Genomic DNA, 114,596 nt, shown 5'->3' with positions numbered 1-114,596 from the left:
CAAATTGATCTGGATCGCTATCTGCCACCGGTTGAAGAAAGCCAGGCCAAGCCGGCAGGCTCTCCGGCAAGCACTGCGGCGGGTGGCCCCAGCCAGTTACCGCTGGATACGCTGCGTCAAATCAATGCCAAAGGCAGCATCGATATCGGTAAAATGACAGCAAGTGGCCTGACCAGCGAAAACATCCATGTCACCATCAATGCAGAAAACGGCCTGGTAAAGCTGACACCGATGCGCGCTGACCTGTATCAGGGTCAATATAACGGTAACGTCAGTCTCGATGCGCGCGGTGACAAACTTAAACTGGCTATCGACGAGAGTGTCAAAGGCGTTCAGGCAGAACCCCTGCTCAAGGATATGACCGGCGAGGCCAAGATTACCGGCACAGCCAATGCCAATGCCAAACTCAACGGCAGCGGTGCAACCGTCGAGGAAATCAAGCAGACCCTGAGCGGCAATGGGGGCTTTTCCTTCACCGATGGTGCCCTCAAAGGCATCAACATCGCCGAAGCGATTCGCAAGGCAAAAGCAGCGCTGTCCGGCCAGAAGCTGCCTGAATCAGATGCACCGGTACAGACTGACTTCTCCACCCTGAGTGGGACTTTCACCGCCAATAACGGCGTCATTGATAACCAGGACCTGGCACTCAAATCCCCCCTGCTGCGCATCAATGGGGCCGGTCAGGCCAGCCTGCCCAGTGAGACCATTGACTACAATCTGAAAGTCGCGGTTGTGGGTACCATCTCCGGTCAGGGCGGCAAGGAACTGGCTGAATTGAAAGGCCTGACCATCCCGGTCAAAATCACCGGTACTTTCAGCAACCCCAAACCCAGTGTTGATTTGGCCGGTATGGTCAAAGATAAAGCCAAGGAAGAACTCAAGGGCAAGGCAGAAGAAAAGCTGAAAGAAAAACTGGGTGACGATCTTGGTGGTCTGCTAGGTGGTGCTTTAGGAACGGAAGCTGACACAGAAGAGTCAGCGACCGATGCTGAAACCGAGCAAACTGACGCTAGCGGCGAAGAGACCAGCGCAGAAGAAGCACCGGCTGAAGAAGAAAAAGCTCCCGAAAAACAACTGGAAGATGCGGTTAAGGACAAACTGAAAAACTTCTTCTAGATCCAAACTAATGATCCAGCCCACGACTCAGGAGCAGTCGTGGGCTTTTTTTCTGTCTGACTATGGCCAAAACTTTCAATTTCGCACAAGCCTTGCTTGACTGGTATGACCAGCATGGCCGTAAGGACCTGCCCTGGCAGCAGAAACCGACGCCCTATCATGTCTGGCTGTCAGAAATCATGCTGCAGCAGACCCAGGTCAGTACCGTTATTGACTACTATCAACGCTTTATCCGGCACTTTCCGGATATTGAAACGCTGGCTGCCGCCAAACAGGATGCGGTACTGGCCCAGTGGTCCGGCCTCGGTTACTACGCCCGGGCCCGAAACCTTCATAAAACAGCGCACCTGGTTGTCAATGAGTTCAATGGCCATATGCCCGCCAGCCTTGAAACCCTGATGGAATTGCCCGGTATCGGCCGCTCAACTGCCGGTGCCATATTAACCCTGGCCTACCATCAGCGCTTTCCGATTCTGGATGGCAATGTCAAACGGGTGTTGGCCCGCTTTTTTGCTGTCGAAGGCTGGCCCGGCATCAAACAGGTCGAGAACCGGCTCTGGCAATACGCCGAGGAATTACTTCCGGAGCAACGCATCGCCAACTATATCCAGGCACAAATGGATTTAGGTGCGACTCTTTGCACTCGCAGCAAACCGGACTGCCAGCGCTGTCCTATGCAGACACATTGTCAGGCTTATGCATTGGGTCAACCCGGGGCCTATCCCGGCAAAAAGCCCAAAAAAAATATTCCAACCCGGCAAACACACTGGCTGGTCATGCAAAATGAGGTTGGCGAGGTGCTGTTGGAGCAACGTCCGCAACAGGGAATCTGGGGTGGTTTGTGGAGCTTTCCGGAAATGAGGGACGGAGAGGTCGCCAGGCAATATTGTCAGCAGCGCTGGCAATTACAAATTCATTCCCAGAGGGCATTATCACCATTACAGCATGTCTTCACCCATTTCAGGCTAGAGATTTACCCTACTCTGCTGCAGTGCAGTGTTAATGGTGTCGCCGACAAAGATTATGGCAACTGGTATAGAATAAAGGACACTTTTGAACTGGGCCTGCCGGCACCGGTGAAATCATTTTTGAAATCGTTGAATTAATTATCAGAGGGCACTTATGTCACGCACTGTTCATTGCGTCAAACTCAATAAAGAAGCTGAAGGTCTCGACTTTCCCCCCTACCCGGGAGAAATGGGTAAAAAGATTTATGAGTCGGTCTCCAAGGAAGCCTGGCAAATGTGGCTGAGTCAGCAGACCATGCTGATCAATGAATACCGTTTGTCGCTGGCTGACCCCAAATCACAGGCTTTTCTGAAAGCCGAAATGGAAAAATTCTTCTTCGGTGACGGCTCTGCACCACCGGCTGATTTTGTTCCTGAGTAAGCCTCATAACTATCACCCGCGCAGAAATGCGAACTTTTGATAATCAGAAGCCATTTATTAAGCTGATTGACTTCTGATTTCTCCGACTATCCACTTTCTTTTTAAGTTATTGATATTATTATATTTATTGCCAGATCAGCTTAAAATCCGGCTTAAAAAAACACGAACAGTTAACAATTTTTTTTGCATTTATTGACGCAAAATGCTGACTTCTTTGCATTTTTTAGGCGTACAATGCAATAAGCTTCGTTTGAAGCAGTTAGGGTTAGTTCGTCGGCACTGGAAAGCGCTGACATTGTTTTAAAGATTGAGGTTGATTATGGCAGATCAAGTAACAGGAAAGGTTAAGTGGTTCAATGATGCTAAAGGATTCGGTTTTATTGAACAGGTGGATGGCCCGGATGTCTTCGTTCATCATACTGCGATTCAGGCAGAGGGCTTCAGAACATTGAAAGAAGGACAAAACGTCACGATGCAGGTGACTCAGGGACAGAAAGGTCCACAAGCGGAAAACGTTGTCCCGGGATAATGGCTTGCATATAGAATTCGAAGGCCGGTCAGCTTGAGCTGACCGGCTTTTTTTATGCCTGTCATAATAACCAACGCTGATGAAAGTCTTTTCATTCCGTCATGTCCGTATTGTTACTCTGCTTGGCATACTGACTTTCAGGCAATCGATCAGTTCTTCAGTCGAAGTGGTCGCGAGTTTGAACTCGCTGTTGAGCAACCTGTCATCACTCAGCTGGGACAGCCAATTACCTCACTGCCACCCGCCCTACCAGAAGATGCCGGCATGTTCAATGCCAGCTTTTGGAGTCTTAAACTGCGCTATCGGGCTTATCAACACACACCGGATAATACCTCCAACCTGAACCGGATCCGGTTTTGAATTTTGTCTGGAACAAAATTCCCGGAAAATAACAGGCGCAGCCTGTTAAGTCATTTGGAGCTTGCGACGAGGACAATTTTCAGCGAATCAATGCTTGAGAAAATGTTGAGAATAGATTGACATAACAAGCTGTTTATGTTGTATTTATTCAATGATTCAGCGAAGTTACCGATTCCGGTTTTACCCAACCCGGGCGCAGCAGCAACAGCTGGCCATTGAGTTTGGTCATGCCCGGTTCGTATACAACTTCGCACTCAACGCCAGAAACAAGGCCTGGCAGCGCCGCAAGGAATCACTCAACTATGTCGGCCTGTCAAAACTCATTGGCCAAATTAAAAAGACCAGCCGCTTTGATTTTCTGAGGCAGGCCACCGCCGCTTGTCATACCCAGAAACTGATTGATTTGGACAAGGCGTTCAAGGCCTTTTTCGATGGCCGTGCCCGCTTTCCGAAGTTTAAATCCAAGCATGACAAGCAATCCATCCGCTACCAGCTGGACCAGCGCCATATTGCCAGAGCCTTCAGCAATACCCCGGGCGCAGAATCTATCCAACTGCCCAAGCTAGGCAAGCTGAAATTGCGCTGGTCCAGGCGCGTGGCCGGCGTGCCCAAGATGGTGACGTTAAGCAAAACTGCGTCAGGTAAATTCTATGTCTCGTTCAGCTGCGAGGAAGTATTTGAGGCCAGGCCGGCAGTGCCTATGGTCGTGGGGCTGGATGTCGGCATCAAGGATTTGGTCACGGTTTCAACCGGCGAGAAAATCGCGCCGGTGAAATCGTACCACAAGGCCCAGCACAAGCTGGCCAGGCTGCAGCGGGTTTTAGCCCGTCGCAAGAAAGGGTCAAATCGAAGACAGGCAATACGCCTGAAAATAGCACGGTTGCATGAACGGATTGCCGATATACGGCGTGATTTTCACCATAAGACCAGTTCCAGGCTTATCAGCGAAAACCAAGTCATTTGCCTGGAAGATTTGAACGTGAAAGGCATGGTGAAAAATCACAAACTGGCCAGGGCGTTGTCTGATAATGCCTTGGGTGAGCTCCGGCGTATGCTGGAATACAAGGCCGGCTGGTCCGGCCGTGATATTGTTGTGGTTGACCGCTGGTATCCTAGCAGCAAAACCTGCTCCTGTTGCGAGCATAAGCTTAAGGCATTGCCGCTCTCAGTCAGGCAATGGCGTTGCCTCAAGTGTGAGACTTTGCACGACAGGGACATCAACGCGGCGAACAATATCTTAACCGAAGGGTTAAAACAATACCGTGAGGTGCACGGGAATTGCCCATTTTGGGGCGCAGGCATCGTTCCTGACGATGCTTCTGCATACACCCCATCCATGGGGATAAACGGACAGGGAGTTCGCCGCGTAGCATAATCATTCGGTTATGCCCAACGCCTGCGGGCTGAGGTGGACCTTGAACTGTCAATCGATTCTAAACACAGACTATCTGTATGGAACAGATGGTTGGGTTTATTTTCGAACTTCGAATGCCGAAATTATGGCTGGTCGCATTTCGCTAAATAAAAATGAAGCGATGATGCCCTCCAGTTTACGGGCTGCCATGGTAGGTGATCGTACGGCACGTGAAATCAACTGGATTCAGCCTTGATCGGCAGACAATAATTTGTGTGTCGATGAATGCCGTTTAAAAGCTTCGAAATTAACCTCAAGCTGTCATCGTTATTATTCATCATCTCAGCCCGTATTTAACTTGACTGCGTTACTGCATCAGCGACAATGAAGTCAAACGTTGTCAGCAATGCCGCTGCAATAAGCAAAAGGAAATCGTTATGAAAGCCAGAGCGTTCGTAATCACCTTGCTTTTCAGTCCCTTTCTCATGCTCAATACTGCCAGCGCTGACTGGAACACCATGCTGGATGATCTGAAAGAGGCTGGCAAAACGCTGTTACCCGGTGAGCAGAATGCCACCAGCACGCTCGATAGCAGCACAATGGTATCGGGTCTCAAGGAAGCGCTCAGTATCGGCAGCAAACGCGCCATTGACACCGTCAGCCAGACCGACGGTTACCTCGGCAACCCCAGGATTCGTATTCCTCTGCCGCCCCAGGTCGAGAAGGTTGGCAATCTGCTGCGTCAGGTGGGCATGAGCGATCTGGCCGACGAGTTTCAGACCAGCATGAACCGCGCGGCTGAAGAAGCGGCCCCGGAAGCCAGCTCGATTATGGTTGATGCCATCAGGAATATGACGATTAAAGATGCCAAAAACATTCTTAATGGTCCGGACAACGCTGCCACTCAGTATTTCAAAGAGCAGACCAGTAGCCGGCTAACCGAATTATTCCGTCCCAGTATTGAACAATCGCTGGACCAGGTAGGTTCAACCCATTATTACAATCAAATCAGCGACAGGATCGCCAGTGTGCCGGTTGTCGGTGAGGAACTGAACGTGGATCTGCCCGATTACGTTACACAAAAAGCGCTTGATGGTTTGTTCACCATGCTGGCAGTAGAGGAGAAAAAAATCCGCGAAAATCCAGCTGCCCGCACCACCGAATTATTAAAAACCGTATTCAGCCAGCAATAATCAGGAGTTGCTACTCATCCATGGCTGAATGTAATAACATAATGCCCGCATAAACAGTAAAGGAATGACCATGGCTTCACCGCACAATCTTAACCTGTCCAGTCAAGGCACTTCGCTAAAGGCACTTTTTACCGGCTACCTGTTAGTGGTGGCAGTGGGTTACTTGATGGCTCTTGTCCAAATCCAGCTGACTCACGGTCTTGCAGATGGTGAATACGGTCTGTCAGTGGACGATATCGTATACAGCTACTATGGCAACCGCAGTAACTCGCTACTGGAAAATAAGTTACACGGCTCAATGAAGCCAATGGCAACCGAAGAAGAGCGCGCAGCGATTATCACCTGGATTCATCAGGGCGCGACCGAAGAAGCTTATGAAAATAGTGGCATCAAAGACATCTTCGAAGCCAAGTGCATCGCCTGTCACAATGCGGACTCCGGCATGCCTATCCCGGATTACGCCAAGTTCGAGAATATCCGCGAGCGGGCACTGGTAGACACTGGCGCGTCTTTCCAGTCACTGGCCAGAGTCTCACACATTCACTTGTTCGGTATTGCCTTCATCTTCATGTTCGTCGGCCTGATTTTCAGTCTGGCAGCCGGTGTTCCCAAACCCCTCAAAGTGCTTGCGATTATCACACCTTATGCTTTCTTGCTTATCGATATTGCATCCTGGTGGTTAACCAAGCTGAATCCAAACTTTGCCTGGCTTGTGATTATCGCCGGCGGCTCGATGGCACTGGCATTTGCTTTTATGTGGCTGGTCTCAATGTATGAGATGTGGATTTTACCGCGTAAACATCCGGATGACCGCGATGCTCTGCTGGATCAATAACCACAGATTGTCATAAACTGAAAAGCCCCGCTGGAGCGGGGCTTTTTTTTATTCGGCGCGCTGTTTGGCTTCCAGGGTTTCCCAGCGCTCAAAGGCGGCTTGAAGCTCCGCCTCCAGCGCTGCCACCTGCTGCTGAACCTGAGTAATTTTATCCGCATCCTGCTGATAAAAAGCCGGATCTGACATCTCATCATTAAAAGCCTTTTGGCGGGCTTCCAGTTCTTCAATTCTGGTCGGCAAAGCTTTTAAATCCAGTTGTTCCTGATAGGTCAGGCTGGATTTCTTTTTCTGTGCCGGTTTATTGTTATTTCCCTGGGGTTTGGCCGGTTTAGTCTCGGTGGTTTTCTGTGACTGCCGCCACTGGCGCAACCAGTCTTCATAGCCACCGACATATTCACGCAGGCCACCATCAGGGTCAAACACAATGCTGCTGGTCACCACATTATTGAGAAAAGCACGATCGTGACTGACCAGAAGCAGCGTCCCGCTGTAATTCAGCAGCAAATCTTCCAGCAGTTCCAGGGTTTCTGCGTCCAGATCATTGGTGGGTTCGTCCATCACCAGCAAGTTGGCCGGCTGGGTAAACAGCTTCGCCAGCAGCAGACGGTTTCGCTCGCCGCCTGATAATGCTTTAACCGGAGTTCTTGCCCGCTCCGGGGTGAACAGGAAGTCCTGAAGATAACCGATAATGTGCTTGCGGCTGCCGTTGACATCAACATGGTCGCTGCCCTGGCCCACGTTCTGTACCACGCTTTCCTCTTCATTCAACTGGCTGCGAAGTTGATCAAAAAAAGCGATTTCCAGATTGGTACCGAGTTTGACCTCGCCTTTTTCAGGTTCCTGCCGTTTCAGCAGAATCGACAGCAAGGTACTTTTACCGCAGCCATTGGGACCGATAATACCGATACGATCGCCGCGCTGGATGACCGTGCTGAAGTTTTCAAACAGGATTTTTCCGTCATAACTCTGGCCGATATTTTCTGCTTCAATCACCAGCTTGCCACTACGGTCAGCTTCCTGCAGTTGCATGCTGACACTGCCCTGACGTTCACGCCGCTGGCTGCGCTCTTTACGCATTTTTTCCAGCGCCCTGACACGACCTTCATTACGGGTGCGCCGCGCCTTGATGCCCTGACGAATCCAGACTTCTTCCTGCGCCAGCCGCTTATCGAACTGGGCATGTTGCTCGGCTTCGGCCGCCAGCATTTCTTCACGCTTTTTCAGATAATTCTGATAGTCGCCGGGAAAACTCGCCAGTTGCCCCCGATCCAGTTGCACAATCCGCGTAGCCAACGCCTGAAGAAAAGTCCGATCGTGCGTAATAAACAACAAGGTGCCGCCGTAGCTTTTCAGAAAGCCTTCCAACCAGGTAATTGACTCGATATCAAGGTGGTTGGTCGGTTCATCCAGCAGCAGAATATCCGGTTGTTTGACCAGCGCCTGTGCCAGCAGAACCCGGCGCTTTTTACCGCCGGAAAGACTGTCAAAATCGGCATCGGCATCCAGAGACAGGCGTGAAATCACTGTTTCCACCTGCTGCTCCACTGACCAGCCGTCGGCAGCTTCCAGTTTGTGCTGCGCCTTTTCCAGTTTATTCAGCAGGGCTTCACTGGTATCGGACTCCAGTTGATGCAATAAGTGATGATATTCCACCAGTAGTGGCGTAATTTCACCCAGCCCGGCAGCGACCACATCAAATACGCTGCCATGAGTGCCAATGGGCACTTCCTGTTCCAGACGGGCAATTTTAATCGACTGAGCGCCGATGATTTCACCACTGTCCGCTTTGATTTCTCCGGCGATCAATTTCATCAAGGTCGATTTACCGGCACCATTACGGCCGACCAGACAGACCCGCTCACCGCGATCCAGCTGAAAATCGACTTTATCCAGCAGATTGGGACCGCCATAACTGACGGTCACTTGTTTTAATGACATTAATGCCACAATTATTCCTCGTCGGCTTCTGCCGATTCCAGTTGTTCGCTGGCTTCAAGCCAGTCACTTTCTGTTTGTTCCAAAGCGGCTTTCAGTTCCGCCTGCTGTTGTAACATTGTTTTCAATTTGTCCTTGGCTGCATCTGTGTAGAGCGCGGTGTCAGCCAGCTGTGTTTCCAGATCCGTCAGTGCCCGGGTCAATTTTTCCATCTCTCTTTCAGCCGTCTTGACCTTGTTAAGAATTGGCTGCAGTTTCTGCCTGCGTGCGGCAGCGGCCTGACGGTCCTGCTTTTTATTAGAGACTGTCTGCTCAGCCGGCTTTTTCTCCTGCCGGTCCTGATTGAGCAACCACTGACGATAATCATCAAGATCACCATCAAAAGAACGGGCTTGCCCCTCTGCTACCAGCCACAAATCATCCGCCACAGTACGCAACAGGTGCCGGTCATGCGAGACTACTACCAGGGCGCCTTCAAACTCCTGCAGAGCAACGGTCAGTGCCAGCCGCATTTCCAGATCCAGATGGTTTGTGGGCTCATCAAGCAATAAAAGAGCCGGTTTCTGATAAACCAGAATAGCCAGAACCAGACGCGCTTTTTCACCACCGGAAAACGGCGCTACCTTTTCCAGCGCTTTGTCGCCGTTAAAACCGAAACCACCCAGAAAGTCTCGCAGTTCCTGTTCTGTTGCCTTTGGATCCAGACGCTGTATGTGTCGCAGCGGACTATCTTCAGGACGCAACTGTTCCAGTTGATGCTGGGCAAAATAGCCGATGCGGATGTCCTTGGCCTCGCGGCGTTTACCGGCGAGCGGTGCCAGCACGCCGGCAATCAGCTTGATCAGCGTGGATTTACCAGCGCCGTTGGGACCGAGCAAGCCTACCCTATCGCCGGGTGCCAGGCTGAGTTCAATATCGCTGATCAACGGTGTATCACTATAGCCGACGGCCGCTTTATCCAGACTCAGCAAGGGTGTAGCCAGCCGTGTCGGTGGCAGAAAGCTGAAATGAAACGGCGAGTCCACATGGGCCGGAGCTATCCGCTCCATTCGTTCCAGGGCCTTAATACGGCTCTGCGCCTGCCGTGCTTTTGTAGCTTTGGCCTTAAAGCGGGTCACAAAGCTGCGCATATGGGCAATTTCACGCTGCTGCTTCTGATAAGCCGATTGCTGATTGGCCAGATGTTCGGCTCGGGCCAGCTCAAAGTCTGAATACGTTCCTGTGTAAAGCTTGATGCGCTGGTGTTCGATATGGGCGACGTGGGTCACGACGCGGTCCAGAAAATCACGATCATGCGAAATCACCAGCAAGGTGCCTGGATAGGATCGCAGCCAGTCCTCCAGCCAGTACACCGCTTCCAGATCAAGGTGATTGGTCGGCTCATCCAGCAGTAATAAATCCGACCGGCACATCAGCGCCTGAGCCAGATTCAAACGCATGCGCCAGCCACCGGAAAAAGCCGTCACCGGCCAGTTTTCCTGGCCGTTCTTAAAGCCCAGACCATGCATCAGTTTACCGGCACGACTTTCGGCAGCATAGCCATCAATGCTGAGTATTTTATCGTGCAGTTCACTCTGCCGATGGCCATCACCGGCGGCTTCAGCAGCAGCCAGCTGTTGCCGCAGCCGGGTCAATTCGGTATCGCCTTCCAGCACATACTCGATAGCGGAAGTGTCTACAGCCGGTGTTTCCTGAGCCACATGGGCCGTGACCCAGCTATCAGGTATTGATACTTCTCCGGCATCGGCATGCAACTCATCGCGTAACAGCGCAAACAGGCTGGACTTGCCGGTGCCATTGGCACCAGTCAGGCCGATACGTTGACCGGGATGAATAATCAGGTTGGCTGATTCAAACAGTAGTTTGCTGCCGCGGCGCAGCGACACCTGGCTGAACTTAATCATGCGCGGCCTCTTCAGCCCTATCAGTTGGCAGGAAAAAAAATCCAATGAAATTTATCATGGCGCGCATTGTACCAAGCGCGGCCGGCAAGGATCAGGATTTGTACTAAGTTGGCGTCTCTGGCAACTGCCAGTTAATCGGGGTCTGGCCATGGTCTTCAAGATACTGATTGGCCTGACTAAAATGCCGGCAGCCCAGAAAACCGCGGTGGGCGGAGAGTGGTGATGGATGCGGTGCTGTCAGCACCAGATGCTTACGGGGGTCGATCACACTGCCTTTACGCTGGGCATAACTGCCCCACAACATAAAAACCACATTGTTGCGTTGTTCATTGATAGTCTCAATGACCTTGTCGGTAAACTGCTCCCAGCCCTTACCCTGATGGGAATTAGCATTAGATTCCTCTACCGTCAGCACGGCATTGAGCAGCAACACTCCCTGCCTGGCCCAGCTTTCCAGGTAGCCATGATTCACCGGTTTGATGCCCAGATCACTGTCCAGCTCTTTATAAATATTCATCAGCGATGGCGGAATTTTAATACCGGGCTGAACCGAAAAACACAGACCGTGCGCCTGGCCCGGCTGATGATAAGGGTCCTGCCCCAGGATGACAACTTTGACCTCATTCAGCGGGGTAGTCTCCAAGGCGTGAAACCAATTGGCTGAATGCGGGTAAATGACTTTCTGTTTATCTTTTTCGCTACGCAGAAACTGCTTAAGATTCTGCATATAGGGTGCTTCGAACTCAGGCTGCAAAGCAGCTTGCCAGTCGGGGGCTTTTTCCAAAACCATTGCTTGTCCTCTCGCTGCTATTGCTCCTGATAATACCTAATTCATGTTGTTTCTGCTGGCTTGGGAAGACCTCCCTGGCAAAAGCAGGAAGCACGCTAATGCATTTCTAAATGGATGCCTGCTAGTCTCAGTTTGCTATGACATAAAAGGAAATCCGGTGAGACTGATCCACCTTTTTTACCTGCTGCTCTTCCTTACTCTCGTCGCCTGCAGTGAGGACGACTTTGATTTATCCAGTGACAGCTCGGTCAACAACCCACCATCAAATGAGGAAGTGCCGCGGTGGTTGGAGGCGCACCATCAGATTAATCCTGCAGACTGGCTGATTATTCGCAGTCAGGCTGCCCTTGAAGGTGAGGTCACCAGTCAGCCGCATCGGGTTAATTTGTTGAACAAAGCCTCACTGCATTTTCGTGAGAGTCCGCGGATGATAGCCAACCGGGCCGTTCAGCTGGAAGATATGTTGCGGGAAATAGGCATTGAAGAAAGTGCCGTCAGCCTGATTGATAGCTTCACGCACTTGCCAACGCAGGGTACACCGCATAACTTTTCGGCCTATTGCCAGTATTATTTCAATATCCGCGCCAAGGGCTACCCGCAAGGCTATGCGCTGACCGAATTATCCAGACTCAAATAAAAAAGCACAGTGCCCCATTTGCAGGATAGGAGAGGATAAGGGCACCGTGCTTGTAATCAGGTCCTTTTGATCAGGACTGTTTGTGCTTTTGTTTCCATGCTTCCAGTCTGGCTTCCAGCTGTTGCTGCTGTTCAGCAGTCAGCAAATTGTATATCTCATGATGGAAACGGGCTCGCGCCATCGCCGCTTCTTTTTTTATCGTCATGGATTTATCGATGAGTTTTTCCAGTTCAGCTTCATTCAGGTCTTCAGCGCGAGTCAGTTCATGAATCGCTTTTTTGATTTCCCAGTATTCGCCTTTGCCAGCCTTGCGATCGGCATGACGTTTTTCCATCATCGCTTTCACCTGGGCTTGCTGGGTAGCGGTCAGATCGATATCACGCAGATAAAACGGCATATCGCCAGTCTTCTTGTGTTTCATATGATGTTTATGATCATCACATTGTTTTGGCTCGTGCTCAGCAGCATGAGCAACGCCCATCAGCGGGATCAAACATAACGCCATCATCAGTTTTTTCATCATAGATCTCCTTTTGAGAATCAAAATTAAGCCTTGGAGGCTGTGCAAAACACGCTGTCAGTATCAGCCAGATGCCGGTAAAGAAACGTTAGTGACAAGTAAAAATAAGTAAAGATGTGTTCTGTACACTGGTTGCAGCCATAGTGAGTCGCTATGATTAGCTCATCATAGAAAGAGGTTGAATGGTGGCTTCTGTACTCATTATTGATGACGATGTCGAACTGGCTGAGCTGTTTGAGGATTACCTTCAGCAGGAGCAGTTCAAAGTCGAGACCCGTTTCAACGGTAAAGATGGGCTGGAGGCGGCTTTATCCGGTCGGTTCGAGCTTGTCATCCTGGATATGATGTTGCCTGATATCAAAGGTACCGATATCCTGCGGCAGATCCGCCAGCACAGCCTGATACCGGTCTTGATGTTCACAGCAAAAGGCGATGATATCGATCGAATCATCGGTCTTGAGTCCGGCGCTGATGATTACGTCCCCAAACCCTGCTCGCCGCGAGAACTGGTCGCCCGCATTCGCGCTATTTTGAGGCGTACCGAATATACCAACCGCCATGAACAGCATCAGCTCAATATCGGCCCGCTCTCCATTTTTTCCGAAAGCCGCCAGGCATTCTGGTTTGATGAAATACTGGATCTGACCAGTACCGAATTCAACCTGCTTGAGGTGCTGGCACGTCAGGCTGGACATGTCGTCAGTAAACAGGCTCTGTCACAACAGGCTTTGGGACGACCGCTGGCGAGATTTGATCGCAGTATTGATGTGCATATGAGCAGCATCCGCCAGAAGCTGGGCCAGCATGCAGACGGTCACCACCTGATCCAGACCATCCGCGGTCAGGGCTATCAACTAATCAAGGAATAGGCATGGGCCGACTGTTCTGGAAATTTTTCTTCTCTTTCTGGCTGACTTTGCTGGCAGCAGCGATTAGTACCGGCAGTTTTGTCTGGCTCAAAAATGCCACTGACGATGATCCGCTGTCGCGGGATGAGAGGCTGATTGACTATCACGGTTTTCCCTATGTCCAGGTGGCTGCCGATATCAGTCGGACGCAGGGTATGGAGGCGCTGTCAGCTTTTCTCAAGCAAAGTCAGCAAAACAAGCTGATGACGGTGATGGCCGTCAATACAGATAATCAGGATTTGCTGGGACGCAGCGTTGATGTGTCAGCACTGTCACAGGCAAGACTACTGCTTGCCAAAGGTAAAGATCGTATTGTTGAACAAATCAAAATCGACAATCAGCAGTGGTTGCTCTACGCCCCTCTGGCAGAGCCGGAAAAAGCGCGGGGCCCCCTGTTCAAGAAAAGCTGGGTACTGAAACATTTGCCCTTGTTACTGATTATTATCTCAGCCTTACTGGCGAGTTTGTTTTTCAGCGGTCTGCTCGCCTGGTATTTCACCCGCCCCATCAGCAGTCTCAAACAGGCATTTCAGTCTGTAGCCGACGGTAAGCTCGACACCCGCGTGGGTCCGGTCATGAAAAAACGTCGGGATGAGCTCGCAGAACTGGGTGAAAATTTCGATTTTATGACTTCCCAGATTAGCAGCCTGGTCAATGGTCAGCGCCAGTTACTCCATGATGTTTCTCATGAACTGCGTTCTCCTCTCGCCCGCATGCAGGCTGCCATCGGCATTGCCCAGCAGCAGCCGGAAAAGGTCGACAGCACGCTCACCCGGCTGGAAAAAGAAGCAGAAAGAATGAGCGACCTGGTTGGCGAGCTATTGCTGCTATCGCGAATGGAAACCGGGGTCAGTCATCATCAGCCGACAGACATTGATATCAATCTGCTACTCGACGAAATCGTCGCCGATGCCCGTTTTGAGGCTGAGGCCAAAGCCGTTCACATCCTCTATCAGCATGATGGTCATGTCAGTCTGCCTGGACAGCAGGAACTGCTGCATCGTGCCATTGAAAATGTGCTGCGCAATGCTATCAAGTTCAGTGATGCCGGCGACAATATCAGTCTCCGCGCCGGTCTGGATGCGACGGGCAAGTACTTTGAAATCATTATTGACGATGAAGGACCGGGTGTCAGCGATGCCGATCTGGATAAATTATTCCGGCCGTTTTTCCGCGGCGAGCCGCAACGGCGTGATGGTATCGGGCTGGGACTGACTATCGCACAGCGTGCGGTGGCGGCACATCGTGGTCAGATTGAAGCGAAAAACCGTCCTCAAGGCGGACTCCAAATGCGGATCAGCCTGCCTGTATAAAAGGCCTTATGCTGAATTTGAATTAGCTTAGACAAAAAATGTAAAAAAACACTTGCAAAGCTAAATGCAAATCATTATTATTTATAACCGATGGAGCTGAGATGCCTTTCTTCACCGCGCATTGATACTCCCTCTCTCTTAAATCTGAAAACCGAGTTTTGCCGGCCTTCTCCAGGCCGGCTTTTTTTTCAGAAAATGCGCTCCACTGCTGAATTTTTGTACAGCTTTGCTTACAATGACGTCCAGTCGAAGCTGAACTGTTGTGCAAAACATGTCTGACAAACTTGAAAAAACCGACTCTCAATGGCGAGAGCAGCTGACTGAAGATCAGTATTTTGTGACCCGCAAGGCCGGTACCGAGCCCCCTTTTTCCGGTGCTTATGTCGACAAACAGGATGACGGCACCTATCGCTGTGTCTGTTGTCATCAGCCCCTTTTCAACTCTACGACCAAGTTTGATTCCGGCTGTGGCTGGCCCAGCTTTTATGCTCAGGTGGATGTCGATGCCGTCACCCACCATGCTGACTACAGTCATGGTATGGACCGTACCGAAGTGCGCTGTAGGCACTGTGATGCCCATCTGGGCCATGTTTTTGATGACGGCCCGGCACCGACCGGTCTTCGTTACTGTATTAACTCCGTTGCACTGGACTTTGATGCTGATACATAAATGCGCTACGCTGCTGGACAGGTTTGAACAGTGACCGCCCAGCCCGAAAAAGGCGCTAACTGGTTCGTTTATATTATCGAAGCCGACAACGGTAAACTTTACACCGGCATTACAACCGATCTGTCCCGCCGCTTTGAACAACACCGCAACCAAAGCGGTGGTGCCCGCTTCTTTCATACCAGCCCGGCGCGGAAACTGGTGTATCACGAAACCCATCCTGACCGCAGCAGCGCTTCCAAACGCGAAGCGGCCATTAAAAAACTCAATCGACAAGCCAAACTGGCCCTTATTCGCAGCCGCTAAGTCTGTGTATAATGGCGCGTTTTTCACATCGCCCCATGGGCTCTCCTCAGGATCTGTCTCTTGCTAAGTACTGCCAACATCACCATGCAATTCGGGGCCAAGCCCCTGTTCGAAAACGTCTCGGTTAAATTCGGAGACGGTAACCGCTATGGCCTGATCGGCGCCAATGGCTGTGGTAAATCTACCTTCATGAAAATTCTGGCCGGTGATCTGGAGCCCAGCTCCGGAAATGTCAGCCGGGATCCCAACGAATCTTTTGCGGTTCTGAAACAGGATCAGTTCGCTTACGAAGATCAGCGTGTCATTGACGTCGTCATCATGGGTGACAAGGCCCTGTGGGAAGTGCACCACGAACGCGATCGCATCTACAGTCTGCCGGAAATGAGTGAAGAAGACGGCATCAAGGTTGCCGAACTCGAAGGTCAATATGCTGAACTCGACGGCTACACCGCTGAAGCCCGCGCCGGCGAGTTATTGCTGGGCGTCGGTATTCCGGTTGAACAACACTACGGACCGATGAGTGAAATCGCGCCTGGCTGGAAGCTGCGAATTCTGCTGGCACAGGTGCTGTTTGCTGATCCGGATATTCTGCTGCTCGATGAGCCTACCAACCATCTGGATATAAACACCATCCGCTGGCTGGAAGATATTTTGAACCAGCGTAACAGCACCATGGTGATCATTTCTCATGATCGTCACTTTCTGAATAGTGTCTGCACCCATATGGCCGATATGGATTACGGTGAGCTGCGCGTTTACCCCGGCAATTACGACGACTATATGATTGCCTCAACGCAGGCCCGCGAACGCCTGCAGGCGGATAATGCCAAGAAAAAAGCCCAAATCAAGGAACTGCAGGAATTCGTTTCCCGTTTTTCCGCCAACGCTTCCAAAGCCAAGCAGGCCACCTCTCGGCAGAAGCAGATTGAAAAAATTCAACTGGATGACATCAAACCTTCCAGCCGGGTCAATCCCTATATTCGTTTCAACCAGGAAAAGAAACTGTTCCGTAATGCGCTGGAAGTCAGCAGAATCAGCCAGTTTTATAACGGCGAAAAACCGCTGTTCGAGGATTTCAGTTTTATCACCGAAGTGGGAGAACGAATTGCTATTATCGGTCCCAACGGTATTGGTAAGTCCACACTGGTCAAAACCCTGATAGGCGAGATGCCGCCCCAGAGCGGAGAAGTGAAATGGTCGGAGAATGCCAATATCGGTTATTACGCTCAGGATCATGATCACTTGTTTAAAAGTGACATGAATCTGTATGACTGGATGGCCCAGTGGGCCGGGCCGGATGACGATGAACAGGTCATTCGCGGCACGCTGGGTAGACTGCTTTTCTCAGGCCATATCATCGATAAAAAGGTCAATGTATTGTCCGGTGGTGAGAAAGGCCGGATGCTGCTGGGCAAACTGATTCTGCAGCGCCCCAATATCCTGGTGATGGACGAACCGACCAACCATATGGATATGGAGTCGATTGAATCGCTCAATATGGCGCTGGAACAATTCGACGGGACACTGTTTTTTGTCAGTCACGATCGTGAATTCGTCTCTTCACTGGCTACCCGTATCTTTGATATGGAAGCCGAAGGACTCACGGATTTCCATGGCAGCTACGATGAATATCTGCAAAGTCTGGGCATAAACTAAAAAAGAGGCGCTGTTACTGAAATAAGGTCTCAACTTTTGTCATTTTTTCATGCTAGTGTAGATACATACTCAACCGATGAGGGAACATTCATGAAACAGCTACATAAGGATTTCGCGAAAAAATGGGCTATCTTGATGGCCTGTCTGGGCATGATGTTTTTTGCCAGCCCGGCACTGACGTTGGCGGCCTCGGCCACCGAAATTGATATCGGCGTGAGTGAAACGCTGAAAAAATTTAAATCGGAAGTGCCCGGCGGGGCGCAGTTTCTTGAGCGGGCAGCCGGTGTTCTGGTGTTCCCCAAGATCATCAAAGCCGGTTTCGGCATCGGTGGTGAGTATGGTGAAGGCGCTTTGCTGATTAACGGCGAAACCGTTTCTTATTACAGTACAGCAGCTGCCTCCATCGGTTTACAGCTCGGTGCGCAGAGTAAATCTTTGGTCATTGTTTTTCTGGCTGAGGACTCTTTGAAGTATTTCCGCAACAGCAAAGGCTGGAAAGCCGGCGTTGACGGATCCGTTGCCGTGGTCGAATGGGGCGCCGGTGAGGATATCAATACCATTGATATCGAAGATCCGATTGTCGGCTTTATGTTCAGTAACAAGGGCCTGATGTTCAACCTGACACTGGAAGGCTCTAAATTCACCCGGATAGATAAATAAATGTCAGAACAACACTCAGACTACCCTCCTAAAACCTGTGAGATAGACCGGCTGGTGACACATCAGCGACTGGTCGATGCCGCGCTGGCCGGGCGTAAAACCCAGCAACGGCGCAATGGTGTCTATGGCTACCCCGGTGAAACCTTCACGCTGGGTTCAGCAGACTTTGTGATTACCGGACTCGAACGTCAGTCCCTGGGAGAGATGACCGAAACCGATGCCAGAGCAGAGGGTTTTCCCGATCTGAGCACCTACAAGCAACTGATTATCAGTATGCACGCCGGTATGGACTGGAATGATGCACAAGAGGTCTGGGTGCATACATTTGAAAAGCTTGATAGCTAGTCCAGCGCTTCGGCGTTCATCGCTTCACAACGGGACAGATCAAAACCGTCTTTTTTGACGATTTTTGACTGCAGATCACGCAGTGCTGTACGTAAACCTTCTTCCACCACCGGATGGTAAATCGGCATAGCCAGCATTTGTGTCGTGGTCAGCTCTTGTTGAATCGCCAAAGCCAGCAGATGTGCCATGTGCCCGGCACGGGGCGCTGCCATCTCGGCGCCAAGCAATTTACCGCTTTGTTTGTTGGCATAAACTCTCAGAAAACCGGCATTCGTCTGCGCCGCCCGCGCCCGGCCCTGGCTGGAAAAATCGGCTTCGCCGGCCACATAGTCTTGTTTTTCAAGTTCTGTGGCGGTATGGCCGACAAGAGCCACTTCAGGCTCACTAAACACCACGCTAAGCGGCGTGCGACGGCAGTATGAGGAGACAGATTCAGCCACCGCATTATGCCCGGCAATGCGGCCATCATCAGCCGCTTCATGTAACAACATGCTATCCGCACGAACATCACCGGCGATAAAAACCGGCAGGTCCTCGATCTGCAACGTATGGGGATTAACCGCCGGCAAACCCTGTTCATCAAGCTGGAGACCCAGGTTTTCAAGCCCGATATTGTCCAGATTGGGCTGACGACCTATCGCCACAATTACCTGGCCGAATTCATCGCAGAAATCGCCGGCTGTGACCTGAATGCCTCGAGTCGATTTTTCCAGTGCGGCTTCCTCGCCCAGCTTCAACACAAACTCTTTCTGCAAACTCGCCAGCAGGGCCTGATTAACAGCGTTATCACTCAGCCCGGCCAGCAGTTCATCGGTGCCGAAGGCGGTCACATTAACACCAAGACGGCTCAGAGCCTGGGCAATTTCCAGACCAATGGCGCCCAGCCCGATAACCGCAACCGATTCTGCAAAACCGCGCTGATCAAACAGATTATCACTGGTCAGAATATGCTCGCTGAAGTGCAGCCAGTTATCAGGGACAATAGGCCGTGAGCCAGTCGCGACAATGATTTTCTGACAATCAATGATCCTATCACCGGCTTCAACCCGGTTCGGTCCCAGCAGGCAGGCTCTTTCCTTCAGTAATTGCTTACTGAAGCGCTGGGTCGCCTTGAGGGTGCTGTCAACAAAGAAATCACGAAGCTCCCGGACACGCGCCATCACTGCCGCCATATCGACTTTCAGCTTATCAGCATGACGGATGCCGAACGCTTCAAAGCTCAGGCGTCGATGATAGGCGTTGGCGGCCTCAATCAACAGCTTGGAGGGCATGCAACCGACCCGGGCACAGGTGGTACCCAGCGGACCGGGATCGATGAGCATAAAATCCGCTGTCTGCTTGCTGACCTCTTTGGCTGCCGCGAGACCTGCCGTGCCCGCACCGATAATGACAATCTCGGTACGCATCACCAGTCAGTACAATCAGCTTTCAATACGGAAACCGACCTTGATCGTGACCTGCCAGAACTGCACATCTCCCCCCTGAATCGAACCGCGGGTCTCCACCACTTCAAACCAGTCCATATGCTTGACTGTCTCGCCTGCTTTTCTGACAGCACTGCGAATCGCTTGATCGGTGCCCTCAGGTGAGCTGCCGGTAAGTTCAATAATTTTATAAATATGATCAGTCATTGCTACGCTCCTTATTTTTTCGCAGGTAAATAAACCAGTAGACCAACCCGACAAATAAGCCGCCACCCAGCATATTGCCAAGGGTAACAGGCAGAAGGTTGTCCCACAGGAAACCCGATACGGTTAAATTGTCGAGATTGACTGGCATCACAGCCTGCAGCATGGCCGGGTCTTGGCTGGCGAGCATACCTGCTGGGATAAAAAACATATTCGCCACGGAGTGTTCAAAGCCCATGGCAACAAAGGCGGTAATCGGGAATAGAATCGCCAGTACCTTATCCACCACTGTTCTGCCCGCAAAACATAGCCACAAGGCCAGACACACCAGCACATTGCATAAAATGCCGCGGAAAAAGGCTTCCAGCCAGGTCAGGTTCACTTTGCTGTTGGCGATCGCAATGGCTTTGGCACCGACAGCTCCATCCGCTGTCTGCCAGTGACCGCTTAGATAAATCATCAGCAAAATGCCCATCGCCCCGATAAAATTGCCCAGATAAACAATCAACCAGTTTTTCAGCAGCTGGCCCAGTGTGACCTTACCGTCAACATACGCCATGACAATGAGGTTGTTTCCGGTAAAGAGTTCTGCCCCTGCGACCACAACCAGAATCAAACCAAGGCAAAATACCAGACCACCCAGCAACCGTAACAGGCCACCGGCGATGCTGCCAGTGTCGTAAGTCACAACGGTAAAAAAGGCAGCGCCGAGAGCGATAAAAGCACCCGCCAGAATGGCAAGGGCAAGCACCTGCAGCGGATCGCCGGTGATTTTTGTCACTCCCACTTGCTGCACCCGCGCAGCAATTTGCTGCGGGGTGTAAGCATCAACTGAAAACGGGTCCATCAACGTATCCTTAACGCTTGCCTGTCTCCATCATAAAGCCTGATGGGCATAGCTTGCCACTCCGTCAATAAACAAATGTTTTTCCTGTATTTTCTGCTATCAGCCCCGTATAATATGAGGTTTTACACGCCCGCTTATCAGTTTTGCGTTCAAAACTGACCATCACAGGTTAATACATGTCCACAGAACATCGTGAAACGATGCCCTCATTCACTGAGTTAGGCATTACCCCGGCTATTCTCAAAGCAATACAAGAAGCCGGTTATGAAACACCCTCGCCGATTCAGGCACAAAGTATCCCGCCACTGCTGGAAGGTCGTGACCTGCTGGGTCAGGCGCAGACCGGTACCGGTAAAACCGCTGCCTTCGCCCTACCGCTGCTGAGCCGTCTGGATACCTCGCAAAAAACACCGCAACTGCTGGTTTTGACTCCTACCCGCGAACTGGCTATTCAGGTCGCCGAAGCGATTCAGGGCTATGGCCGGCATATTAAAAACTTCCACGTTTTACCGATTTACGGTGGTCAGAGCATGGGGCTGCAACTGCGTGCACTGCAACGCAATCCACAGGTGATTGTAGGTACGCCGGGTCGGATTCTGGATCATATCCGTCGCGGCAAACTGCTGCTGGAATCATTACGTTCACTGGTACTGGATGAAGCCGACGAGATGCTGCGCATGGGCTTTATTGACGATGTCGAAACCATCCTGCAGGAAACACCGCAGGAGAGACAGGTCGCCCTGTTCTCCGCCACCATGCCCAAGCCGATTCATCGTGTCGCTCAGCGCTATCTGAAAAATCCGGTGGAAGTCCATATCAAGTCCAAGACCTCGACGGTTGATACCATTAACCAGCGTTACTGGCAGGTCACCGGTCTGCACAAACTGGACGCGCTGACCCGGATTCTGGAAGTCGAAAATTTCGACGGCATGATCATCTTCGTGCGCACCAAGAATGCGACGGTGGATTTGGCTGAAAAACTGGAAGCGCGAGGTTATGCCGCTGCTGCCATCAATGGTGATATGAACCAGGCCCTGCGTGAAAAAACCATTGAAAAAATGAAAGCCGGCCAGATCGATATTCTCGTCGCTACCGATGTTGCTGCCCGCGGCCTTGATATCGAGCGCATGAGCCATGTCGTTAACTACGACATCCCTTACGATACTGAATCCTACGTCCACCGTATCGGCCGTACCGGCCGTGCCGGTCGTAAAGGTGAAGCGATTCTGTTTGTCTCCCCGAGAGAAAAACGCATGCTGGCGGCCATTGAAAAAGCTACCCGGCAGACAATTGCCCGCATGCAGTTACCCAGCAGTGAAGATATCGCTGATCGTCGGGTGATGGCATTCAAGGAGCATCTGACCGAAACTATTGAGTCCCAGGATCTCGGCTTCTTTGAAACGCTGATTGCCCAGTATCAGGAAGAACATAACGCCGATCCGCTCGAACTGGCTGCGGCACTGGCGTTTCTGGTACAAAAGCAACGGCCGCTGAACCCGGTGTCTCATATCAGTGAACGCAAACCGGCTCGTGATAAAGCTGTACAGGCTGACAGACCGCCACGTGCGGAACGACCAGCCAGAGAACCCCGGGATCGTTCACGTCACCAGACTGAAGCGGGCATGATCACCTACCGGGTAGAAGTCGGCAGTGAACACAACGTGGAGCCGAAACACCTGGTCGGCGCCATTGCCAACGAGGCCGGACTCGACAGCCAGTTTATTGGCCGGATTTCGATTATGACTGATCACAGTTTTATTGATCTGCCTGAAGGCATGCCCAAAGATATCTTTCAGCATTTGCGTAAGATATGGGTTAATCAACACCAACTGCAAATCAGTCTGGCTGAAAGCAGCAATGATAAACGTCCTGCCTCGCCGGCCACGCGTAAAATGCCGAGAAAAAATGGTCCGCGTAAAGCCGCCAAAGCCGGTAAAACCAAACCGGGTCACAGCAAACAACCCTGATAAGCAGTTCTCATTCACAGCTTAGCCGGAAAGCCTGACGCTTTCCGGCTTCCTCTCTTGAAACCGGCATGCCACAATAAGCCGCATGCTGAATATCATCTGGATCGCCTTTTTTCTTATCGCCTTTGCGGTAGCGCTGTTCAAGCTAATCGTGCTCGGCGATCAGATGGTGTTTTCCCAGTTGATGGAGGCGATGTTTGAACTGGCCAAAACCGCCTTTGAAATTTCTCTGGGTCTGACCGGTATTCTGGCGCTGTGGCTGGGTATTATGAAAATCGGAGAACGCAGCGGTTTTGTCGATTTGCTGACCCGGGGCCTGACACCGCTATTCCAGCGGCTGATGCCTGAAATTCCGCGTCATCACCCGGCACTGGGCTCCATGGTGATGAATATCTCCGCCAATGCCCTCGGACTGGATAATGCCGCCACACCACTCGGCATAAAAGCGATGAAAGAGCTGCAGGCGCTGAATCCCCTCAAGGATACAGCCAGTAATGCCCAGATTCTGTTTCTGGTTATCAACACCTCTGCGGTCACGCTGTTCCCAGTCACCATCTTTACCTACCGTGCCCAGATGGGCGCAGCCAATCCGACCGATGTGTTTATCCCGATCCTGCTGGCGACTTATATGTCGACCCTGATTGGTCTGCTGACCGTGGCCTGGGTCCAGAAAATCAATCTGCTGGATCGGGTGGTGCTGGCCTATCTGGGTGGATTTACCCTGCTGGTCGTCGGTTTACTGGCTTACTTTGCCAGCCTGTCACAGGAGGCGATGCTCAATCAGTCGGCTTTTATCAGCAATCTCATTCTGTTCTCTCTGGTCGTGATCTTTATCAGTGCTGCCGCGCTGAAAAGAGTGAATGCCTACGAAGCCTTTATTGATGGGGCTAAAGAAGGCTTTGAAACCGCGGTGAGAATCATCCCTTACCTGGTGGCCATGCTGGTTGCCATTGGCGTGTTCCGTGCCAGCGGCGCGCTGGAGTTAATCTTTGACGGCCTGCGCAGTCTGGTTTTAGGCATGGGCCTTGATGATCGCTTTATTGATGCGATGCCAACAGCACTGATGAAACCATTCAGCGGCAGCGGCGCCCGCGCAATGATGGTGGATACCATGCAGGCCTATGGTGCTGACTCCTTCGCTGGTCGGCTGGCATCCATTGTTCAGGGCAGCACCGAAACGACATTTTATGTGCTGGCCGTCTACTTCGGGGCCGTTGGCATCCGCAACATCCGTCATGCTGTTGGCTGCGGCCTTGCTGCTGACTTTGCCGGCATTATTGCTGCCATTACCGTGGCCTATTGGTTTTTCGGCTAAAAAGTCCACACAAATCAACAAAATGTGCTATTTTTAGCGCCCGTTCAAACTCGCACCTTATGTCATGCTGCCCATCTTTTTCAGGCGCTGCGTCTGGGCAGAAAACGGTGTCCGGCTTAATTTCTGCCGGCAGGTTTGTATGGAGATCCCATGATTGAAAGCGCTCGTTCAACCTTTTGAATCCACCTATGATCTGATTGCTGATGCACTGGCAGACGAAGGTTATTGTGTTTTACCGCAACTGTTGCCTGCAGAACTCAATATCGCGCTGCATCGCCGTGTCGCCAGACTGGATGAGACTGATTTTCAGCGTGCTGGTATTGGCCGCGATCTGGAATTTCAGTTAAACAACAGCGTTCGCCGTGACCAGACCCGCTGGCTGGCTGAAGATCACCCGACAGACCGCGCCTATATTGATCAGATGGCTGAATTTCGTCTGGCAATGAACCGTCGCCTGTTTATGGGCCTGTTCGATTACGAGTCACACTATGCACACTATGCGCCTGGCGCCTTTTATAAAAAGCATCTTGATGCTTTTAAAGGCCAGTCAAACCGGGTGCTGACCACCGTGCTCTATCTGAATCCCGACTGGCAGTCAGAAGATGGCGGCCAGTTACTGATTTACGCACCGGGTTCTGATGAAGTGATTGCAACGGTCAATCCCAATTTCGGCACATTTGTGATTTTTCTCAGTGAGCAATTCCCACATGAAGTAGTCAAATCAATGCGTGACCGTTACAGTATTGCAGGATGGTTTAGATTACAGGATCCCCTGCAAGCCCCGACGATATGAACGCTGATTTTCATATTCACCAGTTGGGTCACCCGCTGTTGAGGCAGTCAGCCGAACCAGTGGCTGACGTTAATGATCCCGCCTTTCAGGCGCAACTGGATCAACTGCTTTCCTTTGTTATCGACAAAGGCGGGATGGGCATTGCTGCACCGCAGGTCGGCATCAGCCGCCGCTTTTTTATTCTGTCATCGCATGCCAATGCCCGTTATCCCTACGCACCGGATGTACCGCCTTTTGTAGTCATCAACCCGGAAATTCTGGCTCATGCCGATAGCGTCACTAAGGACTGGGAAGGCTGTCTGAGCCTGCCGGGTATCCGTGGCCTTGTGCCACGTTATGATTGGATAGATGTACGTTATCTCACCCGTGATGGTGAGACGGTGGAAATCCGCTATGAAGGCTTTCTGGCACGGGTCTTCCAGCATGAGCTCGATCACACTGAAGGCCGGGTGTTTATTGACCGGGTCGAATCCACGCTGGAACTGATGATGGAGCAGGAATGGCAAACTCGTGTTGCCAGGCAGCCTGACTAACAGGAAAAGCAGATGGGACAAAGATTCCATTCATTATCAGACCGCCTGATTCAATTTATTTACGAACAGCATCTGTTTTTTGTCGGTACCGCGACCGAAGACAGCCGCGTTAATATCTCGCCCAAGGGAATGGATTCATTGCGGGTAATGAATGACCGGCGAATTATCTGGCTCAATGTAACCGGTAGCGGTAATGAGACCGCGGCCCATGTGCAGCAGAACCCCCGCATGACATTGATGTTTGCCTCCTTCAAAGGCAAACCGATGATACTGCGGATCTATGGCACAGCCCGGGTGATTCACCAGAAAGATCCGGACTGGCAAGGTCTATTTCCCTTGTTTGATCCCCTGCCCGGTGCCCGTCAGATTTTTGATCTGAACATTGATTTGGTGCAGACCTCCTGCGGTATGGCCGTTCCTTTATTCGATTTTGCCGGTGAGCGTGAACAGCTCAATAACTGGGCAGAAAAGCAGGGTGAGGTCGGAATCAGGGAATACTGGCGGCGAAGCAATCAGAAAACCATTGATGGTATCGACACGGGTATCGTCGAAAAGAATCTCGACTGATCAGCCGAACATCTTGCCGACAAACTGAGACAGCTTTTTGGAACGTTCGGGATGACGCAAAGCCTGCATGACCGGCTCACGCATGCCCGGCACGAACACCAGATCAGCCAGTAACTGGCTGAAGGCCTCGTAGCCGGCACTATTATGGGCCAGCTGCTCCATGTAAAGCTGGCAGAGTGTGTTCTGCTGCAGCGATCGCCAGCAACGTCCGCTCAGCACCGCCAGCACTTCGACATGCTGGCTGCACGGGTGCTTGAGAACGTGCTTGACCATCTGATCGACCAGACCTCTTGCCGGACTGTTGGATGCGGCACGCAGACAGGCGCAAATCATACTGATATCCGGCTGCTTTTTCTCCAGCTGAACATCAACGCGCTGAGACAGCACTTCGACAATTCCGGCTGCCGGCTCTGCATTCTCCAGAAAGGTGCTGAGCACGTTAAACGGTTCATAGGGGATTCGTGGCAGAGTCTCGATGAGTCCCAGCGTTTCCTGATTATCATCCAGTCGCACTGCGACATCGGCAACGCCCTGCATGCCCAGCTTGTCCCAGCTGTCCAACGGTCTCTTACCTGTGAAATAGGCGTAAGCTTCGGCATAAAAAGAAGACGGCTTCAAAGCCAGACTCCTGGTCGCATGGGCATTAAATGCCGCCATCTTGTCTTCTCGCGGGGTGAAGGTATAAGGGCTATCTTTCAAAGCACCTTCGATCTGTTTACCATCGGCCGCCGCCAGCATGCATTCACCGACACGTTCGAGCAGCATCACCAGAAATTCGTCACGAGCCGACTGCAGCAACAGTCCCTGTTCATCAAGCGGAAATTTCAGGAACCAGACATAATGCTTATCGGCTTTATCAGGATGCCAGAAAATCACACCAAACAAAGCGCTGCGCTGAAACGGCAGAGGATAAGGCTTTTGTGCCCATTCAAAGCTGACGAACTGATCCGGGCTGAGTTTGCTTACCCGCCGGCCCATATCGAATACCCGGTATTTCGCACCGCTGTGATGCAGAAACTCGCTCAGGGTGGTGATTCTAGGTTCAGACATGACTGATCAGGTGCGGTATTCAGCGTTGATTTTGACGTAGTCGTAGGAAAAATCGCAGGTCCAGACCATATCTTCTGCCTGACCACGCCCCAGCCAGACCGTAATATCGATTTCAGCTTCGTTCATCACCGCCTGGCCTTTTTCTTCAGTGTAATCAGCGGCAGGCTGGCCCTGGTCAACGATGCAGACATCGCCGATATTAATGGTCACCGTACTGACATCAAGCCCTTCAATCCCGCTACGGCCAACGGCAGCCAGAATCCGTCCCCAGTTAGGATCGGAAGCAAACAAGGCGGTTTTAACCAGAGGTGAGTGGGCAATGGCATAAGCTGCCATGCGGCACTCTTCCTGACTCTTGCCCTGTTTTATGTAGATTGAGATAAACTTGGTCGCACCCTCACCATCGCGCACGACGGCCTGTGCCAGATAGCGGCAGATCTCGGTCAGTGCAGTCAGTAAACGCTCACCTTCTTCGCTGGTAATACTGTCAATGGTTTTGTTAGCGGCTTGTCCGGTAGCGACCAGGACACAGGCATCATTGGTCGACGTATCCCCATCGACGGTGATACGGTTAAATGACTGGTTCATCGCTTTATGCAGCATGGTGGTCAAAACAGCGTGACTGACTGCAGCATCGGTGGTGATATAGGCCAGCATGGTCGCCATATCAGGCCGAATCATGCCGGAACCCTTGGACATACCGGTGATGATCACCGTCTTGCCAGCCAGCGTCAGTTGCATTGACTTGGCTTTGGCTACCGTGTCGGTGGTCATGATCGCCTGAGCGGCCTGCAACCAGTTGTCTTCAGCCAGTGATTGCATCGCTTCAGGCAACACAGCCGTTATCTTGTCGACCGGTAGTGGCTGGCCGATAACTCCGGTTGAAAACGGCAGCACAGCAGTCGCATCAACACCGGCCAAATCCGCCAGCGACTGGCAGCATTGCCTGGCTGCCCGCATTCCCGTTTCACCCGTACCGGCATTGGCATTGCCGGAATTAATCAGCAGGTAACGACTGGCAGTATGTTTCTGATTCTGCCTTGCCAATATGACCGGTGCAGCACAAAAAGCATTACGGGTATAAACGGCAGCCGTTTCACTACCTTCAGCCAGCTCAATCAGTACCACATCCTGACGGCCGGGCTTTTTAATCCCGGCACTGGCAGTCGCCAGTCGAATACCGGCTACCGGCAACAAATCTTCAGCTGTCGGTGCAGTCAGATTAACTGCCATTAATTGATGGCTCCGTGACAGTGTTTGAATTTTTTACCGCTGCCACAGGGACAGGGATCATTACGACCGACTTTGCTGCCGTCACGGGTATAAGGTTGTGAGGCCTGAGGTGTTTCAGACTCGGCTTCAGCTTCTTGCTGTCCCATTTTCTGGGCATCATCGTGCTGATACTGCACATCGCCACTCTGACGGCGCTGCTGATCGACGGCATCAACATCTTCCGGCGCCCGCACCTGAACCCGCGAGATGACTCGAATCACTTCGTGTTTAATATTATCGAGCATGGTGGTGAACAGGCTGAAAGACTCACGCTTATATTCCTGCTTGGGATCTTTCTGTGCATAACCCCGCAGATTGATACCGGTACGCAGATAGTCCATCTGCGCCAGGTGTTCTTTCCACTGGCTATCCAGCGTCTGAAGCATCACTGCTTTCTCGAAGTGGCGCATCAGCTCTTCACCGACAGTCTCTTCTTTCGCCTTATAGGCTTTTTCAGCCTCTTCCAGAATACGTTCGCGCAGGCTTTCCTCGTGCAGGCTATCATCATTTTCCAGCCAATCACTGATGTCGAGTTCCAGCGCATATTCATCACGCAGCGCCTGTTCAAGACCTGACACATCCCATTGTTCATCGATACTGTTGGGCGGGATATAAATGCTGATGGTGTCGTTGATAACGGTGTCGCGCATTGAGGCGATGGTTTCCGACACATCTTCCGCTGCCATCAATTCATTGCGCTGCTCATAAACCACTTTCCGCTGGTCATTGGCCACATCATCGAATTCCAGCAGTTGTTTACGAATATCAAAGTTATGACCCTCGACCTTACGCTGGGCATTTTCGATAGCACGCGTCACCCAGGGATGTTCGATGGCTTCGCCCTCTTCCATACCCAGTTTCTGCATCAGGCCGGCCATTCGCTCAGAGGCGAAAATACGCATCAGGTTATCTTCCAGTGACAGATAGAAACGGGTTGACCCCGGATCACCCTGACGACCGGAGCGACCGCGCAGCTGGTTATCGATACGGCGGGATTCATGACGCTCGGTGCCGATGATATGCAAACCACCTGCAGCGAGCACTTTGTCATGACGATTCTTCCAGTCAGCCCGGATTTTTTCCTTGGTTTCCTCACTGGCGTCTTCAGGCAGGTCTTCAAGCTCAGCTTCCAGACTGCCACCCAGCACAATATCGGTACCCCGGCCAGCCATATTGGTAGCAATGGTTACTGCGCCCGGGCGACCCGCGTTGGCAATGATTTGAGCTTCTTTTTCGTGGAACTTGGCATTCAGTACTTCGTGTTTAATTTTAGCTTTATTCAACAAGCCTGACAGGAGCTCTGAGCTTTCAATTGATGCAGTACCGACCAGCACCGGCTGTTCGCGTTTCTGACAGTCCTGAATATCTTCCAGAATTGCCTGGAACTTCTCCTTGCCGGTCAGGTAAATACGATCCGCCTCATCCTTACGCTGCATCTCTTTGTGGGTCGGAATAACCACCACTTCAAGACCGTAAATGGAGTTCAGCTCGAAGGCTTCGGTATCAGCCGTACCGGTCATCCCGGAGAGCTTATTGTAGAGACGGAAATAATTCTGGAAAGTAATCGAAGCCAGGGTCTGGTTTTCGTTCTGAATCCTGACGCCTTCTTTGGCCTCTACCGCCTGATGCAGGCCTTCAGACCAGCGACGACCAGGCATGCTGCGACCGGTGAATTCATCAACGATAACAATCTGATTATCCTGCACCATATAGTCAACATCGCGCTGGAACAGAACATGGGCCCGTAAAGCGGCAGTGACATGGTGCATCAGACCGATATTGGCCGCATCGTAGAGACTGGCGTCATCTGCCAGCAAACCGGCTTCAGTCAGCAGCTTTTCAATTTTTTCGTGACCGGCTTCTGTGAAGTGAACCTGTTTGTTCTTTTCATCAACGGTGTAGTCACCGGGCTTGGTGACTTCCTCACCTTCCCCTTCCTGTCTGTCCAGGTTGGGAATCAGCGTGTTGATCTGCTGATAAAGCTCGGAACTGTCTTCCGCGGGACCGGAAATAATCAGCGGTGTCCGTGCCTCATCAATCAGAATCGAGTCGACCTCGTCGATAACGGCAAAATTGAGTCCGCGCTGAACTTTTTCCTCGATACGGAAAGCCATATTGTCGCGCAGATAATCAAAACCGAATTCATTATTGGTGCCGTAGGTGATATCACAAGCATAGGCTTCGCGGCGCTGCTCGCTGCTGAGACCGGAGACAATCACGCCGGTCGTCAGACCAAGAAAGCCATACAGCTTGCTCATCCAGTTGGCGTCACGGCGTGCCAGGTAATCATTCACGGTAATGACGTGAACGCCTTCGCCGGGAAGCGCATTCAGATAAACCGCCAGCGTCGCCACCAGCGTTTTACCTTCACCGGTTTTCATCTCGGCAATCCTGCCGTCGTTGAGCACCATACCGCCAATCATCTGGACGTCGAAATGGCGCATACCCAGCACACGTTTACTGGCTTCACGGACAACCGCGAAGGCTTCCGGCAGGATATCATCCAGACTCTTACCGTCGTTCAGCTGCTGGCGAAACTCTGCGGTTTTGGCTTTAAGTGCATCATCATCGAGTTTTTCGATATCGGCTTCCAACACGGCTATTTCATCGACAACCTTGCGGAGCTTTTTCAGAACCCGCTCGTTGCGACTGCCAAATATCTTGCTGAAAAACTTGCTTACCATGATTTCGCCTTGTTTGTGTTGTTACGGCGCGAACACCGGAAATGAACCCTAAATCGCGTGATTATAGCGCGGACCCGTTGACAGATTGAAGTCTAATCAATCCAGATGGAGCCGTGCTCCAGTGAATACAAGGGGAGCAGCGTTATTTGATGAAGTTATACGGATTAACGTGCTGACCGTCGCGGAGGACTTCAAAGTGCACGTGTGGTCCGGTAGAGCGGCCGGTCGAGCCCATCAAAGCCAGGGTTTCGCCTTTGTTGACACGATCGCCTTTTTTAACCTTGATGGTTTTATTGTGGGCATAGCGGGTGACATAGCCATTACCGTGATCAACTTCTACCAGACCGCCATAGCCGCCACGTTCCCCCACCCAGGTCACGATGCCATCAGCCACAACCTGGACATTACTGCCACTTTTCGCGGCAATATCGAGGCCTTCGTGAAAGGTTTTTTTGCCGTTAAAAGGATCAATACGGTAGCCATAGAAGGAAGATACCCAGCCGTCTTCCACCGGTTTACCGGTCGGAATACTGGCAGCAATGGTGTCTTCTGTAAGCAGGTATTGTTCAAGCGCAGCAAGCGCTTCTTCCTGGCTACGTAGTTCGTCGGAGAGCTGAGCTATACCGCGATCCAGTGCTTCGCTGCTGAGAGGTGTACCCTCCTGATCAATCCCTCCCAGTGAGGGATGCTCATCCAGAGAGAAAGCCGCACTGTCAAATCCGGCAATTTCAGCCAGACGTTCACTGAACATCCGCAGACGAATGGTTTCGGCTTGTAAACCACCCAGTTGTTGGGCATAAAAATTGGTGACAGACTCATCCTGATTGGCGGTCTGGGTTTCATTATCCGAGGGGGTCAAACTGTTTGAAGAACTGAGAGAGGAAGTGGGGGCCGGCTTGAACTGGGCGGGTTTGGCATTGTTGTGCAGCCAGTTTGCAAAACTGTAGCTGCTGATGCTGACCAGGCCCACCATTACGGTTGCCAGCACCAGCAGCTTCGATCGCGTCAGGTGCCAGTGCTTATGTGTCTTACTGTTTGAGGATATAATGATAACCTGCATTTTTATCCTTTCTCAGTGATAATTAATCATGTCTCAAAAACCCGAGCGTCTACAACAAGTTTACAAACAGAACAGCCATTTCAAATGGTTGGCTGCACGCGCTCGACAACTGGACAAGCTTAACATCATTTTGCAGAAAAGCCTGCCCTTACAATTCGTTAATCACTGTCGGCTTGCAAACATCAGCGCCGATAGAGTGATTGTGCATACTGACAAAGCTGCCTTTGCCAGCCTGCTGCGCTTCCAGGCCCCGCAAGTCTGCAAGGCACTGTCTGCACATTTACCCGAGCCAGTCAGCCGGCTGGAAGTCAAAGTCCGGCCGCTGACAAACATCAGCCGACCAGACAGCGAAAATAATATCCATTTATCTACAAAAACAGCGGCACTTATTGAAAGCACCGCTGCTGATATCGAGGACGGTCCATTGAAAACGGCCCTCAGCAAACTGGCAAAGCGTCAGTCAGACTAAGCCTAACTGGTCAGCGAGGCTGCAGGACGACTGAAAAGAATGGGGGCATCTTTGTCGTCTTCGAAGCTGACCAGTTCCCAGGCATCTTCCTGCGCGATCAGTTTGCGTAACAGTTTGTTGTTGACTTCGTGGCCGGATTTATAACCGCTGAAAGCCCCGATCAGGCTGTGGCCCAGCAGATACAAGTCACCGATGGCATCCAGCACTTTATGGCGGACAAACTCGTCTTCGTAACGCAGGCCGTCTTCATTGAGGACCCGGTAATCATCGACGACAATCGCATTATCCATGCTGCCACCCAGCGCCAGATTATTCTCACGCAGTTTTTCGATATCTTTCATAAAACCGAAGGTACGGGCACGACTGACTTCACGGACAAACGATGTGGAGGAGAAGTCAACATCAACCTGTTGCGGTCGTCCGGTAAAGGCAGGATGCTCGAAATCAATGGTGAACGAGACCTTGAATCCGTCAAAGGGTTCAAACTTGGCCCACTTATCACCATCCTCAAGCACCACCGGCTTTTTGATACGGATAAACTGCTTGGCGACGTTCTGCTCTTCGATGCCGGCTGACTGTACCAGGAACACGAAAGGTCCGGCACTGCCATCCATGATCGGTACTTCAGGCGCATTCAGATCGATATAGGCATTATCGATACCCAAACCGGCAAAGGCTGACAGCAGGTGTTCGACTGTCGACACGCGTTGACCATGCTCGATCAATGTTGTCGACAATGACGTTTCACCCACGTTTTCGGCCTTGGCCTGAATTTCGACCACCGGGTCGAGGTCGACCCTGCGGAAAATAATACCCGTATTGGGGGCAGCCGGCCGCAGGGTGAGATAAACCATCTCGCCGCTATGTAGACCGACACCGGTGGCACGAATCACATTCTTTAATGTTCGTTGCTTTATCACGGTGCATTACCCCCTTATACAATTACAGATCAAATAATATTACCATAAGCAGAACTTCACCAGCCAACTTTACAGAATTTTACACTCAGTCAGCCTGGCGGCGCAGGAATGCCGGAATATCCAGATAGTCCATGTTGACATCGCCGTTGGCCACCTGTTTCTGCTGGCTGTCTTTTTCCTTACGGATCACTGTCGGTTCGTCATAATCAATTTCTACTGATTTTTTAACGATCTCAATCTGCGGTGACTCTGCTTCAGGTGTTTTCGCGACGGTCACTCTTTGACCACCCAGACCTGTCGCTACAACAGTAACCCGCAGTTCGTCAGTCATATCCGGATCGATCACCGTACCGACGACGACAGTAGCGTCATCAGAAGCAAATTCTTTAACGGTATTACCGACTTCTTCAAACTCGCCGATACTCATATCCAGACCGGCAGTGATGTTGACCAGCACGCCACGGGCACCGGCCAGATCGACATCTTCCAGCAGCGGGCTGGATACGGCCAGCTTGGCTGCTTCACGGGCACGGTTTTCACCGGAAGCATGACCGGTTCCCATCATCGCCATGCCCATTTCTGACATCACGGTACGGACGTCGGCAAAGTCGACGTTGATCATGCCTTCGCGGGTAATCAGCTCGGCAATACCCTGAACCGCACCCAGCAGGACATCATTCGCCGCTTTGAAAGCATTCAGCAGGGTCATGTCCTTGCCCAGTACTTTCAGCAGTTTCTCGTTAGGAATGGTGATCAGCGAATCCACATGCTGACCCAGTTCCTCAATCCCTGCCTGCGCAATTTTCATCCGCTTGACGCCCTCAAACGGGAACGGTTTGGTGACCACAGCCACTGTCAGAATGCCCATTTCCTTGGCAACCTGAGCGACCACCGGTGCTGCTCCGGTACCGGTACCACCGCCCATACCAGCGGTGATGAATACCATATCGGCACCATCGATCACGTCCATAATGCGTTCACGGTCTTCCAGCGCTGCCTGCCGACCGACATCCGGGTTGGCACCGGCGCCCAGGCCTTTGGTGATGTCAGTACCCAGTTGTAACTGGGTGGTCGCAGAGCTTTTACGCAACGCCTGCGCATCGGTATTGGCACTGATGAAGTCAACCCCTTCAATCTGGTTCACCACCATGTGCTCCAAGGCGTTACCGCCGCCACCGCCGACACCGATTACTTTGATGACAGCGCTTTCTGTATAGGTATCAATTAATTCAAAAGTCATTGTTTTCTCCCCCAATAAATTTGTTTACATCAGCACACTGAATTACTCAGCTTAGAAGTTCCCCTGGAACCAGCTTTTCATTCTTGCCAGCATGCCTTTAAAGCCATCGCTTACTTTCAATTCACCATGCCCCGGGGCATGTTCCTCGTTGCCGAATAACAGCAACCCGACACCTGTGGCATGGATGGGATTACGTACCACGTCAACCAGTCCCCCGACATGTTGTGGTACGCCCAGACGCACAGGCAGATGGAAGACTTCCTCAGCCAGTTCGATGACGCCTTCCATTTTGGAACTACCGCCTGTCAGCACGATGCCGGCAGCCAGCATTTCCTCAAATCCACTGCGACGCAGTTCAGCCTGGACCAGCATCAGCAGCTCCTCATAGCGTGGTTCCACGACCTCAGCCAGGGTTTGTCTGGCCAGTTGCCGTGGCGGCCTGTCACCAACGCTGGGGACTTCGATGGTTTCATCTTCACGTGCCAGCTGAGTCAGCGCACAGGCATATTTGATTTTGATTTCTTCGGCGTACTGGGTCGGTGTCCGCAAAGCGACTGCAATGTCGTTGGTCACCTGATCACCGGCAATCGGAATTACCGCAGTGTGACGAATCGCACCGTCAACAAACACGGCAATATCGGTCGTGCCGCCGCCAATGTCGATGATGCAGACACCCAGTTCCTTCTCGTCCTGATCCAGTACTGAATAGCTGGATGCCATCTGTTCCAGGATGATGCCGTCCACATGCAGGCCGCAGCGCTCGATACATTTGGTAATGTTCTGGGCAGCGCTTACAGCGCCGGTAATCAGATGCACCTTGGCTTCCAGGCGGACACCGGACATGCCAATCGGCTCACGGATACCTTCCTGGTTATCAATAATGAATTCCTGTGGCAGCACATGCAGCAGTTGCTGATCACCCGGAAAATGCACCGCCCGTGCTGCATCCAGCACCCGATCCAGATCGCCCTGAGTTACCTCTTTGTCACGAATCGCGACCGTGCCATGCGAATTCAGGCTGCGGATGTGACTGCCTGCAATACCGGCATAGACCGAATGGATCTGGCAGCCGGCCATCAACTCGGCTTCTTCGATGGCACGCTGAATCGACTGCACAGTGGATTCGATATTGACCACCACCCCTTTTTTCATGCCGCGGGCCGGATGCGAACCAATGCCGATGATCTCCAGCTGGTTTTCATTGGGGCCGGCATCCAGAATCGGCGCCGCCACAATTGCCACCACTTTCGAGGTGCCGATATCCAGTCCGACGATGAGTTCTCTCTCACTACGTTTCGACATTACACAGTCCCATTAAAATCAGGTTGCTGACCGTCTTTCCAGACCACGGCCAGCCCGTTGGTATAACGCATATCAATTTCTTTAATCTGCTCCCTGAAGCTGTTCAGGCCGCTTCGATAAACATCAATAAAGCGCTGCAGACGGGTATCCCCCTCTGCCCGGCCCAGCTTCAGGTGCAGGCCGTCTTTGAAATCCACTTGCCAGGCACGGCGTTTATCCATGCTGATCGCCGTGACTCTCAGCCCCAGGTGTTTCAGCTGTTGCTGAATGTCTACCAGTCTTCTCGCCATCAGTTCACTGGTCCCTTCCGGGCCATTCATCTGTATAAGCCCTGCCGGGATGGTATTGAGCGCCGGCTTGAACACACCACCCAGACTGTTAACCAGACCATCTTCATTCCAGCGAGCCACTGCCTTATGTTCCTCGACTACCAGATGCAGGGTGTCCGGCCACACCCGTCTGACCTGAATCTGCTTAATCCAGGGCAGCTGTTCACCGGCAGCCCGTATGCTGGCGACATCGACATCCAGAAAGCTGCCGCGTACAAACGGAGCTACGGCTTCCACCAGCTGATCACGGTCAACATGACGGATTTCGCCTTCGACAGTCACATGTTTGACCGGTAGCGTATTAGCCTCGTGCATATAAGCTGTGCCGCCGATGATCACCACCACCACGACCAGAGCCAGTGCCTGCCGCAGGCTCTGTTTCCAGTCTCTGGTCTGACTGACTTTCGCCTCGGTAATGCTGGCACCGCGTTTTTGCTTATTGACTGCCATCAAAGCGACTCCCTGAAACTGGTTTCCAGAATCCGCCAGACCAGATCATCAAATTCAATGCCGGCCTGCTTCGCCGCCATCGGCACCAGGCTGTGATCAGTCATGCCCGGCACACTGTTGGTTTCCAGCAAAAAATATTCACCTTTACCGTCACGCATAAAGTCGACCCGGCCCCAGCCTGTCATGCCCAGCCCGTCAAAGGCCTTTAATGCCAGTTGCTGCATGCGTTGTTCACTTTCTGAGTCAAGGCCGCACGGACACAGATACTCGGTCGAGTTCGACTGGTACTTGGCCTCAAAGTCATAAAATTCACGCGGTGTTTTCAAACGGATAGCCGGCAGGGCTTCACCATCCAGAATTGCGACGGTGTATTCCTCACCGTGAATCCACTGCTCGGCAATCACATCGGCGTCATAATTCAGTGCCAGTTCAATTGCATCCTGGAGCTCAACCATGGTTTTGACTTTGCTCATGCCGATACTGGAGCCTTCATTGACCGGCTTGATAATAAGTGGCAGTCCCAGTTGTGAAACCAGTATCTCGGCATCGCTGTCACGCGTGACTCGGGCAAAATCAGCAGTGGGCAGGCCCTGCTGGATCCAGTTGTTTTTGCTGATACGTTTGTTCATCGACAACACGGATGCGGTGACACCACTGCCGGTATAAGGCAGATTGACCGCTTGTAAAAAGCCCTGGATTTCACCGTCCTCACCGCCACGGCCATGCAAGACCACAAAGGCACGATCAAACTGGCCACTGCCGAGCTTGTGACAGATATCAAAACTGACATCTATGCCATAAGCATCAACACCTTTGCGCTGTAAACCGGCCAGCACGGCTTTGCCGCTGATAAGAGAAATCTCACGCTCGGCGCTGCGACCGCCCATCAATACGGCAACCCGTCCGAACTCCGCTGCATTCTCTACCCGGCGCGTCATGCCGCCACCTCCCCGATGATATGCACTTCCGGTGTCAGCCGGACGCCCTGCAACTGTTCAACTTTGTCCTGCACCAGCTTAATCAGGTTTTCGATATCCGCGGCAGTGGCGCTGCCATCATTAACGATGAAATTAGCGTGTTTGGTTGAGACACTGGCACCGCCCACAGTAAGCCCCTTGAGGTCACTGCTTTCAATCAGTCTGCCGGCAAAATCGCCTTCCGGATTACGGAATACTGACCCGGCACAGGGCTGGTTAGTCGGTTGACTGGCATTGCGTTTTTTCAACAGTTCACGAATCAGATCGCTTTCCGCTCTGGCGTCACCCTGTTCAAACTGCAGCGTGGCAGCAACAAACCATTCACCCTGTGGCAGGGCGACGTGGCGATAGCGCACATCAAAGTCGGCCAGCGGGCGCTGACGCAGCTCACCGTGCTTATCAATGGTGGTAACACTGGTGACAAAATCCCAGGTTTCACCGCCATGGGCACCCGCATTCATCGCCAGTGCCCCACCCAATGTGCCAGGGATACCAGCCAGCCATGCCGCGCCTTTGAGTCCGGCCCTTGCGACCTGTTTGGCAAGCTTGCTGCAATAAATACCAACTTCGGCTTCGACCTTCTTGCCTTCAATATCAATATTCTGCAGTGCACCGGCAGTGACAATGACGGTGCCGTTAAAACCACCGTCCCGCACCAGCAGATTACTGCCAAGGCCCAGCCACAAAACCGGTTCATCAATCGGCAGCTGCTGCAGGAAAGCGGCCAGGTCAACGGCATCGGCCGGACGATAAAGCTGCTTGGCTTCACCACCAACCCGCCATGAGGTATAGCGCGCCAACGGTTCATGCTGCTTGAGTTCACCTCTTAAAGTCTGCTGCAGGGCCATCATTCAGCACCTCCGCTCAGGACTTCAGGCAGCGCCTGCGCCATCCGGCCAATATCACCGGCACCGAGTGTCAGCAGCACATCACCGTCCTGTAATAAACTCGGCAGCACGGTGTATAAGGCTTCTTTATCTTCGGCAAACACCGGTTCGACTTGTCCACGCAGACGAATGGCACGGCACAGACTGCGGGCATCGGCGCCGGCTATCTTGGCTTCCCCGGCTGGATAGACTTCCAAAACCACCAGTACATCGACGGATGACAGGACCTGGGCAAAGTCTTCAAACAAGTCACGGGTACGGGTATAGCGATGTGGCTGGAATACCACGACCAGACGGTTATCCGGCCAGCCACCGCGGGTTGCAGCCAGTGTCGCGGCGATTTCAGTGGGATGGTGACCGTAATCATCAATCAGCATCGCTTCGCCGCCATTGGCTTTAACCGGTCCCAGCAAATTGAAGCGACGGCCGATACCGTCGAACTTCAGTAAGGCACGCTGACAGACTTCAATCTTGACCTGCAGGTTACGGGCAACCGCCATCGCCGCAGTGGCGTTCAGCGCATTATGCAGACCGGGCATGTTCAGCGTGATCGGGAAACGTTCACCGGTGTGTTTTTCAATCACGGTAAAAAAGCTCTGGCCCTGATGCTGCGTCAAATTGACCAGCTGGTAATCGGCTTCTTCATCCTGACCATAGGTAATAAACGGCCGTGTCACTTCGGTCAGCAGATCCTTGATAACCGGATCATCCAGGCACATAACAGCCAGGCCATAGAACGGCAGGTGATGCAGAAACTCGACAAAAGTGGCTTTGAGCTTGTCGAAACTGCCTTCATAAGTCGCCATATGATCCTGATCGATGTTGGTGACAACGGCGATCATCGGCTGCAAATACAGGAATGAGGCATCGCTTTCGTCGGCCTCGGCCACGAGGTAACGGCCGGTCCCCAAACGGGCATTGCTGCCAGCACTGTTAAGGCGGCCACCGATAACAAAAGTCGGATCCAGTTCACCTTCACTGAGCAGACAGGCAATCAGGCTGGTTGTTGTCGTTTTACCATGTGTACCGGCAACAGCAATGCCATAGCTGAATCGCATCAATTCGGCCAGCATCTCCGCCCTTGGTACTACCGGAATACGTTGTTCACGCGCAGCCTGCAGTTCGATATTGTCTTCCGTGACCGCAGTGGTCACCACCACGACATCGGCACCTTCAAGATAGCTCGGATCATGACCGATCATAATCGTCGCACCCAGTTTACGAAGATGCTTAATCAGGCTGTTTTCTGCCAGATCACTGCCTGTCACCTGATAACCGAGATTCAGCAGGACTTCGGCAATACCGCCCATGCCCACGCCACCAATACCGATGAAATGGATATGCTTGACCCGGCTTTGCATCGCTGAGGTTAATCTATCCATGCGCATACTCCATACATAGATCCGCAATCCGGGTTGCACTGCCGATTTTTGCGACTTGTCTCGCCGCATTGGCCATGGTTAATAATCCTTCTCTGTCTTGATCAAGCTGCCTTAGACTCACTGATAGTTCCTCAGCATTGAGCATGTTGTCGGCAACCAGTCGGGCTGCACCGGCATCAACCAGCAGTGCAGCGTTATGTGTTTGGTGGTCATCCACTGCATAGGGATAAGGCACCAGAATGGATGCCACACCGGCGGCGGCGATCTCTGCTACAGTCAACGCGCCTGCCCGGCAAATCACCAAGTCAGCCCAGCTATAGGCCTGCGCCATATCCGCAATGAAGTCCGTGATCTCCGCTTCTACCCCAGCCTGCTGATAGGCAGCCTGACAGGCATCAATATGTTTTTTGCCGCATTGATGACGCACTTCCGGTCGCAGACTGACATCCATCAGCTGCAACGCCGCCGGCACGACTTCGTTCAGTGTGCGGGCACCGAGACTGCCACCTAAAACCAGCAGTTTCAGCCGGCCATCGTTTTCGGTCTGACGTAAATGCGGCATCGGCAAATCTTCAATTTGCTTACGGACCGGATTACCAACCCATTCCGCTTCAACCCGGCTGTCGAAACTATTCGGGAAACCAGCCAGCACTTTTCTGGCCAGTCTGGCCAGCAATTTATTGGTAAGACCCGGAATCGAATTCTGCTCGTGGATCAACAGCGGTTTTTTCAACAGCCAGGCTGCAACACCGCCCGGTCCCGAAGCAAAACCACCAAGCCCAATCACCACATCCGGATTGAATACCTGTAGCAAGCGCCCTGCCTGCCAGACGGCTTTCAGCACCCGAAACGGTGCCATTAACCAGCCCAGCGTGCCGTTGCCACGCAAGCCTGCCACACTGATAAAAGCCAGCGGGTAACCCGCCTGGGGCACCAGTGTTGCTTCAATGCCTTTTTCGGTACCAATCCAGCTCACTTCGACATCACGTTGCTTCAGTTCATCCGCTACCGCTAATGCCGGAAACACATGGCCGCCAGTACCGCCAGCCATGATCATGACTTTTTTCACTGTTGCAGCCGTCATCGTCTGATCCTTGCCGAGGCTTTCTCGGGCAGACGGGTTTCCATATCCACACGCAGCAATAAAGCAATGGCAACACAGACAATCACCAAGCTACTGCCACCGTAACTCATCAATGGCAGGGTTAAGCCTTTGGTAGGCAGTGCGCCCATGTTGACGCCGATATTGACGCAGGCCTGCATACCCAGCCAGATACCGATGCCGTATGCGACCTGAGCACCGAATACCTGACCAGCCATTTCTGCAGCACGGCCGATAGCCAAAGCCCGCCAGATAAAGATAAAGAACAAAGCAATTACCGCCAGCGCACCGACCAGTCCCAGTTCCTCGGCCAGGATGGAATACAGAAAGTCAGTATGGGCTTCCGGCAGATAGAACAGTTTCTGCATGCTGCTACCCAGTCCGACGCCCAGCCAGTCTCCGCGGCCGAAAGCAATCAACGCCTGGGTCAACTGGAAGCCACTGCCGAAAGGATCAGCCCAGGGGTCCATAAAGCTCTGCAGCCGTTCCAGCCGGTATGGAGCGACCCAGACCAGCATGGCAAACAGGGCGCCCATCACCGCAATCAGGGCAGCAAATACATCAAGCCGGGCTCCACCCAGAAACAGCATGGCCAGTACGGTGGACATAATCACCACCATCGAGCCCATATCCGGCTGTAATAGCAGTAATAAAGCAGCAACACCCAGCAGCATTAAGGGTGCGAGGACTTTAAGAAAAGAGGTGTGTAACTGGCCATGGTGACGCTGCAGGTAATCGGCAATGTAGAGGATGGCAAAAAGCTTAATAACCTCGGCTACCTGCAGATTCACCGGTCCCAATGGCAGCCAGCGGCTTGAGCCGTTGACTTCTCTGCCAATGCCGGGAATCAGCACCAGGACCAGCATAAACACACCAAACATTAATAATTGTGGTGCAATTCGTTGCCAGACAGCGAGTCTGATTGACACCACCGCCCAGGCTACGCCCAGGCCGGCGACGGCAAACACCAACTGCCGGATAAAATAAAACAGTGGCTGACCGGTTTTACTGTCTGCAATCGTAATCGATGCCGAGCACACCATAATCAGGCCGATAAACATCAACGCACCGGTGGCAAACAGCAGACTGCGATCAAATTGCAGATTGGTTTCGCTCATGCCGCCAATGCCCTCACTGCTTGCTCAAATTTATCGCCGCGCTCCGCATAGCCACTGAACATATCGAAACTGGCACAGGCTGGTGACAGTAAAACACTGTCTCCTTTTTCTGCAGCCTGACGAGCGAGGCGTACTGCATCATTCATGTCCGCCGCCATCAATGTCTTCACTTCGGCCGGCACAATGGCAGCAATCTTGTCAGCATCTTCGCCCATCAAAACCACGGCACGTACAGCCTTTTTCAGCGTGTCAGTTAACTCGGCAAAGTTCTGACCTTTGCCTACACCACCGGCAATCAGCACCACCGGCCCTGCATCAGCCAACCCTGTTATCGCCGCCACGCAGGCGCCAATATTGGTCGCCTTGGAATCATTAAACCAGCGTACCCCGTCCAGTTCTCTGACCAGTCGGCACCGATGCGGCAGGCCTTTGAATTCCTGCAAGGCAGACAGCATTGCCGGCATCGGCAACGCCATTGCCGACCCCAGTGCCAGTGCGGCCAGCGCATTGGCCAGATTGTGGGTGCCGACCATTTTCATGTTGTTAACCGCCAGCAGTGGTTCATTGCCTTCGGCCAGCCAGCGCTGACCGTCTTTTTGCATCAGGCCAAAGTCAACACCTTCGGTTTTATGCAGGCTGAAACCAATCTGAATCCGGCTTTCTTCAGCCATGGCACTGACAACCGGGTCATCCCGGTTAATCACCATGACGCCATCACCGTTAAAAATTTTCTGCTTGGCCCGCTGATAGTCTTCGACTGAATCGTAACGATCCAGGTGATCAGGACTGACATTGAGGATCACTGCGGCAAAAGCATTGAGTGAACATACGGTTTCAAGCTGGAAGCTCGACAGCTCCAGAATATAAAAATCGGGCGCCTTGTCACTGAGCAGATCCAGCGCCGGTGTGCCCAGATTGCCGCCGATGCGGATATCTTTACCCGCAATTTGTGCCATCAGGGCTAACAGAGTCGTGACCGTACTCTTGCCATTGGAACCGGTTATCGCTACCACCGGCGCATCGACATAACGGGCAAACAGCTCGATATCACCGATCATTTCAATGCCTGCCTCACGCGCAGCGCGGATTTCCGGCAGCCTGGGATCGACGCCCGGACTCAATATGATCAAATCAGCCTGTAACAGCCAGTCACTATCCAGCCCCCCGGTTTTAATCAACACCTGCGGATAATCCTGCTGCAACAGACTCAATGCGGGCGGCTGCTCACGGGTGTCCATCACGGCAACGCTGAGTGCACGGTCGGCCAGAAAACGGGCACATGATAATCCTGTCTGCCCCAGGCCGACTATCAGGCAGTTTTTATGTGAAAGTTTATTCATGCCTTGTGTCATCGTATTTTCAGCGTTGCCAAACCAATCAGAACCAGGAATACCGTCACGATCCAGAAGCGCACAATAATGCGGGGTTCCGGCCAGCCTTTCAGCTCATAGTGATGGTGAATCGGTGCCATCAGAAACACGCGTTTACCACGCAGTTTGTATGAGGCAACCTGAATCATCACCGACAGCGTCTCAATGACAAACACACCGCCCATAATCAACAGCACCAGTTCCTGACGAACCAGTACAGCGACCGTGCCCAATGCAGCGCCCAAAGCCAATGCGCCGACATCGCCCATAAAGACCTGAGCGGGATAGGTATTGAACCAGAGGAAGCCGAGTCCGGCACCAACCAGAGTGGCACAGAACACCGTCAGTTCACCGGCACTGGGGATAAACGGAATCTGCAGATATTGGGCAAACTCAGAGTGCCCCCCGACATAGCTGAATAAACCTAGTGCAGACGCCACCATCACCGTCGGCATGATAGCCAGTCCATCCAGCCCGTCAGTCAGATTGACTGCGTTACTGCTGCCGACAATCACCAGATAAGTCAGCAGCATGTACCAGCCACCCAGAGGAATAATGACTTCCTTGAAAAACGGCACGATCAGCGTGGTTTCCTCGGGGACCGTGGCAGTGAAAAATAAAAATACCGCGGCACCGGCGCCGAACAGTGACTGCCAGAAATACTTGTAGCGGCTTAACAGGCCACGCGGGTCCTGTCTCACCAGTTTGATGTAGTCATCTACAAAACCGATAAGACCAAAAGCCAAAGTCACAATCAGGACCACCCAGACGTAGCGGTTAGCAAGATCGGCCCAGAGCAGGGTACTGACGGCTATCGCCACCAGGATCAGCGAGCCCCCCATGGTCGGCGTACCGCTTTTGCTGAAATGTGACTCGGGACCATCACGTCTCACTACCTGGCCGATTTGCTTGAAGCTCAGGTGCCGGATCATGGTCGGGCCAATAAGCAAGGCAATGCCCAGCGCGGTGATAGTTCCCAGAATCGCCCGCAGTGTCAGATACTGGAAGACGTTGAACCCACTGTAATACTGGGTCAGATATTCACTTAACAGCAGCAGCATCAGCCTCTCCTTCTTGGGCCAGCTGATCAGCCAGCTGATCCAGTTGCATAAAACGTGATCCTTTAATCAAACAAGTCACATCCCTGCTTAATTCCTGTTGCAAGCTTTGCTGCAAAGTCTTGAGATCCTCAAAATGTTGTGCGCCGCAGCCGAATTGCTGACCGGCCATACGGCTGCTGTTACCTACCGTAAATAAACGGCTGACACCGGCATCACGGGCCTGTTTACCCATATCAGCGTGGATCTTGTCACTGTCATTACCAAGTTCACCGAAGTCACCCAGCACCAGCCAGTGTTCGCCGCTAAATCCGGCCAGGGTTTTCAGCGCCTGCAGATAGGAGCCGGGATTGGCATTGTATGTGTCATCGATCAGGCGTGAATCATTAAGCCCGGCTCTCAGCTGCAGCCGGTGCGGCACAGCACGCATACCAGCAAGTCCACGCACCATCGCGTCCACCGGAACTTCCAGTGCATGGCAAACGGCTATCGCTGCCAGCGCGTTGTTAACGTTATGCAAACCAGGTAATGGCAAATCAAAGTGGTGACTGACGCCTGCCATTTCGACCAGAAAGTGGCTGGCTGTCGGATCCGGCTGAATATAATCAGCGCGGATATCAGCTTCATTTTCCAATCCGAATGTCAGGGTTTTTCTGTCTGCAATCAGAGGTGCCCAGGTATCCTTATAGGGCATATCAGCATTGACGACCGCCGTACCATTTTTCGCCAGCCCCGCATAAATGGCACCTTTTTCTACTGCAACCCCTTCTTCGGAACCAAAGCCTTCCAGATGTGCCGGTGCGATGTTATTGATGACGGCGACATCGGGTTCAGCAATCTTAACCAGTTGCGCAATTTCACCGGGATGATTGGTCCCCATTTCAATTACGGCAAACTTGTCTTCCGGGTCGAGCCGGCACAGCGTCAACGGCACACCCAGATCATTATTCAGATTGCCCTGAGTCGACAGAACCGGTCCCACTTGCCGCAGAATGGCGGTCACCATTTCCTTAACACTGGTTTTGCCGTTACTGCCGGTAATGGCAACTACACGGGTACGATTCTGCTGCAGCCAGGCACGGGCGATCTTGCCAAAAGCCTGTCTGACATCTTTCACCAGAAGCTGCGGTAATGCATCGTCGCGTAACTCAGACACCAAAGCAGCACTGGCACCGGCTTCACGGGCCTGTGCCAGATAATCATGGCCGTCGACATGGTCGCCCTTGAGGGCGACAAAGAGGTTGCCCGGCTTAATCTTACGGGTATCTATTACGGCGCCCCGGACTTTGACATCAGCTGCAGTAACATCACAGCCAAGCAGGCGACCCAGTTGTTCCAGTGTCATGGACAAGGACATCAAACCCCTCCCATGACGTTGGATACGCCGTTGTGCAGATCAGCAAGCACGTCAGTAACGATCAAGGTATCGCTGAACGGATATTTGATGTGATTAATCTCCTGATAGGCTTCATGCCCTTTGCCGGCCACCAGCACGATATCGCTGGCTGAAGCATGTGACAGCGCATAAATAATGGCGGCTTTGCGATCCAGTTCGACACGGATTTTCTCAGGTTGCCGGCAACCGGCCAGAATATCGTCAATAATTGACTGGTGATTTTCAGTACGGGGATTGTCGTCAGTAATCACGACACGGTCAGCTTCTGTTTCTGCAATTTGGCCCATCAATGATCGTTTCCCCTTGTCCCGGTCTCCGCCACAACCGAACACACACCAGAGTTCACCGGCTTCCGGCAAATGACTGCGCAGGGTTTTTAATGCCTGTGACAGGGCATCCGGGGTATGGGCATAATCGATCACGACACAGGGCTGACCTTCGTAGCCATGCGCTTCCATCCGTCCAGAAACAGCATGGCAGTGCTGCAGCGCATCCCGCGCCATGCTGTCATCAAAACCAATCAGTTTCATCACGGCGGCGGTGGCGAGCAGGTTATCGACATTAAAGCGGCCCATTACCGGGAGATTAATAGCCTGCTTCCGCCCCTCAATGCTCAGGTCAAATGCAACACCGTCACGGCGACATTCTATTGCTGCCGCACTGATATCGGCTTCACCACCACTGCTGTAAGTCAGTAATTCAATATTGCTGCGTAAGGCATTTCTGACCTGCAGTCCGAAGTCATCATCTATGTTCAGTGCCACCTGGCTGACCGAGGGCATTTCAAACAGTTTTTGTTTGGCCGCCGCGTACTGTTCCATCGTTTCGTGGTAATCCAGATGGTCACGGCTCAGGTTAGTCAGTACCGCCACATTGACATCGACGCTATTGAGCCTGCCCTGTACCAGCGCATGGGAAGAAGCTTCCAGTGCCACGTAACGACAGCCTTCCAGTTCAAAACCGGCCAGCAGGCGCTGCATAGAGACCGGATCCGGTGTGGTCATGCCAGTCAGTTCCAGATCACGGATACGGCCCGCGCCCATGGTCCCGATGACACCGCAAGGCTGGCCACTGGCTTCCAGGGCCTGGGCAATAAACTGGCTGACCGAGGTCTTGCCATTCGTGCCGGTGACCGCAATCACCGTCATATGCTCAGAGGGATGTTCATAGAAACGTGCGGCGATATAACCCGCCTGCTTGCCGAGTTGTTTCACCGGATAGGCTGTGACTACCGCTTCATCCAGCATGGCCTGCTCATTGGCAGACAATGGTTGCTCGGCATCAATCAATACGGCAAAAGCCCCTTTGTCCAGGGCCTGATGCAGGTGCTTCTCTCGTTCAGCAGCCTGTTTTGACAATGCCAGGAATAAACACCCGGCGGTCACACGCCGGCTGTCCATGCTGATATCAGTCAGCATGCATTCCTGCAATTCAACATCATCGGCTACCCAGTCCTGCAGCAGCCTGGCCAGAGATTGCTTTTTGACGATTGATGTGATCATTTGTGGGCCACCTGCATTTGCGTCATTGGTAATGCATCCGGTGCGATATTGAGCAGTCGCATGGCGCCGGTCATCACCTCAGCAAAGACCGGTGCTGCCACTGCCCCACCGTAGTATTCCTCACCACGGGGTTCATCCACCATGACTACCATGGCCAGACGCGGTGCGCTGGCCGGGATAATCCCTGCAAATACGGATTGATAACGTTTGTCGGCGTAGCCGCCACTGATCGATTTTTTCGCGGTACCGGTTTTGCCGGCTACCCGATAGTTGGCCACCGCAGCACGGGTTGCGGTGCCACCGGGTTCGACTACTTTTTCCATCATTGCCAGTACCTGATGCATCAGATCGGCAGCAAACACACGACGTCCCTTGGACGCCTCACCATTTTTGACAAAAGTGACCGGCTTTAATATGCCGCCGCTGGCCAGCACACTGTAAGCCCTTGCTAGTTGCAGGGCTGACGTCGACAAACCATAGCCGAAAGCCATGGTTGCCCGATCCAGTGTCCGCCAGGATTGCGGATCAGGCATGGTACCCATCACTTCGCCCGGGAAGTAAGCACCGGTCGATTCACCCAGTCCGAAACGGGCAAAATCCTGCCACAGCACCTCAGGTTCGAGTTCCAGTGCAATTTTCGTGGCGCCGATATTGCTCGATTTCTGAATCAGTGTTGCCAGGTCGATTTCACCATAGTCCCGGAAATCGCGGATAGGATGACCGCTGACCCGGAATACACCGGGATGCGTATTGATAATGCTGCTCAGATCAAACTTGCCTGACTTGATGCCACTGGCAACCGTGAACGGTTTAACAGTAGAGCCCGGCTCAAACAGGTCGGTGACAGCGCGGTTACGGTAATGGCTGGGTTTGAGACCTTCGCGGTTGTTCGGGTTAAAGGAAGGCTGATTGACCATCGCCAGCACTTCACCGCTCTGAATATCCAGTACTACGACGGTACCGGCTTTGGCTTTGTGTTCATCCACGGCATTTTTGAGCGCCTGGAAAGCCAAATGCTGCAAACGCAGGTCGATACTGAGTTGAATATTTTCCCCGGCCTTGGCTGGACGAATCAATTCGCCGCCTTCAACAAAGTTACCTTTACTGTCACGCACCATGCGTTTCAGACCGGAACGGCCAGTCAGCACAGCATCATAAGTGAGCTCAAGCCCTTCCTGACCGATATCATCAATATTCGTGAAACCGAGCAGATGCGAAGTAACCTCGCCTGCCGGGTAATAACGTTTGTATTCGCGTTGCAGGTAAACGCCATGAATCCCCAGTGATTTAACACTTTGAGCCAGTTCGGGCGTGACCCGTCGTTTGAGATAGATAAACTCGCGTGACTGATTGCCGTTGATTTTGTCACGTACTGTGCTGAGCGACAGGTTCAAATTTTCAGCCAGCTTCGCCAGCTTGGGATGATCGGCAGGTACATCCTGAGGGTTCAGCCAGATGGAATGGACTGGGGTGCTGATGGCCAGCGGCTCGCCACTGCGATCGAGGATCATGCCGCGGTGTGCCACCACTGGCACCTGACGAAGATGACGGGCATCACCCTGATTACGCAGAAACTCCGGATTCAGAATCTGAATATCGGCCAAACGCCAGCACAAACCCAGTACAAACAGGATAAACATCACCCTGACCAGGTTCAGACGCCACTGCCCGACTTGCTGATGACTGACGCGTGCTGCACTCATCGCTTAATCACCACGGTCATATCGGCGCTGGGCACAATCATATTAAGACGGGTTCTGGCCTGTTGTTCAACCCGGCTTGGACTGCCCCAGGTGCTCTGTTCGAGCAGCAGGCGGCCCCATTCTTCATTCAATAAGTCACGTTGTTTTTCCAGCTTCTGCAGTTGGATGAATTCATTGCGGTTGAGGTGCTTGGAATAAATCACACCGACCGCCGAAATGATGACCAGCGTCACCAACACCAGCAACGGCATATCGATATGAACCTGTTCCAGATACTGCTTCAGTTTCATGCCAACTTCTCCGCAACGCGCATGATTGCGCTGCGCGCTCTGGGATTGACAGCCAGTTCGGCTTCACCGGCTTTGATTGCCTTGCCAATAATTTTCAGACGAGGATTCAGTTGATCGGCAGTGACCGGGAAATGCGCGGGCAAATCATCGCCTCGGGCTTCATCCCGGAAAAAGCGTTTTACAATGCGGTCTTCCAGCGAGTGGAAACTGATGACAACGAGTCGACCACCGACTGCGAGCACATCGAGTGCCTGTTCCAGTGCCTGACGAAGTTCTTCCAACTCATTATTTATATATATGCGTATTGCCTGAAATGTCCGGGTCGCTGGATGTTTATACTTTTCCCGTGACGGGCTGGCTTTATCCACCAGATCGGCCAGTTGCTTAGTCGTGGTAATCGGGTTGTCATCGCGGCTGTCAACTATGGCTCGGGCAATACGCTTGCTGTACCGCTCTTCGCCCAGTGTTTTCAGCACATGGGCAATATCGTCCATCTCGGCTGTGGCCAACCATTCGGCGGCACTGATGCCAGCATCGGGGTTCATCCGCATATCAAGCGGTCCGTCTTTGTAAAAACTGAAACCGCGCTCGGCATCATCCAGTTGTGGCGAAGAAACGCCGATATCCATGAGAATGCCGTCAATCTGGTTTTGCCACAGGCGTGCGTGCACGGCACCAGCAAGTTCGGAAAAGGCGCAGTGCTCAATCGCAAAACGGGGATCTTCATTTGCCAGCTGTTTGCCAGTCGCTACAGCCTGTGGATCACGATCCAGGCCCAGCAGGCGGCCGTTTTCAGATAGTTGAGCCAGAATCGCGCGGCTGTGACCACCACGACCAAAGGTGGCATCGAGGTATTTACCGTCGGCTTTAACAGACAGGGCGTCTAGGGTCTCGTCCAGCAAGACTGGCAGATGTTCCGAGTAGATCTCAGTCATAATTCCGCCCTATATCGACAGGCTTTCTAATTCAGCCGGTAAAATCTCGTCAAAATCTTCTTCCAAACATTCATCCATGAGTTCATTCCAAGTTTGCTCATTCCAAAGCTCAAACTTGTTACCTTGCCCTATCATCACCATGCTCTTGTCGAGTCCGGCGAATTCACGCAGCTTGGCTGGCAGCAAAATACGACCGTTACCATCCATTTCGCATTCAGTGGCATAACCGAGCAGCATTCTTTTCAAACGACGGACTTGTGGATTCAAACTAGGGAGCGCAGTGAGTTTTTGTTCGACTTGTTCCCATTCCGGCAGGGGATACATCTGCAGACAGTGGTCAGAATGATCAATGGTGACAACCAGGCGGCCTTCGCAACAGACGTCAAGATGCTTGCGGAACTTGGCTGGTATCGCCATCCGCCCTTTGGCATCCAGATTGAATGTTGCCACGCCTCGAAACACTTGCCGCCCCCAAAAAGAATTGATCCACTAAGATCCACTTTTCCCCACTTGTCGACACTATAGGATTGCAAATGGTCGAAGTCAAGCATCTGGATCAACAAAATCCTCTTTTTATGACAAGGACTTAGCGGCATTTGGTAAAAGTGGGAGAAAACCTTGTGAAGGTCTTGTCAAGGACATGTTCTTTATCAAAAAAGTGGCTATGGAACTTAAAGTAAATTCTAGAAGTGTGTGTCATGTTGTAAAAGCTCAACGGCCTCGAAAGTCGTTGATTGCAGGACGCATACTGGTGATATACATGAAATGCTATCGGTAAGTCAGAAAAATCAACCGGCGATTATACCTGCCTGCTGATTGAAAATCTGTTTTTCAATCAGCGTCTGAGTAGCGCTATCCCCCACTGCTGCCGGATGCTGAGCTATCATTTTCGTTATTTTCCAGAAACGGGCTGGTAAATTACGTAAAAAGGCATATACTGACTTCCTAAGAGCAAATCATTTTTGCAGCGTGAACGCCAATGATGGCTTCACCTCGATGCAAGGAGAGTGCTATGTGCCGACGACTGCATCTTTTTTGTCTCGCTCTTTTTTTGCCACCAGCCCCGCTCTGGGCGCTGGAATTCAACATGCCCGTTGGTGTGACCGACACCAGTCAGTCCGTATTCAACCTCCACATGACCATTTTCTATATCTGCCTCGCCATTGCTGTGGTGGTGTTCGGTGTCATGCTGTGGTCGATATATCATCATCGTAAATCCAAAGGCCATGAGGCCGCTCAGTTCCATGGCAATATCCTGGTCGAGGTGATCTGGACCACCATTCCTTTCCTGATCCTCGTAGCGATCGCGATTCCATCCACGATCACATTAGGCGATCTCTATGATGCCAGTGAATCTGACATTGATATCCAGGTCACCGGTCATCAATGGAAATGGCATTACAAATACATTGGCGAAGACGTCGACTTTTTCAGTGTGCTCGCCACACCTCGTGAAGAAATCGAAAACCGTAAAAAGAAAAATCCCAACTATCTGCTGGAAGTCGATAATCCCGTCGTCGTCCCGGTTCATAAAAAAATCCGTTTTCTGTTCACTTCCAATGATGTGATTCATGCCTGGTGGGTACCGGATCTCGCCATCAAAAAAGATGCCATCCCCGGATTTATTAATGAATCATGGACCCGAATCAAAGAGCCGGGACTGTATCGAGGTCAGTGCGCCGAGCTGTGTGGTAAACACCATGCTTTTATGCCCATTGAAGTGAAGGCCGTCACAGAAGAAGAATACGGCGCCTGGCTCTCTGAGCAGAAAGCCGCTCAGAAAGCGGCCGTCGCGGCGGCAGAGAAAGACTGGAGTATGGATGAGCTGATGAATACCGGTGCCACGGTTTACGAAAAAAACTGTGCAGCCTGCCATCAGGCCGACGGCTCGGGCATGCCGCCCACCTTTCCACCACTGGATGGCAGCGCCATCGTTCAGGGTGAGAAACTTGAGCATATGAAAGTCGTGGTTAACGGTCGGGTCGATAAAGGGATGCCGGCATTCGGCAAACAGCTTTCCGCCGTCGATATCGCCGCAGTGATCACTTTTGAACGTAACAGTTGGGGTAACAAGACCGACGATATGGTCACGCCTGCCGAAGTACAGGACCTGATGGATAAACAGTGAGGTCATTATGAGCGCATACGCAGAGACGCTGCATCACGGACCAGCCAAGGGTATAAGCCGCTGGATACTGACCACCAATCATAAGGATATCGGGACACTTTATCTGGTATTCAGCCTGATCATGCTGTTCATCGGCGGCACCATGGCCTTTGTGATCCGGGCCGAATTATTCCAGCCGGGCCTGCAGCTGGTGATGCCGGAATTTTTCAATCAGATGACCACGATGCACGGTCTTATTATGATATTCGGCGCAGTAATGCCGGCCTTTGTCGGCCTGGCAAACTGGCAGGTGCCGCTGATGATTGGTGCGCCTGATATGGCGCTACCGAGGCTGAACAACTTCAGTTTCTGGATTCTGCCCTTCGCTTTTGCCATGCTGCTGTCCACCCTGTTCATGCCCGGCGGTGCCCCTGACTTCGGCTGGACCTTCTATGCACCACTATCAACAACCTATGCCCCGCCCAGTGTAACCTTTTTCGTATTTGCCATTCACATGATGGGGATTTCATCGATCCTCGGGGCCATTAACGTCATTGTCACCATCTTCAATATGCGCGCGCCGGGCATGAAAATGATGGATCTGCCCCTGTTCGTCTGGAGCTGGCTAATCACCGCCTTTCTGCTAATTGCTGTAATGCCGGTACTGGCAGCGGTCGTGACCATGGTGCTGATGGATGTGCATTTCGGTACCAGCTTTTTCAGTGCCGCCGGCGGCGGTGATCCGGTCCTGTTTCAGCACGTATTCTGGTTCTTTGCCCATCCTGAGGTATACATCATGGTGTTGCCGGCATTTGGTGTGATTTCTGAAATCATCCCGACCTTCGCCCGCAAGCCATTATTTGGTTATCGCGCCATGGTTTTAGCGACTGTCGCCATCGCTTTCCTGTCATTTATCGTCTGGGCTCATCATATGTTCACGGTAGGCATGCCGCTGACGGGTGAACTGTTTTTCATGTACACGACCATGCTGATCGCCGTGCCGACCGGCGTGAAAGTGTTTAACTGGATCAGCACCATGTTCCGCGGCGCAATGACCTTTGAAACGCCAATGCTGTTCGCGATTGCCTTTATCGTCCTGTTTACCATCGGCGGATTGTCAGGACTGATGCTGGCCATCGCACCGGCGGATTTTCAATATCACGACACCTATTTCGTCGTCGCCCACTTTCATTATGTACTGGTGCCCGGCTCGGTATTCGGCATCATCGCTGCCGTTTATTACTGGCTGCCCAAATGGAGCGGCAAGATGTACGACGAAAAACTGGGACAGTGGCATTTCTGGCTGTCGTTTATTGGCGTGAACCTGACTTTTTTCCCCATGCATTTTGTCGGCCTGGCGGGCATGCCAAGACGTATTCCCGACTATGCGCTGCAGTTTGCTGACTTCAATATGCTGACCAGTATCGGTGCTTTCCTGTTCGGCACCACCCAGCTGTTGTTTGTCTATATTCTGATTAAGACAGTCCGCAGCGGAAAAGCGGCAGATCAACTCCCGTGGGAAGGGGCACGGGGACTGGAGTGGAGCGTACCGACACCGGCACCTTACCATACCTTTACCACCCCACCGGAGCTGAATAAAGAATGAAATCCTGGCTCAAACCCACCAGCCCGACCGGCCTGATCCTTATCGTAGTGGTGATGTTCGGCTTCGGTTTTGCACTGGTGCCGCTTTACGATGTTTTCTGCGAGGTGACCGGTCTTAACGGGAAAACCAAGGGGGCATATCAGGGAGAGGTCAACGCACAGGCTGCACCATCAGAGCGGACGATAACCGTGCAGTTTATTGCCAACCGCAATGAGAATTTGTCCTGGGACTTTGCGCCTGAAGAAGAAGAAATCAAACTGTCTGTGGGCGAGCGCAAACAGACCCATTTTTCAGTCAGCAATACCTATGACAAAGCGGTGGTAGCACAGGCCATACCCAGTGTTTCTCCCCCTCAGGCTGCCGATTATCTCAACAAAATTGAATGTTTCTGCTTCCAGAAGCAGCCTTTAGCGGCCGGGGAAGCCAAACAATTTCCACTGGTGTTTTTCATTGATCCTGCGCTACCTGAGGATATCAGCAAGCTGACCTTATCTTATACCTTGTTCGATATCAGTGAGCGTGATGCCAGCGGCGGAGACTAACGCCGCAATTTAGGGAGGAACTCTTTATGGCACATCATTCCGCCTACTACGTTCCACCACAGAGTCACTGGCCGATCATCGGTGCTGTGGGCCTATTCCTCACCCTGGGCGGTGCCGCCGCACTAATCTATTCCCTGCAACAGGAAAGCGGCAGTTTGCTGGCCCAGATTATGCTGAATTCGGGCGCCCTGATCCTCGCCGGGATGATGATAGGCTGGTTTGCTGCGGTCATTGCTGAGTCCCGCCAGGGACTGTATTCACCACAGATGGATCGCTCCTTCCGTTACGGCATGTCCTGGTTTATTTTTTCCGAAGTCATGTTCTTTTTTGCCTTCTTCGGCGTCCTGTTTTACATCCGGGTATTCGCTGTACCCTGGCTGGATGGTGAGGGTGACAAAGGGCTGGCTAGCATGCTCTGGCCGCAGTTTCAGGCTTCATGGCCATTAATGCAAGCACCCAATCCAGAACAGTTTCCCCCTATCCGGGAAGTCATTAACCCATGGCATATTCCGCTCATTAATACCATTTTACTGGTGGGCTCGAGTTTCACGCTGCTGGCAGCACACAAAGCGCTGAAAAGAGAAGACCGAAGCAAGCTCAAAAGCTGGCTGGGCCTGACGATAGTGCTGGGTCTGACCTTCCTCGGTCTGCAGATATATGAATATATCCATGCCTATACAGAATTGGACCTGACCCTGCATTCCGGCATTTACGGCGCAACTTTCTTTATGTTAACCGGCTTCCATGGTGCCCACGTCACCATCGGCAGCATCATTCTGTTGGTGCTGCTACTGCGGGTGTTCCAGGGACACTTCACACCAGACAGTCATTTTGCCTTTGAAGCCGGCTCCTGGTACTGGCACTTTGTCGATGTGGTCTGGATTTTTCTGTTCACTACTGTGTACTTGCTATAGGAAGTAAAGCAAAGGGGAGATTTTGTGACAGCACAACGACTGGTTCAGGTTAAGACCCATGGCGCGTTCTCCTTCCGTCCGGCTTACCTGCTGTTTGCCGCTTTCGCCATCAGTTTGTGTCTGTTTCTTTCTCACTGGCAATGGCAGCGTGCACAAGCTGCTGAAGCACACTATCAAAGCTATCTGCAACAGCAGGAAAAGCCGCCAGTAACGCTCGCTGATAAGCCCGCTGAATTTCAGCGTGTGAGCATTAACGGCCATTTAGAGAGACTGTTCCTGCTGGATAACCAGATGACTCAGGGACAGGTTGGATGGCATGTACTTGGCCTGATGACCAGTGAGTCAAAACCGGTGTTGGTCAATCTGGGCTGGACGCCCAAAGCTGAAGCTAAACCGACGCTCTCTGATTTTGCCGGTATCGAAAACATCAGTGGCCGGATAAAAACACCGGAGCCTGGTTTGATGCTGGCAGAAGCGAGAGACGATCCCGCCTGGCCGGCCGTATTACAGCAAATCGAGATTCCGTTACTGAATCAGCATTTAGATATCGAACTGTTACCGTTTGTGATTTATGCCGACCCGGCGCCGGCGGGACTGGCCACGGTTAAAGCTGCGCCTGAAAACAAATACCCGATGCACGTGGGTTATGCCGTGCAATGGTTATTGATTGGTTTTGCGTGTGGGCTGATGACTTTTATCGCCTGTCGCCGGAGGGAAACATGACTCGCAATCCATGGTTGTTCAGAATGATCTGGTTAATCGCGTTATTGCCGCTACTGTTTGCCTGGGGACTGGCGCTGATGGGCGATAGACTGCCACTGGAGACTAAGAATAACGGCGAATTAATGCCGGCGGGCATGAAAGTACCACAGCAACTTTCCAGCGAGCTGAATGGCAAATGGGGCCTGGTCATGCTGAGCAACAGCTGTGATAAAGGCTGTGCCGAGCAGTTATATCGCTTGCAGCAATTACATACGGCGATGGGTTCGGATCTGAAACGGCTCCAGCCGCTGTGGTTGTCTGATGCCCCTGTTAACCGTCAGCCAGACAATATCGACTTCAAACAAATCAGAAAGGCTACAACACCGGCATTGATTGACTGGTTTAATCAACACCAGCTTGTCTGGCAGGACCATAGTTTCTGGTTGATTGATCCGGCCGGTAATCTGGTAATGCGGTTTGCACCGGATTTGAGTGGTAAAAAAATCCTGGCCGACATCGACTGGTTACTCAAAGCGTCACATATCGGATAGGCCTATGAAGTCTCTGACCAATGTTGCTTTTGCTCTTGCCTTCATCGTGGTGACACTGGGCGCCCTGACCCGGCTGATGGATGCCGGGCTGGGTTGTCCCGACTGGCCAGGCTGCTATGGCCAGCTTATGCCACCGGCAGAGCATGAAAAGCACCTTTTCACAGGACTCGATAGTGGCAAAGCCTGGATGGAAATGATTCACCGCTATGGTGCCGGACTGCTGGGCCTGGTAATTCTGTCATTAATGATCCTGTTGGAGAAAAGCCCTCAAATCAGTGGCCAAACACGCTGGCTCAGTCGCGGATTACTGGCATTGGTCACTGCCCAAGCCTTGTTCGGCATGTGGACCGTCACAATGAAACTGCAGCCTCAGATCGTCACGATTCACCTGCTGGGCGGTATGTTGCTGCTGGCACTGTTATGGCGCCTGCGTAAACAGTTTTATAGTGAGCCTTCTACCCGCGTCCCATCGCCTGTAAAAACTTCAGTGCTGGCGGTCATCGTGCTGACATTTTTTCAAATCAGTCTGGGCGGCTGGACCAGCAGTCAATATGCAGGACTGGCTTGCACCGATTTCCCCACCTGTCAGGGGCAATGGTTGCCCGCCGCGCCCCTGAGCGAGGCATTTAACGTCACTGAGTTCATCGATAAAAATCACGAAGGTGGCCTGCTGTCTGCTGAAGCCCGACAAAGTATTCAAGTCGTCCACCGACTGTTTGCAATGCTACTGACGCTCAGCATTGCCGCACTGGTTATCGCACTGTGGCGCTATGCCGCTCTCAGAATGCAGTTATTGTTGCTGCTATCACTGACATCGCTGCAACTGGCACTGGGCATCGCCAATGCGCTGCTGTTGTTACCTTTATCGCTGGCTCTCGCACACAACACCGGTGCCGCCTTATTGCTGCTGTGCTTGTTTGACCTGCATACAAGACTGAAACCGGATGCTGACGCGGCCATGTTTAATCGGACTTCTGTTCCACAATCCACGGGGTGATGCCATGCAAAATTCTATCGTCACAACACCTGCCCTGCATCGTGCCAACTGGAAAGATTATCTGGCCCTTTGCAAACCCAAAGTTGTGCTGCTGATGCTTCTGACTGCTTTGGTCGGTGCATTACTGGCACCCGGGTGGCCGGATCCGGGTACGCTGACGGTAGCCGTTATCGGCATCGCGCTGTGTGCAGCCAGTGGCGCGGCGATCAATAACCTGATTGATCACAAGCTGGATGCCACCATGGCCCGCACTCGTCAACGCCCGGTAGTCACCGGTCATCTTTCACCACAGCAGGCCCTGGGATTTGCATTGATACTGGCCGTGTCCGGACTCCTCATGCTCTGGTTCCTGGTCAATCCGGTCACTATGTGGCTGACCCTGTTTGCTTTGATTGGCTATGCGGTGATTTATACCCTGTTCCTGAAGCGGGCAACACCACAAAACATTACTATCGGCGGCCTGGCCGGGGCTATGCCACCATTGCTTGGATGGACTGCCGTCACAGGTCAGATACACCCTGATGCCCTTTTGCTGGTGCTGATTATCTTTGCCTGGACACCACCGCATTTCTGGGCACTGGCGCTGCATAAAAAGGACGAATATGCCGGGGCCAATGTACCAATGCTGCCTGTCACTCACGGCGACGCCTTCACTCGAATTCAGATCCTGCTCTACAGTCTGTTGTTATTTGCCTGCACCTTGCTGCCGTTTGTCACCGGCATGAGCAAGTGGCTTTACCTTGCTGGTGTTCTGGTCTTGAACGGGTACCAGTTCCGCTTAGTGAAACAACTGTTTGATCAGCGGGATCCGCTCGCTGCCTGGCGTTTATTCAAGTATTCGATTCAATACCTGATGTGGCTTTTCCTGTTGTTAATGATCGACAGTATGGTGTTCGGCTAACAGCTTGAAGAACCACTGAAAAAGGCATAAAGTGAAATTGAAGCGGTCCTTGATGTTAATGCTCCGTTAACGACCACAAGGGAGGTCTGCTATGTACCATCATCACCGTAAGCACTTCTGGGGGCTTTTCTCGGTTCCACGCGTCGAGTGGAAATCGATTAGTGACGAAAATCTCGATATCACACAATTCGGCATCCTGCGAATGGTCATTCTGGCCGCCGTCCCGGCTGTATCATTTTTGATAGGTATTAATCAGGTAGGCTGGAGCCTGGCCGGTAATGAGTTCAACAAGATAGCACTGTCGGACGCGTTGCCGATGGCTGTCGCATTTTATGTCCTTATCATCGTTTTCACATCAATGATGGCCTATTTCACCTTTGCCATGGAGAGAGCCTTCGGTGAAGAGGCCAGCTTCGGGCGTTGTCTGTTGTTCACTACCTATACTGCGACACCGATGTATATGGCTGGTCTGATTGGTTTCGTACCCATCGTCTGGCTGGCCATGCTGGTCTTGCTGCTGGCCGTCTGCTACAGCCTGTACCTGCTGTATCTGGGTATTCCTATTTATATGAATATCGATGAAGGCAAAGGCTATGTCGTCTCAACATCAATTATTTCAGCAGGCCTGTGTATGCTGGTCGTATTCAACGTGCTCACCGTTATCATCTGGAGCACCATTGTCATTTGAATAACCGCTTGAGTGAGCATCCGTAAACCCATTCAGTTCCTGCAACTTTATGTTGCAGGAACTGAAAAGGCACTTGAGAATTCTTTATTCCGCTTGCCTGAGTTTCTCCATACTTCCCGCAAACCTGTCGTTCTATGATGTGACTGTTACTCTCTCTGGATAAAACACGACCGTATACGCGGCATTGGAGTATGGACGTCGACAACCTACAACACTCGTATAATCAGGAGTTCATTAGAAATCTCGAAAAATATAAACTCCTGACCGGCTCAACGCCGGTATCACTCCTTATCAGCACCTGTCTGGCCGTCATCATGAGTGCGGTCCTTCATGGTCAACTCGCCTATGAAAGCCTGTTAGCCTGGCTCGTTGTGGTCCTCTTTATTAACATTACCCGGCTCCTTGTTTTCACCCGGTTTCATCACTCCCACAGCGGGACTCATAACCAGGAGTGGATTCAGTTCCATCTTCGGGTTTTCAGATTCGGCACATTGCTATCTGGACTGGTTTGGGGCTGGGCTGGTTTCGTTTTTGCACAACAAGTCGATTTTACTCACCAGCTGTTTATCACATTCACTCTGGGCGGGCTGACAGTAGGAGCAACCTCTTCACTGGCTACGGATAAACTGGCTATCATCGGCTTTATTTTAGCCACGCTCATGCCGAATACCATCCATTACTTTATTTCCGGCAGTCAATTGCCGGTGGCGATGGGACTCATGCTGCTGTTATTTATTGGGTTCATGCTCAACGCAGCACGGTTACAGGGTAAGCATCTGCATGAAAATCTGAACCTGCGAATTCAAGCAAAACAGCAAGCAAAACAGTTCAGGGAAGTGCTGGATTTCAGCCCGGTCTCTGTCAGCATTTTTAGCCTCGATACAGAGGAAGTCCTTTACATCAACAAACGTTATCTGGAACTGTTCAGCCATGGCTTTAACCCCTTCAACACCGATAATGAAACCGGTTTTTCCATAGAAGAAAGTCAGATAAAGTCAGTCAAATCAAGAGTTATGAACAACCAGAGAGTATCCAATCTGCTGTTGAAGCTGACATCGCCGCGTAGCTCGGAGGTGAAGTGGTGCATCGGCTCTTTCCTCCCGATCAATTACCTGGATCCCCCTTCAATTCTCTCCTGGTTTTACGATATAACTGACCGTGTTGAAATGGAGGAAAAAATCAGGCACCTCGCCTATCACGATGCCCTGACAGATCTGCCCAACCGTTATTTATTTGAAGACCGATTGAGCCTTGCGTTGAGGCATGCCCAACGTAACCAGAAATAAGTGGGGGTTTTATTTATCGATCTTGACGGTTTCAAAACGATTAATGATACCTACGGCCATGGTGTTGGCGACTTATTGCTCAAAGCAGTCTCTGACAGAGTCAGGTTACTGTTAAGAACATCTGACACTCTGTCACGTGTGGGGGGAGATGAGTTTATCGTATTACTTCCGGAGATTGCCGGCAGGGATAATGCACTGCATGTCGCGGAAAAGTTACTGGATGCGCTGGCGCAGGTGTTTGAGGTTGGCGGCGCTCAGTTGCAGGTTTCCGCCAGTATCGGACTCGCTATTTATCCAGAGCACGGCAATGACGATCAGACCTTATTGAAACATGCTGATATCGCCATGTACGAGGCCAAGAAGCTCGGCAAAAATAATGTTCAGGTTTTCAGCACGCAGAACTAAGCGATTCGCTGTGGTATAAAAAAGGTTGAGACGACCATAAGCCGGGTTCTGTCGCGGACAATCATTCATCTGGGACAGATGTCACCATCTGCCTCAAGCAACCTACCCGGGAACAGTGCGGGTCGCACATTATGTTCCCCTATTTGGTCTTGCTCCAGGTGGGGTTTACCCTGCCGCTTCTGTTACCAGAAGCGCGGTGCGCTCTTACCGCACCCTTTCACCCTTACCGGCTTGCGAACAAACCGGCGGTATACTCTCTGTTGCACTGGCCGTAGGCTCACGCCTCCCAGGTGTTACCTGGCACCTTACCCTGTGGAGCCCGGACTTTCCTCACCTGCCATTGGCTGGCGCGATTGTCTGGTCGTCTCAAGTTGACTATTTTACCTCAGCGCTGTTATTTCTGCTGTAATTTCAACGCCAGTTGATAGGCCTCGTTCTTGCTGCCACCGGTAATGCCAGCGGCTATGGCCGCCGCCTTTTTAACCGGCAGTTCCGGTAATAACAGGGCCAGCACCCTTTCCATCTCCTGTTCATCTGCTGTTATAACGGTGGAGGCACCCTCTATCAGCAGCACACACTCACCGCGTTGCTGATTGGCATCGGCAGCCACCCAGTCACGCAAGTCTGCCAGTGAACGGGTTTCAATCGTCTCATGAATCTTGGTCAGTTCCCGAGCCAGGCAGGCGCGACGATCGGCACCGAATACCGTGATGCATTCATTCAGGGTATCCAACAGCCGGCGTGGGCTTTCGTAAAAGATCAATGTGCGTTGCTCATTTTTCAACTGCGACAGTTGCTGGCGACGAGCGCCCGACTTGGGCGGCAGGAAACCCTCAAAGCTGAAGCGATCAGAAGCAATGCCCGATGCGGACAGTGCCGTAATCAAAGCACAGCTGCCAGGCACCGGCAGAACCTGAATGGCATTCGACTTAACCAGGGACACCAGTCGGTAACCCGGATCACTGATAAGCGGTGTTCCGGCATCACTGATAAGCGCTATAGATTCACCGGCCTGAAGTCGCTGCAGTAACAGTTCACTGCGCTGCTGTTCATTATGCTCATGCAGTGACAGCAGCGGCGTAGTGATGGCAAAGTGTTGTAACAGGGGTTTACTGTGACGAGTATCTTCCGCGGCGATCAGATCCACTGACTTCAGTGTCTCAATGGCGCGGGCAGAGAAGTCATTCAGATTGCCTATCGGTGTAGCCACCACGAACAATTGTCCGGCTTGTGAAGCAGTCACAATTTTTCCTTAATTCACTGTGTAATTGTGGTCGTAATATACGCGAACAGGTAAGATGATGCTTCCCATGTTAACAACACAGACACCAGATATGTCCTTCACCCGCTTGTTGCTGTTACCGGCCATTATTCTCCTGTTCCTGACTGCCTGTCAGCCCGTTCAGGGCCCTCTAAGCAGAACCCAGCCCACAGAGATAGAAACGGTACCGGCTGAAACTGAAGGGCAATATCAACAGGCTGCGGAAGAATACCTGCAACTGGCGACCGAATATGATGGTGTACGTCAGGCCCTTTATTTCCTGCGTGCAGCCGAATTGTTCTGGCAAACCGGTCAGGTTGAACAGGCCAACACGGCGCTGCAGCAGGTTGATAAATCTCAGCTGAGTGATGATAAGCGATTCAGTGCCGCAGTGATCGGGGCAGAAATTGCGCTATTCAACAGTCAGGGTGAAGCGGCTTTGGCGGCTTTGGCTGATATCGATGCAAGCAGCCTCGACGCTGAAAGTAGAGTCAAACTACTGAACCTGCGCTCTGATGCCTACACCCTCACCAGCAACTGGCTGGAAAAAGCCAATACCCATCTGCAGTTGGAAAAATTACTGAGCGATGAAGCGAGCTTAGCGCAAAACCGCGAAACGCTGTGGCAGGCATTGATGCAAATGACCCCTCAGGCGCTCGACCTCAATAATCCGGGCTATCCACCAGCCGATGACAGCGGCTGGTTTGCTCTCGCCTATGCAATCAAAGCCTATCAGGATAATCCGGAAACCCTGGAAGTCGCCCTGGAAGACTGGCGTCGCAGTTATCCCAACCACCCGGCGGATCCCAGCCTGTACAAAGACAGCGTCAAGGCTGTCGGCACCCGTCTGCCTCAGCAGATCGGCGATATTGCGATCATGCTGCCTGCTGAGGGGCCGTTCGTTGAGGCCGGTCGAGCCATTAAACAAGGCATCATCGCTGCCCACTATGCCAGCGGGGCCAGCAGCAGACTGCATTTCCTGGATGTAGAAACAGATCCCTACTCGGGTCGCAGTAATGTCGACCAGCTCTATCAGGAGGCCATCTCGCGCGGCGCCGGAGTGGTTATTGGCCCATTACAGAAACCTTCCGTAGAGGCCCTGGCTAAGCTGCCGGAGCTACCGGTCCCGGTGTTGGCATTGAACCGTATTGAGCCCGGTCTGGAGCGGCCCAATCTATATCAATTCGGTCTGGCACCAGAAGATGATGCCATGGCAGTTGCCGATTTTGCCCGCCGCAAAGGTTATCAACATGCCGTCATTCTGGCCCCACAGGGTGACTGGGGTGACCGCGTCGCCGGTGCCTTCAGCCAGGCATGGCGCGAACAGGGAGGCAATATTATCTCGGTGGCCAGTTATAACGAATCAGAGAATGATTTCCGTGACACGCTGATTCCGCTGATGGGACTGGATGTCAGTGAACAACGCTACCGCGCCTTGAAAAGCGTATTGGGACGCTCGCTGGAATTTGAGCCACGGCGCCGGCAGGATATTGATTTCCTGTTCTTGGTCGCGAAACCACTTAAAGCCCGGCAACTGGTGCCCCAGCTTAAATTCCATCGCAGCGGCGATCTGCCATTGATTGCCACCTCACATGCCTACAGCGGGCAGGCTGACCCACAGCAGGATATCGATTTGAACGAACTTATTATTACCGATATTCCGTGGATGTTTAATGGTGATACAAACGACGATCAGGCCTTTCAGGCGGTGCTCAGTCAAACCCAAGGCAAGCCCGGCGGTCTGCTCAGACTCTACGCAATGGGGGTCGATGCCTACCGGCTGATTCCGGAGCTTAATGCTCTGAGCCGCGAACCGGAGCAGGTATACCCGGGGGCAACCGGCGATCTGTCGATTAACGAAACCGGGCAAGTCGAGCGCGAAATGCCTTGGGGCCAGTTCAAACAAGGTAACCTCCAGCGTCTGCAGTGATATGCTATTTGCCAGGGATAAAGGCACAGAAGTGGAAACGGCAGTTTGCCGCTATCTGCAAAAACAGGGCTTGAAGCTGCTGACCCGCAATTATCACAGTCGCGGCGGTGAGATTGATCTGATTATGCAGCATGGTACTGTGCTGGTTTTTATCGAGGTTCGCTTTCGTCGCAGTTCTGCCTATGGCAGTGCCGCGGAAACGGTAACCCGAGCTAAACAGATCAGGCTGCTCCATACGGCCGAGCAATATCTGCAACGGCATCGCATTCAGCACGACAGTTGCCGTTTTGATGTTGTCGGCGTCAGCCTTGCAGACAGTGGTTACCAGATGCAGTGGATTCAGAACGCCTTTGAACAGGGCTGAAATAAGCTGGTCAATAAAGACCAAAACAGCAACAATAAACAACTTCTAATTGAGGATTGCTCAGTATGATTAAGTTAAAAAATCTTGCCTGGCTGGCTGTCCCTGTCCTGTTGATTCAGGGCTGTGCGCCTGCCGTTGTCGGTGGCGCTGCCACCGGGGCCGCCGTCGCCTATGACCGGCGCACAACAGGAACGGTAATCGATGATCAGGGTATTGAGTTCAAAGCGGCCTATGCGCTGTTTGACAACAAGGAAATCTACGACCAGAGTCATATCAACGTCACCAGTTTCAATGGCGTGGTATTGCTGACCGGTGAGACGCCAAGTGAATCACTGAAGCAGAAAGCGACTGCCGAGGTCAAACAGATTCCTAAAGTCAGACGGATTCATAATGAACTGGCGATAGCGGCGCCCAGTGCCCTGCCCTCACGCAGCACCGATACCTGGATTACTTCCAAAATCAAAGCCAAAATGGCGACCGATGAGCATATTGATCCCTTTCATATCAAGGTCGTGACTGAGCGCGGTATCGTTTATCTGCTCGGGCTGGTCAGCCGCGCTGAAGCCCAGCAGGCGGTCAACCTGGTGACAAATACCGCCGGTGTTCAACGCGTGGTTAAAATCTTTGAGTACACCGATTAAGCCTAATGCTGATCACGAAAAAGGCTCCCGAGGGAGCCTTTTTTATTGCTGTCAGAAGGGTTTAACCACAGCCAGAATTATCACCGCGATTAACAGTAAAACCGGGAATTCATTAAACCAGCGGTAGAAGCGGTGACTGCGCTGATTATTGTCAGCAGCGAATTGTCTGAGCATGCGGCCGCAGATTCCATGATAGGCAAATAACAGAATCACCAGCGTCAGTTTGGCATGCAGCCAGCCCATCGAGGCAATCTGCTCCAGCGAATAAAAACTCAACAGCCAGAGACCGAATATCAGGGTCAACACCGCACTGGGAGTCATGATGCCGCGGTAGAGTTTACGCTCCATGATTTTAAAGCGTGCATTTCCTGCCTCATCCTCACAGAGAGCATGATAAACAAACAGCCGGGGCAGATAAAACATGGCCGAGAACCAGGTCACGATAAATATCAGATGGAAGGCTTTAACCCACAGCATCACTTACTCCTGTGTCGAAAACAGTGATAGTATCAAATGAAGCTAACGGGGAGTGGACAAATGACCGATCACGCAACACAGGAAAGACGTCGTTTCAGCCGCATTCCATTTGATGCCGTCGCCCATATCAACACTGATGACGGCGATGAGTTTCTTAATTGCACGGTGCTGGATGTGTCATTGAAAGGGCTGCTAATCGTCAAGCCGGGCCAATGGCAGTCGCGGCTGGGTCAGGCCTGTGTGGTGGATTTGCTGCTGGAGCAGGGTCAAGTGGTTATTGAGATGCATGCGACTGTCGCGCATATTGACGAAGGCACGATCGGTTTTGAATCACATGAAATCGATCTGGACAGCATTACCCATCTGAAAAGGTTGATGGAACTCAATCTCGGCGACGAAGGCCTGTTACATCGTGAGCTTTCAGCCCTGATAGAAAAGCACTAACCGGTTGCGTCTCTTAAGGCATTGATCACCTCTGACAGGTGTCTGACTGGCGTCACCTTAATCTCTTTACTCGCTTTACGCGGTGCATTGGCGGCGGGCACAATTGCGTGTGAAAAACCATGCTTACCGGCATCTCGAATTCGCTCTTCACCGGCCTGCACAGGACGGATTTCACCGGTCAGCCCGACTTCGCCGAACAGGACCCAGTCTCGGGGTAAGGCGCGGTTTCTCAAGCTGGAAATAATCGCTGCCAGTACCGCCAAATCGGCACCGGTTTCACTCAATTTGACGCCACCGACCACATTGATGAACACATCCTGGTCGTGACAGGTAATGCCGCCATGCCGGTGAAGGATCGCCAGCAGCATCGCCAGCCGGTTCTGTTCCAGCCCTACCGTCACGCGTCGCGGATTACCCAGCGGACTACTGTCAACCAAAGCCTGAACTTCAACCAGCATCGGCCGGCTGCCCTCGCGAATGACGGTCACCACACTGCCCGGCACCGCTTCCTCGCCCCGTGTCAGAAAAATCGCTGACGGGTTGCTGACTTCTTTCAGACCCAGTTCCGTCATCCCGAACACACCCAGTTCATTGACGGCGCCAAAGCGGTTTTTCACCGCCCGCAGAATACGGAAACGGGTTGAGGTATCGCCTTCAAAATACAAGACGGTGTCCACCATATGTTCCAGTACCCGCGGCCCCGCCAGTGCCCCCTGCTTGGTGACATGGCCGACCAGGATCATCGTGGTGCCACTGGATTTGGCATAGCGAACCAGTTGCGCTGCGCTCTCACGTACCTGGGCAACTGTGCCCGGTGCCGACTGCAGTTGCTCAGTAAAAACGGTCTGAATCGAGTCAATGACCATGACCTGAGGTTTACGTTGCTCGGCAGTGGCAACCATCTGCTCGGCATGCGTTTCAGCCAGCAACTCCAGTGGTGCCTGTTCCAGTTGCAGTCTTTCAGCACGCAGCCGTATTTGCTGCAGAGACTCTTCACCACTGATATAAAGCGGTTTAATACCGCTGCTGTCAGCCATGGTGGCCATCGCCTGCAACAGCAGTGTCGATTTACCGATACCCGGATCACCGCCTATCAACACGACCGAACCGGTGACCAGGCCACCACCCAGGACACGGTCCAATTCAGGTAAGCCGGTGGTCCATCGAACCGCCTGCTCGGATTTAACCTCGGACAGTGCCTGTACCTGTTTTTTCTGTTCGCCGGCATAGCCGGTATGACGCTGAATTGAAGCCTGGGTAGCCGAGGACGCGCCCGGCTGAATTTCTTCAGTGAGGCTGTTCCAAGCACCGCAATCATTGCAGCGCCCTGCCCATTGCGGTGTCTGTGCGCCACATTCCTTGCAGACATAGATTCGTTTTACTTTAGCCATCTGACAGTTCCCTCTGTACCCGAGGACAAATAACCGTGACCAGCTCGTAGGGAATAGTGCCGGCCAGTTCAGCCAGTTGTTCGACGGGCAGTTCCGCTTTACCCCAGAGAATGACCTCATCGCCAACGACAGCCTGCTCAAAATCATTGAGGTTAAGACAAATGGTATCCATCGACACACGTCCCACCACAGGCGCTTTCTGCCCGCGCAGTAATACCTCGGCTTTATTCGACAGATGGCGAGTGTAGCCATCACCATAGCCGATACTGGCAACTCCGATGCGAGTGGGCACTTCAGCGGTCCAGTCGCCGCCGTAACCGACCTCTTCACCGGCATCGATATCATAAACAGCAATCAGCCGGGTTTTGAGCTGCATCACAGGTTCAAGCTCCAATTGCGGACCGGTTTTATCGTCAAACGGTGAAACACCATAAAGCATCAGGCCGGGTCGAACCCAGTCCAGATGAGATTCCGGATAAGCTATCACAGCGGCAGAGTTGGCCAGACAAACCGCCAATCCGGTTTCTTGCCGTAAAGCCCGCATCGGTGCCAGTTGCTGCTGATTGCGTTTATCCCCCACCAGATCGGAATTGGCAAAATGACTCATCAGCCCGATTTCACCACTGAGATTGTCGCAGGCTTTTAGCATGGTCAATGCAGCCGGGGCCTGTTCAGGTGTGATCCCGAGTCGATGCATGCCGCTGTCGATCATCAGCCAGTTAAACTGAAGTGGTTTTGGTAACGTTATGGTCTGCAGTAATTGAATCTGACTGTGCAGATGAATTACCGGGGAAAGTTGGTAGTTTGCCGCAGCGGTAAAGTCAGCTTCCGTATTGACGCCCTCAAGCAATACAATCGGCTTTTCAATACCCTGCTGGCGCAGGTGAATACCTTCACTGAGTCTGGCAACGGCAAAGGCATCACTGTCCGCCAGTGCTTCAGCTACCGCGATGACGCCATGCCCGTAAGCATCCGCCTTAATCACGCTCATCACCTGACTGTTCGGTGCCAAAGCACGAACACGAGCAAGGTTATGTCGTAAAGCAGCCAGATTGATGGAAGCGACGGGAAACGCCAAGATTATTCTCCGTCGTAACCCATTTGATCATCGTAATAGCTGGGGGCGAAATTCTCGAAACGGGTATATTTACCCTGGAACGTCAGCGCGACAGAGCCAATGGGACCGTTACGCTGCTTACCGATAATAATCTCGGCCTTACCCTTGTCGGCGGAGTCTTCATTATAGACTTCGTCGCGGTAAATAAACACGATAAGGTCAGCGTCCTGCTCAATCGCACCAGACTCACGCAGATCCGACATTACGGGACGTTTGTTGGGACGTTGTTCCAGGCTACGGTTAAGCTGCGACAGGGCGATTAAAGGTACTTCCAGTTCTTTGGCCAGCGCTTTAAGGGAACGCGAAATCTCTGAGATTTCGGTAGCCCGGTTTTCATTCGCTTTACCGGCATTGCCCTGCATCAGCTGCAGATAATCGATTACGATCAGACTCAGACCATGTTCGCGCTTAAGGCGACGTGCACGGGCACGCAGCTCGGTCGGTGACAGGGCCGGCGTATCATCGATAAACAAGGGGGCTTCATTAAGCAAAGCAATCGCCGAAGTCAGCCGTGGCCAATCATCATCATTGAGTTTGCCTGTACGCAGACGGTGCTGATCAATACGGCCGAGGGATGACAGCATCCGCATCGCCAGGGCATCAGCGGGCATCTCCATACTGAAGACGGCCACCGGCTTTTTGCTGTGAATCGCACCGTTCTCGGCAATATTCATGGCAAAGGTGGTTTTACCCATCGACGGACGGCCGGCAACGATGATCAGATCGGCAGGCTGCAGACCTGAAGTCTGTTCATCGAAATCAATAAATCCAGTTGGCAGACCAGTAATCGAGCTGTCCTGCTCAAACAGGGAATCGATACGATCAACCACCTTGCTGAGTACGTCCTTAACCTGAACGAAGCCGCCACCTCGCTTGGCTCCTTTTTCGGCAATCTCGAAGACGTAACGCTCGGCGATATCGAGCATTTCTTCCTTGGTCATGCCCTCCGGTTTGAAGGCCATATTGGAAATGCTGTTACCGACCTTAATCAGTTGGCGCAGAATCGCCCGTTCGCGAACTATTTCAGCGTAGGCGCTGATATTGGCAGCACTGGGGGTATTGCGGGCCAGCATGCCCAGATAAGCGAGTTCACCGACCTGATCCAGCTCACCGCGCTTGTCATGCCATTCCGCGAGGGTAATGACATCAACCGGCTGTGACTGCTCCATCAACTGGGCAATCGCACGGAAAATCAACTGGTGATCGTGACGATAGAAATCCTGCTCGACGAGGACGTCTGCCACATGTTCCCAGGCACCGTTGTCAAGCATCAGGCCGCCCAGTACAGATTGCTCGGCTTCAACGGAATGCGGCGGGACTTTCAGGGCCTCTGTGGCGGTATCCTTGAACGATTCTGGATAACTGATTTCTTCCACAGTGCCACCTAAACCCGATTAAGAAAGAGACAAAATACAACTCAGAACTGAGTTGGAAGTTTAGCAGAAAACAGGACCGGGCAAACCCGGTCCTGATACTTTCAGCATCAAACTAAGCTGTTGGAATCAGTCCAGGCCTTTTCTGGAGCTGACTGAAGCCACAGCTGTCAGCATTAAGCGTCTTCTTGAGCTTTAGCAATGGCTTCTGCTTCATCACGAGCCGCATCACGTGCTTTTCTCGCTTCTTCTGCTTCAGCGCGTGCCTGCAGTTCAGCTTCTGAAGTGACGGTCACTTTGACTGTCACAACCACGTCGGCGTGCAGCTGAATATCAATGTTGTATTCACCTGTGTGACGCAGCGGACCGGTCGGCAGGCGCACTTCATTGCGATCGACTTCAGCACCGGCAGCATTCAGCGCATCAGCGATGTCTGCAGCAGTAATGGAACCGAACAGTTTACCTTCCACACCAGCGTTAGCCATGATGTTCAGCTCACCGGCAGCATCCAGTTTCGATTTACGGTTTTCTGCTTCCGCCAGAACTTTCGCCGCAGCAGCTTCCAGTTCAGCACGGCGTGCTTCAAATTTTTCTCTGTTAAGCTTGGTGGCAGGCAGTGCTTTACCGGTTGGTACCAGGAAATTGCGGCCATAGCCGGATTTAACGGTGACTTCATCACCCAGGCTACCAAGCTTTTGAACTTTTTCTAGCAAAATTACTTGCATCGTTCTACCCTCATTCGCAGTCAAAGACTGCTTATTCAAAACTCCGCATTACTCGACTTTAGAGCGTTTGCGGAAATTAAACCACTGATCTAAAACACCTAAGGTTGCCAGCATCATTACCATTTGCGGCAGCATCAACACCAACAGTACATACATTGTCACCAGCCAGGCTTTGCTTTTCTGTCTGTACTTCACTATCGCATGCACGATAGCGAGGCCCTGCATCCCGAAAGCCACCAGCATCACCGGCAAGCAATCTGCCAGCAATCTCAGCGAATCGCTGAGAGGTGTCAATGTCAGCCCCATCAGCAGCGCGGTCAGAATGGCAGCCGGTCGCCCCAGTTGCAGCTCTCTGAACTCATCGCCGAAAGCGCCCGGATTAAACAACTGTGACTGCCAGGCGCGACCGATAATCAAACCGATAACAGCATTAAAAGTGACACCGGCCGCAATCAGCCCGGTCATCATTGTCGCCAGGTTGTCTGTCATTTCGGCTGTTTCAGCTTGACCCAGTTGCCAGCCGGGTTGTTCACTAAGCGAAGCCATGAAGGGTTCGATCATCTCCCGCCACCAGCCTGTCAGATCCGGCACCAGCAAATGCAGCAACAGGATGGTCAGTATCCCCAGCCCGCTTGACGCCAGCACTGCTGTCGCCAGAGAACGGGTAAACCCCAGTGCCAGTGTTGCCAGAAAGACCGGCAGCCAACTGGTCAGCAGGATTAAACCGGCCACCCAGGGTTGTCCCAACATGAACCAGGCCAACAGCGTGAACACCACCAGCGTGGCGGTCACGACTTTAGCCCCTTCACCGGGCCCCATTCGCAGGGTTGTCAGCGCAATGACGCCACTCGCAAGATAATTCAGCGGTGGCAGCATCATTGCTGCTGCAGACAGCAGCGCCGCAGCGACGCCCGCTTGCCATCTGCCCTGCATAGCAAAATCTGCAATTCCTCGCAGCATGATAATGAACTAACGTTAATCAGGTGTTTGAATCAACTGAATTACTTGTGCATGTCGCAGTAAGGCAACAATGCCAGGAAACGCGCACGCTTCACACAAGTAGACAGCTGGCGTTGGTAACGCGCTTTGGTACCTGTGATACGGCTGGGTACGATTTTTCCTGTTTCAGTGATGTAATTTTTGAGCAAATTTACATCTTTATAGTCGATTTGCTTAATACCTTCAGCGGTAAAGCGACAAAATTTTCTACGTCTAAAAAAACGAGCCATTGTGATTCTCCTAAATAGTCAACGCAGCCTTAAGCTGATTTTTTATCTTCTTCTTTTTGCATCATGGGTGACGGTTCAGTAACCGCTTCGTCCATGTTGACAACCAGATGACGGATAACAGCATCGTTGAAACGGAATGCCGTGGTGACTTCGTTGAGTTGTTCAACGTCGCACTCGACATTCATCAGAACGTAGTGAGCTTTGTGCACTTTATTGATGGGATAAGCCAGCTGGCGACGACCCCAATCTTCCTGACGGTGGATGGTACCGCCCTGGCTTGTCAGCGTTTGTGTATAACGCTCGATCATGCCGGGGACTTGCTCGCTCTGATCAGGGTGGACCAGAAACACGATTTCGTAATGTCTCATTAGAGCTCCTCACGGTTTAAACAGCTTTATGGTCGAACCACAAAGCAAGGAGTTTTTGCCTCATGACAATATCAAAGGCAATTTATTATTTTACTTGATTTTTTCTGCCACTCACAAGTGGCGTTGACGATAAGCTTCGAACAGGCAGACACCGGCCGCGACAGAAACATTCAGGCTCTCAGCCTCACCCCGCATCGGGATATAAATCACTTCATCGCAGTTTTCGCGGGTAAGGCGGCGGATTCCCTTGCCTTCTGCACCGAGGACAATCGCCACCGGCCCTTTCAGATCGACCTCAAACACACTGTGTTCGGCACCACCAGAAGTGCCGACCAGCCAGACACCAAGTTCCTGCAGATCTTTCATCAGCCGGGAAAGATTGGTGATCTGCGCAAACGGCACCCGTTCTGCAGCACCACTCGAGATTTTCACAGCCGTGGCCGTCAGTCCTGAAGCCCGGTCTTTGGGCGCAACGACAGCATGAACGCCGGCCGCTTCAGCGGTACGCAGGCAGGCCCCGAGGTTGTGCGGGTCCTGCACGCCATCCAAGATCAACAAAAAAGCTGGCTCAGACAGGTTCTCAACCAGCTCGAGCAAGCCTTTTTCATCGAGACTTTCCAGCGGTTTGCAGCGAGCAGCACAGCCCTGATGCTGAACTTCCGGTGCAATCTTATCGAGGGTTTCCCGCTCAGCTTTATGCACCACAACGCCCTGCTCTCCGGCTGCATTGAGTATGGCATCGACCCGCTGATCATGACGCTCGGCGGCAAGCCATATTTCCTTGATTCTGCTGACCGGCACATCCAGCGCGGCCTGCACGGCGTGCAGGCCATAAATGATATCCGGGTCAATTGCTTTATGTGATGCCGTTTTAGCTGGTTTACGGCGCTTGGTAGGCTTCAGATTCCTGCCCTTCTACAATCGGTTTAACAAACAGTTCAACACGGCGGTTGAGCTGACGGCCGGCTTCGGTTTCATTGGTGGCCCGTGGTTCCAGTTCACCGCGGCCTGTGGCATACAGGCGACTACGCTCGACACCATGAGAAGCCAGATAATCGGCGACTGACTGAGCACGACGCTCGGAAAGACGCTGATTGTAGCTTTCGGAGCCGACACTGTCAGTATGACCAACCACATGAATCACTGTTTTCGGATAACGCTGCAGTACATCAGCTACCTTATTCAATGTCGGGGTGAAGGCTGATTTGAGCGAAGCACTGTCGAAATCAAATGAGACTTCACTGGCGATGTCGATTTTCAATGTTTCATTTTCAAGCTGCTGGATTTGCAATTCATTTCTGGCCTGCTCGTCTGCCAGCGCCTGCTCGAATTCTCTTTGTTGATTGTCCATGTAGCGACCGACACCCGCACCGGCAAGGGCACCAACAGCCGCTCCGGCTACGACGCCACCGGTACCGTCATCGACGGCATATCCCAGTAAAGCACCTGCAGCGGCACCGACAGCAGCGCCTGTTTTCGTTCTTTTGTTGGGATCATCGGCAGCACACCCGGTGAGTGCGGCTGCAATCAAGGTCGCCAATACAAATTTTTTCATTTTGAATCCTCCATGTTTTGTCAGCATTCTAGACCCTTGTCATGATGGTGACTATACTGGGTTTGACCTGTAGAAAATGAGACTCATGCAAATGAATGCGGAATTCATTCCCGTTAACATCGCTATTTTGACAGTATCCGATAGCCGTACGTTTGACAACGATACCTCTGGTAAAGTGCTTGAGGACCGTGCCAGAGCAGATGGGCATCATATCGTCGACAGACAGATTGTACCGGACGATGTTTATCAGATCCGTGCCATTGTGTCGCAATGGATCGCTCATCCTGAGATCAACGTCATCGTCACCACCGGCGGTACTGGTCTGACCGGTCGTGACGGTACACCGGAAGCAGTCAAAGTGTTATTTGATAAAGAGATTGAAGGCTTCGGTGAATTGTTTCGTTACCTTTCTTATCAGGTCATCAAAACCTCGACCGTGCAATCACGGGCCACTGCCGGAGTGGCGAATGCCACCTTTATTTTCTGTTTGCCCGGTTCCTCCGGTGCCTGTCGCACCGGATGGGATGAAATCCTCCACGAACAACTGGATAAACGACACAAACCCTGCAATTTTGTCGAGTTAATGCCGCGTTTACTGGAAAAATAATGCAGATCATTTTGTTTACCACTGAAGGCTGCCATCTTTGTGAGCAGGCACACGAACTACTGCTGGATATTGCCGATCAACAGCCGTTAGACATCGTGTTGCGCGAAATCGGTGACGATGACGATTTAGTCGCCCGTTATGGCATTCGCATTCCGGTGGTACGATTCCCTGATCAGCGTGAACTGGACTGGCCTTTCAGCCAGGCTGATGTAGAAACAATTATTTCCAGAGAAATCAATAAATAAGGCGACTTCACAGGAACTTCACCCGACTCGAATAACTCTTAAAATGATAAGAGTATTCGGAGTTCAGGTATGCCTATTAGAGCCCTTCAACTTGCGCTGTTTCTGTTCACAGCAGTATTGATACATTCAGCCAAGGCTGGTCAGTTCCCCCCTATTCCAGGGAAACGCTACGATGTGGGTGGTTACAGCATACACATGCTCTGCCGTGGCCAGGGCGAACCCACGGTGATTATCGATGCGGGTTTGGGTGATGACTCAACAGACTGGTTTGAAATCCAGAATCACACAGCTGTTGAGACCCGCGTCTGCGTATTTGATCGACCGGGCTACGGTTGGAGTGATGCGGGCCCCCAGCCGCGCGACAGTCTTCGAATTTCTCATGAAATTGAAAAACTCATCCAGAAATCAAATATCCCTGGCCCCTTCGTGCTGGTAGGTCACTCATTCGGCGGCTATAACATTCGTGTCTTCGCAGCCCAGAATCCGAGCAAGATTGCGGGAATGGTATTGGTCGACGCTTCACATGAAAAACAATACGAAATCCTTGACATCAATTTACCCAAGCACTTCGACAGGAAGGGCAATATTCTTGTTCTGCCTAAATTCAAAGACTCTGAATCTGTACTGGACAAGCACCGAGTGCTCCGCGAGCGAGCCTTCCATGCTGCACGGGCTGAAATTTCATCTCTGTATGAAAGCGCCAAACAAGTCCAGCAATATGATGATCTCCCTGCGATTCCACTTATCGTGATCAGCCGTGGCCGCTCTGAGTGGATGGGTAAAAAAGATGCAGCGTCACGAGAAAAGGTCTGGATGCGCCTGCAACATGACTTATGGAAGCTTTCTCCCATCAGTCAGCAGATATTTGCCAAACACAGCGGGCATGATATTCACCTCGATCAACCCGAGGTTGTGGTCTCTGCCATCAACGATGTGGTTGCCATGAGTCGGGTTATGAATTGATTCTTAAACTGGCTATACTGTGTCCCTTTTGCAGAGCGCAGTAGATGACCATTCAGTACGTGGATACCAATGAAAGCCTGACAGACTTATGCCGGCAGCTTGCGGGCAGCCAGTGGCTTGCCGTTGATACCGAGTTTCACCGTGAAAAGACTTACTATCCTGAGCTGTGCCTGATTCAGATTGCCAACGACGAAGTGATAGCCTGCGTCGACCCCCTGGCGATTGATGATCTCACTCCCCTGCTGGACTTGTTTTACCGGGATGACATCACGCTGGTGTTTCATGCAGCCCGCCAGGATCTGGAACTGTTTTTCCTATTGCGAAACAGCCTACCACCACATGTTTTTGACACTCAGCTGGCTGCCACCGTGCTTGGTTATGGCGATCAGATTGGCTACGGTAACCTGGTCAAACAATGCCTTGATGTCGAACTCGACAAAGCCCATGCCCGCACCGACTGGCGCCAGCGGCCATTATCAAGCGAGCAGCTGGAATATGCGGCTGATGATGTCCGTTATCTGCGCATGCTGTATCACCAGCTCACCGATAAGCTGACGGAGACTGGCCGCACCAGCTGGCTCAAAGAGGATTTTGCAGTCTTATCCGCGGTTAAAACCTATGAAGAAGATCCCAACAAGAGTTGGCTTCGAATTAAAGGTGCCGGGCGTCTTAAACCTTCACAGTTAGCGATCCTGCAACAACTCGGCGCCTGGCGTGAGCAACGGGCTATCAAACACAATCTACCGAGAAGGTGGGTCTTGAAAGATGAGGTGATGCTCGATCTGGCCAGATTCGCTCCCAGTTCAGCAGAGGGCATGAAGAAAATCCGCGGGATGGAGCAGAGAGACATTGATCGCCATGGTAAAGCCGTGCTGGAGGCGATTGAGAAAGGCAAGGCCGTTCCGAAGTCTGAATGGCCGGTTATTAAACGACCAACCCCGCTGACAAACCAGCAGGATGCCGTTGTCGATGCCCTGATGGCCTTACTCCGTCAGCGCTGTGATGAACAAAACATCACGCCGGTAGCCGTTGCCGGCCGTAAAGATGTTGAGGCACTGGTCAGAGGTGAAGACACGCCGCTTCAACAAGGCTGGCGACATGAAATCGTCGGTCAGCAACTGGAAGATTTTCTTAACGGCAAGCTCAGCCTGAGCGGCTCACTCGAACAACTCGAAATTCAACAAAGGTAACAATATGTCAGCTTTGATTTGTGGCTCATTCGCCTACGACAGCATTATGGTTTTCCCGGACCAGTTCAAGAACCATATCCTGCCGGATAAAGTACATATGCTGAATGTGGCTTTTCTGGTTCCTGAACTTCGTAAAGAATTCGGTGGCTGTGCTGGCAATATTGCCTACAACCTCAAATTGCTCGGCGATGAACCCGTACCTATGGGCACTGTCGGTACCGACTTCGGTCCCTATGCCGAGTGGATGGATCAGAACGGCATCAGCCGCAAACATGTTCATGTCAAGGAAGGTCACTACACCGCTCAGGCGTTCATCACCACCGACATGGATGACAACCAGATCACCGCTTTCCATCCCGGTGCGATGAACCTGGCTCATGAGACGCACATTTCAGAAGCTGACAACATCAAACTCGCGATAGTCGCCCCGGACGGCCGTGATGGCATGGTGCAACATGCCCAGCAACTCAAACAGGCCGGTATTCCATTTATCTTTGATCCGGGTCAGGGCTTACCGATGTTCAATGGCGACGAGTTGATGCAGTTTGCTGAACAGGCAACCTATATTGCTCTGAATGATTACGAAGCCCAGCTTTTTATGGATCGTACCGGCCTGCCTGAGGAAGAAGTTGCCCGTCATGTCGAAGCGTTGATTATTACCCGCGGTGCCCAGGGCTCTCATATCTTTACTGAGGGTAAAAGGATTGAAATTCCTTGTCAGAAGGCAGAGGCCGTCGTGGATCCGACTGGATGTGGCGATGCCTACCGTGCCGGTTTATTACACGGCATTCTGCACGGCAAAGACTGGGAAGAAACAGGTAGAATCGCAGCCATGATGGGCGCGGTTAAAATCGCCCATCATGGTACACAGAATCATTATTTCAACTATGAAGAAGAGTGACCCTATGCCCCTAATCAGGGAAAGTCTGTCGGCCACTCACAAGTGTCTATCCCAATAGTTTTGTTACAAACATCATAAGTGGTTGCCAAAGGTTTAGTCGAGCTGCCACCATGGATTGTTGCTGAAGTTTCTGGCCCCGAAGGAACAGCACATGCATACTTATCAGCTGTAGACTTAATATAACAGGTTCCGCCTTCAGATATATAAAGTCTCAGATCGTTGTTATCTCCGGTAATATCCTCAAGGATTGTCTGCGAAGGACCTGTCTCAGCCGAGTATTTATTCTCACTTGCCACAGTATTAGGTGAATTCAACACTCTAATAACTTCCCGCATTGCCAATGAGATATGTTTAGACGTATCTTCATCTAAGTTATACCCATCAAAGCTAGGGTTTCCCCCGGCAACAGTGAACAGAGTTTTATAACAATTTTCGTATGAGCCCGCTATGTTTCCACGTTCAACGATCAGGAAGTTATGATTAGAATAAGAGCGGTTGATACCTTCTGATGATTGAGTGATACCATCATCATTCATTCTTCGTGTGACATAGAGCCTCTTAGTAACAGGCAAATAGTAATCCTCTGGTGAGGCACTACCATTGGGATCATTGGTCAGTACATTGAGGGGGTTAGAGTAATCGGAGGTATCCTCTAAAAAACAAACCTTCTCACGACCACCGCCCTGAGAGTCCAAGCCCAGCAAACCAATATCGCCGAACTCTCCACCAGGCCCAACATTTCTAGATTCTATGTCAGCAACAGAAACATTGGTGGAGCAACCATTACCATTGGGGAAAGCACCTGTGCTAGCGTCAAAGTTACCAAGGCCATCACGTAAATCTGTGGGGGTTGTTGGAACTGCCTCACAGTTACCTGCGTATACACATTCGTAGTTCATCACATCCACAGAAGCACCATTAATTGTCTCAGTGGTTATTCCGGAGACATAGCAGGCATTGACATCACTGGATGTCCAAGCTACTCCTATATTTCCCAGCGTTCCCGTATTTGAATAAACTTTGCCTTTTGCCCTAAGTGGCACCCCACCGAAATGATTTTGTATATAACGACAGTTGTTATCTGACTCGCATACAAAAACTGCAATTACACCCTGATCCACAAAAAAATAGGATGTGTCATCTGTGGCGTAGTACCTTGAGTCTAGGGCGATTTGCTTGAGGGTGACATTAATGGTGTTGAGAACATTGCCTTCTGAATCAACTTCATCGACCTCGATCGCTATTTGCTTATCTGAACCCGGTGTTCCACTCACCACTTGGGAATTAGGGGCATTAAAAACATTTTCAGAAGCTACATCTTCTGAAGCATTTTGTCGTGGACTTGGCACCGCTGCCGTGCCCGCACTATCATCCGATGCAGCAAGAATACTTTTAGCAGGATCTATCCAAGCGATTTCTGAGACTGTAGCGACTTCTTGTTGATCTGTGTTAGGCCCCCATAGAACATTGACTTCAATTTGTTTCCTATTGGGTGCGCCAGTTAAAAATGGGGGTACCTCAGAAACGGTCCACGACCTAGCGAACGTGGCATTTGTACCATTTATTGTGTCGTTACCTGATGTAATCGCATTATGCTCTCCCAATTCAACTTTATTACGAAATTCTTCAACTTTTTGCTCAGCAAGTGAAATAGCTTCAGATCTAGCTTTTGTCTCGCCACTGGACTTGAGTAACTCCCCCTCAAAGGACGCCAGAGCAAGCAAACCTACAGCTACAATCACAACAGCAACAAGCACCTCAACGAGTCCTATGCCTCTCTGTCCTGCTAATCTATTACTAAGCATAGTCTTACCCTCCGGTTTACCAGTCACGCCAGGATCCACTCACAACAGCTGTTAAGCCTGGGAGTGGAGCACTGGCACCGGCTAAAAAATCTTTCCAATAGATTAGGTTCAATGTGCCGTTGCCATATACCGCAGAATCACCTGTAGGCACACCATCCCCTTCAACAATAGAAGTACCAACTACGTCTACAGTACCACCAACTCTCATTTCCCCCTTGACATACAAGAGCCCATGAATGCTGGCATTACCAGTAAATTGAAGGTCGCCATTAACAATAACAATAGCAGGATTGTCTATTGTCCCAATGTCGCCGCCAGAGAAATTTTGATCTCCCTCTATCCATATCAGCCCATCCTTACCATCAGCAAGAGACATGTCGTTGTAATTTTGGCCTATGTTAGAAGCTAAGTCTTCAATAGCGCCAGGATCATCGGTATTAAAAAATGTTGAAAAGAAGTCGGCTGCAGTCGCCGTATCCAGCGATGGATCGTCATCAATGATATCCAACCCGTTACCTAGGTTATTACTTGAGACAATCTGAGTGTTTATATCTGGATCAGCGTTTAGAAGGTCTGGGAGTGATAGATTGCCCGCAGCGTTGCTTTTTATGAATGTACTCATGGACGAGGAACTGCCAATAGTGACTTTGTCCCCTGACCATATATTAATATTGGTGTATCTATTTACAATGTTTGCAGTGCCGGTAAGAGCCACTTCTGATCTTGAAATTAATGGCATATCAGGCCCTTCATCAGCTAAAAGACTAATAGGGCCTACGCACTGTGTAATAGTCCTTCTAGCCAGTCCATCATCGCTAAACCCTGTGGCAACCAGCATCCCTTTTGACAGAGTGGGGGTTTCCCCTGCATCCACACACACCGTTCCTGCACTCGTATCATATTCCACCTGAGAGCTCAGAGTCAGGGGGCCGTATGTAGTATTCACATCAATATTCGGTGGAGTTACAGTATCCACATTACCGTCTGCATCCTGATCAAAACCGTAACTATCAAAGTAACTGACGCCATAGTCCATGGCATAATTTGCTGCGGTCACAGCTTGAGTAGTTCTGTTGTGGTCTGCGGTTAGTTCAGTCTCTACTAGTACGGTCCTGGCTGTGAATAGAGTCACAATCGTGATGGCAATCAACAGAATGGCAGCGACAACAATCGTGGCAGCCCCTCGCTGTTTATGTTTGAAAGATGGCTCTGTCATTCATCGCCTCCAAGCTATGGCAGCCTGTATAAGTTGTCATTCCTGATGATGACTGTTGAGTTCACAGTTTTGGTCACATTGGCATCATCAACCAAACTCCCTGTTAGAACTATATTAACTTCTCTTCGCTCAATGATCCTGTCATTGCTGTTAGCCAGCGCATTACCTGCGGCAGCAACTTCACACGAAACTGTATTACTCTGATTTACCGGTGAAACACCAGCGCCTGCCGCTGCAATTTCATCATCCGTAATGTCAGCATTTAAACAAGTGGATGTGGGTAAAAATTGCAATGAATTAATAGAAACAATATCGCTATCTATAAGCTCTCCTGCCCAATTACCATCATTACAATCTGTATTTCCATTGCCTGCTGTGCCTGTAAGTCTCATTCGTATTGTTGTGCCGTCGAGCTTAAAACCATAATATTCATCCGTGTCCACGTTTTCATCGGCATCGAAATCATACGAATATAAAAAGCAGCTTACAGAGGGATTACCTATGGGGGCGGAGCCAGCAACATCCTGATTAGTAAAGGGGTTTTCAAAAATATCTGCTTCAGGAACAGCCCCTCCCCAATAACCTGCTCTTCTAATGTCATTCACCATCAATGACATCGCTGACTCCAGATCATGATTCAGTCGTGCGCTCTTGAGTGTCTCTGAACTCCCTCTCACCGTGGAAAGATAGACTGTCAGCGTGACACCAACAATGAGAAGCCCGAGAACCATCGCTATCATTAACTCTATGAGAGTAAAGCCTCTATTCACTTTCATCTGAGTCATTACCTCATCGTCTATGGGCAGTTAGTGTCACAACTTTCATACCCCCCTACCGGGGCCGTGGTATCTGAACATATTAATACCCGACCTGCATTGTTGTTGAGAACTTTCAATTTGAAGTTATCAGTCGCAAGACAGGCATTACTACTAAAAGCTGTTCCCCGTCTGAAATCAAAAGTGGGATCAGCGCCAGAAGAAGTCATATCTGTGAGTGCAAACTCGTTGCCAAGTACCCTCTTCATAGCACAATAATTAGCCTGAGCAGGGTCGCTCTGGTTACAGTCGCAAGGCACTGTACTAAAGCCATAACACCAAGCACCATCATCACCCAAACTGTAATCAAAAGTTACATTCTGACTTTGCTTTATAGCTTGTTTTCGAGCAAGTTGAAGATCTGCTTTGAGTGCCTCAGCCGATTGTCTCAGTTGGTTACGCTCGATTGTTTTATAGAAAGAAGGGATTGTGAACGCAGAAATGATCGCTATCAACGCTACAACGATCAGCGCCTCCATCAGGGTAAAACCACTATTGCTACTTATTTTCGGCACAACTATTAACTCTTCCATGTAACGAATCAAGTATAGGCCTCAGATAGGGCAAATACATAGTTCATAATTTAATTTTGCGAGTTTTTTCACAAAATTACAATTTAGGATGAAATAATGCACTCAAGGTTGTATCTTTTGTTATTACATTTGACTACCAAAATATGATTGAGGAAAACATGCCAATTCAATACAGTAGAGGTTTCACGATCATTGAACTGATGATTGTGGTGGTGGTCCTGGCAATTATCGCTGCAATTGCTATTCCGGCATACAGTGACTACGTTACCCGGGCTAGGAGAGCAGACGCGAAAATTGCACTGATTAACTTTCAGATTCAACAAGAAAAGTATAGAGCTAACAACGTTTCCTACGGAAACGCTGCTGATATAGGCTTACCAGCAGACTCACCTGATGGTTTCTATGAAATTGATGTATCTGGGGCAGTTTCCTCAAGCAGCTATAGTCTCACTGCAGAGCCTCAACCGCCTCAAGTCGATGCTGAATGTGGTACGTTTGTTTTTACTGTAAGTGGTGCTGTCGAGACACGTTCGATTGAAGGCGGAAATGCTGCGAATCCGATAGAGACTTGTTGGCAACGCTAGACAGAAAATGCATTCGTTGCGATGAAGATTAACAGCAATGTATAGACTCCAGCGATAATATCATCGAGCATCACACCCAAACCGCCATGGACTTTTTTATCCGCCAGGCTCACTGGCCAGGGTTTGAGAATGTCGAAGAAGCGGAACAGAATAAAGCCCAACAGCATCCATTGCCAGCCTGATGGAGCGAATGTCATCGCTACCAGATAGCCAACAATTTCATCCCAGACGATACCTGAAGGATCATCCTGTTTGAGCCAGTCGGCTGCTCTCTGACATAACCAGATCCCAGCAATCGACATCGTCAATACCAGAGCAAGATAGGCAGTTAAAGACCAGTCCTGTATCAGCCAGTAGATGGGTAAAGCGACTAATGTGCCGAAGGTGCCGGGGGCTTTAGGGGCCAGGCCGGCGCCAAAACCATAAGCAAGGAAGCACGCCGGTCTTTTGATTAAGCTTTTGAAGTTCACCTCAGGTCCCGAAGTGGTCATAGCCTTTCCTTGCGTCAATATTCATTTCTTTTCCGGTCTCATCAAGCAATATCAGGCCATCCCCTTCTGTAATTTCTCCAATACAGTGAATATCCAGACCATGCTGCTCCAATACCTCGATGTTTTTCTCCGGCACAGTGAAACATAGTTCATAGTCATCACCGGAGCCCAGTGCCAGCGGAATTGCAAACTCAGATGACAGCTTCTTAAGCGCTGATGAAAGTGGCAGTTTTGCCGGACTGATTTTGGCCCCTTGCTGGCTTCGCTCAAGAATATGGCCGAGATCAGCCAGAAGACCATCGGATATATCTATCGCTGAACTCGCATATTCAAGGATTTGTTGTGCAAGCCGGTAACGGGGTATCGGATATTCCAGACGCTGTTGCAGATATTGCCAGTCAGCCTCGTCCAGCGGTTCAGGCGACCAGTTTTCAAGCCGTTTTTTTAATGAAGCACCGGCATCGCCCAACGTGCCACTGACATATATCCGGTCACCTGCGCTCGCACCATCACGACGCAATGCCCGGCCCTTATCTACCAAACCATGAACCTGAATCGAGATGGTGAGGGGGCCACGAGTGGTATCGCCACCGACCAGCTGAATTTTGGCAGGCTTTGCCGCCAATGCGAGGCCTTCAGTGAATGCTTCCAGCCATGCCGGATTCTGTTCCGGCAGAGTCAGAGCCAATGTGAACCAGGCTGGCTCGGCGCCCATAGCAGCGAGATCGCTCAGGTTCACTGCAAGCGCTTTGTAACCTAATGCTTTCGGGCTGACATCAGGGAAGAAGTGGATGCCCTCAACCAGGGTATCAATTGAAACCGCAATTTCTTTGCCGGCAGGACAGCACAACAAAGCGCAGTCATCACCAATACCGAGACTGACATCCCGACGTTCAGGAGTCAGCTTCGAAAAATAATTTTCAATCAGGGAAAATTCGGACAGAGGCAAACCGTACTCTCTTGAAAGGAAAGGAGCGGTGGTGGCAGTTAAACCGCCACCACCGCTCGCAGTTTTTTCAGACCCGCTCAGAAAAGCACTCAGCGTTTTGCCCGTGATTCTTTCGCAGCCTGATATTCATGTGATCTGAGACGGGCCCCCATTTTGTCGAGCACTCCGTTCACGTATTTGTGCCCTTGCTCGCCGCCAAATGACTTGGCCAGCTCCACCGCTTCGTTGAGTACAACACGATAGGGAATTTCCGGCAAATGCATGAATTCAAACGTCGCCAGCCTGAGAATTGAAATTTCCACCGGATCGACGGCATTCAGATCCCGATCGACAGCCTGAGATAGTTCCGCATCAATCTGGTTCTGATATCTGATTGCCCCTTCAATAAGCGTGCTGAAGTATTTTTTGTCGATTTTGTCGGCATATTCTGCAGTGACAAAATCCAAGGTATCTTTCTGCGGTGCTTCATTATTGACCAGTGCCTGGTATAGCGCCTGAACAGCGGCACGGCGAGCTTTGGTTCGGGGTAATCCGGCTGCCATTTAGTTACCAGCCTCGATTTGGCGCAGTACATTTACCATTTCAATGACGCCCATGGCGGCTTCAGCGCCTTTATTTCCGGCTTTGGTACCGGCGCGTTCAATCGCCTGTTCAATTGTATCGACGGTTAAAACGCCGAATGAAACAGGCATATCAAGCTGTAAAGCGAGTTGTCCCAGACCTTTGGAGCATTCGCCAGCGACATATTCAAAGTGTGGTGTGCCACCACGAATCACGGCACCCAGCGCGATGATTGCATCATACTTCCCGGTGCGGCCCATACGCTGTACGGCGAGTGGAATTTCTACTGCACCCGGGACCCGGGCCAGTTCAATATCGCTCTCGCTGACTCCGTGTCGGACCAGGCAATCAATGGCACCGGCAATCAAGTTATCGACTACAAAGTCATTAAAACGACCGGCGACGATACCGACGCGGATACCCTTGGCTGAAAAATCACCTGAAAAAGTCGTGACATTGCTCATTTCTAAAGATCCAACACTATAAAATTAAAAGGTATTGTACGCATTTTGCTTCCACCCTGCGCGACACATTGTCTCAGAACCAGCGGCGGCTTTTCGAAGCGGTTTTGTTACGGGCATGTGGCAGCCCGTCAGGATCGGCTTTGACTGTAATCCATTCATAGGGTTGCTGATCAATCCTCACCGCTGTCAGCGTCTCTCCCCAGACAGCCCCGCTGTCCAGAGAAAACACGTTACCATACTGCCCGGTGCCGAGCGTAGACCAATGCCCAAAAACAATCTTATCCTGCTCACTGGCTCTGCCAGGCATCTCGAACCAGGGTTTTTGATGCAAGGGTTTGTTTTCCGGTGCCCCTTTAAACTTGAGGGCAAGCCGGCCGTCTTCATGACAATAACGCAAGCGGGTGAAACAGTTGGTGATGAAGCGGAGCCGTTCCCAACCCTGTAAATCCGGTGACCAGCGCTTGGGGTTGTTACCATACATATGCGCAAAGAATTCGCGCCAGTTATCTGATTTCAGCACTGATTCCACTTCAGCGCTGCGCGCCTGTGCTTCGGCAATACTCCACTGCGGTGGCAGGCCGGCATGCACCATGCTGAAATCGAGCTCGGCATCGTGATAAAACAGCGGCTGTTGACGCAGCCACTGCATCAGTTCATCACTGTCGACCGCATTCAGTACCGGCTCAATCGTGTCCATATGATGCTGGTATTCGACCACACCGGCAGCATTGGCCAGCAAGTGTAAGTCATGGTTACCCAAGACACTGATACAGCTGTTACCCAGGCTTTTGACGAACCGGAGTACTTCAAGCGACTTGGGACCGCGATTAACCAGGTCACCAGCCAGCCAGATTTGATCCGATGCTGGATCAAATTTGATTTGATCCAGCATCTTGTTCAATTCGTCATAACAGCCCTGGACATCACCAATCGCGAAGACAGCCATGAGAATAACGGGTTAGCGACGGCGGTAAAGCGGTTCTGGCCGGAGCACGGTTGCCTGATAACTTTCAGTAAAGTCATCAAACGCCGATAAAGCATTGGTCAGGCGGTTAGGGTTAGCCAGTTCGAAGCTGTTGATGCCACATTGCGACATGTAAAACAGCTGATCCTGTAACACATCGCCCTGTGCCCGGATTTCACCTTTAAAGCCATAGCGCTCACGCAGCAATTTCGCATAAGAGTAGCAACGGCCGTCGGTAAAGACGGGAAACAACAGAACAATCATGGAGAATCTCGCCAGATCAGGCACAATTTCTTCCAGCGGATCATCGCCGCTCAGGCGCAGGCCCAGACCACCTTCATGATGCTCCAGCGTTTCGTGCTGCTCCTGCCAGCGTGCCAGTGAGACAGTGATATTGCCCGCAACCAGCGCTGCTTCATCGTCGAGATGCAGCCAGTTATCTTCGACAATTTCACGATCTTTAATTATCTGCATAAACACGCTCCTTGAAAGGATCCACACCAACGCGGCGCACGGTAGCCAGGAATGATTCATCTTCATGACGCAAGTCAACATAGGCATCAATCAGATGGGAAACCGTATCGACGACTTCCTCTTTCGGAATGGCCTTACCGAGACGTTCACCGATAGCTGCATCAGCTTCTGAGCTGCCGCCCAGCGTGAACTGATACCACTCTTCGCCTTTCTTATCGACACCAAGAATACCGATATGGCCGACACTCTGATGCGCACAGCCGTTCATGCAGCCGGAGAATTTAATCTTGATATCGCCGAGGTCATAGAGATAATCCATATCATCAAAACGATCAGCGATTTGCTTGGACAGCGGAATCGAGGTTGCATTAGCAAGACCACAGTAATCCAGGCCCGGACAACAGATGATATCGGTCAGCGTGTTGATATTGGCTGTCGCCAGACCTTCAGCCTGCAGACGCTGCCACAACTCATACAAATCAGCCTGTTTGACGTCAGCCAGCACCAGGTTCTGGGTATGGGTGGAACGAATTTCACCGAAGCTGAACTCATCTGCAAGATCAGCCACCACTTCCAGTTGCTCGGAAGTAATGTCACCAGGCGCCTGACCGTGTTTTTTCAAAGACACATAGACGGCACGGTAACCGGGAATTTTGTGTTCAAAAGTGTTCTGTTTAAACCAGCGGGCAAACATTTCGTCTTCCGCCAGCTTCGCTTCAAAGCTGGTATCATCCGCAGCATTGCTGTCATAGTCCGGTTCGGTAAAGAAAGCCTTGACCCGATCAATTTCTTTCTGATCCAGACGCAGCTTATCCCGGATTTGCACCCATTCCGCTTCCACCAGCTCGCGGATATGGTTAATACCATGTTCACGTACAGTAATCTTGATACGCGCCTTGAACTTGTTATCCCGACGGCCCAGACGGTTGTAAACACGCAGGATCGCTTCCAGATAAGACAACAGATCTTCTTTTTCCAGAAACGGACGAATCTGTTCACCGATAATCGGGGTACGACCCAGGCCGCCACCCACCAAGACTTCAAAGCCGATTTCGCCGTCATGGTTTTTCACCAGATGCAGCCCAATATCATGCAGTTTAGTCGCGGCACGATCGGTTTCAGAGCCGATGATGGCAATCTTGAATTTACGTGGCAGATATGCAAACTCGGGGTGGAATGTCGACCACTGACGGATGATCTCGGCCCATGGGCGCGGATCTTCGATTTCCTCAGCATTAATACCGGCAAACTGATCGGTGGTCGTATTACGGATATCGTTACCACTGGTCTGGATCGCATGCATCTGCACGGTTGCCAGCTCGGCCAGGATATCAGGCACATCCTCCAGTTTCGGCCAGTTAAGCTGGAAATTGGTACGCGTAGTAAAGTGAACAAAACCCTTGTCGTAACGACGGGCAATGTCTGCCACCTTACGGACCTGTCTGGACGACATTAAGCCGTAAGGCACGGCGATACGCAGCATCGGCGCGTGAATCTGAATATACAGGCCGTTTGCCAGTCGCAGGGGACGGAATTGGTCTTCAGTCAATTCACCTGCAAGGTAGCGGCGGGTTTGATCACGGAATTGTGCCACCCGCTGATCCACCATCATCTGATCATACTTATCGTATTGATACATCTAAGCTCTCTAAAACGCTAAATAACCGGACCCGCTATTATAAACGGGCAGGTATATAACAGGAAATTATAAATAACTATATTGATATTCCTGATTTATCTAAATACCGCATGACTGCATGCTTTAGAGACAAATCGCAGCTAATTACCTGAAACTTTGGCTGGGTGATGAAACCGGTGTGCATGCGATTATGGCATCTGAATAATCCGGCTTTGCCAGATACAATTCGGTGGCAAAAATATGCCAGAATAGCGTATGGACAAAAAAGCGCTGATAGCCGCGTTGCGGGAGATCCTGCCCGCTTCACAGGTATTGGACAGCACAGAAGCCCAGCGCCCGTTCGAATGTGATGGCTTATCGGCCTATCACCGGTTGCCGCTGGTCACCGTTTTGCCTGAACAGCAGGAACAGGTTCAGGCCATTGTCCGTTTGTGTCATCAAAACCGGATACCCCTAGTTGCCCGTGGTGCCGGGACCGGTCTGTCCGGCGGTGCATTGCCGGATGAAAATGGCGTATTGCTCAGTCTCGCCAAATTTAACCGCATTGTGGATATTGATCCTGACAACCTATGCGCCACCGTGGAACCCGGTGTCCGTAATCTCGCGATTTCCGAGGCTGTCGCCGACAAGGGGCTTTATTACGCCCCCGATCCTTCTTCACAGATTGCCTGCAGCATTGGCGGCAATGTCGCCGAGAATGCCGGCGGCGTACATTGTCTCAAGTATGGACTGACCGTGCATAACATCATGGCGCTGAAAGTCATTACCACTGACGGCGAACTGCTCACTATCGGCGGCAAGACTTATGATTCTCCCGGCTATGACCTGCTGGCACTGATGACCGGTTCGGAAGGCTTGCTGGGTATTATCATGGAGGTGACCGTCAAACTGCTGCCCCAGCCGGAACGCAAACAGGTCATTCTGGCTGCCTTTGACGATATCGGCAAAGCGGCCACTGCAGTCGGAGATATTATCGCTGCCGGCATTATTCCGGCCGGGCTGGAAATGATGGATAGACTTGCGATTCAGGCCGCCGAGGACTTCTGTCACCCCGGTTATCCGCTGGATGCCGAAGCCATTTTACTATGTGAAATCGATGGTAATAATGAAGAAGTCTCGGAGCGGATAATGCAACTGCGTCAGGTGCTTGACCGGACCGGGCCCATGCATTTTGCCACGGCAGAAACTGAAGCGCAGCGACAACAGTTCTGGGCCGGCAGAAAAGCAGCCTTTCCTGCGGTCGGCCGCATCTCTCCGGATTATTACTGCATGGACGGCACTATCCCCCGCCGTCATTTGCCTCAAATCCTGAAGCGGATTGCGGAACTGGCTGCCGGCTGCGGTCTGAATGTAGCCAATGTATTTCATGCCGGCGACGGCAATCTGCACCCGCTGATTCTCTATGATGCCAACCAGCCCGGTGAACTGGAGCAGGCAGAACAACTGGGAGCAGAAATTCTGGAACTGTGTATCGCCGTAGGCGGTACGATTACCGGTGAACATGGGGTTGGCATCGAAAAAATCGATCAGATGTGCAGCCAGTTTGCCGCTGCCGAACTGTCACAGTTTCACGCCCTGAAAAACGCCTTTGATCCCGCTGGCATACTCAATCCGGGCAAAGCCGTTCCCAGTCTGCACCGCTGTGCCGAACTTGGTGCCATGCATGTGCATCATGGACAATTACCCCACCCTGAGCTGGAGCGCTTCTGATGAGCGACCGGACTGAAGAGCTGCAAGGTCGGATAAAGCAGGCGATGGCGTCTGATAGTCCACTACAAATTCAGGCGGGCGGCAGTAAATCATTCTTGTGCAGGCAAACAACAGCACAACCTCTGTCGGTCAAAGGCCATAGCGGGATCATCAACTATGATCCCACTGAACTGGTATTGACGGCACGCGCCGGCACCTCATTAAAAGAAATTGAACAGACACTGGCCGCTAGCCAGCAGATATTACCGTTCGAACCCCCTTTTTTTGATGACGGTGCCACGCTGGGTGGTGCAATCGCCACCGGCCTGTCGGGCCCGATTCGCCCCTTCACCGGCAGTGCCCGTGACTATGTGTTGGGCTGCCAAATCATCAATGGCAAAGGTGAGATACTGAAATTCGGCGGTCAGGTCATGAAAAATGTCGCCGGTTATGATGTTTCACGTTTAATGGTTGGCGCCATGGGGACATTGGGGCTGTTGCTGGAAATTAGCATCAAAGTCCTACCCGCTTTCCCCAACCAGCTTTATTTACAACAAAGCCATCCCCCGCAGGAGGCACTGCGCTTTATGCGCCGTCTCTCATCTCAGAATCTGCCACTCAGCGGTCTTGCCTATGAGGGTGATAAGGTACATATCCGGCTGGCTGGCAGTGGCTCCGCGGTAAAAGCAGCGGCAGCAAAGATAGGTGGCGAACAGCCTGCTGATGATCCCTTCTGGCATGAGTTAAAGGAACAGACGCATGCTTTTTTCGATGGCGAACTTGCGCTGTGGCGCTTGTCATTACCTGCCGCCACTGCCTATTTGAATTTACCCGGCAAACAGCTGATCGACTGGGGCGGCGCATTGCGATGGCTGAAATCTGACGAACCGTCACGAAACCTGTTTCAACTGGCTGCCGGTTGTGCTGGTCATGCCCGTCTGTTTCGTGGCGGTGAGGCCGATCTGGACAGAATTCAGCCTCAACTTCCTGCGATGCGTGCCATTCATCAGAAAATCAAACACAGCTTTGACCCACATGGCATTCTCAACCCCGGCCAACTGTATTCAGGTTTCTGATCATGCAAACCCGACTCACCGCCGAATTCGCCCAGACGCAACAAGGTCGTGACGCACAAGCGATTTTACGCAGTTGTGTTCACTGTGGTTTTTGCACAGCAACCTGCCCAACATATCAGTTACTGGGCGATGAACGGGATGGACCGCGCGGCAGGATTTATCTGATTAAGCAGGTACTGGAGGGCGACAAGCCGACTCGGGAAACCCAACTGAGGCTGGATCGCTGCCTGACTTGCCGGGCCTGTGAAACCAGTTGTCCTTCCGGCGTACAGTACGGACGGCTGCTTGATATCGGCCGCGAGCAAATCGAAAAGCAGGTCAATCGCCCCTGGTCACAGCGACTGCTTCGCAGCCTGCTTTTGAAGACAGTTCCCTATCGGGGCCGTATTGGTCCCCTAATCAAAGCCGGGCAAATATTCAAACCTTTGTTACCGTCATCGATCAGACAAAAAGTCCCCGCCCAGCGCCAGGTTCAATCCTGGCCTCGTCGTTCCCATCGACGGCTAATGCTGGTGTCGGAAGGCTGCATTCAATCAGTGATCAGTCCAGCCACGAATCAGGCTCTGGCTGAAGTGCTTGATAAGCTCAGCATTGAACTGGTCAGCGCTGAACAGGCTGGCTGCTGCGGTGCGATGAGTCAGCATTTATCAGCACCCAATCAGGCCCGGGAGATGATGAAAGCCAATATCGATGCCTGGTGGCCTCATATAGCACGTGACATTGAAGCGATTATTGTCAGCGCCAGTGGCTGTGGCGCAATGGTTAAAGACTATGGCTATCTGATGCGGGATGATCCGGTTTATGCGGCTAAGGCAGCTAAAGTGTCTGCACTGGCGAAAGATCCGGTGGAGATTATTCGCGATGAACTAAAACCGCAGCAGTGGTCACAACTCGGCCAAAGCGAACTGATTGCATTTCAATCACCCTGCACCCTGCAACATGGTCAACAACTGACCGGTGAGGTGGAAAACCTGCTGCAACAATGCGGTTTCAGACTGACGGTTATCAGGGATTCACATCTTTGCTGTGGTTCGGCCGGGACTTATTCCCTACTCCAGCCTGAATTGTCGAAACAGCTGCAGCAGAATAAACTGCAGGCTTTATATCAGGACCATCCCTCACGCATCGTTACTGCCAATATCGGCTGTCAGCTGCATTTAAGTACGCAGCAACAGCCACTGGTCCACTGGATTGAACTTGTCGCCGAGAAACTCAGGAATGTTTAAAAACAAACGTCAGACCCAGCGCTTTGGCCTGCTGGTCGCCTTTATTATTGTTATTTATGGTGCCAGCCAGTATCCACAGCAACAGGATACTTCTCTATCGGCGCCCCAAACCGAGATTGCTGATCTCTTTCAGCAACAGCAGAGCAATGTTCAGATTGAAGCCGCTGGTCGGGTTATACGCATTTTACAAGATGATAACGATGGTAGCCGGCATCAGCGTTTTATCGTGGAAATGGCCGACGGTCACACTTTACTGGTCGCCCACAACATCGATCTGGCCCCCCGAATCGATGAACTGGAAGTCGGTGACGAAGTCACAATCTATGGCGAATATGAATGGAATAACAAAGGTGGCGTGATGCACTGGACCCATCATGATCCGGATAATGAGCATCCACATGGCTGGATTCGGCACCAGGGGCAGCTTTACCAGTGATATGAATTCAGACAAGCCGCTTTGCTATAGTTTTCCGCCAATTGTGAGCAGCCAGCCCAGGATTCTGATTCTGGGTTCGATGCCCGGTGTTGCCTCACTGGAAGCCCAACAGTATTATGCGCATCCGCGTAATGCCTTCTGGCCGATAATGGCTGACTTGTTTGATCTCGACAAGGACTGGCCTTACCCGAGGCGCTGTGAACATCTGGCCCGGGCAGGTGTTACGGTCTGGGATGTATTAAAAGCCTGTCATCGGCCAGGCAGCCTCGATCAGCACATTGACCCGGCCAGTATTGAGGCCAATGATTTTCAGCAGTTTTTCAGACAAAACCCGGGGATCGAAGCGGTTTTCTTTAACGGTGCCAAATCTGAACAGCTATTCAAGCGACAGGTCTTACCGAATCTGTCAGCAGACCCTGTTATGTTCAAGTTACCCTCAACCAGTCCGGCTCATGCTTCGCTCAATATCAGTGAGAAGCTGGCTGCCTGGCGGATCATCAAAGATTATTGCTGAGTTTGCTGCTCTATCGCCTTGCGTTGCAAGTCAGCCGCATCCAACAGCTGTTGTTGAGCTTCATGGGCTTTATCCATTGTCTTAAGTTGGTCGTCCCAAACCGTTTTTTCCGGTGGTTCTTGCTCACAGCCAGCCATAAACAATGCCGCGCATCCGATTAGCCATAATTTCATAATACATGCTCCAGAAAAAAGGCAGAGAAAACATCCTCTGCCTTAGTTTATTCCTGTCAGGCGACGCTATGCCATCACCGGAGGGCATGCTCGTGACTATACCGCCAGATCAAATCGGTCAGCATTCATCACTTTGCTCCAGGCCTTGACGAAGTCTTTGACAAACTTCTCACCGGCATCATCCTGAGCATAGACCTCAGCATATGAACGCAGAATAGAATTCGACCCAAATACCAGGTCAAACCGGGTTGCCGTCCATTTCAGTGCATCAGTTTTGCGGTCACGAATCTCATACAGATTGTCTCCCGCCGGTTTCCAGCTATAGGCCATGTCGGTCAGGTTAACGAAAAAGTCATTGCTCAGCTGTCCTTCCCGCTCTGTGAACACACCATGTTTGGTGCCGCCAAAGTTGGTTCCCAGCACACGCATGCCCCCAACGAGCACCGTCATTTCCGGTGCAGTCAGGCCCAGTAACTGGGCACGATCCAGCATCAGTTCTTCAGGTTTCACCACATAAGTCTGTTTCTGCCAGTTACGGAAACCATCAGCGACCGGCTCCAAAGGCTCGAATGACTCTACATCGGTCATCGCCTGGCTGGCATCACCGCGGCCTTTGTAGAATGGCACCAGCACGTCATAACCAGCCGCTTTAGCAGCCTGTTCAATGCCAACGCCACCGGCTAAGACAATGATGTCAGCAATGCTGGCACCGGTCTCAGCTGAGAGGGTTTTATAAGTCTCCAGCACTTTGGTCAGACGAACCGGTTCATTACCTTCCCAGTCTTTCTGAGGTGCCAGGCGGATGTGCGCACCATTCGCACCACCACGCATGTCTGAGCCGCGGAAAGTCCGGGCACTGTCCCAGGCCGTGCTCACCATTTCGGCGATTTTCAGCTTGCTTTCAGTGATTTTCTTTTTCACTGTCTCAACACAGTAATCGGTATTGCCGGCAGGAACCGGATCCTGCCAGATCAAATCTTCATCCGGCACATCCGGACCGATGTAGCGGGTTTTGGGTCCCAGATCACGATGAGTCAGTTTGAACCAGGCGCGGGCAAATGTATCCCTGAAATATTCAGGGTCAGCCATAAACTTCTCGCAAATCTGGCGATAAGTCGGGTCCATTTTCATCGCCATATCGGCATCGGTCATGATGGGGTTGTGGCGAACCAGCGGATCATCGGTATCCACCGGTTTATCATCTTCCTTGATATCTACCGGTTCCCACTGCCAGGCACCGGCAGGGCTTTTCCTCGATTCCCACTCGTGGCCGAACAACATGTCAAAGTAGCCCATATCGAATACGGTGGGCTGAGTCGTCCAGGCACCCTCCAGACCTGAAGTAACAGATTTGCTGGATTTACCCTGCTGATTCGGGTTTTTCCAGCCAAAGCCCTGCTCCTCGAGATCAGCGGCTTCAGGCGCCGGACCACAAGCCTCAGCATCACCATTGCCATGACATTTACCGACAGTATGGCCACCTGCGGTCAGGGCGACTGTTTCCTCGTCATTCATTGCCATGCGTTTGAATGTGACTCGGACCTGTTCAGCGGTTTTAAGCGGATCAGGATTGCCATTAACGCCTTCCGGGTTAACGTAAATCAAGCCCATTTGTACTGCCGCCAAGGGATTTTCCATGGTGTCAGGCTTATCGACATTGCCATAGCGTTCATCTGAGGGTGCCAGCCATTCTTTTTCGGCACCCCAGTAAATGTCTTTCTCCGGATGCCAGACATCTTCACGACCGAATGAAAAGCCATAGGCAGGCAGCCCCATCGATTCATAAGCCACCGTACCAGCAAGGATGATCAAATCAGCCCAGGAAATCTTGTTACCGTATTTCTTTTTGATGGGCCACAGCAAACGCCGCGCTTTATCGAGGTTGCCGTTATCAGGCCAGGAATTCAAAGGGGCGAAACGCTGGCTACCGGTGCCGCCGCCACCGCGACCATCAGCAATACGGTAAGTACCGGCAGCATGCCAGGCCAGACGAATCATCAGGCCACCGTAATGACCCCAGTCCGCTGGCCACCAGGACTGACTTTCGGTCATCAGGGCATGCATGTCTCTCTTCAGTTGATCAAAATCCAACCTGCGGACTTGATCACGATAGTTAAAGTCCTCATCCATCGGATTTGTTTTGCGATCATGCTGATGAAGAATGTCGAGATTCAGTGACTCAGGCCACCAGTCGGTAACTGATTTACCAGACTCCGTCATCGCCCCATGCATCACCGGACATTTACCGGTGGGTTGCTCGGATTCTTTACCCATTATTGTTCTCCTCTGTTTGAATCAGCGCTGACTGTCAGGTGCTGTGTTTGTTGCATAACGATTATGAAGTTAACACAAGCCGTGAATCGTATTGATGCTTAATTTAACTCATATTAATCGCTTAAACCGATTGATACGTAGCTGACGCTGAAAAAAGGTTTTCAGCCAGTAAATCATCAAAAGATGAAATTCAGGTGAATAAGAGAAGCTGGTGATTGAGGAGGGATATGTTTGAGGGGAAATACTCGCCAGCCTGCTAACCAGGCTGGCGAGGCGCCGTTTATTTAAGCAGTTGACTCAGGTCTTTGGCATCCCAGTGAGGGAAGTGCTTACGAATCAAGGCATTCAGTTCCAGTTCAAATGCAGAAAACTCACCTGCTGGTACAGTCTGGTGGCTGCCGGAGACAGCGTCGGTAATCATACCGGCACCAATCGTGACATTGCTCAGGCGGTCAATAATGATGAAAGAACCGGTAATCCGATTGCGTTTATAGGTATCAAACACGACTGGCTTGTTCAGTGAAAACTCACACAAACCGATTTCATTCAGCTTGAGCTCCGTGGCGCTGCTTTCCTGCAAAGTATTCACATCGACCTGATGATCGATGCTGGTCAGCGAACCGGTGCTTTCATTGACGCCGACCTTGATGCTGTATTGTTTGCCGGCAGTTAACGGTTGTTCAGTCATCCACACCACCATCGCCTTGAACTGGCTCGAGACATGTGGTTGATGATGATTGCTATGCACAATCATGTCGCCACGGCTGACATCGATCTCATTTTCCAGGGTGACAGTAATCGCTTCGCCGGGGACAGCGTGATCGAGGTCGCCCTCATAAGTGACCAGCGCCTTGATTTTGCTTTCCTTACCGGAAGGCAGCACGGTAATGGCGTCGCCCGGCTTGAGAATGCCGGAAGCCAGGGTGCCGCAGTACCCACGGAAATTCAGATTGGGGCGATTCACATATTGCACCGGAAAACGGGCATCTTCAAAGTTCGGATCGTCAGCAATATCAACATGCTCAAGAATGTTCATCAGCGTCTCGCCCTCGTACCAGGGCATATTCTCGCTCTTGTTGACGACATTATCGCCCACCAGCGCCGACAACGGCACGAAGTGGATATCTTCGATTTCCAGCTCACGGGCGAACTCGCTGTAATCCTTACGGATATTATCGAAGACTTCCTGACTGTAATCCATCAGATCCATTTTATTAATGGCGACCACAATATGTTTGATACCCAGCAGCGAAGCAATAAAACTGTGACGACGGGTCTGGGTCTGCACGCCGTGACGGGCATCAATCAGGATCACCGCCAGCTGACAGGTGGAAGCGCCGGTTGCCATATTACGGGTGTACTGCTCATGGCCCGGTGTATCTGCAATGATGAATTTGCGCTTGGTGGTCGAGAAATAACGATAGGCGACATCAATAGTAATGCCCTGCTCGCGCTCGGCCTGCAGGCCATCCACCAGCAAGGCCAAATCGACCTGATCCCCGGTGGTGCCGGACTTGGCACTGTCCCGGGTCACTGCTTCCAGCTGATCTTCGTAGATCATCTTGGAGTCATGCAGCAGACGGCCAATCAGTGTGCTTTTACCGTCATCGACATTACCGCAGGTCAGAAAGCGCAACAGTTCTTTGTTTTCATGCTGCTTCAGATAGGCTTCGATATCAGTCGCAATCAAGCTGTCTGTTTGGTATGAACTATCAGTAGTCATCTAGAAGTAGCCCTCTTGTTTTTTCTTCTCCATCGATCCGGCCTGGTCATGGTCAATGGCACGGCCCTGACGTTCCGAGGTCGTGGTTAATAACATTTCCTGAATGATTTCCGGCAAGGTGTCGGCGTCGGATTTAACCGCACCTGTCAGCGGATAGCAACCCAGCGTTCTGAAGCGGACTTTTTCCATTCTGACTTCTTCACCTTCGGGAATACGCATACGATCATCATCCACCATGATGGTGAGACCGTTGTAGTTCACAACCGGACGCTCTGCCGCGTAATAGAGCGGAACAATCGGGATCTGTTCCAGATAGATGTACTGCCAGATATCCAGCTCGGTCCAGTTGGACAGCGGGAAAACGCGGATGCTTTCGCCCTTGTTAACCTTGCTGTTATAGATATTCCACAGTTCAGGACGCTGCGCTTTCGGATCCCAGCGGTGATTTTTATCACGGAAGGAATACACCCGTTCTTTTGCACGGGACTTTTCTTCATCACGGCGAGCACCACCAAAAGCCGCATCAAAACCGTATTTGCTCAGCGCCTGTTTGAGCGCATCGGTTTTCATGATATCGGTGTAGCGTGGATGGTCAAAAGGATTGATACCGGCTTCCTTACCTTCCTGGTTGGTATGCACAATCAGCTCCAGGCCATGCTTTTTGGCCATATTGTCGCGGAACTTGATCATGTCCTTGAACTTCCAGGTGGTATCGATATGCATCAACGGAAATGGCAGCTTGCCAGGGGCAAACGCTTTCATCGCCAGGTGCAGCATCACGGCCGAGTCTTTACCGATGGAATAGAGCATCACCGGATTTTCAAACTCGGCAGCCACTTCACGAATGATGTGGATGCTTTCCGCCTCCAGTTGTTTCAGATGGGTTAGTTTTTTTTCAGTCATTATCGTTCTCTGTTATTTCGATTTGACGTGTAAGCCACATTCTTTCGTTTCGGGGTTTTCCCACCACCAGCGTCCAGCCCGGATATCTTCACCGGCAGTAATCGCCCGGGTACAGGGGGCACAGCCGATGCTGGCGTAACCTTCGTCATGCAACTTGTTATAAGGCACATCAAAGGCGCGGATATAAGCCCAGACATTGCCATTTGACCAGTCGGTCAGCGGGCTGAATTTCTGCAGGCCATGGTCTTCATCCCACTCTGACACCGGCAGTTCGGCACGCGTCACAGACTGCGAGCGACGCATACCGGTGAGCCAGGCTTTTTTATCAGTCAGGGCCCGCTTGAGTGGCTGAACTTTACGGATACCGCAGCATTGTTTACGCATGTCGACACTGTCATAAAAGGCATTGGGGCCGTTGCTGGTGACAAAAGCCTCAATCTGAGCGGCATCCGGGAAATAAACCTGAACGTCTTTGTTGTAATGCGTCTTCACCGCCTGCATCAGCTCATAGGTTTCCCTGGGCAGGCGACCGGTATCCAGCGTGAATATCTCAATACCCGGTGCATGCTTACAGATCAGATCCATCAGCACCATATCCTCGGCGCCAAAACTGGTCGCCAGCACGGCAGGGCTGTAGTCCTGTTCGATTTCTTTCAGTACCTCGATCGCGGCCTCAATTTTGGCAGCGAGGGCAGGTTTGATATCAGTCATCGTTTTCTTCTCACACGAATGGTTGTGGTCAGTACCGCTTCGGATACAACCTCACATTGCTGGCCATCCTGGCGCAAACTTCTTAATACTTCAGTGACAGCATCACCAGTATTGACCAACAGCTCGATATCCTCCCCGAGCCTGGTTTTGCTGATAGCCTCGCGGGCCTTGATGTAATGCATGGGGCAGCCATACAGGGTCAAATCTATTGGACCGTTCAGAACAGACATTTTATGCCTACCAGGACCAAAATAACGGCCAGCAACGGACGCATAAGCTGATCCGAGATTCGCACACCAAGATGGCTGCCAATCACAATGCCGGGCAAGGAGCCAGCCAGCAAATATAATAACAACGACCAGTCCACCGTGCCCACGGCCGAGTGGCCAAGCCCGGCAACAAAGGTCAATGGCACCGCATGGGCAATATCGGTCGCTACAATCTCCACCCCTTTCATTCTGGGGTAGAGAAACAGCAGAATCACCGCGCCCAGCGCACCGGCGCCGACCGATGAAATTGTCACCATGATGCCAAGACCGGCACCGGTTGCCACGGTGAACATGGCTTTGTGACCTTCATCCTGCCTCAGTTTGTACAAGGCATTAACCACGGGATGCCCTTCCTGGGCTCTGAGCAGACGCCCAATCCAGCCCTTTAAAAGCAAGGCGCTGGACGTCAGAATCAGGGCGATACCCAGTGCCTTGGTAATGATCTCGCTGTGTTCACCTTCATGCATGCCGGTCAGATTCATCATCCACAGCGTCAGTAAAGTCGCCGGGATACTGCCGACTGCCAGCTTCCAGACAACTTTCCATTGAACGACGCCATGCCGCCAGTAAGCCCAAATCCCACCTGACTTGGTGATCGCGGCGAATAACAGGTCGGTGCCGACGGCAATAGCAGGTTGGATCGAAAAGCCGAAGATCAGAATTGGGGTCATGAGCGAACCACCGCCCACGCCGGTCATGCCGACCATAATGCCGACAAACAAACCTGCCAGTATAAAACCCCATTCCATAAAGGTTTTCGCCTTGTATTCTTCAAAGAGCTGACAAGTTTACCAAAGCGTAATATTCTATCAATGAATATTATCTACTATCGTTATAACTAAAAGATATAAAGCCATGAAGATACAACAACTCAAATACGTACGTGAGATTGCACGGCGAGGGATGAGTATCTCCGCCGCAGCCAATGCTTTGCACGCTTCCCAGCCGGGAGTCAGCAATCAGGTTCAGCAGCTGGAAGAAGAACTGGGGCTGCAAATTTTCGAACGCCACGGCAAGCGGTTGACAGGTCTCACCGCCGTGGGCAAGTCGGTCATCGATATGGCGGAGCGGGTACTGCAGGACGTCGATAATATCCGTCAGCTGGCCGCGGATTGTCGTAGCGATCAAACCGGTACGTTGTCGATTGGCACCACCCATACCCAGGCCCGCTATGCATTACCGTCGGCAATCAAACAGTTTTCCGGTCGTTATCCCCAAGTGCATCTGAATATGGTGCAGGGCACCCCACCGGAAGTGGCGGAAATGGCGGCGACCGGTCGGGTCGATATCGCCATAGCCACCGAGGGTCTGGCCCAGTTTGAACAACTGGCCATATTGCCCTGTTATCAATGGAATCGCTGTGTGGTAGTGCCACCGGGTCATCCCCTGCTGGAGATAAGCAAACTCAGCCTGGAAGCAATCGCTGAGTATCCGATTCTGACTTATGTAATGGGCTTTACCGGTCGCGCCCAGCAGGATCAGTCGTTTATCGAGAAAGGCCTCCACCCGAATGTGGTCTTTACCGCGACTGATGCCGACGTGATTAAGACCTATGTTGAGTTGGAGCTGGGCATCGGCATTATTGCCAACATGGCCTTTGATCCCATCAAGGATGCGCCTCTTCAGGCTATTGATGCCAGCCATCTTTTCAGACCCAGTACTACCCACCTCGGCATCCGTAAAGGCAGCTACCTGCGCGGCTATATGTATGCTTTTATCGAGTATTTCGCTTCACACCTGGATCGGGAAGCAGTGATCAAGGCGATCGAGATATAGGACTAATTCACATTGTGGGTCGGGCAAAAAGCTGCTAATTTTCCGGGCTGCTGCTCGCAGCAATAAATACAATAATCGAAATATTAGGACTAATCATGAAGCAATTAATCAAAGGCCTGCTGCTCAGTCTGGCCCTTTTGCCGGCACTGGCATTATCACACGGTGCCCCTCGCATTACCGTGGAAGAAAGTATTGTCATCAATGCGGATCCGTCCACTGTCTGGAATGCAATCAAAAACTTCGATAATGCGCACAGCTGGATCCCGGTTGTGACAGCCACCGAAGCCAATGGCGGCAATGAAAAAGGGGCCACCCGTACCCTGACACTGGAAAACGGGGCGACTATCTCTGAAGAACTGAACAAGTTTGACGAAGAGAAGATGACCTATATGTACGAAATCACCGATATCAGCACAGCGGGTGAAGTCGATGACCACGGTGAAATGCATGAAGTCCCTGCTTTCCCGGTTAGCAAATACAAATCCTGGGTCACAGTTCAAGCGGTTGATGGCGGCAGTAAAGTCAGCTGGAAAGGTAAATTCTTCCGTGCTTATCACGGTAACCATCACCCACCTGAAAAACTGGGCGATGATGCTGCGAAAAATGCCGTTACCGGTCTTTACACCAGCACGCTGGAAAGCCTGAAAGCCAGCCTGGAAAAATAAGCGCAGTCAACGTTCATGATGAAGGCACCTCCGGGTGCCTTTTTCTGTTCGCAGGCCTATAATAGTTTTGTGTTCACTGCCCACAGATCTATATGAATAACAGCCTGCATAGTATCCATCAACTTATCAGTGAGATCGCAACCAAACTTTCCGAGGACGATCAACACTTACTGACGGCCCTGCAACACGAAATCGATAAAGTGATGCTTCACGGGTCGGAAGAGAACACACATCCTTCGACGCCGCATCCAGACAAAGCCAGTGGTTGTTATCGGTTCGGTGACGATCCGGATTATTACTGTCCGCATTGCTTTGATAACCTGCAACAGAAAATTTCTACCCAAAGACTTAATAAACAACTACGTGTCTGTCCACAATGCCGTTCGAGTCTGAGACCACTTCAATAGCCGTTGCAGGCTAGTAAAAGCCAGACCAATCCAATAAAATGGGTACATCCATAGGGATATGCTTTCATTGAAATAACGGACTATTGCCTCGGGGTGGCCCTGCGCCTGAGATATCTCGCAAGAGAGAACCCGATGAACCTGATCCAGATAATACTGGCGTAGGGACAGGCTGATTCACGACTTTCTTCCTGACATGGTCGGTCTCCGTTTTGCTGTCTTCTACGCTTTATTCCATTGAGGATAGCTATGAAACGTTCCACACTTGCCCTGGCCTGTGCCAGCGCCCTTTTTTCTGTTCCTTCATGGGCAGAGGTTACCCCTGCCGATCTGCCGTCCATGATAGTCAGCGCTGATTTTCGTCCCAATGAAGCCCAGGAAACACCGGTCAGTCTCACTACGATTGATAATGAAGTCATCGAGTCACGTGGTGCTCAGCATCTCGAAGATGTGCTGAACCTGGCACCCAACGTCAATGTTTCCAGCGGTGCGGCCCGTGGTCAGTATTTTCAAATCCGGGGTATTGGAGAACGCAGCCAGTTTTCCGCCCCCATCAATCCCTCGGTCGGCTTGCTGATTGATGGCATTGATTTCAGCCGCACCGGTGGGGCTGCCACCTTGTTTGACATTGAGTCTGTTGAAATTCTGCGCGGTCCTCAGGGCACTAAATTCGGCACCAATGCCCTGGCCGGGGTGATCAACATGAAAAGTACCGAGCCGACCAATGAGCTGGATATGCATTTTGAAACGGGTATTGCTGAATACAACACCCATAATGTCGGCGTAGCTGTTGGTGGCCCACTGGTCAAAGATAATTTGTTGGGGCGATTTTCAGTCTACAGCCATCAATCTGATGGCTATATGGATAATGAGTTCCTTGGGAAAGATGATGTTCAGAACCACGATGAAATTACCGCCCGTGGTCACCTGAAATGGCTGGTAAACCAGGATCTCACTGTCGATCTGAACCTGCTGCATCTGGATATTGATAATGGCTACGATGCATTTACGCTGGATAACAGTCGTGACAGCTTGTCCGATATGCCCGGTGAGGACAGCCAAAATACAGACGCAATTGCGCTTAAAACAGATTACCGGGCCAGCAGCGCACTTCAGCTTCAGTCTAGCGTGACTTATATGCAATCGGATCTGACCTACAGCTATGACGCAGATTGGACATATCCAGGATTCCACCCTGATGCTTACGCAGCGACTGAAGAGTTCAACCGCGAGCGTGAAAATTATTCTGTCGAATTGAAAGCGCTCTCCAATGAAGATGGCCGGATTTTCAATGACACCACCGAGTGGGCCCTCGGTGTTTACTTCCTCTCACAGGATGAAGAACTGGATTTGAACTCGGATTTCGGCAATCTGGATAATGATTACGAAACCAGAAACGCTGCCCTGTTCGGCCAGTTGGATACCCATCTGACTGATAAGCTGACCTTGATTACCGGGTTACGGGTCGAACATTTTGAAGCCGATTATGAAGACTCCAATGCCTTGGATATTGATACCAGTGAGCGTTTGTTCGGTGGCAAGTTGGGTCTCAACTATCAAATCAATGACGATCACATGACCTATACCTCCCTCTCGCGTGGTTATAAATCTGGTGGTGTAAATAACAATGATGCCTTACCAGATAGTAAACGCGAATTCGACACCGAGTACATGTGGAGCCTGGAAGCTGGTTTGAAATCACGCTGGCTGGATGGCGACTTGATTACCAACATCGCTGCTTTTTATTCACTGCGCCGCGATGCTCAGGTTAAAAGTTCTGTGTTTGTCGGTGGTGGCGAATTTGAAGACTCTATCGCAAATGCGGCCAGAGGCAAAAACTACGGCCTGGAAGCCGATTTTGACTGGCTGATGAGTCAGGACTTCCGTCTGTTTGGTGCGGTAGGACTGCTGCGCGCTGTGTTCGATGAATATGAAAACCCGGACATCACCAGCAATGATATTGAAGGTCGTCGTCAGGCCCATGCCCCGAACTATCAATTCACACTCGGTGGCGAATATTATCTGACACCGAATCTGACTCTGCGCGCCAATATGGAAGGCAAGGATGACTTTTATTTTTCCAATAGTCACAACTCAAAGTCAGGTTCATATGTCATCTATAACGCCAGCCTGGCTTATCAGAAAGACAACTGGAAAGTCACTTTATGGGGTCGTAACCTGTTTGATAAGGATTACTACACCCGTGGCTTTTTCTTCGGTAATGATCCGAGGATAGGTTACGCCAACCGCACATACAAACAATTCGGCGATCCCCGCGTAGTTGGCCTGACGGTCAGTTACGATTATTAATTCACAGCTTGAGGGCTCATCTGGGCCCTCCTTTTTTAATAAGGAGTTGTTATGCGTGTTTCTGTAGATATCAGCCTTTATCCGCTGACAGAACAATATGCCGAACCGATTCTGGCCTTTATCGACAAACTGGAGAATAATCCCAAACTCAATATTTCCCGCAATAATCTGAGTACCCAGATTTTTGGTGAATACCGTGATGTGATGGACGCCATGGACAGCGAAATTGAGGCCGTCTTCAGCCAGCTTCCACACAGCGTTTTTGTACTGAAGATGATCGGCACTGATCGTTATCAGGTTGAAGACTAAACAAGCATGTGGGATGCCATGTTACAGGGCCTGATGGCCTTATCAGGCTGGGAGGTGTTTGCTGCACTGCTGGGCGTCGGCTATATCGTCTTCGCCGCCCGCGAATCCCAGTGGTGCTGGCCAATGGCCTTTATCAGCACCCTGATTTACACCCTACTGTTCTGGGAAGGCCAGTTGCCGATGCAGGCCCTGCTCAACTTTTACTATATGGGGATGGCGATCTACGGCTACCTGCTGTGGCGTCAGCATAAAAAAAGTGAAAACGATATCGCCATTCACAGCTGGCCTTTGTCCTATCACCTTGCCTTCCTGATTACCGGCAGCCTGCTGACCTGGCTGATAGGGCACTATCTGGACAGTATTGAGGCTTCTCAGAATCCTTACCTGGATGCCGGTGTCACGGTTTTTTCGGTACTCAATACCTGGTTGATGGCGCGTAAAGTCCTGCAGAACTGGCTTTACTGGATTATTATCGACGCCGCCGCCGTGATGCTGTATCTGGAAACCGGTTTTTATGCCACGGTGGCTCTGTTCTCGCTTTACACGGTGCTGGCAACAGTCGGCTTTATCAACTGGATCAGACTTTATCGCCAGCGACATACACCTTCATTTGGTTAAGTCCATCAGGGTTATTTCTAGCGTATGAAAGCTGTAATTTTTGATATGGATGGGTTGCTAATTGACAGCGAACCCATGTGGAAATCCGCCGAGAGACATGTGTTTTCCTCATTGGGTGTTGAGGTCAGTGACGAGCTGTCCTCTCTAACAGCCGTAATGACCACCCGTGAGGTAACAGAGTTCTGGTTCCATCATTTTCCATGGCAAAACCGTGACCTAAACCTGGTGGAACAAGATGTCATCGACATGGTAGGGTCACTTATCAAAGCGCATGGCGTTGCCAAAAAAGGTGTTTTGCAGACTCTGGAATTATTTCGGCAACATCATTGTAAGATCGGCCTTGCCACGAATGCCCCTCAAACTCTAATCCCCTTAGTGCTTGGAAAACTGGGTATAAGCGAATATTTCGATTGCACGGTCTCATCATCGGAGGTGAAAAATGGTAAGCCTCACCCTGATGTTTACCTGGCAGCATTAGCCAAACTTAATGTCACTGCTGTTGATGCGCTTGCCTTTGAAGACTCGATTTCAGGTCTCAAAGCGGCCACCGCCGCTAAGATCAGAACAATTGTGGTCCCTGGTGTTGAACAGTTGCAAAGTAAACACTTTCACAAAGCCAAATATAAACTGGCAAATCTCGGAGAGTTTAACACCGAGCTTCTCTCTGAGTTATGTCATGTGCAATGAGGATGACTTTATCTAAATCTAACTTGAGCCTGCATCCATTTATCAATATCCGTTTCTCCGAGTGCATTCATCAAGAACAGCAATAGCCGGTAACTCAGTCTGCTTTTACTAAGGTCCGGCATAGGCAGATACTGGTTGTAAATCTCACAAAACAGCGCCGCCTGCCTGTTATCAAGCTGATACTCCAGTAACACCAGCTCCAGTTCTCTCGGTCCTGCTACAAATGCATCGATATCTACCAGCGCACTGATGCGATCAGACTCGAACAGGTACTGATCCCAGCGGTTATCGAGCATGATGGGTGTAAAAGTCGCCGGTTCAAGTTGTTCCAGCTGTGCCAGAGCCTGAACAAGCCAGTCTTGGTTGATATTGCTGATGACAGCCTGATCCAGTAACGTTTGCTGCAATGCTTCAGACCAGCGTTTCGCTTCCCGTTGCGGTTGACTGAGGTCTCCCCAATAGGGGTATTCAAGCTGATGCAATTGAGCAATATGCGTGGCGAACTGTGTAATTATCGTCTCATTGAGGTGTAATGCCTCCAGCATGTTCCCATCAACAAAGCGGGTCAGTATATAGGCTGGAAATAGCTCTGAGGTCCCAGCCCAGCTGACTAATTCAGGTAAGGGAATACGGCCATGCTGCTCGATTGTGCTCTGAATGGCATCAATATTGGCCAGATCCCTTGGAAGATAACGGCCGAATAAGTTTTCTATGATTTGCCAGCAGCCGGATTTATCCTGCATTCGCTGCTGGCAGATTTTCAGCATCATTGGCCCGTCGCTGGTCTCACAGCGCCAGAGTTGATGGGTACTGTCTTCAAACATAGCTGGCAGGCGCTCAGCTTCATGAAGTGTCGGCAACGCTGATCGGGATGAAAACAGTTGAATGGGATGGGCAGCTTCCCTGCTGCCGGGACTAATCTGCTCTTCTACCAAGGTAGTCGTTCGCCATTGGTGTGCCAGAAACCACCGCTGCTATCGAGATTGAGTTCTTCCATGCGTTTTATCAGGCCCGATGCGGATTCATCCGGATCAATCAGGCCGCCATGACCGGTCATATCGGTACGTACCCAGCCAGGATGCAGAATAGCGACAGCGATACCCTTTGGTTTGAGGTCGATAGATAAAGATTTACCGGCTGCATTAACCGCGGCTTTTGACATCCGGTAGGCATAGCTACCGCCGGAATCATTATCACCGATCGAGCCCATGCGGCTGGTTATAATCCCGACTTTGCTGCCTTCATGCAGGTTTGGCAGTAAAGCCTGAGTCACCAGCAAAGGCCCGAGGCTATTGACCCGGTACATTCTGATGAAACTCTCCACCGCAGCGTCATCAATATCGCCAAGACCAATTCCTCCGGCAATACCGGCATTATTAATCAGCCAGTCGATGTTCCGCCCTTTGAGTTTATCGGCCAGTCTGGCGAGGCTTGCCGGTGCGCTGACCTCGACATCCTCAATGATTTCCACATTAAGGTCTTTGAGTTCTTTTGAGGCGTGACGACAGGTAGCGATCACATGCATACCTTTAGCTGAGAGTTGCCGGCATAACTCCAGGCCGATTCCGCGATTGGTACCGGTAATAAGCACAGTTTCAGTCATGATTTCTCCTCTCTAAGCGTTAACATTTTCTCGGTTGTTGGCGACAGGATAACACCCGCCTCAGTGACGATGGCATCAATCAAGTCGGCCGGTGTCACATCAAATGCCGGGTTTATGGCAATGACATTAGCAGGCGCAATGGGTTCACGGTTAATGTGGGTCACTTCTTCACCCTGTCGCTGCTCAATAGGAATCCCACTGCCATCAGGCATGTCCCAGTCAATCGTTGCAGTCGGTGCCACCACCATCATTCTGACTTTATGATAGCGGGCCAGCACGGCCAGCGAGTATGTGCCAATCTTGTTGGCGGTATCACCATTGGCTGCGATTCGGTCAGCACCGACAATCACCCAGTCCAGTTTCCCGGAAGCCATTAACAGTGCTGCCGCAGAATCAGCCTGTAAGGTCATGGGAATATTGTCCTGCAGCAGTTCCCAGGCGGTCAGCCGGCTGCCCTGCAACCAGGGACGGGTTTCATCCACATAGACATGCTGGATTTTGCCGTCTGCAACCCCCTGCCGTATCACGCCAAGTGCTGTGCCAAAACCGGCAGTGGCCAAAGCGCCGGCATTACAATGCGTAAGCACGATACTATTCGCTTCCAACAGGCTGGCACCGTATTTACCCATCCGGCGGTTGGCCGCGACATCCAGCTCATGTATTTTGATGGCTTCTGCAAGCAGTGCTGTTTCGGGTGACTCGCCATCAGACAGATCCCGATAAAACTGGCGCATATGTTCAATCGCCCAACACAGGTTCACGGCGGTAGGTCTCGCATTTTCCAGCCTGGCAAGCGGTGCTGTCATAGCCTGCTTCCAGGTGACGCCGGCAGTGTGCCAGGCCTGACGACCAGCCAGAACCACGCCGTAAGCGGCTGCAACGCCGATGGCGGGTGCCCCGCGCACGACCATCATAGTTATTGCTTCCGCCACCAGGTCGGGATGGTCATAATCGAGCCACTCCTGTCTGTGGGGTAATTGTCGTTGATCCAACAGAAACAGGCGTCCATCCCGCCATTGTATGGGTGCAATTGTGCTTGCTGTGGTGCTCAAAAATTACCTCCTTATCACTATCCGGCGACTCCGCGGCTGTAGTGAATATAAAATAGGCTCGTAAGGTAGGTTTTTACCCTATGTCGACGGTATAATCGGCTGCATGCAAACCGTCGATTTGATTATCAATGCCCGCTGGCTGGTCCCTGTCAATGCCTCTAAGCAAGTGCTGGAAAACCAGGCCGTTATCATCAAGGATAGTCGTATTGTAGCGCTTCTCCCCATGGATGAAGCAAAACAGCAATATACTGCCGCCACAGTGCATGACATGGATCAGCATTGTCTGATTCCCGGTCTCATCAATAATCACGCTCATAGCGCGATGAGCCTGTTCCGGGGTCTGGCCGATGATCTACCGCTGATGACCTGGCTCAATGATCATATCTGGCCGGCGGAAGGTCGATTTGTTGGTGACAGCTTTGTTGAAGCCGGTACAGCACTGGCAGTTGCCGAAATGCTGCGTGGCGGTACCACCTGCGTCAATGATATGTATTTCTTCCCGGAAGCCACGGCCCGCGTCATTGATAAAAGTGGTATGCGGGCAAGCCTGGGTATGCTGGTCATCGAGTTCCCCACCAACTGGGCAGCCAATATCGATGAATATCTGCATAAAGGCCAGCAATTACATGATCACTATCGACATCATCCACGCATCAGCACAAGCTATGCCCCCCATGCGCCCTATACCGTGGCGGACAAAACCTTCGAATCGATACTTATCAATGCAGAAGAGATGGACTTGCCGATTCATATGCACATCCATGAGACTGCAGCTGAAGTCTCAGCCAGTGTAGAGGAATTCGGCATGCGGCCACTGGAGCGTTTGCGTGAAATCGGCTTATTGTCACCCAGGCTCATCGCGGTGCATATGACACAACTGAATGACCGGGAAATGGACTGGTGCAGCGAAGCGGGTGTTCACATCGCTCACTGTCCTGAGTCTAATCTGAAACTCGCCAGTGGCTTTTGCCCTGTGGCGGCGCTCGACCAGCGCGGCGTCAATATCTCCATCGGTACGGATGGGGCAGCTTCCAATAACGATCTGGATATGTTCGGTGAAATGCGCCAGGCTGCGCTGCTGGCCAAGGCAGTAGCCAAAGATCCCAGCAGTATTCCAGCTCATAAGGCACTGGAAATGGCCACGATTAATGCTGCCAAATCGCTGGCAATGGATGACAAAATCGGCTCAATCGAAGTTGGCAAATTTGCAGATCTGGTTGCGGTGGACATGGCCGCAATCGAAACCCAGCCATTATATGATGTGGTCTCACAACTGGTTTATGCCACTGGCCGTGATAAAGTGACAGATGTCTGGGTCGCCGGTAAAAATTTACTGAAAGACCGGCAGTTAATTACGCTGGACGAAACTAAAGTCATACGTGATGCCCGTCAATGGGCCGACACAATCAAACAGGCTGATTAATGAGCGAACACCATCACAACGTCGATCCTAACGAAGTTGCCAAGTTTGAAGCCCTGGCCAGCAGCTGGTGGGATCTGGAAGGCCAGTCCAAACCTTTACATGAAATTAACCCCCTGCGGCTCGGTTATATCGCAGAACGCAGCAAACTGAATGAGGCCAATGTCATCGATGTCGGCTGCGGTGGCGGTATTCTCTCTGAAGCGCTTGCTAAAAGCGGTGCTAATGTGACCGGCATTGATATGGGCGATATGCCGCTGGATATTGCCAAATTACATGCGATGGAAAGCGGCCTCCAGATTCATTATGAGCAATCCACTGCTGAAGCCATGGCCAGTAAGCACGCGCAGGTGTTTGATGTCGTCACATGCCTGGAAATGCTGGAACATGTGCCGGATCCGACAGCCATCATCAAAGCCTGTGCTGAACTGGTCAAGCCCGGAGGCGATGTCTTTTTTTCCACCCTGAACCGTCACCCCAAAGCTTACCTGCTGGCCATTGTCGGTGCTGAATACGTGATGAATATGCTGCCCAGGGGAACGCACGACTACAAACGCTTCATCCGACCGGCAGAACTGTCGGGCTGGTGCCGCCAGGCAGGCCTGCAAGTCAAGGATATCAGTGGTATGAGCTATAATCCTCTCAGCCGAGAATTCAGTCTGAGCAAGGACGTTAAGGTGAACTATCTGGTTCACTGTCGTAAAATCTAATATGTCGCAATTTGATGTTTTTTTCTTCGACCTGGATGGCACCCTGGTCGATACTGCACCTGATCTGGCCTATGCCCTGAACCAGGTTTTGGAACAGGAAGGACGCGCACCGCTTGCCTATGAATCGATTCGTGCAGTAGCCAGCCACGGCAGCGCCGGCTTGCTTGGATTGGCATTTGGTATCACTGCCGATAACCCTGAGTTTGATGTCTTACAAAAACGATTCGTGCAAATCTATCACAACAACCTGACTCGGGAGTCCAGGCTCTTTGAAGGTATGCAGAGGGTCATCGATAAGCTAGATGAAATCGGGAAAAAATGGGGAGTAATTACTAACAAACCGACTTTCCTGACCGAGCCGTTAATGGCCGGCCTTAACCTCAAGCAACGTGCCGCCTGTATCGTTAGCGGCGATACCACCGAACAAAGCAAGCCTCACCCCGCGCCGATGCTGCATGCTTGTAAACTGATCAATATGCAGCCTGCTCAATGTGTCTATATCGGTGATGCCGAACGTGATATCGTCGCTGGCCGCGATGCCGATATGCATACCATTGTGGCCTGTTATGGTTATCTTAGTGATGACGACCGGCCTGAAAACTGGCAGGCTGATGCCATGATCAATCAACCGGAAGAACTGCTGCAATGGCTTTAAGCGCTACTCCCATGCTCATGGTGTTAATACTCACTGCGGCGTTAGCCGGGGCTTTAATTGTGTATCTGTTGCGAGAAAAAGTCATTCGGCGGCTGGAAAAAGAAAACACTGAGTTGTCACTTAACCTTGAGCTGGAAAAAAAGCAGCAGAAACAACTGGATGAAATTCTACAACAGACACAGGCACAACTTGCTAACACCTTTAACCAATTATCTAATGAAGCATTGAGCCGCAATAACAATAGTTTTCTGAAACTGGCGGAAGAGAATCTGAAGCGGTTTCAGAGTGAGGCCAAGGCCGATTTGAGCAGCAAGGAAAAAGCCATTGAACAACTGGTTAAGCCCATCAGCGAGGCTTTGCAGCAAACGACCAAACAGATTCACGATATAGAAAAGGAGCGGAAGGAAAGCTATGGCAGCCTCCGCACCACAATCGATCAAATGACCAAAAGCCAGCAGCAGCTTCAGCTGGAAACTCAGAATCTGGTTCAGGCATTACGCCGCCCCGAAGTACGTGGTCAATGGGGCGAAATGACTTTGCGCCGCCTTGCCGAGCTGAGTGGCATGGTGGCGCATTGTGATTTTTTTGAGCAAACCCATACTGCTACTGAAAACGGCAGTATTCGCCCTGACATGATTGTTAAGCTTCCTGAAAAACGGGATATCATTGTCGATGCCAAAACACCGCTGGATGCTTATCTATCGGCCATCCAGGCTAAGGATGACAGTGAACGTCAGCGTGAACTCAAACGTCATGCTCAGGTTATCCGCAGCCGGGTTCGTGAACTGGCCCGTAAAAACTACTGGGCGGAATACAGTAACTCGCCAGAATTCGTCGTGCTTTTTATTCCAGGCGAACAATTTCTATCCGCCGCTCTGGAAGTGGATCCAGCGCTGCTTGAGGATAGCATGAGTCAAAATATAATTCTGGCGACACCTACCAACTTCATTGCCCTGCTCCGTGCCGTTTCCTATGGCTGGAAACAACAGGCGCTGGCCGAGAATGCCGAGAATATTCGTGAGCTCGGTGAAATGCTTTACAAACGGCTTTCCACATTCGGCAATCACCTGAGCAAACTGGGTAACAGCCTCGGGAGTAGCGTCAACCATTTCAATAGTGCTGTAGGTTCTCTGGAACGTCAGGTATTGCCCGGTGCCCGTAAGTTCACTGAAATGGGTATCAGCAGTAAAAATGAAATCACCGATTTACCGCCCGTTGAGCAGCAGCCTCGACAGGTTCAGCAAACAGGTGACGATGACTAGGCCCAGTCTGGAACAGGCATACGCTTATTGTCAGCAACTGACCCGTTCCCATTATGAAAACTTTCCGGTAGCTTCGTTTCTGTTGCCAAAACGGCTAAGACGTCCCATCAGTGTGATCTACGCTTTTGCCAGAACCGCTGACGACTTTGCCGATGAAGGCAATCTCAGCCGGGCTGAACGATTACACCGGCTCGAGGGTTTCAGTAAGGCACTAGGACAAATCGAAGAGCACCACTATCAGGGCAAAGACCCGATCTTTATCGCATTAGAAGATGTGATTAGCCAGCACAGGCTTCCGGTTAGGCTGTTTCATGATCTCTTAACCGCATTCAAACAGGATGTCGTGAAGTCGCGTTACGCGGATTTTTCTGAAGTTCTGGATTACTGCCGCTACTCAGCCGATCCGGTAGGCCGCTTATTGCTGCACCTGACTATTTCACCGAGTGAACGCCAACTTCAGCAATCAGATGCTGTCTGCACTTCATTACAGCTGATTAATTTCTATCAGGACATCGTTCAGGATTACCGGGAACAGGATAGGATCTACCTCCCTCAGGATGAACTTTCAGCAGCCGGCTTCAAAGAGGCTGACCTTGTTGCCAATAACTCAGAGTCGATTGCAGTTGTTATCCGCAGCCTGTACCGACGCACTGCAAAACTCATGCAGCAGGGCTACCTTCTCGGTGCCAGATTACGCGGCAGGATGGGGTGGGAAGTCAGAGCAATGACATTAGGCGGCATTACCACCCTTCACCAGCTTCTTCAGCAAACAGACAGTAATTTGTTAAGCCGGCCGAGACTGAGTAAGACACGAATGCTGATGATACTGGCCCGTTCAGCCAGTCCTCAAGTCTATCGCAGGCACTGTGAGAGACTTGTGAGCTCAATGTTCTGAATCCGGTCATGTTGTCTGCTACCTCTTTAGTAGCACCCTGCTGTACTCATTAAGATCAATTGTCACAAATCAACATCCCTGAGAAAGTCACTGTTCCAATATTTTGTTCGTGTTAAGGAGCGGAGATGAAAACAGTATCTTTCGGCAATATCGCCAAACCCAATGTTGACCCGATTACAACTGATCTTGATGGCTGGGTGCCAACCGAAGGTCAACCGACCATGAAGACTTGGCTGGAACATGTACCTGAAGACGGTAAATTTCTCACTGGGTTCTGGGAAGCCACACCCGGCACTTATCAAGTAACCTACAACGCGGATGAGATGGTGCATATGTTTGAAGGCAAAGCGACGCTGACTGATGCCGATGGCAAATCAGTCACCTATCAGGGCGGTGACAGCTTTTTAGTAGAGGCTGGCTTTAAAGGCACCTGGAAGACTGAAGAAACTGTCCGTAAGATCTTTGCTATCCGGATGCCTGAGGGAGTTTCTGCACCGTTTTCAGCTTAGGGTTTAAGCAATCCGTGCCCATATGTCATAAGCATCAAACTCAGGCCAACCTCAATGAGGATGGCCTATCTTTATGTCTCTTGAGCTACTTTGATGAGGTGCATCCATGCACCTCACCCTTCGGGCGCCTGACGGCGTCCAAATCTGTTCCAGACAGATTTGTCACATGGGGCTTTCCCGATTCAAGAT

120 protein-coding genes, 1 other RNA gene, 1 pseudogene and 1 riboswitch (1 of these 123 running past the window's edge) are annotated in these 114,596 nt (G+C 51.5%); of the genes and pseudogenes, 61 read left to right on the top strand and 61 right to left on the bottom strand.

Translation table 11 applies throughout. From position 1 onward, the window contains the following. The 8 genes from FH755_RS10740 to FH755_RS10705 form a co-directional block, all read left to right on the top strand. Positions 1-1,116, top strand: the 3' portion of a protein-coding gene (locus FH755_RS10740) for an AsmA family protein (protein WP_292441118.1). The gene continues 1,353 nt to the left of window position 1, outside the view; the window shows 1,116 of its 2,469 coding nt (coding positions 1,354-2,469); the start codon falls outside the window, past its left edge; its stop codon occupies positions 1,114-1,116. A 62-nt stretch (positions 1,117-1,178) separates the two neighbouring features. Next, positions 1,179-2,222 (top strand): A/G-specific adenine glycosylase, encoded by a 1,044-nt coding sequence (mutY, locus tag FH755_RS10735; protein ID WP_292441117.1) that lies wholly within the window; start codon positions 1,179-1,181, stop codon positions 2,220-2,222. Between the two features lie 16 nt (positions 2,223-2,238). Then, positions 2,239-2,505 (top strand): oxidative damage protection protein, encoded by a 267-nt coding sequence (locus tag FH755_RS10730; RefSeq protein ID WP_292441116.1) that lies wholly within the window; start codon positions 2,239-2,241, stop codon positions 2,503-2,505. Positions 2,506-2,824: 319 nt separating this feature from the next. Next, positions 2,825-3,034 (top strand): cold-shock protein, encoded by a 210-nt coding sequence (locus FH755_RS10725; RefSeq protein ID WP_292441115.1) that lies wholly within the window; start codon positions 2,825-2,827, stop codon positions 3,032-3,034. A 54-nt stretch (positions 3,035-3,088) separates the two neighbouring features. After that, entirely contained in the window at positions 3,089-3,394 is a 306-nt protein-coding gene (locus FH755_RS10720) for a hypothetical protein (RefSeq protein WP_292441114.1), read from the top strand. 151 nt (positions 3,395-3,545) lie between these two features. Continuing rightward, a complete protein-coding gene (locus FH755_RS10715) occupies positions 3,546-4,769 on the top strand; it encodes an RNA-guided endonuclease TnpB family protein (RefSeq protein WP_292441113.1) in 1,224 nt (407 codons plus the stop codon). A 416-nt stretch (positions 4,770-5,185) separates the two neighbouring features. Then, complete coding sequence (locus tag FH755_RS10710) at positions 5,186-5,941, top strand: DUF4197 domain-containing protein (RefSeq protein ID WP_292441112.1); 756 nt, start codon at positions 5,186-5,188, stop codon at positions 5,939-5,941. 70 nt (positions 5,942-6,011) lie between these two features. After that, positions 6,012-6,776 carry an elongation factor-1 alpha gene (locus tag FH755_RS10705; RefSeq protein ID WP_292441111.1) on the top strand — a complete coding sequence of 255 codons (765 nt, stop codon included), beginning with the start codon at positions 6,012-6,014 and terminating at the stop codon, positions 6,774-6,776. Positions 6,777-6,824: 48 nt separating this feature from the next. On the opposite strand, the gene FH755_RS10700 is transcribed toward FH755_RS10705, so the two are convergent. The 3 genes from FH755_RS10700 to ung all read right to left on the bottom strand — a co-directional run bounded on the left by FH755_RS10700 (position 6,825) and on the right by ung (position 11,405). Next, on the bottom strand, positions 6,825-8,723 hold the full coding sequence (locus tag FH755_RS10700; RefSeq protein ID WP_292441110.1) for an ATP-binding cassette domain-containing protein: 1,899 nt from the start codon (positions 8,721-8,723) through the stop codon (positions 6,825-6,827). Positions 8,724-8,725: 2 nt separating this feature from the next. Then, a complete protein-coding gene (locus tag FH755_RS10695; protein ID WP_292441109.1) occupies positions 8,726-10,615 on the bottom strand; it encodes an ATP-binding cassette domain-containing protein in 1,890 nt (629 codons plus the stop codon). Positions 10,616-10,718: 103 nt separating this feature from the next. Beyond that, on the bottom strand, positions 10,719-11,405 hold the full coding sequence (gene ung, locus FH755_RS10690; protein ID WP_292441108.1) for a uracil-DNA glycosylase: 687 nt from the start codon (positions 11,403-11,405) through the stop codon (positions 10,719-10,721). A 157-nt stretch (positions 11,406-11,562) separates the two neighbouring features. Here ung and FH755_RS10685 point away from each other — a divergent pair, with 157 nt between their 5' ends. Further along, positions 11,563-12,042: a hypothetical protein gene (locus FH755_RS10685; RefSeq protein WP_292441107.1), complete on the top strand. Its 480-nt coding sequence runs from the start codon at positions 11,563-11,565 to the stop codon at positions 12,040-12,042. A gap of 70 nt (positions 12,043-12,112) precedes the next feature. Here FH755_RS10685 and FH755_RS10680 read toward each other — a convergent pair whose 3' ends face one another. Then, positions 12,113-12,565: a Spy/CpxP family protein refolding chaperone gene (locus FH755_RS10680; protein ID WP_292441106.1), complete on the bottom strand. Its 453-nt coding sequence runs from the start codon at positions 12,563-12,565 to the stop codon at positions 12,113-12,115. Positions 12,566-12,744: 179 nt separating this feature from the next. Here FH755_RS10680 and FH755_RS10675 point away from each other — a divergent pair, with 179 nt between their 5' ends. The 7 genes from FH755_RS10675 to FH755_RS10645 all read left to right on the top strand — a co-directional run bounded on the left by FH755_RS10675 (position 12,745) and on the right by FH755_RS10645 (position 18,417). Further along, entirely contained in the window at positions 12,745-13,431 is a 687-nt protein-coding gene (locus FH755_RS10675; protein ID WP_366658759.1) for a response regulator transcription factor, read from the top strand. 2 nt (positions 13,432-13,433) lie between these two features. Further along, a complete protein-coding gene (locus FH755_RS10670) occupies positions 13,434-14,783 on the top strand; it encodes an ATP-binding protein (protein ID WP_292441105.1) in 1,350 nt (449 codons plus the stop codon). 271 nt (positions 14,784-15,054) lie between these two features. Beyond that, positions 15,055-15,453, top strand: a complete 399-nt coding sequence (gene msrB / locus FH755_RS10665; RefSeq protein ID WP_292441104.1) for a peptide-methionine (R)-S-oxide reductase MsrB — start codon at positions 15,055-15,057, stop codon at positions 15,451-15,453. Positions 15,454-15,483: 30 nt separating this feature from the next. Beyond that, complete coding sequence (locus FH755_RS10660) at positions 15,484-15,756, top strand: GIY-YIG nuclease family protein (RefSeq protein WP_292441103.1); 273 nt, start codon at positions 15,484-15,486, stop codon at positions 15,754-15,756. Positions 15,757-15,816: 60 nt separating this feature from the next. After that, positions 15,817-17,412: an ABC-F family ATPase gene (locus FH755_RS10655; protein ID WP_292441102.1), complete on the top strand. Its 1,596-nt coding sequence runs from the start codon at positions 15,817-15,819 to the stop codon at positions 17,410-17,412. Between the two features lie 90 nt (positions 17,413-17,502). Then, complete coding sequence (locus FH755_RS10650; protein WP_292441101.1) at positions 17,503-18,072, top strand: YSC84-related protein; 570 nt, start codon at positions 17,503-17,505, stop codon at positions 18,070-18,072. Continuing rightward, positions 18,073-18,417: an ASCH domain-containing protein gene (locus tag FH755_RS10645; protein WP_292441100.1), complete on the top strand. Its 345-nt coding sequence runs from the start codon at positions 18,073-18,075 to the stop codon at positions 18,415-18,417. Here FH755_RS10645 and FH755_RS10640 read toward each other — a convergent pair. The 3 genes from FH755_RS10640 to FH755_RS10630 are packed head-to-tail and all read right to left on the bottom strand — an operon-like array spanning position 18,414 to position 20,892. Continuing rightward, positions 18,414-19,823 carry a dihydrolipoyl dehydrogenase gene (locus tag FH755_RS10640; protein WP_292441099.1) on the bottom strand — a complete coding sequence of 470 codons (1,410 nt, stop codon included), beginning with the start codon at positions 19,821-19,823 and terminating at the stop codon, positions 18,414-18,416. The two genes, FH755_RS10645 and FH755_RS10640, sit on opposite strands and share 4 nt — an antisense overlap. A 15-nt stretch (positions 19,824-19,838) precedes the next feature. Further along, complete coding sequence (locus FH755_RS10635; protein WP_292441098.1) at positions 19,839-20,048, bottom strand: dodecin; 210 nt, start codon at positions 20,046-20,048, stop codon at positions 19,839-19,841. Continuing rightward, positions 20,041-20,892 (bottom strand): formate/nitrite transporter family protein, encoded by an 852-nt coding sequence (locus tag FH755_RS10630; protein ID WP_292441097.1) that lies wholly within the window; start codon positions 20,890-20,892, stop codon positions 20,041-20,043. The genes FH755_RS10635 and FH755_RS10630 overlap by 8 nt, the downstream gene beginning before the upstream one ends. A gap of 176 nt (positions 20,893-21,068) precedes the next feature. Between FH755_RS10630 and FH755_RS10625 the strand changes: the two genes are divergently transcribed. The 5 genes from FH755_RS10625 to FH755_RS10605 all read left to right on the top strand — a co-directional run bounded on the left by FH755_RS10625 (position 21,069) and on the right by FH755_RS10605 (position 26,067). Further along, positions 21,069-22,859 (top strand): DEAD/DEAH box helicase, encoded by a 1,791-nt coding sequence (locus FH755_RS10625; protein WP_292441096.1) that lies wholly within the window; start codon positions 21,069-21,071, stop codon positions 22,857-22,859. Positions 22,860-22,944: 85 nt separating this feature from the next. Beyond that, positions 22,945-24,174: a spore maturation protein gene (locus FH755_RS10620; RefSeq protein WP_292441095.1), complete on the top strand. Its 1,230-nt coding sequence runs from the start codon at positions 22,945-22,947 to the stop codon at positions 24,172-24,174. 154 nt (positions 24,175-24,328) lie between these two features. Continuing rightward, positions 24,329-24,967, top strand: a complete 639-nt coding sequence (locus FH755_RS10615) for a 2OG-Fe(II) oxygenase (RefSeq protein ID WP_292441094.1) — start codon at positions 24,329-24,331, stop codon at positions 24,965-24,967. Then, positions 24,964-25,500: a peptide deformylase gene (gene def / locus FH755_RS10610; protein ID WP_292441093.1), complete on the top strand. Its 537-nt coding sequence runs from the start codon at positions 24,964-24,966 to the stop codon at positions 25,498-25,500. The genes FH755_RS10615 and def overlap by 4 nt, the downstream gene beginning before the upstream one ends. Before the next feature lie 12 nt (positions 25,501-25,512). Next, positions 25,513-26,067, top strand: a complete 555-nt coding sequence (locus FH755_RS10605; RefSeq protein WP_292441092.1) for a pyridoxamine 5'-phosphate oxidase family protein — start codon at positions 25,513-25,515, stop codon at positions 26,065-26,067. On the opposite strand, the gene FH755_RS10600 is transcribed toward FH755_RS10605, so the two are convergent. The 4 genes from FH755_RS10600 to FH755_RS10585 all read right to left on the bottom strand — a co-directional run bounded on the left by FH755_RS10600 (position 26,068) and on the right by FH755_RS10585 (position 32,133). Further along, entirely contained in the window at positions 26,068-27,117 is a 1,050-nt protein-coding gene (locus FH755_RS10600; RefSeq protein ID WP_292441091.1) for a DUF3549 family protein, read from the bottom strand. 6 nt (positions 27,118-27,123) lie between these two features. After that, complete coding sequence (gene argJ / locus FH755_RS10595) at positions 27,124-28,350, bottom strand: bifunctional glutamate N-acetyltransferase/amino-acid acetyltransferase ArgJ (RefSeq protein WP_292441090.1); 1,227 nt, start codon at positions 28,348-28,350, stop codon at positions 27,124-27,126. Then, a complete protein-coding gene (secA, locus tag FH755_RS10590) occupies positions 28,350-31,073 on the bottom strand; it encodes a preprotein translocase subunit SecA (RefSeq protein WP_292441089.1) in 2,724 nt (907 codons plus the stop codon). The genes argJ and secA overlap by 1 nt, the downstream gene beginning before the upstream one ends. A gap of 142 nt (positions 31,074-31,215) precedes the next feature. After that, on the bottom strand, positions 31,216-32,133 hold the full coding sequence (locus FH755_RS10585; RefSeq protein ID WP_292441088.1) for a M23 family metallopeptidase: 918 nt from the start codon (positions 32,131-32,133) through the stop codon (positions 31,216-31,218). Between the two features lie 28 nt (positions 32,134-32,161). Here FH755_RS10585 and FH755_RS10580 point away from each other — a divergent pair, with 28 nt between their 5' ends. Next, positions 32,162-32,602, top strand: coding sequence for a DciA family protein (locus FH755_RS10580; protein ID WP_292441087.1), 441 nt, complete (start codon positions 32,162-32,164; stop codon positions 32,600-32,602). Between the two features lie 2 nt (positions 32,603-32,604). Here the strand turns inward: FH755_RS10580 and lpxC are convergent, their stop codons facing one another. The 17 genes from lpxC to mraZ form a co-directional block, all read right to left on the bottom strand. Next, positions 32,605-33,522, bottom strand: a complete 918-nt coding sequence (gene lpxC, locus FH755_RS10575) for a UDP-3-O-acyl-N-acetylglucosamine deacetylase (RefSeq protein WP_292441086.1) — start codon at positions 33,520-33,522, stop codon at positions 32,605-32,607. A gap of 85 nt (positions 33,523-33,607) precedes the next feature. After that, positions 33,608-34,762: a cell division protein FtsZ gene (gene ftsZ, locus FH755_RS10570; RefSeq protein WP_292441085.1), complete on the bottom strand. Its 1,155-nt coding sequence runs from the start codon at positions 34,760-34,762 to the stop codon at positions 33,608-33,610. Between the two features lie 51 nt (positions 34,763-34,813). Next, positions 34,814-36,064, bottom strand: coding sequence for a cell division protein FtsA (gene ftsA / locus FH755_RS10565; protein ID WP_292441084.1), 1,251 nt, complete (start codon positions 36,062-36,064; stop codon positions 34,814-34,816). Next, entirely contained in the window at positions 36,064-36,843 is a 780-nt protein-coding gene (locus tag FH755_RS10560; RefSeq protein WP_292441083.1) for a cell division protein FtsQ/DivIB, read from the bottom strand. Before FH755_RS10560 ends, ftsA begins: the two co-directional genes overlap by 1 nt. Continuing rightward, positions 36,843-37,781 carry a D-alanine--D-alanine ligase gene (locus tag FH755_RS10555; RefSeq protein ID WP_292441082.1) on the bottom strand — a complete coding sequence of 313 codons (939 nt, stop codon included), beginning with the start codon at positions 37,779-37,781 and terminating at the stop codon, positions 36,843-36,845. The genes FH755_RS10560 and FH755_RS10555 overlap by 1 nt, the downstream gene beginning before the upstream one ends. Then, positions 37,778-38,671 (bottom strand): UDP-N-acetylmuramate dehydrogenase, encoded by an 894-nt coding sequence (murB, locus tag FH755_RS10550; protein WP_292441081.1) that lies wholly within the window; start codon positions 38,669-38,671, stop codon positions 37,778-37,780. Before murB ends, FH755_RS10555 begins: the two co-directional genes overlap by 4 nt. After that, positions 38,668-40,089 carry a UDP-N-acetylmuramate--L-alanine ligase gene (gene murC, locus FH755_RS10545; RefSeq protein WP_292441080.1) on the bottom strand — a complete coding sequence of 474 codons (1,422 nt, stop codon included), beginning with the start codon at positions 40,087-40,089 and terminating at the stop codon, positions 38,668-38,670. Before murC ends, murB begins: the two co-directional genes overlap by 4 nt. After that, entirely contained in the window at positions 40,082-41,173 is a 1,092-nt protein-coding gene (gene murG / locus FH755_RS10540) for an undecaprenyldiphospho-muramoylpentapeptide beta-N-acetylglucosaminyltransferase (RefSeq protein WP_292441079.1), read from the bottom strand. Before murG ends, murC begins: the two co-directional genes overlap by 8 nt. Then, positions 41,170-42,309: a putative lipid II flippase FtsW gene (ftsW, locus tag FH755_RS10535; RefSeq protein WP_292441078.1), complete on the bottom strand. Its 1,140-nt coding sequence runs from the start codon at positions 42,307-42,309 to the stop codon at positions 41,170-41,172. The genes murG and ftsW overlap by 4 nt, the downstream gene beginning before the upstream one ends. Next, positions 42,306-43,649, bottom strand: a complete 1,344-nt coding sequence (gene murD, locus FH755_RS10530; RefSeq protein WP_292441077.1) for a UDP-N-acetylmuramoyl-L-alanine--D-glutamate ligase — start codon at positions 43,647-43,649, stop codon at positions 42,306-42,308. Before murD ends, ftsW begins: the two co-directional genes overlap by 4 nt. 8 nt (positions 43,650-43,657) lie before the next feature. Next, positions 43,658-44,740: a phospho-N-acetylmuramoyl-pentapeptide-transferase gene (gene mraY, locus FH755_RS10525; RefSeq protein WP_292441076.1), complete on the bottom strand. Its 1,083-nt coding sequence runs from the start codon at positions 44,738-44,740 to the stop codon at positions 43,658-43,660. Further along, the gene (gene murF, locus FH755_RS10520) at positions 44,721-46,094 is read right to left on the bottom strand and encodes a UDP-N-acetylmuramoyl-tripeptide--D-alanyl-D-alanine ligase (protein WP_292441075.1); all 1,374 of its coding nucleotides are present in this window, start codon (positions 46,092-46,094) and stop codon (positions 44,721-44,723) included. The genes mraY and murF overlap by 20 nt, the downstream gene beginning before the upstream one ends. Next, entirely contained in the window at positions 46,094-47,635 is a 1,542-nt protein-coding gene (locus FH755_RS10515) for a UDP-N-acetylmuramoyl-L-alanyl-D-glutamate--2,6-diaminopimelate ligase (protein WP_292441074.1), read from the bottom strand. Before FH755_RS10515 ends, murF begins: the two co-directional genes overlap by 1 nt. Next, a complete protein-coding gene (locus FH755_RS10510) occupies positions 47,632-49,338 on the bottom strand; it encodes a penicillin-binding transpeptidase domain-containing protein (protein WP_292441073.1) in 1,707 nt (568 codons plus the stop codon). Before FH755_RS10510 ends, FH755_RS10515 begins: the two co-directional genes overlap by 4 nt. After that, positions 49,335-49,628, bottom strand: a complete 294-nt coding sequence (gene ftsL, locus FH755_RS10505) for a cell division protein FtsL (RefSeq protein ID WP_292441072.1) — start codon at positions 49,626-49,628, stop codon at positions 49,335-49,337. The genes FH755_RS10510 and ftsL overlap by 4 nt, the downstream gene beginning before the upstream one ends. Then, positions 49,625-50,563, bottom strand: a complete 939-nt coding sequence (gene rsmH / locus FH755_RS10500) for a 16S rRNA (cytosine(1402)-N(4))-methyltransferase RsmH (RefSeq protein WP_292441071.1) — start codon at positions 50,561-50,563, stop codon at positions 49,625-49,627. Before rsmH ends, ftsL begins: the two co-directional genes overlap by 4 nt. A 9-nt stretch (positions 50,564-50,572) precedes the next feature. Then, a complete protein-coding gene (gene mraZ, locus FH755_RS10495; protein ID WP_292441070.1) occupies positions 50,573-51,013 on the bottom strand; it encodes a division/cell wall cluster transcriptional repressor MraZ in 441 nt (146 codons plus the stop codon). 562 nt (positions 51,014-51,575) lie between these two features. On the opposite strand from mraZ, the gene coxB reads away from it, so the two are divergent. The 11 genes from coxB (at position 51,576) to FH755_RS10440 (ending at position 61,262) form a co-directional block, all read left to right on the top strand. Next, the gene (gene coxB, locus FH755_RS10490) at positions 51,576-52,691 is read left to right on the top strand and encodes a cytochrome c oxidase subunit II (RefSeq protein WP_292441069.1); all 1,116 of its coding nucleotides are present in this window, start codon (positions 51,576-51,578) and stop codon (positions 52,689-52,691) included. Between the two features lie 7 nt (positions 52,692-52,698). Next, complete coding sequence (gene ctaD / locus FH755_RS10485) at positions 52,699-54,276, top strand: cytochrome c oxidase subunit I (protein WP_292441068.1); 1,578 nt, start codon at positions 52,699-52,701, stop codon at positions 54,274-54,276. Then, entirely contained in the window at positions 54,273-54,818 is a 546-nt protein-coding gene (locus FH755_RS10480) for a cytochrome c oxidase assembly protein (RefSeq protein WP_292441067.1), read from the top strand. Before ctaD ends, FH755_RS10480 begins: the two co-directional genes overlap by 4 nt. A gap of 26 nt (positions 54,819-54,844) precedes the next feature. Further along, positions 54,845-55,732, top strand: coding sequence for a cytochrome c oxidase subunit 3 (locus FH755_RS10475; protein WP_292441066.1), 888 nt, complete (start codon positions 54,845-54,847; stop codon positions 55,730-55,732). A gap of 24 nt (positions 55,733-55,756) precedes the next feature. Then, a complete protein-coding gene (locus FH755_RS10470; RefSeq protein WP_292441065.1) occupies positions 55,757-56,455 on the top strand; it encodes an SURF1 family protein in 699 nt (232 codons plus the stop codon). Then, positions 56,452-56,985 (top strand): hypothetical protein, encoded by a 534-nt coding sequence (locus FH755_RS10465; RefSeq protein WP_292441064.1) that lies wholly within the window; start codon positions 56,452-56,454, stop codon positions 56,983-56,985. Before FH755_RS10470 ends, FH755_RS10465 begins: the two co-directional genes overlap by 4 nt. A 4-nt stretch (positions 56,986-56,989) precedes the next feature. Beyond that, entirely contained in the window at positions 56,990-57,982 is a 993-nt protein-coding gene (locus tag FH755_RS10460; RefSeq protein WP_292441063.1) for a heme A synthase, read from the top strand. A 4-nt stretch (positions 57,983-57,986) separates the two neighbouring features. Next, positions 57,987-58,883, top strand: a complete 897-nt coding sequence (gene cyoE, locus FH755_RS10455; protein ID WP_292441062.1) for a heme o synthase — start codon at positions 57,987-57,989, stop codon at positions 58,881-58,883. A 91-nt stretch (positions 58,884-58,974) separates the two neighbouring features. After that, positions 58,975-59,571: a Yip1 family protein gene (locus FH755_RS10450; protein WP_292441061.1), complete on the top strand. Its 597-nt coding sequence runs from the start codon at positions 58,975-58,977 to the stop codon at positions 59,569-59,571. Between the two features lie 314 nt (positions 59,572-59,885). After that, a complete protein-coding gene (locus FH755_RS10445; RefSeq protein WP_292441060.1) occupies positions 59,886-60,857 on the top strand; it encodes a GGDEF domain-containing protein in 972 nt (323 codons plus the stop codon). Then, positions 60,858-61,262 carry a GGDEF domain-containing protein gene (locus FH755_RS10440; protein ID WP_292441059.1) on the top strand — a complete coding sequence of 135 codons (405 nt, stop codon included), beginning with the start codon at positions 60,858-60,860 and terminating at the stop codon, positions 61,260-61,262. Between the two features lie 22 nt (positions 61,263-61,284). Here FH755_RS10440 and rnpB read toward each other — a convergent pair. Both rnpB and rsmI read right to left on the bottom strand, forming a co-directional pair. Next, positions 61,285-61,631, bottom strand: an RNA gene (gene rnpB, locus FH755_RS10435) — RNase P RNA component class A. A 25-nt stretch (positions 61,632-61,656) separates the two neighbouring features. Beyond that, a complete protein-coding gene (gene rsmI / locus FH755_RS10430) occupies positions 61,657-62,505 on the bottom strand; it encodes a 16S rRNA (cytidine(1402)-2'-O)-methyltransferase (RefSeq protein WP_292441058.1) in 849 nt (282 codons plus the stop codon). A 67-nt stretch (positions 62,506-62,572) separates the two neighbouring features. Here rsmI and FH755_RS10425 point away from each other — a divergent pair, with 67 nt between their 5' ends. The 3 genes from FH755_RS10425 to FH755_RS10415 all read left to right on the top strand — a co-directional run bounded on the left by FH755_RS10425 (position 62,573) and on the right by FH755_RS10415 (position 65,458). Beyond that, on the top strand, positions 62,573-64,453 hold the full coding sequence (locus tag FH755_RS10425; RefSeq protein ID WP_292441057.1) for a penicillin-binding protein activator: 1,881 nt from the start codon (positions 62,573-62,575) through the stop codon (positions 64,451-64,453). A 1-nt stretch (position 64,454) separates the two neighbouring features. Beyond that, positions 64,455-64,817 (top strand): YraN family protein, encoded by a 363-nt coding sequence (locus FH755_RS10420; RefSeq protein ID WP_292441056.1) that lies wholly within the window; start codon positions 64,455-64,457, stop codon positions 64,815-64,817. A gap of 65 nt (positions 64,818-64,882) precedes the next feature. Continuing rightward, positions 64,883-65,458 (top strand): BON domain-containing protein, encoded by a 576-nt coding sequence (locus FH755_RS10415; protein ID WP_292441055.1) that lies wholly within the window; start codon positions 64,883-64,885, stop codon positions 65,456-65,458. A 51-nt stretch (positions 65,459-65,509) separates the two neighbouring features. Here FH755_RS10415 and hemJ read toward each other — a convergent pair whose 3' ends face one another. Beyond that, positions 65,510-65,935 (bottom strand): protoporphyrinogen oxidase HemJ, encoded by a 426-nt coding sequence (gene hemJ, locus FH755_RS10410; RefSeq protein WP_292441054.1) that lies wholly within the window; start codon positions 65,933-65,935, stop codon positions 65,510-65,512. Positions 65,936-65,995: 60 nt separating this feature from the next. On the opposite strand from hemJ, the gene FH755_RS10405 reads away from it, so the two are divergent. Then, positions 65,996-66,379, top strand: coding sequence for a PilZ domain-containing protein (locus FH755_RS10405; RefSeq protein ID WP_292441053.1), 384 nt, complete (start codon positions 65,996-65,998; stop codon positions 66,377-66,379). Here the strand turns inward: FH755_RS10405 and radA are convergent. The 9 genes and pseudogenes from radA to FH755_RS10360 form a co-directional block, all read right to left on the bottom strand. Continuing rightward, on the bottom strand, positions 66,376-67,770 hold the full coding sequence (radA, locus tag FH755_RS10400; RefSeq protein ID WP_292441052.1) for a DNA repair protein RadA: 1,395 nt from the start codon (positions 67,768-67,770) through the stop codon (positions 66,376-66,378). The two genes, FH755_RS10405 and radA, sit on opposite strands and share 4 nt — an antisense overlap. Beyond that, entirely contained in the window at positions 67,763-68,848 is a 1,086-nt protein-coding gene (gene alr / locus FH755_RS10395) for an alanine racemase (RefSeq protein WP_292441051.1), read from the bottom strand. Before alr ends, radA begins: the two co-directional genes overlap by 8 nt. A gap of 2 nt (positions 68,849-68,850) precedes the next feature. Then, a complete protein-coding gene (gene dnaB, locus FH755_RS10390) occupies positions 68,851-70,263 on the bottom strand; it encodes a replicative DNA helicase (RefSeq protein WP_292441050.1) in 1,413 nt (470 codons plus the stop codon). A 278-nt stretch (positions 70,264-70,541) separates the two neighbouring features. Continuing rightward, positions 70,542-70,985 (bottom strand): annotated as a pseudogene (gene rplI / locus FH755_RS10385) (50S ribosomal protein L9); the annotation flags it as partial. A 48-nt stretch (positions 70,986-71,033) separates the two neighbouring features. Continuing rightward, the gene (locus FH755_RS10380) at positions 71,034-71,918 is read right to left on the bottom strand and encodes a DUF2232 domain-containing protein (RefSeq protein ID WP_292441049.1); all 885 of its coding nucleotides are present in this window, start codon (positions 71,916-71,918) and stop codon (positions 71,034-71,036) included. Between the two features lie 68 nt (positions 71,919-71,986). Next, complete coding sequence (gene rpsR / locus FH755_RS10375) at positions 71,987-72,214, bottom strand: 30S ribosomal protein S18 (RefSeq protein ID WP_007146026.1); 228 nt, start codon at positions 72,212-72,214, stop codon at positions 71,987-71,989. A 29-nt stretch (positions 72,215-72,243) separates the two neighbouring features. After that, the gene (gene rpsF / locus FH755_RS10370) at positions 72,244-72,582 is read right to left on the bottom strand and encodes a 30S ribosomal protein S6 (protein ID WP_292441048.1); all 339 of its coding nucleotides are present in this window, start codon (positions 72,580-72,582) and stop codon (positions 72,244-72,246) included. 111 nt (positions 72,583-72,693) lie between these two features. Then, positions 72,694-73,434, bottom strand: coding sequence for a 23S rRNA (guanosine(2251)-2'-O)-methyltransferase RlmB (gene rlmB, locus FH755_RS10365; protein WP_292441126.1), 741 nt, complete (start codon positions 73,432-73,434; stop codon positions 72,694-72,696). Positions 73,435-73,462: 28 nt separating this feature from the next. Then, positions 73,463-74,137 (bottom strand): OmpA family protein, encoded by a 675-nt coding sequence (locus tag FH755_RS10360; protein ID WP_292441047.1) that lies wholly within the window; start codon positions 74,135-74,137, stop codon positions 73,463-73,465. A gap of 91 nt (positions 74,138-74,228) precedes the next feature. Here FH755_RS10360 and moaB point away from each other — a divergent pair, with 91 nt between their 5' ends. From moaB to FH755_RS10335, 5 genes are all read left to right on the top strand, one after another. Continuing rightward, the gene (gene moaB / locus FH755_RS10355; protein WP_292441046.1) at positions 74,229-74,744 is read left to right on the top strand and encodes a molybdenum cofactor biosynthesis protein B; all 516 of its coding nucleotides are present in this window, start codon (positions 74,229-74,231) and stop codon (positions 74,742-74,744) included. Next, positions 74,744-74,989, top strand: a complete 246-nt coding sequence (locus FH755_RS10350) for a glutaredoxin family protein (protein WP_292441045.1) — start codon at positions 74,744-74,746, stop codon at positions 74,987-74,989. The genes moaB and FH755_RS10350 overlap by 1 nt, the downstream gene beginning before the upstream one ends. Positions 74,990-75,058: 69 nt before the next feature. Continuing rightward, the gene (locus tag FH755_RS10345; RefSeq protein ID WP_292441044.1) at positions 75,059-75,952 is read left to right on the top strand and encodes an alpha/beta hydrolase; all 894 of its coding nucleotides are present in this window, start codon (positions 75,059-75,061) and stop codon (positions 75,950-75,952) included. Between the two features lie 44 nt (positions 75,953-75,996). Beyond that, the gene (gene rnd, locus FH755_RS10340) at positions 75,997-77,142 is read left to right on the top strand and encodes a ribonuclease D (protein ID WP_292441043.1); all 1,146 of its coding nucleotides are present in this window, start codon (positions 75,997-75,999) and stop codon (positions 77,140-77,142) included. Between the two features lie 4 nt (positions 77,143-77,146). Further along, positions 77,147-78,043, top strand: coding sequence for a carbohydrate kinase family protein (locus tag FH755_RS10335; RefSeq protein ID WP_292441042.1), 897 nt, complete (start codon positions 77,147-77,149; stop codon positions 78,041-78,043). A gap of 14 nt (positions 78,044-78,057) precedes the next feature. On the opposite strand, the gene FH755_RS10330 is transcribed toward FH755_RS10335, so the two are convergent. From FH755_RS10330 to FH755_RS10315, 4 genes are read right to left on the bottom strand one after another with little or no spacing between them, the layout of a single operon-like run. Further along, a complete protein-coding gene (locus tag FH755_RS10330) occupies positions 78,058-79,875 on the bottom strand; it encodes a hypothetical protein (protein WP_292441041.1) in 1,818 nt (605 codons plus the stop codon). Next, positions 79,865-81,064 carry a hypothetical protein gene (locus FH755_RS10325; protein WP_292441040.1) on the bottom strand — a complete coding sequence of 400 codons (1,200 nt, stop codon included), beginning with the start codon at positions 81,062-81,064 and terminating at the stop codon, positions 79,865-79,867. Before FH755_RS10325 ends, FH755_RS10330 begins: the two co-directional genes overlap by 11 nt. A gap of 14 nt (positions 81,065-81,078) precedes the next feature. Then, positions 81,079-81,840, bottom strand: coding sequence for a prepilin-type N-terminal cleavage/methylation domain-containing protein (locus FH755_RS10320; RefSeq protein WP_292441039.1), 762 nt, complete (start codon positions 81,838-81,840; stop codon positions 81,079-81,081). A gap of 20 nt (positions 81,841-81,860) precedes the next feature. Then, positions 81,861-82,412, bottom strand: a complete 552-nt coding sequence (locus FH755_RS10315) for a GspH/FimT family pseudopilin (protein ID WP_292441038.1) — start codon at positions 82,410-82,412, stop codon at positions 81,861-81,863. A 143-nt stretch (positions 82,413-82,555) separates the two neighbouring features. Between FH755_RS10315 and FH755_RS10310 the strand changes: the two genes are divergently transcribed. Continuing rightward, positions 82,556-82,996: a type IV pilin protein gene (locus FH755_RS10310; RefSeq protein ID WP_292441037.1), complete on the top strand. Its 441-nt coding sequence runs from the start codon at positions 82,556-82,558 to the stop codon at positions 82,994-82,996. Here the strand turns inward: FH755_RS10310 and FH755_RS10305 are convergent. From FH755_RS10305 to FH755_RS10275, 7 genes are all read right to left on the bottom strand, one after another. Beyond that, the gene (locus tag FH755_RS10305; protein WP_292441036.1) at positions 82,993-83,487 is read right to left on the bottom strand and encodes a phosphatidylglycerophosphatase A; all 495 of its coding nucleotides are present in this window, start codon (positions 83,485-83,487) and stop codon (positions 82,993-82,995) included. The genes FH755_RS10310 and FH755_RS10305 overlap by 4 nt on opposite strands. Then, the gene (gene thiL, locus FH755_RS10300; RefSeq protein ID WP_292441035.1) at positions 83,468-84,436 is read right to left on the bottom strand and encodes a thiamine-phosphate kinase; all 969 of its coding nucleotides are present in this window, start codon (positions 84,434-84,436) and stop codon (positions 83,468-83,470) included. The genes FH755_RS10305 and thiL overlap by 20 nt, the downstream gene beginning before the upstream one ends. 89 nt (positions 84,437-84,525) lie before the next feature. Beyond that, a complete protein-coding gene (nusB, locus tag FH755_RS10295; RefSeq protein ID WP_292441034.1) occupies positions 84,526-84,978 on the bottom strand; it encodes a transcription antitermination factor NusB in 453 nt (150 codons plus the stop codon). Then, on the bottom strand, positions 84,979-85,461 hold the full coding sequence (gene ribE, locus FH755_RS10290) for a 6,7-dimethyl-8-ribityllumazine synthase (protein ID WP_292441033.1): 483 nt from the start codon (positions 85,459-85,461) through the stop codon (positions 84,979-84,981). 73 nt (positions 85,462-85,534) lie between these two features. Then, a complete protein-coding gene (locus FH755_RS10285; protein ID WP_292441032.1) occupies positions 85,535-86,407 on the bottom strand; it encodes a symmetrical bis(5'-nucleosyl)-tetraphosphatase in 873 nt (290 codons plus the stop codon). A 12-nt stretch (positions 86,408-86,419) separates the two neighbouring features. Then, a complete protein-coding gene (locus tag FH755_RS10280) occupies positions 86,420-86,899 on the bottom strand; it encodes a DUF934 domain-containing protein (protein ID WP_292441031.1) in 480 nt (159 codons plus the stop codon). Further along, positions 86,886-88,538, bottom strand: coding sequence for a nitrite/sulfite reductase (locus tag FH755_RS10275; RefSeq protein WP_292441030.1), 1,653 nt, complete (start codon positions 88,536-88,538; stop codon positions 86,886-86,888). The genes FH755_RS10280 and FH755_RS10275 overlap by 14 nt, the downstream gene beginning before the upstream one ends. A gap of 255 nt (positions 88,539-88,793) precedes the next feature. On the opposite strand from FH755_RS10275, the gene FH755_RS10270 reads away from it, so the two are divergent. From FH755_RS10270 to FH755_RS10250, 5 genes are read left to right on the top strand one after another with little or no spacing between them, the layout of a single operon-like run. Beyond that, on the top strand, positions 88,794-90,248 hold the full coding sequence (locus tag FH755_RS10270; protein WP_292441029.1) for an FAD-linked oxidase C-terminal domain-containing protein: 1,455 nt from the start codon (positions 88,794-88,796) through the stop codon (positions 90,246-90,248). Beyond that, entirely contained in the window at positions 90,248-91,303 is a 1,056-nt protein-coding gene (gene glcE, locus FH755_RS10265; protein WP_292441028.1) for a glycolate oxidase subunit GlcE, read from the top strand. Before FH755_RS10270 ends, glcE begins: the two co-directional genes overlap by 1 nt. Before the next feature lie 2 nt (positions 91,304-91,305). Continuing rightward, on the top strand, positions 91,306-92,529 hold the full coding sequence (glcF, locus tag FH755_RS10260) for a glycolate oxidase subunit GlcF (protein ID WP_292441027.1): 1,224 nt from the start codon (positions 91,306-91,308) through the stop codon (positions 92,527-92,529). After that, entirely contained in the window at positions 92,522-92,965 is a 444-nt protein-coding gene (locus FH755_RS10255; protein WP_292441026.1) for a DUF3465 domain-containing protein, read from the top strand. The genes glcF and FH755_RS10255 overlap by 8 nt, the downstream gene beginning before the upstream one ends. Further along, positions 92,928-93,479, top strand: coding sequence for a DNA-deoxyinosine glycosylase (locus tag FH755_RS10250; RefSeq protein WP_292441025.1), 552 nt, complete (start codon positions 92,928-92,930; stop codon positions 93,477-93,479). Before FH755_RS10255 ends, FH755_RS10250 begins: the two co-directional genes overlap by 38 nt. On the opposite strand, the gene FH755_RS10245 is transcribed toward FH755_RS10250, so the two are convergent. The 7 genes from FH755_RS10245 to FH755_RS10215 form a co-directional block, all read right to left on the bottom strand. Further along, positions 93,470-93,652, bottom strand: a complete 183-nt coding sequence (locus FH755_RS10245) for a hypothetical protein (RefSeq protein ID WP_292441024.1) — start codon at positions 93,650-93,652, stop codon at positions 93,470-93,472. The genes FH755_RS10250 and FH755_RS10245 overlap by 10 nt on opposite strands. Before the next feature lie 96 nt (positions 93,653-93,748). Beyond that, on the bottom strand, positions 93,749-95,926 hold the full coding sequence (katG, locus tag FH755_RS10240; protein WP_292441023.1) for a catalase/peroxidase HPI: 2,178 nt from the start codon (positions 95,924-95,926) through the stop codon (positions 93,749-93,751). A 280-nt stretch (positions 95,927-96,206) separates the two neighbouring features. Then, the gene (gene cysN / locus FH755_RS10235; protein ID WP_292441022.1) at positions 96,207-97,649 is read right to left on the bottom strand and encodes a sulfate adenylyltransferase subunit CysN; all 1,443 of its coding nucleotides are present in this window, start codon (positions 97,647-97,649) and stop codon (positions 96,207-96,209) included. Further along, a complete protein-coding gene (gene cysD, locus FH755_RS10230; protein ID WP_292441021.1) occupies positions 97,650-98,552 on the bottom strand; it encodes a sulfate adenylyltransferase subunit CysD in 903 nt (300 codons plus the stop codon). A 12-nt stretch (positions 98,553-98,564) separates the two neighbouring features. Next, positions 98,565-99,263, bottom strand: a complete 699-nt coding sequence (locus FH755_RS10225; protein ID WP_292441020.1) for a phosphoadenylyl-sulfate reductase — start codon at positions 99,261-99,263, stop codon at positions 98,565-98,567. Next, complete coding sequence (locus FH755_RS10220; RefSeq protein WP_292441019.1) at positions 99,260-99,493, bottom strand: sulfurtransferase TusA family protein; 234 nt, start codon at positions 99,491-99,493, stop codon at positions 99,260-99,262. The genes FH755_RS10225 and FH755_RS10220 overlap by 4 nt, the downstream gene beginning before the upstream one ends. Then, on the bottom strand, positions 99,481-100,281 hold the full coding sequence (locus tag FH755_RS10215) for a sulfite exporter TauE/SafE family protein (protein ID WP_292441018.1): 801 nt from the start codon (positions 100,279-100,281) through the stop codon (positions 99,481-99,483). Before FH755_RS10215 ends, FH755_RS10220 begins: the two co-directional genes overlap by 13 nt. Before the next feature lie 106 nt (positions 100,282-100,387). Between FH755_RS10215 and cysB the strand changes: the two genes are divergently transcribed. The 7 genes from cysB (at position 100,388) to hxpB (ending at position 106,301) form a co-directional block, all read left to right on the top strand. After that, positions 100,388-101,308 carry an HTH-type transcriptional regulator CysB gene (cysB, locus tag FH755_RS10210; protein WP_292441017.1) on the top strand — a complete coding sequence of 307 codons (921 nt, stop codon included), beginning with the start codon at positions 100,388-100,390 and terminating at the stop codon, positions 101,306-101,308. A gap of 95 nt (positions 101,309-101,403) precedes the next feature. Next, positions 101,404-101,973 (top strand): SRPBCC family protein, encoded by a 570-nt coding sequence (locus FH755_RS10205; protein WP_292441016.1) that lies wholly within the window; start codon positions 101,404-101,406, stop codon positions 101,971-101,973. A 92-nt stretch (positions 101,974-102,065) separates the two neighbouring features. After that, positions 102,066-102,380, top strand: a complete 315-nt coding sequence (locus FH755_RS10200) for a hypothetical protein (protein ID WP_292441015.1) — start codon at positions 102,066-102,068, stop codon at positions 102,378-102,380. Positions 102,381-102,459: 79 nt separating this feature from the next. Next, a riboswitch (TPP riboswitch) is annotated at positions 102,460-102,563 on the top strand. 63 nt (positions 102,564-102,626) lie between these two features. After that, positions 102,627-104,687, top strand: a complete 2,061-nt coding sequence (locus tag FH755_RS10195) for a TonB-dependent receptor (protein WP_292441014.1) — start codon at positions 102,627-102,629, stop codon at positions 104,685-104,687. Positions 104,688-104,738: 51 nt separating this feature from the next. Continuing rightward, the gene (locus FH755_RS10190) at positions 104,739-104,996 is read left to right on the top strand and encodes a YkoF family thiamine/hydroxymethylpyrimidine-binding protein (RefSeq protein WP_292441013.1); all 258 of its coding nucleotides are present in this window, start codon (positions 104,739-104,741) and stop codon (positions 104,994-104,996) included. A gap of 6 nt (positions 104,997-105,002) precedes the next feature. Then, a complete protein-coding gene (pnuC, locus tag FH755_RS10185) occupies positions 105,003-105,614 on the top strand; it encodes a nicotinamide riboside transporter PnuC (RefSeq protein WP_292441012.1) in 612 nt (203 codons plus the stop codon). Positions 105,615-105,638: 24 nt separating this feature from the next. Next, positions 105,639-106,301: a hexitol phosphatase HxpB gene (gene hxpB / locus FH755_RS10180; protein ID WP_292441011.1), complete on the top strand. Its 663-nt coding sequence runs from the start codon at positions 105,639-105,641 to the stop codon at positions 106,299-106,301. A gap of 8 nt (positions 106,302-106,309) precedes the next feature. On the opposite strand, the gene FH755_RS10175 is transcribed toward hxpB, so the two are convergent. From FH755_RS10175 to mtnA, 3 genes are read right to left on the bottom strand one after another with little or no spacing between them, the layout of a single operon-like run. After that, a complete protein-coding gene (locus FH755_RS10175) occupies positions 106,310-107,236 on the bottom strand; it encodes a hypothetical protein (protein ID WP_292441010.1) in 927 nt (308 codons plus the stop codon). Next, positions 107,230-107,904 carry an SDR family oxidoreductase gene (locus tag FH755_RS10170; RefSeq protein WP_292441009.1) on the bottom strand — a complete coding sequence of 225 codons (675 nt, stop codon included), beginning with the start codon at positions 107,902-107,904 and terminating at the stop codon, positions 107,230-107,232. The genes FH755_RS10175 and FH755_RS10170 overlap by 7 nt, the downstream gene beginning before the upstream one ends. Then, positions 107,901-108,956: an S-methyl-5-thioribose-1-phosphate isomerase gene (gene mtnA / locus FH755_RS10165; RefSeq protein ID WP_292441008.1), complete on the bottom strand. Its 1,056-nt coding sequence runs from the start codon at positions 108,954-108,956 to the stop codon at positions 107,901-107,903. Before mtnA ends, FH755_RS10170 begins: the two co-directional genes overlap by 4 nt. 103 nt (positions 108,957-109,059) lie before the next feature. Between mtnA and FH755_RS10160 the strand changes: the two genes are divergently transcribed. The 6 genes from FH755_RS10160 to FH755_RS10135 all read left to right on the top strand — a co-directional run bounded on the left by FH755_RS10160 (position 109,060) and on the right by FH755_RS10135 (position 114,407). After that, complete coding sequence (locus FH755_RS10160; protein ID WP_292441007.1) at positions 109,060-110,379, top strand: TRZ/ATZ family hydrolase; 1,320 nt, start codon at positions 109,060-109,062, stop codon at positions 110,377-110,379. Then, the gene (gene ubiG, locus FH755_RS10155) at positions 110,379-111,086 is read left to right on the top strand and encodes a bifunctional 2-polyprenyl-6-hydroxyphenol methylase/3-demethylubiquinol 3-O-methyltransferase UbiG (protein WP_292441006.1); all 708 of its coding nucleotides are present in this window, start codon (positions 110,379-110,381) and stop codon (positions 111,084-111,086) included. Before FH755_RS10160 ends, ubiG begins: the two co-directional genes overlap by 1 nt. A 1-nt stretch (position 111,087) precedes the next feature. After that, positions 111,088-111,741, top strand: coding sequence for an HAD-IA family hydrolase (locus FH755_RS10150; protein WP_292441005.1), 654 nt, complete (start codon positions 111,088-111,090; stop codon positions 111,739-111,741). Further along, on the top strand, positions 111,732-113,003 hold the full coding sequence (gene rmuC / locus FH755_RS10145; protein WP_292441004.1) for a DNA recombination protein RmuC: 1,272 nt from the start codon (positions 111,732-111,734) through the stop codon (positions 113,001-113,003). The genes FH755_RS10150 and rmuC overlap by 10 nt, the downstream gene beginning before the upstream one ends. Continuing rightward, complete coding sequence (hpnC, locus tag FH755_RS10140; protein ID WP_292441003.1) at positions 112,996-113,898, top strand: squalene synthase HpnC; 903 nt, start codon at positions 112,996-112,998, stop codon at positions 113,896-113,898. Before rmuC ends, hpnC begins: the two co-directional genes overlap by 8 nt. A gap of 125 nt (positions 113,899-114,023) precedes the next feature. Beyond that, a complete protein-coding gene (locus tag FH755_RS10135; protein WP_292441002.1) occupies positions 114,024-114,407 on the top strand; it encodes a cupin domain-containing protein in 384 nt (127 codons plus the stop codon). Positions 114,408-114,596 lie beyond the last annotated feature (189 nt).

It is taken from the genome of Methylophaga sp. (genome assembly GCF_009711715.1).
Taxonomy (GTDB): domain Bacteria; phylum Pseudomonadota; class Gammaproteobacteria; order Nitrosococcales; family Methylophagaceae; genus Methylophaga.
The sequence above is the reverse complement of the archived record's forward strand: the minus strand, read 5'-3'. Positions and strand labels throughout refer to the sequence as shown.

What these genes read in the sequence shown, in the direction of transcription:
- murF (WP_292441075.1), bottom strand. Translation starts at nt 46,094, where the DNA reads ATGTCCTTGTCCATGACACTGGAACAACTGGGTCGCCTGCTTGGCTGT.
- FH755_RS10195 (WP_292441014.1), top strand. Translation starts at nt 102,627, where the DNA reads ATGAAACGTTCCACACTTGCCCTGGCCTGTGCCAGCGCCCTTTTTTCT.
- FH755_RS10710 (WP_292441112.1), top strand. Translation starts at nt 5,186, where the DNA reads ATGAAAGCCAGAGCGTTCGTAATCACCTTGCTTTTCAGTCCCTTTCTC.
- ribE (WP_292441033.1), bottom strand. Translation starts at nt 85,461, where the DNA reads ATGAGCAATGTCACGACTTTTTCAGGTGATTTTTCAGCCAAGGGTATC.
- glcE (WP_292441028.1), top strand. Translation starts at nt 90,248, where the DNA reads ATGAGCGACCGGACTGAAGAGCTGCAAGGTCGGATAAAGCAGGCGATG.
- FH755_RS10220 (WP_292441019.1), bottom strand. Translation starts at nt 99,493, where the DNA reads ATGTCTGTTCTGAACGGTCCAATAGATTTGACCCTGTATGGCTGCCCC.
- FH755_RS10305 (WP_292441036.1), bottom strand. Translation starts at nt 83,487, where the DNA reads ATGACCACTTCGGGACCTGAGGTGAACTTCAAAAGCTTAATCAAAAGA.
- rpsF (WP_292441048.1), bottom strand. Translation starts at nt 72,582, where the DNA reads ATGAGACATTACGAAATCGTGTTTCTGGTCCACCCTGATCAGAGCGAG.
- FH755_RS10705 (WP_292441111.1), top strand. Translation starts at nt 6,012, where the DNA reads ATGGCTTCACCGCACAATCTTAACCTGTCCAGTCAAGGCACTTCGCTA.
- cysD (WP_292441021.1), bottom strand. Translation starts at nt 98,552, where the DNA reads ATGACTGAAAAAAAACTAACCCATCTGAAACAACTGGAGGCGGAAAGC.
- hpnC (WP_292441003.1), top strand. Translation starts at nt 112,996, where the DNA reads ATGACTAGGCCCAGTCTGGAACAGGCATACGCTTATTGTCAGCAACTG.
- glcF (WP_292441027.1), top strand. Translation starts at nt 91,306, where the DNA reads ATGCAAACCCGACTCACCGCCGAATTCGCCCAGACGCAACAAGGTCGT.
- cyoE (WP_292441062.1), top strand. Translation starts at nt 57,987, where the DNA reads ATGCAAAATTCTATCGTCACAACACCTGCCCTGCATCGTGCCAACTGG.
- FH755_RS10475 (WP_292441066.1), top strand. Translation starts at nt 54,845, where the DNA reads ATGGCACATCATTCCGCCTACTACGTTCCACCACAGAGTCACTGGCCG.
- FH755_RS10695 (WP_292441109.1), bottom strand. Translation starts at nt 10,615, where the DNA reads ATGATTAAGTTCAGCCAGGTGTCGCTGCGCCGCGGCAGCAAACTACTG.
- ung (WP_292441108.1), bottom strand. Translation starts at nt 11,405, where the DNA reads ATGGTTTTGGAAAAAGCCCCCGACTGGCAAGCTGCTTTGCAGCCTGAG.
- FH755_RS10625 (WP_292441096.1), top strand. Translation starts at nt 21,069, where the DNA reads ATGTCCACAGAACATCGTGAAACGATGCCCTCATTCACTGAGTTAGGC.
- FH755_RS10325 (WP_292441040.1), bottom strand. Translation starts at nt 81,064, where the DNA reads ATGACAGAGCCATCTTTCAAACATAAACAGCGAGGGGCTGCCACGATT.
- def (WP_292441093.1), top strand. Translation starts at nt 24,964, where the DNA reads ATGAACGCTGATTTTCATATTCACCAGTTGGGTCACCCGCTGTTGAGG.
- FH755_RS10445 (WP_292441060.1), top strand. Translation starts at nt 59,886, where the DNA reads ATGAGTGCGGTCCTTCATGGTCAACTCGCCTATGAAAGCCTGTTAGCC.
- FH755_RS10160 (WP_292441007.1), top strand. Translation starts at nt 109,060, where the DNA reads ATGCAAACCGTCGATTTGATTATCAATGCCCGCTGGCTGGTCCCTGTC.
- mraY (WP_292441076.1), bottom strand. Translation starts at nt 44,740, where the DNA reads ATGCTGCTGCTGTTAAGTGAATATCTGACCCAGTATTACAGTGGGTTC.
- FH755_RS10150 (WP_292441005.1), top strand. Translation starts at nt 111,088, where the DNA reads ATGTCGCAATTTGATGTTTTTTTCTTCGACCTGGATGGCACCCTGGTC.
- FH755_RS10315 (WP_292441038.1), bottom strand. Translation starts at nt 82,412, where the DNA reads ATGGAAGAGTTAATAGTTGTGCCGAAAATAAGTAGCAATAGTGGTTTT.
- radA (WP_292441052.1), bottom strand. Translation starts at nt 67,770, where the DNA reads ATGGCTAAAGTAAAACGAATCTATGTCTGCAAGGAATGTGGCGCACAG.
- FH755_RS10640 (WP_292441099.1), bottom strand. Translation starts at nt 19,823, where the DNA reads ATGCGTACCGAGATTGTCATTATCGGTGCGGGCACGGCAGGTCTCGCG.
- ftsW (WP_292441078.1), bottom strand. Translation starts at nt 42,309, where the DNA reads ATGAGCGAAACCAATCTGCAATTTGATCGCAGTCTGCTGTTTGCCACC.
- hxpB (WP_292441011.1), top strand. Translation starts at nt 105,639, where the DNA reads ATGAAAGCTGTAATTTTTGATATGGATGGGTTGCTAATTGACAGCGAA.
- FH755_RS10310 (WP_292441037.1), top strand. Translation starts at nt 82,556, where the DNA reads ATGATTGAGGAAAACATGCCAATTCAATACAGTAGAGGTTTCACGATC.
- hemJ (WP_292441054.1), bottom strand. Translation starts at nt 65,935, where the DNA reads ATGCTGTGGGTTAAAGCCTTCCATCTGATATTTATCGTGACCTGGTTC.
- FH755_RS10650 (WP_292441101.1), top strand. Translation starts at nt 17,503, where the DNA reads ATGAAACAGCTACATAAGGATTTCGCGAAAAAATGGGCTATCTTGATG.
- FH755_RS10480 (WP_292441067.1), top strand. Translation starts at nt 54,273, where the DNA reads ATGAAATCCTGGCTCAAACCCACCAGCCCGACCGGCCTGATCCTTATC.
- moaB (WP_292441046.1), top strand. Translation starts at nt 74,229, where the DNA reads ATGAATGCGGAATTCATTCCCGTTAACATCGCTATTTTGACAGTATCC.
- murC (WP_292441080.1), bottom strand. Translation starts at nt 40,089, where the DNA reads ATGGATAGATTAACCTCAGCGATGCAAAGCCGGGTCAAGCATATCCAT.
- FH755_RS10380 (WP_292441049.1), bottom strand. Translation starts at nt 71,918, where the DNA reads ATGCAGGGCAGATGGCAAGCGGGCGTCGCTGCGGCGCTGCTGTCTGCA.
- rmuC (WP_292441004.1), top strand. Translation starts at nt 111,732, where the DNA reads ATGGCTTTAAGCGCTACTCCCATGCTCATGGTGTTAATACTCACTGCG.
- FH755_RS10510 (WP_292441073.1), bottom strand. Translation starts at nt 49,338, where the DNA reads ATGAGTGCAGCACGCGTCAGTCATCAGCAAGTCGGGCAGTGGCGTCTG.
- ftsL (WP_292441072.1), bottom strand. Translation starts at nt 49,628, where the DNA reads ATGAAACTGAAGCAGTATCTGGAACAGGTTCATATCGATATGCCGTTG.
- FH755_RS10405 (WP_292441053.1), top strand. Translation starts at nt 65,996, where the DNA reads ATGACCGATCACGCAACACAGGAAAGACGTCGTTTCAGCCGCATTCCA.
- FH755_RS10360 (WP_292441047.1), bottom strand. Translation starts at nt 74,137, where the DNA reads ATGAAAAAATTTGTATTGGCGACCTTGATTGCAGCCGCACTCACCGGG.
- FH755_RS10645 (WP_292441100.1), top strand. Translation starts at nt 18,073, where the DNA reads ATGTCAGAACAACACTCAGACTACCCTCCTAAAACCTGTGAGATAGAC.
- FH755_RS10275 (WP_292441030.1), bottom strand. Translation starts at nt 88,538, where the DNA reads ATGTATCAATACGATAAGTATGATCAGATGATGGTGGATCAGCGGGTG.
- FH755_RS10580 (WP_292441087.1), top strand. Translation starts at nt 32,162, where the DNA reads ATGTCTCAAAAACCCGAGCGTCTACAACAAGTTTACAAACAGAACAGC.
- FH755_RS10425 (WP_292441057.1), top strand. Translation starts at nt 62,573, where the DNA reads ATGTTAACAACACAGACACCAGATATGTCCTTCACCCGCTTGTTGCTG.
- msrB (WP_292441104.1), top strand. Translation starts at nt 15,055, where the DNA reads ATGTCTGACAAACTTGAAAAAACCGACTCTCAATGGCGAGAGCAGCTG.
- cysB (WP_292441017.1), top strand. Translation starts at nt 100,388, where the DNA reads ATGAAGATACAACAACTCAAATACGTACGTGAGATTGCACGGCGAGGG.
- FH755_RS10730 (WP_292441116.1), top strand. Translation starts at nt 2,239, where the DNA reads ATGTCACGCACTGTTCATTGCGTCAAACTCAATAAAGAAGCTGAAGGT.
- FH755_RS10270 (WP_292441029.1), top strand. Translation starts at nt 88,794, where the DNA reads ATGGACAAAAAAGCGCTGATAGCCGCGTTGCGGGAGATCCTGCCCGCT.
- pnuC (WP_292441012.1), top strand. Translation starts at nt 105,003, where the DNA reads ATGTGGGATGCCATGTTACAGGGCCTGATGGCCTTATCAGGCTGGGAG.
- FH755_RS10465 (WP_292441064.1), top strand. Translation starts at nt 56,452, where the DNA reads ATGACTCGCAATCCATGGTTGTTCAGAATGATCTGGTTAATCGCGTTA.
- rnd (WP_292441043.1), top strand. Translation starts at nt 75,997, where the DNA reads ATGACCATTCAGTACGTGGATACCAATGAAAGCCTGACAGACTTATGC.
- FH755_RS10635 (WP_292441098.1), bottom strand. Translation starts at nt 20,048, where the DNA reads ATGACTGATCATATTTATAAAATTATTGAACTTACCGGCAGCTCACCT.
- FH755_RS10285 (WP_292441032.1), bottom strand. Translation starts at nt 86,407, where the DNA reads ATGGCTGTCTTCGCGATTGGTGATGTCCAGGGCTGTTATGACGAATTG.
- FH755_RS10605 (WP_292441092.1), top strand. Translation starts at nt 25,513, where the DNA reads ATGGGACAAAGATTCCATTCATTATCAGACCGCCTGATTCAATTTATT.
- FH755_RS10345 (WP_292441044.1), top strand. Translation starts at nt 75,059, where the DNA reads ATGCCTATTAGAGCCCTTCAACTTGCGCTGTTTCTGTTCACAGCAGTA.
- FH755_RS10320 (WP_292441039.1), bottom strand. Translation starts at nt 81,840, where the DNA reads ATGAAAGTGAATAGAGGCTTTACTCTCATAGAGTTAATGATAGCGATG.
- murG (WP_292441079.1), bottom strand. Translation starts at nt 41,173, where the DNA reads ATGACGGCTGCAACAGTGAAAAAAGTCATGATCATGGCTGGCGGTACT.
- FH755_RS10555 (WP_292441082.1), bottom strand. Translation starts at nt 37,781, where the DNA reads ATGACGCGCCGGGTAGAGAATGCAGCGGAGTTCGGACGGGTTGCCGTA.
- FH755_RS10135 (WP_292441002.1), top strand. Translation starts at nt 114,024, where the DNA reads ATGAAAACAGTATCTTTCGGCAATATCGCCAAACCCAATGTTGACCCG.
- nusB (WP_292441034.1), bottom strand. Translation starts at nt 84,978, where the DNA reads ATGGCAGCCGGATTACCCCGAACCAAAGCTCGCCGTGCCGCTGTTCAG.
- FH755_RS10460 (WP_292441063.1), top strand. Translation starts at nt 56,990, where the DNA reads ATGAAGTCTCTGACCAATGTTGCTTTTGCTCTTGCCTTCATCGTGGTG.
- FH755_RS10225 (WP_292441020.1), bottom strand. Translation starts at nt 99,263, where the DNA reads ATGACTGATATCAAACCTGCCCTCGCTGCCAAAATTGAGGCCGCGATC.
- rsmH (WP_292441071.1), bottom strand. Translation starts at nt 50,563, where the DNA reads ATGACTGAGATCTACTCGGAACATCTGCCAGTCTTGCTGGACGAGACC.
- ftsZ (WP_292441085.1), bottom strand. Translation starts at nt 34,762, where the DNA reads ATGACTTTTGAATTAATTGATACCTATACAGAAAGCGCTGTCATCAAA.
- FH755_RS10250 (WP_292441025.1), top strand. Translation starts at nt 92,928, where the DNA reads ATGGCTGGATTCGGCACCAGGGGCAGCTTTACCAGTGATATGAATTCA.
- FH755_RS10335 (WP_292441042.1), top strand. Translation starts at nt 77,147, where the DNA reads ATGTCAGCTTTGATTTGTGGCTCATTCGCCTACGACAGCATTATGGTT.
- FH755_RS10560 (WP_292441083.1), bottom strand. Translation starts at nt 36,843, where the DNA reads ATGGCAGTCAATAAGCAAAAACGCGGTGCCAGCATTACCGAGGCGAAA.
- FH755_RS10350 (WP_292441045.1), top strand. Translation starts at nt 74,744, where the DNA reads ATGCAGATCATTTTGTTTACCACTGAAGGCTGCCATCTTTGTGAGCAG.
- FH755_RS10450 (WP_292441061.1), top strand. Translation starts at nt 58,975, where the DNA reads ATGTACCATCATCACCGTAAGCACTTCTGGGGGCTTTTCTCGGTTCCA.
- FH755_RS10415 (WP_292441055.1), top strand. Translation starts at nt 64,883, where the DNA reads ATGATTAAGTTAAAAAATCTTGCCTGGCTGGCTGTCCCTGTCCTGTTG.
- FH755_RS10600 (WP_292441091.1), bottom strand. Translation starts at nt 27,117, where the DNA reads ATGTCTGAACCTAGAATCACCACCCTGAGCGAGTTTCTGCATCACAGC.
- FH755_RS10245 (WP_292441024.1), bottom strand. Translation starts at nt 93,652, where the DNA reads ATGAAATTATGGCTAATCGGATGCGCGGCATTGTTTATGGCTGGCTGT.
- ubiG (WP_292441006.1), top strand. Translation starts at nt 110,379, where the DNA reads ATGAGCGAACACCATCACAACGTCGATCCTAACGAAGTTGCCAAGTTT.
- FH755_RS10280 (WP_292441031.1), bottom strand. Translation starts at nt 86,899, where the DNA reads ATGCAGATAATTAAAGATCGTGAAATTGTCGAAGATAACTGGCTGCAT.
- mutY (WP_292441117.1), top strand. Translation starts at nt 1,179, where the DNA reads ATGGCCAAAACTTTCAATTTCGCACAAGCCTTGCTTGACTGGTATGAC.
- argJ (WP_292441090.1), bottom strand. Translation starts at nt 28,350, where the DNA reads ATGGCAGTTAATCTGACTGCACCGACAGCTGAAGATTTGTTGCCGGTA.
- ctaD (WP_292441068.1), top strand. Translation starts at nt 52,699, where the DNA reads ATGAGCGCATACGCAGAGACGCTGCATCACGGACCAGCCAAGGGTATA.
- katG (WP_292441023.1), bottom strand. Translation starts at nt 95,926, where the DNA reads ATGGGTAAAGAATCCGAGCAACCCACCGGTAAATGTCCGGTGATGCAT.
- FH755_RS10215 (WP_292441018.1), bottom strand. Translation starts at nt 100,281, where the DNA reads ATGGAATGGGGTTTTATACTGGCAGGTTTGTTTGTCGGCATTATGGTC.
- FH755_RS10670 (WP_292441105.1), top strand. Translation starts at nt 13,434, where the DNA reads ATGGGCCGACTGTTCTGGAAATTTTTCTTCTCTTTCTGGCTGACTTTG.
- rpsR (WP_007146026.1), bottom strand. Translation starts at nt 72,214, where the DNA reads ATGGCTCGTTTTTTTAGACGTAGAAAATTTTGTCGCTTTACCGCTGAA.
- FH755_RS10585 (WP_292441088.1), bottom strand. Translation starts at nt 32,133, where the DNA reads ATGCAGGTTATCATTATATCCTCAAACAGTAAGACACATAAGCACTGG.
- FH755_RS10255 (WP_292441026.1), top strand. Translation starts at nt 92,522, where the DNA reads ATGTTTAAAAACAAACGTCAGACCCAGCGCTTTGGCCTGCTGGTCGCC.
- FH755_RS10200 (WP_292441015.1), top strand. Translation starts at nt 102,066, where the DNA reads ATGAATAACAGCCTGCATAGTATCCATCAACTTATCAGTGAGATCGCA.
- FH755_RS10205 (WP_292441016.1), top strand. Translation starts at nt 101,404, where the DNA reads ATGAAGCAATTAATCAAAGGCCTGCTGCTCAGTCTGGCCCTTTTGCCG.
- FH755_RS10190 (WP_292441013.1), top strand. Translation starts at nt 104,739, where the DNA reads ATGCGTGTTTCTGTAGATATCAGCCTTTATCCGCTGACAGAACAATAT.
- murB (WP_292441081.1), bottom strand. Translation starts at nt 38,671, where the DNA reads ATGATGGCCCTGCAGCAGACTTTAAGAGGTGAACTCAAGCAGCATGAA.
- FH755_RS10720 (WP_292441114.1), top strand. Translation starts at nt 3,089, where the DNA reads ATGCCTGTCATAATAACCAACGCTGATGAAAGTCTTTTCATTCCGTCA.
- FH755_RS10725 (WP_292441115.1), top strand. Translation starts at nt 2,825, where the DNA reads ATGGCAGATCAAGTAACAGGAAAGGTTAAGTGGTTCAATGATGCTAAA.
- FH755_RS10420 (WP_292441056.1), top strand. Translation starts at nt 64,455, where the DNA reads ATGCTATTTGCCAGGGATAAAGGCACAGAAGTGGAAACGGCAGTTTGC.
- FH755_RS10715 (WP_292441113.1), top strand. Translation starts at nt 3,546, where the DNA reads ATGATTCAGCGAAGTTACCGATTCCGGTTTTACCCAACCCGGGCGCAG.
- murD (WP_292441077.1), bottom strand. Translation starts at nt 43,649, where the DNA reads ATGAATAAACTTTCACATAAAAACTGCCTGATAGTCGGCCTGGGGCAG.
- cysN (WP_292441022.1), bottom strand. Translation starts at nt 97,649, where the DNA reads ATGACTACTGATAGTTCATACCAAACAGACAGCTTGATTGCGACTGAT.
- ftsA (WP_292441084.1), bottom strand. Translation starts at nt 36,064, where the DNA reads ATGTCGAAACGTAGTGAGAGAGAACTCATCGTCGGACTGGATATCGGC.
- coxB (WP_292441069.1), top strand. Translation starts at nt 51,576, where the DNA reads ATGTGCCGACGACTGCATCTTTTTTGTCTCGCTCTTTTTTTGCCACCA.
- FH755_RS10680 (WP_292441106.1), bottom strand. Translation starts at nt 12,565, where the DNA reads ATGATGAAAAAACTGATGATGGCGTTATGTTTGATCCCGCTGATGGGC.
- FH755_RS10620 (WP_292441095.1), top strand. Translation starts at nt 22,945, where the DNA reads ATGCTGAATATCATCTGGATCGCCTTTTTTCTTATCGCCTTTGCGGTA.
- FH755_RS10675 (WP_366658759.1), top strand. Translation starts at nt 12,745, where the DNA reads ATGGTGGCTTCTGTACTCATTATTGATGACGATGTCGAACTGGCTGAG.
- FH755_RS10515 (WP_292441074.1), bottom strand. Translation starts at nt 47,635, where the DNA reads ATGATCACATCAATCGTCAAAAAGCAATCTCTGGCCAGGCTGCTGCAG.
- FH755_RS10170 (WP_292441009.1), bottom strand. Translation starts at nt 107,904, where the DNA reads ATGACTGAAACTGTGCTTATTACCGGTACCAATCGCGGAATCGGCCTG.
- FH755_RS10630 (WP_292441097.1), bottom strand. Translation starts at nt 20,892, where the DNA reads ATGGACCCGTTTTCAGTTGATGCTTACACCCCGCAGCAAATTGCTGCG.
- secA (WP_292441089.1), bottom strand. Translation starts at nt 31,073, where the DNA reads ATGGTAAGCAAGTTTTTCAGCAAGATATTTGGCAGTCGCAACGAGCGG.